The 115,343-nt window shown below is 71.1% G+C and carries 101 protein-coding genes, 1 tRNA gene, 1 other RNA gene and 1 pseudogene; 50 read left to right on the top strand and 54 right to left on the bottom strand.

The genetic code is table 11. From position 1 onward, the window contains the following. Positions 1–6: 6 nt before the first annotated feature. The 3 genes from gap to NGF19_RS23175 all read right to left on the bottom strand — a co-directional run bounded on the left by gap (position 7) and on the right by NGF19_RS23175 (position 3,291). Positions 7–1,005, bottom strand: coding sequence for a type I glyceraldehyde-3-phosphate dehydrogenase (gene gap, locus NGF19_RS23185; RefSeq protein WP_252427131.1), 999 nt, complete (start codon positions 1,003–1,005; stop codon positions 7–9). Positions 1,006–1,115: 110 nt separating this feature from the next. Further along, positions 1,116–2,081 (bottom strand): GlxA family transcriptional regulator, encoded by a 966-nt coding sequence (locus tag NGF19_RS23180; RefSeq protein ID WP_252427130.1) that lies wholly within the window; start codon positions 2,079–2,081, stop codon positions 1,116–1,118. A 172-nt stretch (positions 2,082–2,253) separates the two neighbouring features. Then, positions 2,254–3,291 carry a rod shape-determining protein gene (locus NGF19_RS23175; RefSeq protein WP_252427128.1) on the bottom strand — a complete coding sequence of 346 codons (1,038 nt, stop codon included), beginning with the start codon at positions 3,289–3,291 and terminating at the stop codon, positions 2,254–2,256. A 638-nt stretch (positions 3,292–3,929) separates the two neighbouring features. Here NGF19_RS23175 and NGF19_RS23170 point away from each other — a divergent pair. Further along, positions 3,930–7,547 carry a S8 family serine peptidase gene (locus NGF19_RS23170; RefSeq protein WP_252427127.1) on the top strand — a complete coding sequence of 1,206 codons (3,618 nt, stop codon included), beginning with the start codon at positions 3,930–3,932 and terminating at the stop codon, positions 7,545–7,547. Between the two features lie 82 nt (positions 7,548–7,629). Here NGF19_RS23170 and NGF19_RS23165 read toward each other — a convergent pair whose 3' ends face one another. The 5 genes from NGF19_RS23165 to NGF19_RS23145 all read right to left on the bottom strand — a co-directional run bounded on the left by NGF19_RS23165 (position 7,630) and on the right by NGF19_RS23145 (position 14,736). Further along, the gene (locus tag NGF19_RS23165) at positions 7,630–9,078 is read right to left on the bottom strand and encodes an acyl-CoA synthetase (RefSeq protein WP_252427126.1); all 1,449 of its coding nucleotides are present in this window, start codon (positions 9,076–9,078) and stop codon (positions 7,630–7,632) included. 72 nt (positions 9,079–9,150) lie between these two features. Continuing rightward, a complete protein-coding gene (locus NGF19_RS23160; protein ID WP_252427124.1) occupies positions 9,151–9,756 on the bottom strand; it encodes a hypothetical protein in 606 nt (201 codons plus the stop codon). Positions 9,757–9,785: 29 nt separating this feature from the next. After that, positions 9,786–12,755, bottom strand: coding sequence for a beta-galactosidase (locus NGF19_RS23155; RefSeq protein ID WP_252427143.1), 2,970 nt, complete (start codon positions 12,753–12,755; stop codon positions 9,786–9,788). An 85-nt stretch (positions 12,756–12,840) separates the two neighbouring features. Continuing rightward, positions 12,841–13,815 carry an aldose epimerase family protein gene (locus NGF19_RS23150; RefSeq protein ID WP_252427122.1) on the bottom strand — a complete coding sequence of 325 codons (975 nt, stop codon included), beginning with the start codon at positions 13,813–13,815 and terminating at the stop codon, positions 12,841–12,843. Positions 13,816–13,848: 33 nt separating this feature from the next. Continuing rightward, positions 13,849–14,736 carry an SGNH/GDSL hydrolase family protein gene (locus NGF19_RS23145; protein WP_252427120.1) on the bottom strand — a complete coding sequence of 296 codons (888 nt, stop codon included), beginning with the start codon at positions 14,734–14,736 and terminating at the stop codon, positions 13,849–13,851. A gap of 241 nt (positions 14,737–14,977) precedes the next feature. Here NGF19_RS23145 and NGF19_RS23140 point away from each other — a divergent pair, with 241 nt between their 5' ends. Continuing rightward, positions 14,978–15,472: a DUF3145 domain-containing protein gene (locus tag NGF19_RS23140; protein WP_252427118.1), complete on the top strand. Its 495-nt coding sequence runs from the start codon at positions 14,978–14,980 to the stop codon at positions 15,470–15,472. A gap of 148 nt (positions 15,473–15,620) precedes the next feature. Here the strand turns inward: NGF19_RS23140 and NGF19_RS23135 are convergent, their stop codons facing one another. From NGF19_RS23135 to NGF19_RS23115, 5 genes are all read right to left on the bottom strand, one after another. Next, positions 15,621–16,892: a beta-ketoacyl-[acyl-carrier-protein] synthase family protein gene (locus NGF19_RS23135; RefSeq protein WP_252427116.1), complete on the bottom strand. Its 1,272-nt coding sequence runs from the start codon at positions 16,890–16,892 to the stop codon at positions 15,621–15,623. 118 nt (positions 16,893–17,010) lie between these two features. Next, positions 17,011–17,259, bottom strand: a complete 249-nt coding sequence (locus tag NGF19_RS23130; RefSeq protein WP_252427114.1) for an acyl carrier protein — start codon at positions 17,257–17,259, stop codon at positions 17,011–17,013. A 103-nt stretch (positions 17,260–17,362) separates the two neighbouring features. Beyond that, positions 17,363–18,394 (bottom strand): ketoacyl-ACP synthase III, encoded by a 1,032-nt coding sequence (locus NGF19_RS23125; RefSeq protein WP_252427112.1) that lies wholly within the window; start codon positions 18,392–18,394, stop codon positions 17,363–17,365. Positions 18,395–18,413: 19 nt separating this feature from the next. Next, a complete protein-coding gene (locus NGF19_RS23120; RefSeq protein WP_252427110.1) occupies positions 18,414–19,328 on the bottom strand; it encodes an ACP S-malonyltransferase in 915 nt (304 codons plus the stop codon). A gap of 89 nt (positions 19,329–19,417) precedes the next feature. Further along, positions 19,418–20,623 (bottom strand): PucR family transcriptional regulator, encoded by a 1,206-nt coding sequence (locus NGF19_RS23115; RefSeq protein ID WP_252427108.1) that lies wholly within the window; start codon positions 20,621–20,623, stop codon positions 19,418–19,420. A gap of 73 nt (positions 20,624–20,696) precedes the next feature. Here NGF19_RS23115 and NGF19_RS23110 point away from each other — a divergent pair, with 73 nt between their 5' ends. The 3 genes from NGF19_RS23110 (at position 20,697) to NGF19_RS23100 (ending at position 22,149) form a co-directional block, all read left to right on the top strand. Further along, positions 20,697–21,365, top strand: a complete 669-nt coding sequence (locus NGF19_RS23110; RefSeq protein ID WP_252427141.1) for a pirin family protein — start codon at positions 20,697–20,699, stop codon at positions 21,363–21,365. Between the two features lie 86 nt (positions 21,366–21,451). Further along, on the top strand, positions 21,452–21,838 hold the full coding sequence (locus NGF19_RS23105) for a type II toxin-antitoxin system RelE/ParE family toxin (protein WP_252427106.1): 387 nt from the start codon (positions 21,452–21,454) through the stop codon (positions 21,836–21,838). After that, positions 21,835–22,149 carry a helix-turn-helix domain-containing protein gene (locus NGF19_RS23100; protein WP_252427104.1) on the top strand — a complete coding sequence of 105 codons (315 nt, stop codon included), beginning with the start codon at positions 21,835–21,837 and terminating at the stop codon, positions 22,147–22,149. Before NGF19_RS23105 ends, NGF19_RS23100 begins: the two co-directional genes overlap by 4 nt. A gap of 4 nt (positions 22,150–22,153) precedes the next feature. Here the strand turns inward: NGF19_RS23100 and NGF19_RS23095 are convergent, their stop codons facing one another. Together NGF19_RS23095 and NGF19_RS23090 are read right to left on the bottom strand one after the other, a co-directional pair. After that, a complete protein-coding gene (locus tag NGF19_RS23095; RefSeq protein ID WP_252427102.1) occupies positions 22,154–22,978 on the bottom strand; it encodes a serine hydrolase domain-containing protein in 825 nt (274 codons plus the stop codon). A 19-nt stretch (positions 22,979–22,997) separates the two neighbouring features. After that, positions 22,998–23,465 carry a GNAT family N-acetyltransferase gene (locus NGF19_RS23090; RefSeq protein ID WP_252427100.1) on the bottom strand — a complete coding sequence of 156 codons (468 nt, stop codon included), beginning with the start codon at positions 23,463–23,465 and terminating at the stop codon, positions 22,998–23,000. A gap of 95 nt (positions 23,466–23,560) precedes the next feature. Here NGF19_RS23090 and NGF19_RS23085 point away from each other — a divergent pair, with 95 nt between their 5' ends. Both NGF19_RS23085 and NGF19_RS23080 read left to right on the top strand, forming a co-directional pair. After that, a complete protein-coding gene (locus NGF19_RS23085; protein ID WP_252427098.1) occupies positions 23,561–24,067 on the top strand; it encodes a MerR family transcriptional regulator in 507 nt (168 codons plus the stop codon). Next, entirely contained in the window at positions 24,064–25,080 is a 1,017-nt protein-coding gene (locus tag NGF19_RS23080; protein WP_252427097.1) for an aldo/keto reductase, read from the top strand. Before NGF19_RS23085 ends, NGF19_RS23080 begins: the two co-directional genes overlap by 4 nt. A gap of 28 nt (positions 25,081–25,108) precedes the next feature. Here NGF19_RS23080 and NGF19_RS23075 read toward each other — a convergent pair whose 3' ends face one another. The 3 genes from NGF19_RS23075 to NGF19_RS23065 all read right to left on the bottom strand — a co-directional run bounded on the left by NGF19_RS23075 (position 25,109) and on the right by NGF19_RS23065 (position 28,054). Next, positions 25,109–25,987, bottom strand: coding sequence for a DUF4429 domain-containing protein (locus NGF19_RS23075; protein WP_252427096.1), 879 nt, complete (start codon positions 25,985–25,987; stop codon positions 25,109–25,111). Positions 25,988–26,085: 98 nt separating this feature from the next. Then, positions 26,086–27,291: an alpha/beta hydrolase gene (locus NGF19_RS23070; protein WP_252427095.1), complete on the bottom strand. Its 1,206-nt coding sequence runs from the start codon at positions 27,289–27,291 to the stop codon at positions 26,086–26,088. A gap of 121 nt (positions 27,292–27,412) precedes the next feature. Beyond that, on the bottom strand, positions 27,413–28,054 hold the full coding sequence (locus NGF19_RS23065) for a TetR family transcriptional regulator (RefSeq protein ID WP_252427093.1): 642 nt from the start codon (positions 28,052–28,054) through the stop codon (positions 27,413–27,415). Positions 28,055–28,165: 111 nt separating this feature from the next. Between NGF19_RS23065 and NGF19_RS23060 the strand changes: the two genes are divergently transcribed. Next, a complete protein-coding gene (locus NGF19_RS23060) occupies positions 28,166–29,797 on the top strand; it encodes an MFS transporter (RefSeq protein ID WP_252427091.1) in 1,632 nt (543 codons plus the stop codon). A 293-nt stretch (positions 29,798–30,090) separates the two neighbouring features. On the opposite strand, the gene aceE is transcribed toward NGF19_RS23060, so the two are convergent. Further along, positions 30,091–32,838 carry a pyruvate dehydrogenase (acetyl-transferring), homodimeric type gene (gene aceE, locus NGF19_RS23055; protein ID WP_252427090.1) on the bottom strand — a complete coding sequence of 916 codons (2,748 nt, stop codon included), beginning with the start codon at positions 32,836–32,838 and terminating at the stop codon, positions 30,091–30,093. A gap of 474 nt (positions 32,839–33,312) precedes the next feature. Between aceE and NGF19_RS23050 the strand changes: the two genes are divergently transcribed. From NGF19_RS23050 to NGF19_RS23025, 6 genes are all read left to right on the top strand, one after another. After that, the gene (locus NGF19_RS23050) at positions 33,313–33,750 is read left to right on the top strand and encodes a DUF3052 domain-containing protein (protein WP_252427089.1); all 438 of its coding nucleotides are present in this window, start codon (positions 33,313–33,315) and stop codon (positions 33,748–33,750) included. Between the two features lie 124 nt (positions 33,751–33,874). Continuing rightward, complete coding sequence (locus NGF19_RS23045) at positions 33,875–34,333, top strand: peroxiredoxin (protein ID WP_252427087.1); 459 nt, start codon at positions 33,875–33,877, stop codon at positions 34,331–34,333. A gap of 113 nt (positions 34,334–34,446) precedes the next feature. Continuing rightward, positions 34,447–35,022, top strand: coding sequence for a TerD family protein (locus NGF19_RS23040; RefSeq protein WP_252427086.1), 576 nt, complete (start codon positions 34,447–34,449; stop codon positions 35,020–35,022). A 193-nt stretch (positions 35,023–35,215) separates the two neighbouring features. Beyond that, complete coding sequence (locus tag NGF19_RS23035) at positions 35,216–35,791, top strand: TerD family protein (protein WP_252427084.1); 576 nt, start codon at positions 35,216–35,218, stop codon at positions 35,789–35,791. A gap of 79 nt (positions 35,792–35,870) precedes the next feature. After that, complete coding sequence (locus NGF19_RS23030; RefSeq protein WP_252427083.1) at positions 35,871–37,019, top strand: DUF475 domain-containing protein; 1,149 nt, start codon at positions 35,871–35,873, stop codon at positions 37,017–37,019. Between the two features lie 99 nt (positions 37,020–37,118). After that, positions 37,119–37,853: a TerD family protein gene (locus tag NGF19_RS23025; protein WP_252427082.1), complete on the top strand. Its 735-nt coding sequence runs from the start codon at positions 37,119–37,121 to the stop codon at positions 37,851–37,853. Positions 37,854–37,868: 15 nt separating this feature from the next. On the opposite strand, the gene NGF19_RS23020 is transcribed toward NGF19_RS23025, so the two are convergent. Further along, on the bottom strand, positions 37,869–38,729 hold the full coding sequence (locus NGF19_RS23020) for a TerD family protein (RefSeq protein WP_252427081.1): 861 nt from the start codon (positions 38,727–38,729) through the stop codon (positions 37,869–37,871). Positions 38,730–38,925: 196 nt separating this feature from the next. On the opposite strand from NGF19_RS23020, the gene NGF19_RS23015 reads away from it, so the two are divergent. The 4 genes from NGF19_RS23015 (at position 38,926) to NGF19_RS23000 (ending at position 44,350) form a co-directional block, all read left to right on the top strand. Continuing rightward, complete coding sequence (locus tag NGF19_RS23015; RefSeq protein ID WP_252427079.1) at positions 38,926–40,092, top strand: HpcH/HpaI aldolase/citrate lyase family protein; 1,167 nt, start codon at positions 38,926–38,928, stop codon at positions 40,090–40,092. Between the two features lie 235 nt (positions 40,093–40,327). Then, positions 40,328–42,769: a phosphoribosyltransferase gene (locus NGF19_RS23010; RefSeq protein ID WP_252427077.1), complete on the top strand. Its 2,442-nt coding sequence runs from the start codon at positions 40,328–40,330 to the stop codon at positions 42,767–42,769. Further along, the gene (locus NGF19_RS23005; RefSeq protein ID WP_252427075.1) at positions 42,766–43,611 is read left to right on the top strand and encodes an HAD family hydrolase; all 846 of its coding nucleotides are present in this window, start codon (positions 42,766–42,768) and stop codon (positions 43,609–43,611) included. Before NGF19_RS23010 ends, NGF19_RS23005 begins: the two co-directional genes overlap by 4 nt. Before the next feature lie 79 nt (positions 43,612–43,690). After that, the gene (locus NGF19_RS23000) at positions 43,691–44,350 is read left to right on the top strand and encodes an O-methyltransferase (protein WP_252427074.1); all 660 of its coding nucleotides are present in this window, start codon (positions 43,691–43,693) and stop codon (positions 44,348–44,350) included. 12 nt (positions 44,351–44,362) lie between these two features. On the opposite strand, the gene NGF19_RS22995 is transcribed toward NGF19_RS23000, so the two are convergent. Then, positions 44,363–44,587: an FmdB family zinc ribbon protein gene (locus NGF19_RS22995; RefSeq protein ID WP_252427073.1), complete on the bottom strand. Its 225-nt coding sequence runs from the start codon at positions 44,585–44,587 to the stop codon at positions 44,363–44,365. Between the two features lie 485 nt (positions 44,588–45,072). Here NGF19_RS22995 and NGF19_RS22990 point away from each other — a divergent pair, with 485 nt between their 5' ends. From NGF19_RS22990 to NGF19_RS22980, 3 genes are all read left to right on the top strand, one after another. Continuing rightward, positions 45,073–47,157, top strand: a complete 2,085-nt coding sequence (locus NGF19_RS22990) for a transglycosylase domain-containing protein (RefSeq protein WP_252427139.1) — start codon at positions 45,073–45,075, stop codon at positions 47,155–47,157. Between the two features lie 58 nt (positions 47,158–47,215). Beyond that, the gene (locus tag NGF19_RS22985; RefSeq protein ID WP_252427072.1) at positions 47,216–48,514 is read left to right on the top strand and encodes a polysaccharide deacetylase family protein; all 1,299 of its coding nucleotides are present in this window, start codon (positions 47,216–47,218) and stop codon (positions 48,512–48,514) included. Positions 48,515–48,688: 174 nt separating this feature from the next. Then, positions 48,689–49,840: an amidase domain-containing protein gene (locus NGF19_RS22980; RefSeq protein WP_252427137.1), complete on the top strand. Its 1,152-nt coding sequence runs from the start codon at positions 48,689–48,691 to the stop codon at positions 49,838–49,840. A gap of 28 nt (positions 49,841–49,868) precedes the next feature. On the opposite strand, the gene NGF19_RS22975 is transcribed toward NGF19_RS22980, so the two are convergent. Both NGF19_RS22975 and NGF19_RS22970 read right to left on the bottom strand, forming a co-directional pair. Further along, complete coding sequence (locus NGF19_RS22975; RefSeq protein WP_252427071.1) at positions 49,869–51,257, bottom strand: hypothetical protein; 1,389 nt, start codon at positions 51,255–51,257, stop codon at positions 49,869–49,871. 116 nt (positions 51,258–51,373) lie between these two features. Beyond that, the gene (locus NGF19_RS22970; RefSeq protein WP_308288518.1) at positions 51,374–52,084 is read right to left on the bottom strand and encodes a DUF4097 family beta strand repeat-containing protein; all 711 of its coding nucleotides are present in this window, start codon (positions 52,082–52,084) and stop codon (positions 51,374–51,376) included. Between the two features lie 266 nt (positions 52,085–52,350). On the opposite strand from NGF19_RS22970, the gene NGF19_RS22965 reads away from it, so the two are divergent. Beyond that, positions 52,351–52,425: transfer RNA gene (locus NGF19_RS22965), tRNA-Val, on the top strand. A gap of 288 nt (positions 52,426–52,713) precedes the next feature. Here the strand turns inward: NGF19_RS22965 and NGF19_RS22960 are convergent. Continuing rightward, positions 52,714–54,039 (bottom strand): YncE family protein, encoded by a 1,326-nt coding sequence (locus NGF19_RS22960; protein ID WP_252427068.1) that lies wholly within the window; start codon positions 54,037–54,039, stop codon positions 52,714–52,716. Between the two features lie 569 nt (positions 54,040–54,608). Between NGF19_RS22960 and NGF19_RS22955 the strand changes: the two genes are divergently transcribed. Beyond that, the gene (locus NGF19_RS22955; protein ID WP_252427067.1) at positions 54,609–55,847 is read left to right on the top strand and encodes a hypothetical protein; all 1,239 of its coding nucleotides are present in this window, start codon (positions 54,609–54,611) and stop codon (positions 55,845–55,847) included. Between the two features lie 48 nt (positions 55,848–55,895). Beyond that, on the top strand, positions 55,896–56,321 hold the full coding sequence (locus tag NGF19_RS22950; protein WP_252427066.1) for a DUF6234 family protein: 426 nt from the start codon (positions 55,896–55,898) through the stop codon (positions 56,319–56,321). Positions 56,322–56,328: 7 nt separating this feature from the next. On the opposite strand, the gene NGF19_RS22945 is transcribed toward NGF19_RS22950, so the two are convergent. The 3 genes from NGF19_RS22945 to NGF19_RS22935 all read right to left on the bottom strand — a co-directional run bounded on the left by NGF19_RS22945 (position 56,329) and on the right by NGF19_RS22935 (position 58,365). Next, complete coding sequence (locus NGF19_RS22945) at positions 56,329–56,778, bottom strand: MscL family protein (RefSeq protein WP_252427065.1); 450 nt, start codon at positions 56,776–56,778, stop codon at positions 56,329–56,331. 215 nt (positions 56,779–56,993) lie between these two features. Then, entirely contained in the window at positions 56,994–57,950 is a 957-nt protein-coding gene (locus NGF19_RS22940; RefSeq protein ID WP_252427064.1) for a DUF8017 domain-containing protein, read from the bottom strand. 64 nt (positions 57,951–58,014) lie between these two features. After that, positions 58,015–58,365, bottom strand: coding sequence for a DUF8825 domain-containing protein (locus tag NGF19_RS22935; protein ID WP_252427062.1), 351 nt, complete (start codon positions 58,363–58,365; stop codon positions 58,015–58,017). A 108-nt stretch (positions 58,366–58,473) separates the two neighbouring features. Between NGF19_RS22935 and NGF19_RS22930 the strand changes: the two genes are divergently transcribed. Then, a complete protein-coding gene (locus NGF19_RS22930) occupies positions 58,474–59,367 on the top strand; it encodes a LysR family transcriptional regulator (RefSeq protein WP_252427060.1) in 894 nt (297 codons plus the stop codon). A 74-nt stretch (positions 59,368–59,441) separates the two neighbouring features. On the opposite strand, the gene NGF19_RS22925 is transcribed toward NGF19_RS22930, so the two are convergent. The 3 genes from NGF19_RS22925 to NGF19_RS22915 all read right to left on the bottom strand — a co-directional run bounded on the left by NGF19_RS22925 (position 59,442) and on the right by NGF19_RS22915 (position 61,980). Beyond that, on the bottom strand, positions 59,442–60,341 hold the full coding sequence (locus NGF19_RS22925) for a ketopantoate reductase family protein (RefSeq protein WP_252427059.1): 900 nt from the start codon (positions 60,339–60,341) through the stop codon (positions 59,442–59,444). 142 nt (positions 60,342–60,483) lie between these two features. After that, entirely contained in the window at positions 60,484–61,092 is a 609-nt protein-coding gene (locus NGF19_RS22920; protein WP_252427058.1) for a DedA family protein, read from the bottom strand. Between the two features lie 243 nt (positions 61,093–61,335). Continuing rightward, positions 61,336–61,980 (bottom strand): HNH endonuclease family protein, encoded by a 645-nt coding sequence (locus NGF19_RS22915; protein WP_252427057.1) that lies wholly within the window; start codon positions 61,978–61,980, stop codon positions 61,336–61,338. Positions 61,981–62,382: 402 nt separating this feature from the next. Here NGF19_RS22915 and NGF19_RS22910 point away from each other — a divergent pair, with 402 nt between their 5' ends. Both NGF19_RS22910 and NGF19_RS22905 read left to right on the top strand, forming a co-directional pair. Further along, complete coding sequence (locus NGF19_RS22910; protein ID WP_252427056.1) at positions 62,383–62,964, top strand: TMEM165/GDT1 family protein; 582 nt, start codon at positions 62,383–62,385, stop codon at positions 62,962–62,964. Between the two features lie 228 nt (positions 62,965–63,192). Continuing rightward, entirely contained in the window at positions 63,193–63,852 is a 660-nt protein-coding gene (locus tag NGF19_RS22905) for an HAD-IA family hydrolase (RefSeq protein ID WP_252427054.1), read from the top strand. A gap of 29 nt (positions 63,853–63,881) precedes the next feature. Here the strand turns inward: NGF19_RS22905 and NGF19_RS31015 are convergent, their stop codons facing one another. After that, complete coding sequence (locus NGF19_RS31015; RefSeq protein ID WP_308288517.1) at positions 63,882–64,115, bottom strand: peptidoglycan-binding domain-containing protein; 234 nt, start codon at positions 64,113–64,115, stop codon at positions 63,882–63,884. A 16-nt stretch (positions 64,116–64,131) separates the two neighbouring features. Between NGF19_RS31015 and NGF19_RS31010 the strand changes: the two genes are divergently transcribed. Continuing rightward, a complete protein-coding gene (locus NGF19_RS31010) occupies positions 64,132–64,494 on the top strand; it encodes a hypothetical protein (RefSeq protein WP_308288516.1) in 363 nt (120 codons plus the stop codon). Between the two features lie 572 nt (positions 64,495–65,066). After that, on the top strand, positions 65,067–67,133 hold the full coding sequence (locus NGF19_RS22895; RefSeq protein WP_372505731.1) for an MDR family MFS transporter: 2,067 nt from the start codon (positions 65,067–65,069) through the stop codon (positions 67,131–67,133). Here NGF19_RS22895 and NGF19_RS22890 read toward each other — a convergent pair. Both NGF19_RS22890 and NGF19_RS22885 read right to left on the bottom strand, forming a co-directional pair. Further along, positions 67,130–67,633: a GNAT family N-acetyltransferase gene (locus NGF19_RS22890; protein WP_252427050.1), complete on the bottom strand. Its 504-nt coding sequence runs from the start codon at positions 67,631–67,633 to the stop codon at positions 67,130–67,132. The genes NGF19_RS22895 and NGF19_RS22890 overlap by 4 nt on opposite strands. Positions 67,634–67,705: 72 nt before the next feature. After that, the gene (locus NGF19_RS22885; RefSeq protein ID WP_252427049.1) at positions 67,706–68,110 is read right to left on the bottom strand and encodes a DnaJ family domain-containing protein; all 405 of its coding nucleotides are present in this window, start codon (positions 68,108–68,110) and stop codon (positions 67,706–67,708) included. Positions 68,111–68,228: 118 nt separating this feature from the next. Between NGF19_RS22885 and NGF19_RS22880 the strand changes: the two genes are divergently transcribed. Continuing rightward, on the top strand, positions 68,229–68,627 hold the full coding sequence (locus NGF19_RS22880) for a hypothetical protein (RefSeq protein ID WP_252427047.1): 399 nt from the start codon (positions 68,229–68,231) through the stop codon (positions 68,625–68,627). A gap of 97 nt (positions 68,628–68,724) precedes the next feature. Here NGF19_RS22880 and proP read toward each other — a convergent pair whose 3' ends face one another. From proP to NGF19_RS22865, 3 genes are all read right to left on the bottom strand, one after another. Then, positions 68,725–70,257: a glycine betaine/L-proline transporter ProP gene (gene proP, locus NGF19_RS22875; protein ID WP_372505729.1), complete on the bottom strand. Its 1,533-nt coding sequence runs from the start codon at positions 70,255–70,257 to the stop codon at positions 68,725–68,727. A 242-nt stretch (positions 70,258–70,499) separates the two neighbouring features. Next, on the bottom strand, positions 70,500–70,919 hold the full coding sequence (locus tag NGF19_RS22870) for an aggregation-promoting factor C-terminal-like domain-containing protein (RefSeq protein ID WP_252427045.1): 420 nt from the start codon (positions 70,917–70,919) through the stop codon (positions 70,500–70,502). A gap of 543 nt (positions 70,920–71,462) precedes the next feature. Beyond that, entirely contained in the window at positions 71,463–71,912 is a 450-nt protein-coding gene (locus NGF19_RS22865; protein WP_252427044.1) for a hypothetical protein, read from the bottom strand. A gap of 207 nt (positions 71,913–72,119) precedes the next feature. On the opposite strand from NGF19_RS22865, the gene NGF19_RS22860 reads away from it, so the two are divergent. From NGF19_RS22860 to NGF19_RS22840, 5 genes are all read left to right on the top strand, one after another. Next, complete coding sequence (locus tag NGF19_RS22860) at positions 72,120–72,890, top strand: hypothetical protein (RefSeq protein ID WP_252427042.1); 771 nt, start codon at positions 72,120–72,122, stop codon at positions 72,888–72,890. 193 nt (positions 72,891–73,083) lie between these two features. Then, the gene (locus NGF19_RS22855) at positions 73,084–75,060 is read left to right on the top strand and encodes an RCC1 domain-containing protein (protein WP_252427041.1); all 1,977 of its coding nucleotides are present in this window, start codon (positions 73,084–73,086) and stop codon (positions 75,058–75,060) included. Positions 75,061–75,318: 258 nt separating this feature from the next. Continuing rightward, positions 75,319–77,289: an RCC1 domain-containing protein gene (locus NGF19_RS22850; protein ID WP_252427040.1), complete on the top strand. Its 1,971-nt coding sequence runs from the start codon at positions 75,319–75,321 to the stop codon at positions 77,287–77,289. Between the two features lie 258 nt (positions 77,290–77,547). After that, positions 77,548–79,515 (top strand): RCC1 domain-containing protein, encoded by a 1,968-nt coding sequence (locus NGF19_RS22845; protein ID WP_252427039.1) that lies wholly within the window; start codon positions 77,548–77,550, stop codon positions 79,513–79,515. A gap of 207 nt (positions 79,516–79,722) precedes the next feature. Next, positions 79,723–81,759 carry an RCC1 domain-containing protein gene (locus NGF19_RS22840; protein ID WP_252427038.1) on the top strand — a complete coding sequence of 679 codons (2,037 nt, stop codon included), beginning with the start codon at positions 79,723–79,725 and terminating at the stop codon, positions 81,757–81,759. Between the two features lie 73 nt (positions 81,760–81,832). On the opposite strand, the gene NGF19_RS22835 is transcribed toward NGF19_RS22840, so the two are convergent. From NGF19_RS22835 to NGF19_RS22815, 5 genes are read right to left on the bottom strand one after another with little or no spacing between them, the layout of a single operon-like run. Beyond that, a complete protein-coding gene (locus tag NGF19_RS22835; protein WP_252427036.1) occupies positions 81,833–82,654 on the bottom strand; it encodes an ECF transporter S component in 822 nt (273 codons plus the stop codon). Then, positions 82,651–84,369 (bottom strand): ABC transporter ATP-binding protein, encoded by a 1,719-nt coding sequence (locus NGF19_RS22830; RefSeq protein ID WP_252427034.1) that lies wholly within the window; start codon positions 84,367–84,369, stop codon positions 82,651–82,653. Before NGF19_RS22830 ends, NGF19_RS22835 begins: the two co-directional genes overlap by 4 nt. After that, positions 84,366–85,490, bottom strand: coding sequence for an energy-coupling factor transporter transmembrane component T (locus NGF19_RS22825; protein WP_252427032.1), 1,125 nt, complete (start codon positions 85,488–85,490; stop codon positions 84,366–84,368). Before NGF19_RS22825 ends, NGF19_RS22830 begins: the two co-directional genes overlap by 4 nt. 2 nt (positions 85,491–85,492) lie before the next feature. Further along, positions 85,493–86,125 carry an SCO2322 family protein gene (locus NGF19_RS22820; protein ID WP_252427031.1) on the bottom strand — a complete coding sequence of 211 codons (633 nt, stop codon included), beginning with the start codon at positions 86,123–86,125 and terminating at the stop codon, positions 85,493–85,495. Then, positions 86,122–87,336: an SCO2321 family membrane protein gene (locus NGF19_RS22815; RefSeq protein ID WP_252427030.1), complete on the bottom strand. Its 1,215-nt coding sequence runs from the start codon at positions 87,334–87,336 to the stop codon at positions 86,122–86,124. Before NGF19_RS22815 ends, NGF19_RS22820 begins: the two co-directional genes overlap by 4 nt. A gap of 321 nt (positions 87,337–87,657) precedes the next feature. On the opposite strand from NGF19_RS22815, the gene NGF19_RS22810 reads away from it, so the two are divergent. Continuing rightward, positions 87,658–88,344, top strand: a complete 687-nt coding sequence (locus NGF19_RS22810) for a phosphotransferase (protein ID WP_252427029.1) — start codon at positions 87,658–87,660, stop codon at positions 88,342–88,344. Between the two features lie 296 nt (positions 88,345–88,640). Here NGF19_RS22810 and NGF19_RS22805 read toward each other — a convergent pair whose 3' ends face one another. Continuing rightward, positions 88,641–89,261: a TetR family transcriptional regulator gene (locus tag NGF19_RS22805; RefSeq protein ID WP_252427028.1), complete on the bottom strand. Its 621-nt coding sequence runs from the start codon at positions 89,259–89,261 to the stop codon at positions 88,641–88,643. Between the two features lie 213 nt (positions 89,262–89,474). Between NGF19_RS22805 and NGF19_RS22800 the strand changes: the two genes are divergently transcribed. From NGF19_RS22800 to NGF19_RS22785, 4 genes are all read left to right on the top strand, one after another. Next, entirely contained in the window at positions 89,475–90,911 is a 1,437-nt protein-coding gene (locus NGF19_RS22800) for a glycosyltransferase family 4 protein (protein ID WP_252427026.1), read from the top strand. Further along, complete coding sequence (locus NGF19_RS22795) at positions 90,905–91,648, top strand: class I SAM-dependent methyltransferase (RefSeq protein ID WP_252427025.1); 744 nt, start codon at positions 90,905–90,907, stop codon at positions 91,646–91,648. Before NGF19_RS22800 ends, NGF19_RS22795 begins: the two co-directional genes overlap by 7 nt. After that, positions 91,645–92,715, top strand: a complete 1,071-nt coding sequence (locus NGF19_RS22790; protein WP_252427024.1) for a prenyltransferase — start codon at positions 91,645–91,647, stop codon at positions 92,713–92,715. The genes NGF19_RS22795 and NGF19_RS22790 overlap by 4 nt, the downstream gene beginning before the upstream one ends. Positions 92,716–92,896: 181 nt before the next feature. Next, positions 92,897–93,451, top strand: a complete 555-nt coding sequence (locus NGF19_RS22785; RefSeq protein ID WP_252427023.1) for a hypothetical protein — start codon at positions 92,897–92,899, stop codon at positions 93,449–93,451. A gap of 70 nt (positions 93,452–93,521) precedes the next feature. On the opposite strand, the gene NGF19_RS22780 is transcribed toward NGF19_RS22785, so the two are convergent. The 4 genes from NGF19_RS22780 to NGF19_RS22765 form a co-directional block, all read right to left on the bottom strand. Beyond that, complete coding sequence (locus NGF19_RS22780; RefSeq protein WP_252427022.1) at positions 93,522–94,358, bottom strand: DUF5336 domain-containing protein; 837 nt, start codon at positions 94,356–94,358, stop codon at positions 93,522–93,524. Positions 94,359–94,514: 156 nt separating this feature from the next. After that, positions 94,515–95,483: an N-acetylmuramoyl-L-alanine amidase gene (locus tag NGF19_RS22775; RefSeq protein ID WP_252427021.1), complete on the bottom strand. Its 969-nt coding sequence runs from the start codon at positions 95,481–95,483 to the stop codon at positions 94,515–94,517. 22 nt (positions 95,484–95,505) lie between these two features. Then, entirely contained in the window at positions 95,506–96,156 is a 651-nt protein-coding gene (locus tag NGF19_RS22770) for a class I SAM-dependent methyltransferase (RefSeq protein WP_252427019.1), read from the bottom strand. A 128-nt stretch (positions 96,157–96,284) separates the two neighbouring features. After that, entirely contained in the window at positions 96,285–97,829 is a 1,545-nt protein-coding gene (locus tag NGF19_RS22765; RefSeq protein ID WP_252427018.1) for an MFS transporter, read from the bottom strand. A gap of 337 nt (positions 97,830–98,166) precedes the next feature. Between NGF19_RS22765 and NGF19_RS22760 the strand changes: the two genes are divergently transcribed. Genes NGF19_RS22760 through NGF19_RS22750 form a run of 3 tightly spaced genes read left to right on the top strand, consistent with a single transcriptional unit; the run spans position 98,167 to position 101,016 of the window. After that, a complete protein-coding gene (locus NGF19_RS22760) occupies positions 98,167–99,606 on the top strand; it encodes an MFS transporter (RefSeq protein ID WP_372505725.1) in 1,440 nt (479 codons plus the stop codon). A gap of 52 nt (positions 99,607–99,658) precedes the next feature. Continuing rightward, positions 99,659–100,198 (top strand): SigE family RNA polymerase sigma factor, encoded by a 540-nt coding sequence (locus NGF19_RS22755; protein ID WP_252427015.1) that lies wholly within the window; start codon positions 99,659–99,661, stop codon positions 100,196–100,198. Beyond that, positions 100,198–101,016 carry a hypothetical protein gene (locus NGF19_RS22750; RefSeq protein ID WP_252427014.1) on the top strand — a complete coding sequence of 273 codons (819 nt, stop codon included), beginning with the start codon at positions 100,198–100,200 and terminating at the stop codon, positions 101,014–101,016. Before NGF19_RS22755 ends, NGF19_RS22750 begins: the two co-directional genes overlap by 1 nt. A gap of 28 nt (positions 101,017–101,044) precedes the next feature. On the opposite strand, the gene NGF19_RS22745 is transcribed toward NGF19_RS22750, so the two are convergent. Next, positions 101,045–101,680, bottom strand: a complete 636-nt coding sequence (locus tag NGF19_RS22745; protein WP_252427135.1) for a response regulator transcription factor — start codon at positions 101,678–101,680, stop codon at positions 101,045–101,047. A 420-nt stretch (positions 101,681–102,100) separates the two neighbouring features. On the opposite strand from NGF19_RS22745, the gene NGF19_RS22740 reads away from it, so the two are divergent. After that, positions 102,101–102,583 carry an LppU/SCO3897 family protein gene (locus NGF19_RS22740; protein WP_252427013.1) on the top strand — a complete coding sequence of 161 codons (483 nt, stop codon included), beginning with the start codon at positions 102,101–102,103 and terminating at the stop codon, positions 102,581–102,583. Here NGF19_RS22740 and NGF19_RS22735 read toward each other — a convergent pair. The 3 genes from NGF19_RS22735 to NGF19_RS22725 form a co-directional block, all read right to left on the bottom strand. After that, positions 102,573–103,850 carry a sensor histidine kinase gene (locus NGF19_RS22735; protein ID WP_252427012.1) on the bottom strand — a complete coding sequence of 426 codons (1,278 nt, stop codon included), beginning with the start codon at positions 103,848–103,850 and terminating at the stop codon, positions 102,573–102,575. The two genes, NGF19_RS22740 and NGF19_RS22735, sit on opposite strands and share 11 nt — an antisense overlap. Positions 103,851–103,937: 87 nt before the next feature. Beyond that, positions 103,938–104,654, bottom strand: coding sequence for an ABC transporter permease (locus NGF19_RS22730; protein WP_252427011.1), 717 nt, complete (start codon positions 104,652–104,654; stop codon positions 103,938–103,940). Further along, the gene (locus NGF19_RS22725) at positions 104,654–105,565 is read right to left on the bottom strand and encodes an ABC transporter ATP-binding protein (protein WP_252427009.1); all 912 of its coding nucleotides are present in this window, start codon (positions 105,563–105,565) and stop codon (positions 104,654–104,656) included. The genes NGF19_RS22730 and NGF19_RS22725 overlap by 1 nt, the downstream gene beginning before the upstream one ends. 161 nt (positions 105,566–105,726) lie before the next feature. Between NGF19_RS22725 and NGF19_RS22720 the strand changes: the two genes are divergently transcribed. Next, positions 105,727–106,599, top strand: a complete 873-nt coding sequence (locus tag NGF19_RS22720) for a MaoC/PaaZ C-terminal domain-containing protein (RefSeq protein WP_252427007.1) — start codon at positions 105,727–105,729, stop codon at positions 106,597–106,599. 541 nt (positions 106,600–107,140) lie between these two features. Here the strand turns inward: NGF19_RS22720 and NGF19_RS22715 are convergent. After that, positions 107,141–108,349 (bottom strand): annotated as a pseudogene (locus NGF19_RS22715) (hypothetical protein); the annotation flags it as partial. 263 nt (positions 108,350–108,612) lie between these two features. Here NGF19_RS22715 and NGF19_RS22710 point away from each other — a divergent pair. The 3 genes from NGF19_RS22710 (at position 108,613) to NGF19_RS22700 (ending at position 111,609) form a co-directional block, all read left to right on the top strand. Then, positions 108,613–109,524 (top strand): Nif3-like dinuclear metal center hexameric protein, encoded by a 912-nt coding sequence (locus tag NGF19_RS22710; protein WP_252427005.1) that lies wholly within the window; start codon positions 108,613–108,615, stop codon positions 109,522–109,524. Continuing rightward, complete coding sequence (locus tag NGF19_RS22705; RefSeq protein WP_252427133.1) at positions 109,521–110,264, top strand: zinc ribbon domain-containing protein; 744 nt, start codon at positions 109,521–109,523, stop codon at positions 110,262–110,264. The genes NGF19_RS22710 and NGF19_RS22705 overlap by 4 nt, the downstream gene beginning before the upstream one ends. Before the next feature lie 64 nt (positions 110,265–110,328). After that, positions 110,329–111,609, top strand: a complete 1,281-nt coding sequence (locus NGF19_RS22700; RefSeq protein ID WP_252427004.1) for a bifunctional RNase H/acid phosphatase — start codon at positions 110,329–110,331, stop codon at positions 111,607–111,609. Between the two features lie 20 nt (positions 111,610–111,629). Here the strand turns inward: NGF19_RS22700 and yaaA are convergent, their stop codons facing one another. From yaaA to NGF19_RS22685, 3 genes are read right to left on the bottom strand one after another with little or no spacing between them, the layout of a single operon-like run. Continuing rightward, entirely contained in the window at positions 111,630–112,430 is an 801-nt protein-coding gene (gene yaaA / locus NGF19_RS22695; protein ID WP_252427003.1) for a peroxide stress protein YaaA, read from the bottom strand. Between the two features lie 28 nt (positions 112,431–112,458). After that, positions 112,459–113,049, bottom strand: coding sequence for a hypothetical protein (locus tag NGF19_RS22690; RefSeq protein WP_252427002.1), 591 nt, complete (start codon positions 113,047–113,049; stop codon positions 112,459–112,461). Continuing rightward, complete coding sequence (locus tag NGF19_RS22685; RefSeq protein WP_252427001.1) at positions 113,046–113,801, bottom strand: MerR family transcriptional regulator; 756 nt, start codon at positions 113,799–113,801, stop codon at positions 113,046–113,048. The genes NGF19_RS22690 and NGF19_RS22685 overlap by 4 nt, the downstream gene beginning before the upstream one ends. A gap of 119 nt (positions 113,802–113,920) precedes the next feature. Between NGF19_RS22685 and rnpB the strand changes: the two genes are divergently transcribed. Together rnpB and NGF19_RS31005 are read left to right on the top strand one after the other, a co-directional pair. Then, positions 113,921–114,322: RNase P RNA component class A (gene rnpB, locus NGF19_RS22680), an RNA gene on the top strand. A gap of 260 nt (positions 114,323–114,582) precedes the next feature. After that, complete coding sequence (locus tag NGF19_RS31005; RefSeq protein WP_252426999.1) at positions 114,583–115,248, top strand: non-canonical purine NTP pyrophosphatase; 666 nt, start codon at positions 114,583–114,585, stop codon at positions 115,246–115,248. The last annotated feature ends 95 nt before the right edge of the window (positions 115,249–115,343 follow it).

Below are 115,343 nucleotides of genomic sequence, written 5' to 3'. Positions count from 1 at the left end.
CTCCGCTCAGTGGGAGGTGAGGAGTTCGAGGGTGTCGATCACGCGGTTGGAGAAGCCCCACTCGTTGTCGTACCAGGCGACCACCTTGATGTGGCGGCCGTCGACGCGGGTGAGCTTCGAGTCGAAGATCGACGAGGCCGGGTTGCCGGTGATGTCGGAGGACACCAGCTCGTCCTCGGAGTACTCGAGGACACCGGCCAGCGGGCCCTCGGCCGCGGCACGGTAGGCCGCCAGGACCTCGTCGCGCGTCACGTCGCGGGAGACCGTCGTGTTCAGCTCGACGATCGAGCCCACCGGAACCGGGACGCGGATCGAGTCGCCCGACAGCTTGCCGTCGAGGTTCGGCAGCACATGGCCGATCGCCTTGGCCGCGCCCGTCGTGGTCGGGACGATGTTGACACCGGCGGCGCGGGCGCGACGGGCGTCGCGGTGCGGGCCGTCCTGGAGGTTCTGCTCCTGGGTATAGGCGTGCACCGTCGTCATGAAGCCGTGCTCGATACCGGCGAGGTCGTCGAGGACCGCGGCCAGCGGGGCCAGCGCGTTGGTCGTGCACGACGCGTTCGAGACGATCGTGTGCGTGGCCGGGTCGTAGGCGTCGGTGTTGACGCCGTACGCGAGCGTGACATCCGCGCCGTCCGACGGGGCGCCGACGAGTACCTTCTTCGCACCCGCGTCGAGGTGGCCGCGCGCGGCCTTCGCCGAGGTGAAGCGGCCGGTCGCCTCCAACACGACGTCGATGCCGAGCTCGCCCCAGGGAAGGTTCGCGGGCTCCCGCTCGGCGAGCACCTTGATACGGCGGCCGTCGACGACGAGCGTGTCCCCGTCGACCGTCACCGGGCGGCCGAGCCGGCCCGCCGTGCTGTCGAAGGCGAGCAGGCGCGCGAGGGCCGTGGGATCGGTCAGGTCGTTGACGGCGACGACGTCGAGGGTGCTGTCGCGCTCGAGCAGGGCGCGCAGCACGTTGCGCCCGATGCGACCGAATCCGTTGATGGCGATGCGAGTCATGAGGTGTCCGTCCCTTCGGTTTCCCTGCGAGATTCGCATGGGCTCCGGGCCGCTACCAGTGGCGTGAACGCCAGCATCCGCAAGGATCATGCCAAGGGTGGGGGACCGCGCTATGCGCCGTGGGTGAAGGTGCGCCGGTACTCGATCGGTGAGGTGCCGAGGATGCGCTGGAAGTGCCGCCGCAGATTGGCGCTGGTGCCGAGGCCGACCTCGGCGGCGATCTGCTCGACGCTGCGCTCCGAGCGTTCGAGCAGCTCCCGTGCCCTGTCGACGCGGGCGCGCATCACCCACTGCATCGGTGTGTATCCGGTCTCCTGGACGAAGCGACGGGAGAACGTGCGCGCGGAGACCGCCGCGTGCTGGGCGAGCAGCTCCACGGTGAGCGGCTTGTCGAGCCGGTGCAGGGCCCACTCGCGGGTGGCGGTGAACCGCTCCCCGCGGGGCTCGGGCACGCTGCGTGGCAGATACTGCGCCTGGCCTCCGCTGCGGTAGGGGGCCGCGACCAGACGCCGGGCGGCGTGGTTGGACGCGGCCACGCCCAGCTCGGCGCGCAGGATGTGCAGGCACAGGTCGAGGCCCGAGGCGGCGCCTGCCGACGTCAGTACGTCGCCCTCGTCGACGAACAGGACGTTCTCGTCCACGTTCACCCGGGGGTGCTTCAGCGCCAGGGCCCGCGCGTAGTGCCAGTGGGTCGTCGCGCGCTTGCCGTCGAGCAGCCCGGTGGCGGCGAGCGCGAACGCGCCCGTCGAGATGGCAGCGAGCCGCGCGCCCCGCTCATGGGCGGCGATCAGGGCGTCGAGCACGGCCTGCGGCGGGTCCTCGCGGTCCGGGAACCGATAGCCGGGGACGAACACGAGGTCGGCCCAGGCCAGCGCGTCGAGTCCGTGCTCGACGGCGTAGGACAGGCCGTCACCGCCGCTGACCAGGCCGGGTGCCGCACCGCACACCCGTACCTCGTACGGCATGCTGGCGCGGGTCGTGAACACCTGCGCGGGGATGCCGACATCGAGCGGCTTGGCTCCGGCCAGCACCAGGACGGCGACGCGGTGCAGACGCGGGACCTCGGCGGGGGGCATGCTCAGCTCTCTTCTGCCCGAGCCTTGTCGAGCTCGGTGATCGGGGACATCGGCCGGGTGAGAGCGCGCTCACGCGGGCGCGCTCCGTCCCGTCCAGTATCCCGGTGACCGGGGCGGTCCTCGCAGGCGGCGTACGGACGCGGTCCCTGTACGCAGGGCGGTGTGCGATCGCTCAGGCCGCGAGCGGGTTGAAGGTCAGCGGCTGGATCTTGCCCTCCAGCATGGCGCCCACGCCCTGGACGGCGCAGATGTCGGGCCGCTCGGCGATGTGCACCGGCATGCCGGTCGCCTGGCGCAGCATCTGGTCGAGCCCCGGCAGCAGCGCGCTGCCGCCGACCATCATGATCCCCCGGTCGGCGAGGTCGGCGACCAGATCGGGCGGGCAGTCCCGCAGCACCTTGCCGATGCCGTCGAGCACGGCGGTCAGCGGCGTCTGGATGGCCACGCGCACGGCGGCGGTGTCGATCCGTACGGACCGGGCGAGCCCGGTGGCCACGTCCCGCCCCTGGATCTCGGTGGAGGCGGAGCCGTTCGGCATGAGCCCGTTCTCGGACAGGGCGATCCGCAAGGGCCGTACCGACTGGCTCGGCAGCAGCAACGCGTGCTTGTGGCGCAGGTGTTGGGCGATCGCGTGGTCGACGGCCTCGCCGCCCACGGGTACGCGCTCGGCGGTCACGATGTTGCCGAGGGAGAGCACGGCGATCTGGGTGGCCGCCGCCCCGCACACCATGATCATGGAAGCCTCGGGCTGCTCGACCGGCAGCCCGCACCCCACGGCCGCGGCGACGAGGGTGTCCACCAGTTCGACCCTTCTGGCCCCCAGGCCGACGAGGGTCTCGACGGTCGCGCGCTGGGCCAGGGGGTCCGCGTCGTGCGGGGTGCAGGCGGCGGCCCGCAGCCGGGGCTTGCGGCGCAGGGCGCGGCGCAGCTTCTCGCCGAGCAGATGGCGCAGCATCCGCCGGGCCATCTCGATGTCGACGACGGTGCCGCCGGAGACCGGCCGTACCACCCGGATGTACGCGGGGGTGCGCCCCGTCATCTGCTCCGCCAGGTCCCCGACGGCTATCAGCGCGCCCGTCCGGGTGTTCACGGCAGCGGCACTGGGCTGGTCCACCACCAGCCCGACGCCCTTGACGTACACCCGGGTCTTGGCCGCCCCGAGATCCACGGCGAAGTGGCAGCGGCGCAACTGGTCGAGGCTGACGGTCATGGCCGGTACCTCCCGAGAACGGACCGCAGGCGGCCCCGCGCGACCACCTCTCCCTACGCATCCTGCGGCGGCCCGACGCCCCGCGCCCGTCGGGCTGGGCCGGGCGGGGCAGCCCCGAACGGAGGAACGAGCCGGTGTCGCCGGGGGTGGTGATTGACTACGGGGTCCGGGGATGCTGAGCGGCCTCGCGCCGACCAGGGGCCGCAGACGCTCGGTGGCTTCGCGCCGACCACGGGTGCGATGGCAGGCCCGTGCGGGCTACGGGGCGTTGGTGTTCCGTGGCCTTGCGCCCGACCGCGGGGTCTGCGGGCGCGCTTGGTGGCCTTGAGCCGACTACGGGGTCGTACGCGTTCGGCGGCTTCGCGCTGGCCACGGGCCGTAGGCGTTCAGCGGCCTCGCAGCGACCACGGGGTCCGCAGGCGTGCTTCGCTGCCTCGCGTCGGCCGCAGGGGCGTAGCCTTCGGCGGCCTCGCGTCGGCCGCCCGGTCGTAGGCGGATCGACCACGGTGTCCCTGGGCGCGCTCGGGCGGGGGTCTGGCGGGAACCCGCCACTTCGCCTTCCCGCCACGTACGGCTAACTCCCTTGTCGCACAAGCCCCCTGACACTCTTCGGAGCACTCGACGAAGAGAGGGCAGGGATGTCCACAGGACCAGTCAGACGCGGCGGTGTCTTCTTGTCGGCCGGGCTCGTGCTCGCGCTGGTGCCGTCAGGGAACGCGGGTGCGGCGAGCGGTGCGCCGGCCCCCGTGCGCACCGCCGCCGCCACCGCCGCCCAGACCGTCACGCTGGTGACGGGCGACAAGGTGACCGTCACCGACCTCGGCGGCGGGAAGCAGACCGTCACCGTCGAGCGGCCCCAGGGCGCCACCGGAGCCGTACGGACCGATGTCGCGAACGGGGACGTCACCGTCGTGCCCGACGAGGCGCTGCCGTATCTGCGGGCGGGCACGCTCGACCGGCGGCTGTTCGACGTCAGCGGCCTGATCCGGCAGGGGCTCGGCGACCGCAAGGCCGACGCGCTGCCGCTGATCGTGACCTACGCCAAGGGTGCGCGGCAGGCGGCACCGCGCGGTGCCGCACAGACCCGCTCCCTGCCGAGCATCGACGGCGCCGCCCTCGACGCCACGAAAGGGCGCACCTTCTGGCGGTCCTTCACGGGGCAGCACGGCATCGGCAAGGTGTGGCTCGACGGCCGGGTGACGGCCGACATGGCGGAGAGCAACGAGCAGATAGGGACGCGGTCCGCCTGGGACGCCGGTCTCACCGGCAAGGGCGTCACCGTCGCCGTCCTGGACACCGGCGCGGACACCGGACACCCGGACCTCGCGGGCCGCGTCTCCCAGAGCAAGAGCTTCATCGAAGGTCAGGAGGTCGCCGACCGCAACGGGCACGGCACCCATGTCACCTCCACCGTCGGCGGCAGCGGCGCCGCCTCCGACGGCACCGAGCGCGGCGTGGCGCCGGACGCCACCCTCGCCGTCGGCAAGGTGCTCAGCGACGAGGGCTTCGGCAGCGAGTCGCAGATCATCGCAGGTATGGAGTGGGCCGCCCGTGACGTACACGCCAAGGTCATCTCCATGAGCCTCGGGTCGACGGAGGCCAGCGACGGCACCGACCCCATGGCCGAGGCCGTCGACACCCTCTCCGAGGAGACCGGCGCCCTCTTCGTCATCGCGGCCGGGAACACCGGCGCGCCCTCCTCCATCGGCTCGCCCGGTGCCGCCGACGCCGCGCTGACCGTCGGCGCCGTCGACTCCGCCGACCAGCCCGCCTACTTCACCAGCGCCGGACCCCGCTTCGGGGACAACGCCCTCAAGCCCGACATCACCGCGCCCGGCGTCGACATCCTCGCCGCGCGCTCCCAACTCCTCGACGGCAGCGGCTACTACACCCGGATGAGCGGTACGTCGATGGCGACCCCGCACATCGCGGGCGTCGCCGCCCTGCTCGCCGAGCAGCACCCCGACTGGAGCGGCGCACGGCTCAAGGACGCGCTGATGTCCACCTCGAAGCAACTGGACGACTCCGTCTACACGGTGGGCGCGGGCCGGGTGAGCGTCCCGGACGCCGTCACGGCGCGGGTGACCGCCACCGGCAGCGCGGACCTCGGCTTCTACAAGTGGCCGTACGACACGAACAAGCCGGTGACCCGTACCGTCACCTACACCAACTCCTCCGACGAAGCGGTGGAGTTGAGCCTCGCCGTGCAGGGGGCGCCCGAGGGCGTCGCCACGCTCGCCGACTCCACGCTCACCGTGCCCGCGCACGGCACCGCCTCCACCACCGTCACCGGCGACGGCTCCAAGGCGCCGGTCGGGAACGTCTCCGGGCAGATCGTCGCCTCCGCGCACGGCACGCCCGTCGCCCACACCGCGTTCGGCCTGGTCAAGGAGGACGAGCGCTACACACTCACCGTGCACGTCAAGGACCGCGACGGCAGCCCCGCCCCCGCCGACCTCGTCGTACAGCAACTCGCCCGGAACACCGACCCGTTCCCGGCCTCGGTCGGCGAATCCGGCACACTCACGCTGCGGTTGAAGCCGGGCGCCTACAGCCTCGCCACCTTCCTCGACGTACGCGGCAGCCACGGCGCCGACTCGCTCGGCCTCGGCTTCCTCGCCGCCCCCGAGATCAGTCTCGACCGTGACCGCGAGGTCACCCTGGACGGACGGCGGCTGCGGGAGATCACGGCCGACGTCCACCGCACCACCCAGACACGGCAGTTGCTGATGGAGTACGACCGCGACGCGGGCGGCTCCGACTACTTCGGCGCGGTCCAGGTGCCGGTGAAGTACGACAGCATCTTCGCCGCGCCCACCGCGAAGGTCACCCAGGGCAGCTTCGAGTACCGCACCGTATGGCGGCTCGGCAAGCCGCAGTTGGAGGTCAAGGGGCTCGGCGAGGCGGTCGCGCAGCCCGGTGCCACCCTGCTCGAAGGGCGCACTCGGCTGCCGCTCGTCGATGTCGGGGACGGCCCGTTCCCGGCGGACGTACGCGGCAAGGCGGTACTGGCCCGGCTGACCGACGGCACCACGCCCACCGCACTCGCCCAGGCGGCCCAGGACGCGGGTGTCACGGCCCTGTTCGTCACCGATGACACTCCCGGACGCCTCAACGCCTGGTGGGGCGACGACAACGCGGACCGGTCGTTCCAGATCGCCACGGTGAACGCGGCGGACGCGGCCAAGCTGCGGAAGGCCAAGAAGGTCGACATGACGGGGACGCGCAACACCCCGTACGTGTACGACCTGGCGCAGGGGCACCAGGGAGCCGTCCCCGACAAGAGCCTCGCCTACACCCCCAACCCGCGCGAACTCGCCGTGCTGGACACGAAGTTCCACGCGGTGAAGCCGGTGAGCGGCGGCGAGTTCCGCTACTCGATCACCGACACCTTCCCCATCGGCATCGGCTTCCAGGAGCGGATCGACTACCCGGCCGAGCGGACCGACTACGTGTCGACCGGACCCGGTCAGCTCTGGCACGAGTCCGCGACCGTCGGCGACAGCGCCCTGGAGGAGCGCAGCGGCCTCGTCGACTACCGGGGCGGCGCGCACGCCACGCTGAACTGGTTCAAGCCGGTCTGGCACCCCTGGCTCGGCACCGGCCTCGGCTGGGGCCAGCAACGCACCGGGAACACACTGCAGTTCAACACACCCGGCTGGGGCGACTCCGGACCCGACCACACCGGCTTCGGTGACGCGTGGAACACCGACAGCGGCATGACCCAGACCACCGCCGTGTACCAGGACGGCACCCTCGTCGACCGGCGCACCAGCTCCGCCGCGTACGTCTGGGACGCGCCTGCCGACGAGCACACCTACAAGGTCGTCACCGACACCGCCCTGGACGCGGACCGCTGGAAGCTCTCCACCAAGGGCCACTCCGAGTGGACCTTCCGTTCGGCGCAGACCCCGGCCGACCGCGCGACCTTCCTGCCACTCCTCAACCTCGCCTACGACGTCGACACCGATCTGTCGGGCGATGTCCGCGGCGACCGGGTGCCGGTCGGGATCTCCGCCTCGTACGTCGTGGGCGCGCCCGACACCGGCACGATCGGCGGCGCGAAGCTGGAGGTGTCGTACGACGACGGCGCCTCCTGGCGGACCGTCCCGCTCACCGACGCCGCGGGCGACTCCTGGAAGGGCACGCTGACCGTGCCGTCCGGGGCGCGCTACGTCTCCCTGCGCGCATCGGCGAGCGACGATCAGGGTGGCTCCGTCAGTCAGGAGATCGTCCGGGCGGTGGGGGTGAAGTAACTGCCCTGCTGGTGAAGCCTCGTACGCCCTTGGGATCACCAAGTCCCAGGGGCGTACGGGGTATTCGGCTACCGCCCGCCCATCAGCTCTTGCCCAGCGCCCGCTTCATGATCTTGCCCATGTCGTTGCGGGGCAGCGCGTCGAGGTGGTGCACGACCCGCGGGCGCTTGTGCGGGGCCAGCCGCCGGCCCACATGCTCGGCGAGTTCCTCGTCGGCGGGCGGTGCGGCCGGATCGGCGAGGACGACCCAGGCGACGATCCGCTCGCCCAGGTCGTCATCGGGCTCCCCGGTGACGGCGGCCTCCCGCACCCCCGGATGTTCCAGCAGCGCGTTCTCGATCTCGCCCGCCCCGATCTTGTACCCGCCGCTCTTGATGAGATCGGTGGCCTTGCGGCCCACGATGCGTACGGAGCCGTCGGCCTCGCGCACCGCCATGTCACCCGTGCGGAACCAGCCGTCGGCGGTGAAGGCACCGGCCGTGGCGTCGGGGCGGTTGAGATACCCGGTGAACAGGTTCGGCCCGCGGACCTGGATCTCGCCGATGCTCTCCCCGTCGTACGCGGCGATCGGCGCGCCGTCGTCCTCCACGAGCCGCAGCTCGACCCCGGGCAGCGGCACCCCGACCGTCCCCGGACACCCCTCCCCGTCCGCGCGCACGCTCGTGTTCATCAGCGTCTCCGTCATCCCGTACCGCTCGATGACCCGGCGCCCGGTCGCCGCGGCGATCCGCTCCTGGTCGTGCACCGGCAGCGCGGCCGACCCGGAGACCAGCAGCCGCGCCCCGGCCAGCGCCTTGGCCAACTCCGGTGCGGCGGGCAGCGCTTCGGCGATGCGGTGGTACATCGTGGGCACGCCGAACAGCATGGTCGCCCCGTCACCCAGCTCGCGCGCCACCCCGTCCGTGCTGAACCGCCCGAGGTGCCGCACGGATCCGCCGCGCCGCAGCGGGCCGAGGATGCCGAGGACCAGCCCGTGCACATGGAACAGCGGCAGGCCGTGCACCAGGACGTCGTCCCCGGTCCACCGCCAGACCTCCGCGAGCGCGTCCAGCGTGGTCGCGACGGCGCGCCGGGGGATCACCGCGCCCTTGGGCGGGCCGGTGGTGCCGGAGGTGTAGACGACGAGGGCGGGGTCTTCGCCGGAGACCTCGGCGGGCGCGAAGACACCCGTCGCGCGCACATCGACCTCGACACGGTCCAACTCACTCACTGGCGGCGGCAGTTGCTGTCCGGGCGCGGCCAGCACCAGCGACGGCGCGCTGTCCGACAGGATGTGCCCCGACTCGCCCTCCCCGGACTTCGGGTTGAGCGGGACGAAGGGCACGCCCGCGGTCAGCGCGGCCACCGCCGCGACGGCGGTCTCCAGCGAGGGCGTGGCCCACACGGCCAACCGGCCCACGCCCGCGATCCGCGCGGCGAGCGCACCCGCCGCCGAGGCCAACTCCGCGTACGTCAGGGACCGTTCGGCGAACCGCAGGGCGGGCCGCCGCGCGGCCTCGGGATCGGACAGAGCCGGGAAGAGAGAGGACACGCGGGACTCCTTACGTCGGGCATCGAGACGGACTGCGGACGGACAGACGTGCGGACGTACGGTCCCAGCTTCTCAGGAGCGCCCGCCCACGCTCGTCCGCTGCAACAGCCCCCAGGTGAACTCCGCCGTGCACGCGTGCCGTTCGCCCACCGTGTCCGGGGCGGTGAAGGCGAGGCCCCAGCGAGTGGGGGCCGTGCCCTCCAGTGGGCGGGCCGGGGCGAAGGCGCGGGCCACCTCGTCGACCGTGCAGGACCAGGGGGCGAGGTCCTCCAGGGTCTCCAGCGGCGGACCGGACGCGCCCGGCGCCCGTACCAGCCACTCGTTCCACACGACCCCGTTCGGCGCCACCAGCACCTCGAAGCGCAGGTCAGGCCAGAGCGGCACCGGCCACAGCAGCGCGTCGCAGTCCAGGTCGCCGATCCGGCGTGCCGCCGTCGACTCAGGCTCGCCGAGGACGGAGCGGTACCGGGAGAGGGCGGAGCGGGAGCGCGGGGCGTGCCGCATGGCCTGCCAGCGGCGGTTCGCCTCACGCATGTCCGCGAGCGAGACCCCCAGCTCGCGGCGGGCGTCCTCGACCAGGCCCGGCTGGTGGTCGGCCATGCGGCGCAGCAGGACCAGTTGGAAGTCGAGGGGCGTGAACGGACCGGCGGGGCGCTTCGCGGACGGCATACGGCCCATCTTCGCCCACGGCACGCAGGGGGCAGGCGCTATCGCACCCAGCCGGGCGAGTGCACCCGCGTCACGGGCACCCCTCCGGCCGCCCGGCCGAGCAGCGTCAGTTCGACCCGGCCCGGACCCGACGCGGTGGTCCCGTCGGCCAGGACCGCCAGCGCCAGCGTGTTGTCGCCCCGGGTGTCGAGCACCCCGTTCGGCAGGACGAAGGTGTGCTGTGGGCCGACGTCGTTGATGTACTGGCCCATGTTCCAGCCGTTGAGGAAGATCTGCGCCCGATAGGCGCGGGCCGGGTCGTCGGCGAAGGTCAGCCCGATCGACGCGTCCGTACCGGGATCCACGGCCAACCGGAAGACCGTCCGGTACCAGACCACGCCCTGCCCCCGGTCCGCGCGCGGCAGGCTCACGGGCCGCCAGTCGCCGTCCGCGAACCCGGGCAGATGCCAGCCGTGCCGCTCCCCGTACAGACCACCGTTGTTGAGCGGCCCGCGCACGGGATCGGGGTCCGTCTCACCCTGAATCCGCCAGCGTGGTACGGGTGTTGCTCCCTCGAAGGCGACGGCGGCGAGCCCCCGCCCCGCCTTGTGCGCGTCGTCCGCTTTCAGATCCTCGTCGTGCTGCATACGACGGACGAGTACGGACAACACATGGTCACCGGACGACCCGACCGCGAGGGGGAACGTCGCCGTCGCCGACCAGGTTCCCTTCCGCACCGTCTTCCGGTCCGGCACGGGCATCCGGTGCGTGCCCAGCGGTCTGCCGTCCAGCCAGGCCATCAACAGCCCCTGGGCGCCGGTGACATAGGAGAACGAGACCGACCGCGCGCGGGCCGCGCCCTCGAAGCGGCCCCGGTACCAGACGTCCCCGTAGTGGAAGCCGTAGTCGTCGGCGAAGAGAACCGGCTGCCCGGCGGGCGGCGGAGTGGTACTGAACGAGGCGGTGCGGTCGGCCACTTGCCACCGCGAGTCGTCGAAGTCGACGGCGGACTCGGGGTTCTCGGCCCTGCGACGCCACCCGGTCAGCTCGGGCAACCGGACCGGTCCCACGCCCGGCAGTCGCCGCACGGCACGCAGACTGCCGGAGGACGTGGCGCGCATCCGCAGCGGACTTCCGTTCCAGACCACCTCGGTGACCCCGCGCGGCGCCCACACCTCCAGATCGGCCGCGTCGACCGTGTCCCCGGTGAGGTGCGCGGTCGCGCCGCGCAGTACGACGGTGCGCAGCAGCTCGGGCCCGTACACCAGGACCGGCCCCGACGGCGTGAGGTGACGCCACAGCCGTACGGACGTCTCGTCGTCCGCGAGCAGGAGCAGCAGCGGCCGTGATACACCCGAGCCCCGCACCGACAGCCGGGTGAGTCCGCCGAGGGTGGCGTCCACGCGCAGCGCGTCGCGTTCGTACGTGGTCCGGGCGGTCCCGTCGAGCACGGTGACGGTCGGCTCGCTCGCGCACTCCAGGACGGTCCGCGTCCGTTCCCCCGACCGGCCGGTGAGCACCGCGAAGTCCTGGCGTCCGGTGGTCAGGCGCAGCATGGGCTGGGCGGTGGAGTACCGCAGCGTCCGCTGCCCGAGGGAGAGTCCCGTGGCCAGCAGCCGGGCGTCCCGGCCGGGCACGGGCACGGGGACGTCCGTCCCGGCGAGCGGGACCGTGGCGACGGCTTCGGTGGGGGTGTCGTTGCGCAGGACGTGGACATGGGTCCCGGTGGCCGGGTCGGTGAGGTGGTAGGCCCTGATCCCGGGGTCGCCGGGGTCGATGTCCGCCGCTCGCTCCAGCGCGGCCAGTTCGGGCACGCTCTGCAGCAGATACCCGATCTGGTGCAACGGGACCAGTTTGGCGGTCGGTTGACGTCCCTCGTCGAGGCAGGCCCCGTAGTCGTACGACGTGTAGACGATCGGCGCGGGCAGCCAGCCCCATGAAGTCCCGCCGAAGGCCATGTAGATGTTGTGGGCCGTGATGCCGTTGGCCAGGTTGGTCAGGTAGAAGCGCCGCTCGTACGCCGCGTCGCGGGTGCGGCGTGATTCCGCGTACCCCTTGCCGTCGAACTCGACACCGCCCCACGGATCGAACCAGCCGCCGCCGAACTCGGCCAGGAACCCAGGGGTGTTCGGACTCGCGCTCGCCCCGCCCTTCGGCCCGCCGGTCCCGAAGTACCCCCAGTCGGGCGGGGTCTTGGACGGCGAGGGATAGCCGTCGAAGCCGTACAGCCAACGCCCCTGCTCACCCGCGGTGTCGAACGAGCCGGGCACCCAATACCCGTTCCTGCCCTTGTCGTTGTGGAACAGCGGGACGTCGATGCCGTCGGCGCGGACCTTCCGGTACAGATGGGCCATGTAGGCGCGCCCGGTGGCCTCGGTGACATGGTTCTCGTACTCGTTCTCCAGTTGGTAGAGGACGATGGTGCCGGTGCCGCGCGTGTACTGATGGCGCACCGCGATCCGGTTCACGGCGGTCAGCCACTCGTCCACGTACGACAGATAGGTGGGGTCTGCGGTACGGGCCGTGCCCCGCGTCGCGGTCAGCCAGCCGGGGAAGCCGCCCGCGTCGACCTCCGCGTTGATGTACGGGCCCGGCCGCAGGATCACGTACAGCCCGGTCTCGGCGGCCGTGCGCAGGAACAGATCGAGGTCGCGGACGCCCGTGAAGTCGTACGAACCCGGGGCGGGGGAGTGGTAGTTCCAGGCGACGTAGACGCTGACCGTGTTGAAGCCGTGGGCGCGCAGCTTCTGCAGGATGTCCCGCCACAGCGACGGGCTCGGCAGCCGGAACGGATGCATCTCGCCCGACCACAGCACGACCCGCCCGCCGTCGACGATCATCGAGTGCCGGTCGAAGCCCACGGTGTGCGCCCGCCCGTCCGCATCCGCCGGGCCGGGGACGGCTCCGGTCGGCGTGTCGGCGGGCCCGGTCGGTGCGGTGGCGGCGTACGCCTCCCGGTGCGTGGCGAGCGGCAGGCCGAGCGCGGCGGTGGCGACGGTCGCGCCGAAGGTACGTCTGCTCAACACCAGGAGTCTCCTCAGGGGCGCGGGGTGCCGTCATTGTCCACGCCGCACGGCACGACTCCCGGGTGCGCCGCGCCCTCGCCGGGGAGTGTCAGTCGCGCACGCCGAAGCCGTACACGGTCTGCGAGCGGTACACCTCGCCCGGCAGCAGCCGGGTGCTCGGGAACTCCGGGCGGTTCGGGGAGTCCGGGAAGGCCTGCGTCTCCAGCGCGACGCCCTCGCAGGCGACGAACGGGGCGTCGAGGTGGTCCGCGGTGTAGAGCTGGAGGCCCGGCTCGGTCGTCGCCACGGTGAGCCGCCGCCCGGACGCCGGGTCGTACAGCTCGGCGACCTCCTCGGGGGCGCCCGTCACGCCCTTGTCGAGCACGAAGTTGTGGTCGTACCCGGAGCCGACCTTCCGGGCCGCACGGAAGTCGAACCGCGTGCCCGCCACGGCGTCGAGCGCGCCCGTCGGGATCAGGGCCGCGTCCACCGGGGTGAACCGCGAGGCGGCGAGCCGCAGTTCATGCCCGCTCGCGGTGCCCGTACCGGCCAGGTTCCAGTACGTGTGGTTCGTCAGGGCCACCACGGTCGGCGCGTCCGTGACCGCCTCGTACGCGATCCGCAGCGCGCCGTCCGCGTCGAGCGAGTACGTCGCCGAGACCTCGAGGCGGCCCGGGAAGCCCCCTTCGCCGTCCGGACTCACCCGGAACAGCCGTACGCCGTGCTCGACGGACTCGGCCTCCCATACCTGCTTGTCGAAGCCCCGCGCACCGCCGTGCAGACAGTTCGGCCCGTCGTTCGTCTCCAGAGCGTGGGTCCGGCCGTCGAGTGTGAAGCGGGCGCCCGCGATGCGGTTGGCGTAGCGCCCCACCAGCGCCCCGAGGTAGGGCTGCGGGTGGCCGACATAGCCGTCCAGCTCCGGGAAGCCCAGGACCACGTCGGCCCGGTGGCCGTCACGGCCCGGGATCTCGACCGACTGCACGATCCCGCCGTACGACAGGACCCGCACCCGCACCCCGCCTCGCTCCAGCGTCCAGCGGTGGACCGGCGTCCCGTCGGGCAGTGTGCCGAAATGTTCACTCATGTGGGAACCCTAGGCCACGGGTAGGGGCGAACCCTAGGCCACAGGCTTCTTCGCCGTGACCATCCGGTACGCGATCTCGGCCAGGCGGGCCTGGCCGTTCCTGCTCGGATGGAACCAGTCCCAGTGGCTGAGCTGCTCGGGGCCGAAGCGGTAGTCGAAGACCGCGTTGCCGTCGAAGCGGCAGCGCTGGTCCTTCGCACAGACCTCCCCGAGCACCTTGTTGTACGCCTCCACGCGCGCCTGGACCGTGTCGCGCCGCTTGACCGCCGCCGCGTCCTGCGCGTCCGCGTCGGCCAGCATCGACGGGCAGATCCCCAGCTTCCACACCTGCTTGCCCAGCGGGTTGGTCCGCCCCTGTGACCACAGCCGCTTCAGGTTCGGCACGCTGGAGACGTACACCTGGGTCCGGGGCAGTGCCTTGTGCAGCGTGTCCATCGCGGCCTGGAACTGGGTGCGGAAGTCCGCGACCGGGGTCATCGACGCGGTGGACGTACGACAGGCGTCGTTGGCGCCCACCATCACCGTCACCAACTCCGGCTTCTTCGCCGCCGCTTGCGTCATCTGCTCGGCCAGATCCGACATCCGGGCCCCGGTCACCGCGTAGTTCCAGCTCCGCTCGGCGGCCCCGGTCGTCCCGAGCAGCCGTACGGCGAGGCTGTCGACCTCCTTGTCCCCGCCCGTCGCCCACGACACCTCGGGGCAGTCGGACAGCACGGTGCAGGCGTCGAAGCCGCGGGTGACGGAGTCGCCGACGGCGGCGATCGAGTCGGGGGAGCGGTTCCAGACCGGGGTGGGCTTCGCCCGCGTGGCCGTGCCCGGCGAGGTGGACCCGCCCTCCCCGGCGGCGCACCCGGTGAGACCCAGCGCCGCCGCTGCGGTGAGCGCGATGACGGTACGTGAGCGGTGGCTTCGCTTCCGCATCCCCTGATCCCCTCGTTCCTCGTCCGCGCTCGGCCGGTCCGCGCCGCAGTTGTTCGACCCATCTTCGAACATGCTGTGTCAAACCCGCGTCCCCTTGGGTGAAACCCAGGAGTTCGCGGGCACCATGACCGACGGTACGTCACACTCCTTGGCCTGCCGCACGGTAGCCTCGCCCCGTGGCTGCCCTGCCACACCCAGTTCCGTAAAGTTACAAGATGTCGCGGTCTGCCCGGAGGTTCAGGTGACGACACGTGGAGTCCTGTACGTGCACTCCGCGCCCCGCGCACTGTGCCCGCATGTCGAGTGGGCCGTCGCGGGCGTGCTGGGGACGCGCGTCAGCCTCGACTGGATCCGGCAGCCCGCCGCCCCCGGCACCTGGCGCTCGGAGTTCTCCTGGCAGGGCCAGGCCGGCACCGCCTCCAAGCTCGCCTCCGCGCTGCGCGGCTGGCAACTGCTGCGCTTCGAGGTCACCTCGGAGCCCTGCCCGACCGCCGAGGGCGAGCGCTACAGCTGCACCCCCGACCTCGGCATCTTCCACGCGGTCACCGGCATCCACGGCGACATCCTGATCCCCGAGGACCGGCTGCGCGCCGCGCTGGTGCGCTCCCAGCGCGAGGAGACGGACCTGGAGGCCGAACTCGCCAAGCTGCTCGGCAAGCCGTGGGACGACGAGCTGGAGCCCTTCCGGTACGCGGGAGAGGGAGCTCCCGTGCGCTGGCTGCACCAGGTCGTCTGATCCCCCGTCAAGAGCGCGAGAAGGGCCCTCACCGAGCGGTGGGGGCCCTTCTTCGTGAAGCGTCGGATCAGACCGTGAAGCGTCGGACGTCGGATCAGACCGTGAAGCGTCGGACGTCGGATCAGACCGTGAAGCGTCGGACGTCGGATCAGACCGTACGGAACGCCAGGACCACGTTGTGGCCACCGAAGCCGAAGGAATTGTTCAGCGCGGCGATCCGGCCCTCGACGGGCAGCTTGCGGGCCTCGCCGCGGACGATGTCGGCGCAGGCCTCCGCCTCCGGGTCGAGGTTCTCGATGTTGATGGTCGGCGGGGCGATGCGGTGGTACAGCGCGAGCACGGTCGCCACCGACTCCACGCCGCCCGCGCCACCGAGGAGATGACCGGTCATCGACTTGGTCGCGGAGATCGCGATGTGGTCCGTGTCGTCGCCGAACACCTTGCGCAGCGCCTTCAGCTCGGCCACGTCACCGGCCGGGGTGGAGGTGGCGTGCGCGTTCGCGTGCACGATCTCCGCCGGGTCCAGGTCGTTGTTGTCCAGCAGGTTCTGCAGGGCGCACGAGATACCGCGGCCCTCGGGCTCCGGCTGCACGATGTCATGGCTGTCGGCCGAGATGCCCTGGCCGACCGCCTCCGCGTAGACGCGGGCACCGCGCCGGGCGGCGTGCTCGGCCGACTCCAGGATCAGAACGCCCGCGCCCTCACCGAGGACGAAGCCGTCACGGCCGGTGTCGTAGGGCCGCGACGCGCCCTGGGGGTCGTCGTTGTTCTTGGACATCGCCATCATGTTGCCGAACGCGGCGATCGGCAGCGGGTGGATGGCCGCCTCCGTACCGCCGGCGACGACGACGTCGGCGCGACCGGTGCGGATCATCTCGATGGCGTAGCCGATGGCCTCGGCGCCCGACGCGCAGGCGGAGACCGGGGTGTGCACCCCGGCACGGGCGCCCACGGCCAGACCCACGTTGGCGGCCGGGCCGTTCGGCATCAGCATCGGCACGGTGTGCGGGGAGACCCGGCGAACGCCCTTCTCCTTCAGCACGTCGTACTGGTCGAGCAGAGTCGTCACCCCGCCGATGCCGGAGGCGATGACCGCGCCCAGCCGGTCGGGGTCGACGGAGTCGTCGGCACCGGCCTTGTCGGTGAAACCGGCGTCCGCCCAGGCCTCCTTGGCGGCGATCAGCGCGAACTGCGCCGACCGGTCGAGGCGGCGGGCCTGGGGCCGGGGGATGATCTCGGACGGCTCCACGGCGATCTGCGCGGCGATCCGGACCGCCTGCTCGGCGGCCCAGTCCTGCTCCAACGGTCGGGCGCCGGACTTGCCGGTGACCAGGCCTTCCCAGGTAGAGGCCGCGTCGCCACCCAGCGGTGTGGTTGCGCCGATACCGGTGACGACCACGGTGCGATTGGTCGAGCTCACGGGAATTCTTTCTCCAACGGATGCGAGGATTCAGCGGCGCCACCGCCGGGTGGCGGGGCAGCGGCCCGACAGCCGGGCAGGGCCCGGAGTCCGGCGGTCTGCCCGGATGATCGGTCGATCAGTCCTGGTGCTTGAGGATGTACTCGGCGGCGTCACCGACCGTCTTGAGGTTCTTGACGTCGTCGTCGGGGATCTTCACGGAGAAGCGCTCCTCGGCGGCGACGACGACCTCGACCATGGACAGCGAGTCGACGTCCAGGTCGTCGGTGAAGGACTTGTCCAACTCGACGTCCTCGGTGGGGATCCCGGCGATCTCGTTCACGATCTCGGCGAGACCGTCGACGATCTCTTTCTGAGTGGCGGCCATGTCAGGCGCTCCTTCATTGATATTCAGACGGTGTGGCGCCCGCCGCGTCAGCGGCAGGGGTCTGCGGTTCCCGCACCGGACCGCATGATCCGGCACGGAGTGCCTAGGGGAGGGTAACGACCGTGGCGGCGAACACGAGCCCCGCCCCGAAGCCGATGATGAGCGCGGTGTCGCCGCTCTTCGCCTCCCCGGTCGCCAGGAGCCGCTCCATCGCGAGCGGGATCGAGGCGGCCGAGGTGTTGCCGGTGGTGCGGATGTCACGGGCGACCGTGACGTGCTCCGGCAGCTTGAGGGTCTTGACCATCGAGTCGATGATCCGCACGTTCGCCTGGTGCGGGATGAAGACGTCCAGGTCGTCCGCGGTGATCCCGGAGGCCTCCAGCGCCTGCTGGGCGACCTTCGCCATCTCGAACACGGCCCAGCGGAACACCGCTTGGCCCTCCTGCGTGATGGCGGGGAACTTCACGTTCCCCTCGCTGTCGAGCGGGAGGTGGGAGAGGTCGCCGATCCGGAACGTGTTCCACGGGATCGTCTGCTTGATGGTCTCGTTCTTGTCGCCCTCCGAACCCCACACGGTCGGACCGATGTGCGGTTCGTCGGAGGGGCCCACCACGACCGCGCCCGCGCCGTCGCCGAACAGGAACGCGGTGGCGCGGTCCTCCAGGTCGGTCAGGTCGGACAGCCGCTCCACGCCGATGACGAGGACGTACTCCGCCGACCCCTCGACGACCATGCCCTTGGCGAGCGTGAGGCCGTAGCCGAAGCCCGCGCAGCCGGCCGAGATGTCGAAGGCGGGAGCCTTGTCGGTACCGAGCTTGTCGGCGATCTCCGTGGCGATGGCCGGGGTCTGGCTGAAGTGCGAGACGGTGGAGACGACGACCGCGCCGATCTGCTCGGCGGTGACGCCCGCGTCGGCGATCGCCTTGCCCGAGGCCTCGATGGCCATCGCGGCGACGGTCTCCTCGTCGTTCGCCCAGTGCCGGGTCTCGATACCGGACCGGGAGCGGATCCACTCGTCGGAGGAGTCGATCTTCTCCAGGATCACCTCGTTGGGCACCACGCGGACGGGGCGGTAGCCGCCGACGCCCAGGATGCGCGCGTACGGGGCGCCCTTCCGTGCCTTGATCTTCGACATGCTGCTCTAGGGCTCCTTGTCAGGCGCTGTGCTCGGCGACGAGAACGCGAGCGGCGTCGAGGTCGTCGGGGGTCTTCAGGGCGAGGGTGGTGACGCCCGGCATCGCGCGCTTGGCGATGCCGGTGAGGGTGCCGCCGGGGCAGACCTCGATCAACGCGGTCGCGCCCAGCTTCTGGAAGGTCTCCATGCACAGGTCCCAGCGGACCGGGTTGGCGACCTGGCCGACCAGACGCTGGAGCACCTCCGCGCCGGCGGAGACGGTCTGGCCGTCCTTGTTGGAGACGTAGGTGACGCGGGGGTCGGCGGGCGTCAGGGCCTCGGCGGCCCGCGCGAGGGCGTCGACCGCGGGGGCCATGTGACGGGTGTGGAAGGCGCCCGCCACCTTCAGCGGGACGACCCGGCGGACACCCGCGGGCTTGTCCTCGGCCAGCGCGGCGAGCTGCTCCAGGGTGCCGGCGGCGACGATCTGTCCGGCGCCGTTCACGTTCGCCGGGGTCAGGCCCAGCTTCTCCAGGTGCGGGATCGTCGTCTCGGGGTCGCCACCGAGCAGCGCCGACATGCCCGTGGGCGTGAGGGCGGCGGCCTCGGCCATGGCGAGGCCGCGTCCGCGGACGAGGCCCAGCGCGGACTTCTCGTCCAGGACGCCAGCGAAGGCGGCGGCCGTGATCTCACCGACGCTGTGTCCGGCGACGGCACCCGGGGTGATATCACCCAGGGCCATGGCGGACAGCAGCCCGGCGGCGACCAGCAGCGGCTGGGCGACAGCCGTGTCCCGGATGGCGTCGGCGTCGGCCTGCGTCCCGTAGTGGACGAGGTCGAGCCCGATGGCGTCCGACCAGGCCGCGATGCGGTCGGCGGCGCCGGGGAGTTCGAGCCAGGGGGTCAGGAAGCCGGGCGTCTGGGCGCCCTGGCCGGGAGCGACGAGTACGAGCACTCTCACACTCTCTCGTGGGGACGGGCGGGGCCGCCCGTGGGGACAGGGACGAAGAACAGCAGGGTGTTTTGTACAACTCCTACAAGCGTCTAGGTCTGCGGATCTCCCTCGGCGAGACGCCCCAGGATCAGGGCGATACGCAGCGTGAACGCGGAGCGTACATCAGAGGGTGACCAGCCGGTGACGTCAGTCACACGTCGCAGCCGGTAGCGCACGGTGTTCGGGTGAACGAACAGCATGCGGGCCGCTCCTTCGAGGCTGGAGGCCTGCTCCAGATAGACGCTGAGGGTCTCCAGGAGCGCGGAGCCCGCCTCTTCCAGCGGTCTGTAGATCTCCTCCACCAACTGCTCCCGCGCGCTGGGATCACCGGCGATCGCGCGCTCCGGGAGCAGGTCGTCCGCGAGGACCGGACGCGGTGCGTCCTGCCAGGCCGAGCACGCCTTGAGGCCCGCCGTGGCGGCCTGCGCGGACCGGGTCGCGGACTGCAGATCGGGCACGATCGGCCCGGCGACGACCGGTCCCGGGGCGAACGGCCCGATGAGCGACTTGGCGGCGGCCAGCGGGTTGTCGCTGCCGCCCGAGATCACCACGAGCCGGTCCCCGAGCACGCCCGTCAGGACCTGGAGCTTGGCGTGCCGGGCGGCCCGCCGGATGGCCTCGACGGTCAACTCGCTGTCACCGTCGGGCGCCGTACCGAGGACCACGCACACATGCTCCGGCGAGTTCCAGCCGAGCGCGGCGGCCCGGCTGACCGCCCCCTCGTCGGCCTCCCCGCTGAGCACGGCGTTGACGACGAGCGACTCCAGGCGCGCGTCCCAGGCGCCGCGCGCCTCGGCGGCCTGGGCGTAGACCTGGGCGGTGGCGAAGGCGATCTCACGGGCGTAGACGAGGAGTGCCTCGCGCAGCACGGACTCGTCACCGGGGGCGGCCACCTCGTCGATGGCGGACTCCATGACCTCGATGGTGGTCCGCACCATCTCCACGGTCTGACGCAGGGTGATGGCCCGGGTCAGCTCGCGGGGCGCGGTGCCGAAGACGTCGGTGGAGATGGCCTGCGGGGCGTCCGGGTGCCGGAACCACTCCGTGAACGCGGCGATGCCCGCCTGGGCCACCAGCCCGATCCAGGAACGGTTCTCCGGGGGCATCGCCCGGTACCACGACAGGGTCTCGTCCATGCGCGCGATGGCCTGCGCGGCGAGGCTTCCGGACGACTTCTCCAGCCGCTTCAGGGACGCTGCATGCGGATGAACCGAGTGCGCTGCGGGTTCGGGGGTGTGGGATTGGGGTTCGGGCACGGGGACAAGAGTGCCTTATCAGGACGGGGTCGTGCGGCGGCGGGTCTCCGAGGGCGCCGGGCGCGGGGCTACGGTGGGGGCCGTGACGGATGTACGGCGCGCCGGTGAGCGCTACCGCGGCGGGGACCCGGCGGCCGGGATCGAGTCCCTGTACGCCTTCAGCTTCGGACCGCACTACGACCCGGACAACCTCCGCTTCGGGGCGCTGGTCGCCTGCAACGAGAAGCGGCTGGCCCCCGGCGCGGGCTTCGACGAGCACCCGCACAGCCATACGGAGATCGTCACCTGGGTGGTGGAGGGCGAGCTGACCCACCGCGACTCCACGGGCCGCACGTCGGTGATCCGCCCCGGCGACGTCCAGTACCTGAGCGCGGCGAGCGGCGTCCGCCATGTGGAACGCAACGACGGCGAGGCCCCGCTGGTCTTCCTCCAGATGTGGCTGACCCCGACGACCCCGACCAGCGCCCCGACGTACGACGTCGTCCACGACCTCGCGGACTCGACTCCGTACGCGGTCCCCCGAGCGGGAGCCACGCTCCATGTACGCCGCCTCCAGGCGGGGGAGCGGACGGAGGTGCCGGGCGCCGCGCATGTGTACGTCCATGTCGTACGAGGTGAAGTGCGGCTGGGCGGTGAGGAGTTGAGGTCGGGTGACGCGGCGCGGATCATGGGTGCCGAGGGGGATGTGGAGTTGCGGGCGGTGACGGGGGCGGAGGTGCTGGTGTGGGAGATGAGCGGGTAAGGGGGCAGGTCCGCTGCGACCGGTATGGCTGACGCGCTGATGCAAAGCGGTGGCCCATAACATCCGCGCCATATAGCATCCGTGTTATGTACGGTGAGCGCTACACCATCGAGATCGAACCCGAGGTTCGCCTCTGGCTGGAGAACATCCCCGCCCACCACTACGTCATAGTCGAGCAGAAGGTCGATCGGCTCGCAGTGAGCGCCACCACGCTGGGTGAGCCCTATACGCGCCACCTCGGAGGCAAGCTTCGCGAACTGCGCTTCGATCTCGACGGCAATGCCCAGCGCCTTACCTACTGGGTGGCTCCCGGTCGGCGCATCGTGTTCCTGACCGTGTTCCGCAAGGCCAAGATGCGGGAGACGGCAGAGGTGCAACGAGCTCAGGCCGCCCAGGCCATCTGCGAGGCTCGTCATGAACCGGCCGGAGAGCACACCGTCTACAGTCGCGACATCAAGGAGGAACTGCGATGAACCACGCCGAGTGGAAGACCCGCCGCCACCGTAAGCTCCTGGGTGAGGCGGTCGAGGGCGACTTCGAGTACGACCGTCTCTACGAAGAGGCCGAGCTGGCGCATGACCTTGGTCAGATGGTCTACGACCGGCGTACCGCCTTGGGGCTGTCCCAGACGGAACTCGCGGAACGCTGTGGCATGAAGCAGCCTCAGATCTCCCGCATCGAAGGCGGTGGAACCGTCCCGACGATTCCCCTTCTACGACGCCTCGCCCGTGCCCTCGACGCCGACCTGACGATCAACCTCACCCCTCACGGCAACGCCGCCTGAGCCGTCACGCCGTGCGCAGTTCCTTCAGCACCGCGTCCGTGAAGACCGGCCACGCCTCGATCGCCCACGGGCCGAACGCGCGGTCCGTCAGGGTGACGCAGGCGGCCTCCGCGGCCGGGTCGATCCACAGGAACGTGCCTGCCTGGCCGAAGTGGCCGAAGGTGCGGGGGGAGGACGAACTGCCCGTCCAGTGTGGGGACTTGGCGTTGCGGATCTCGAAGCCGAGGCCCCAGTCGTTGGGGTTCTGGTGGCCGTAGCCGGGCAGGACGCCCTTCGTGCCGGGGTACTGGACCGTCATCGCCTCGGCCACCGTGCGCGCGTCCAACAGGCGCGGTGCCTGGACCTCGGCCACGAAGCGCGCCAGGTCCGCGACCGTGGAGACGCCGTCCTTGGCGGGTGAGCCGTCCAGGCTCGTCGAGGTCATGCCCAGCGGTTCCAGGACCGCCTGGCGGGCGTACTCGGCGAACGGGATGTCCGTCGCCTTCGCCACATGATCGCCCAGCACCTCGAAGCCCGTGTTGGAGTACAGCCGCCGCTCGCCGGGCGCCGACATCACCCGGTGCTCGTCGAACGCGAGCCCGGAGGTATGGGCGAGGAGATGGCGGACCGTGGCGCCGGGCGGCCCCGCGGGCTCGTCCAGCTCGATCGCCCCCTCCTCGTACGCGACGAGCACCGCGTACGCGGCGAGCGGCTTGGTGACCGACGCCAGCGGGAAGCGATGGCCGACCGGGCCGTGTGTACCGGACACGGTGCCGTCCGCGCGGACCACCGCCGTCGCGGCGGTGGGGACGGGCCAGTTCTCGATCAGCGCCAGGCTCTGCAGGGACATGGACACGAGCCTATGCGGCTCACAGCTCCAGCCGCATCGAGGGGTCCGGCTTGCGGACGAAGCCCAGCGACGCGTACAGCGGCTCGGCCTCGGCGGAGGCGTTCAGATCGACCTGGCGCACGTCCTGCTCCCGGAACCAGTCCAGCAGGGTCTCCATACAGGCGCGGGCGTACCCCCGGCGGCGCGCGTCGGGGTCGGTCGCGACGCTGAAGACGTACCCCACCCGCCCTTGCGGATTGCCCTTCCGCCCGATCCGGTACTCGACCGTCCCGGCCGCCAGCGCCGCCAGCGCGCCCAGCCGCTGCGGATGGTCGACCACGAACGCCGCGAAGCCGCCGTCCGGATCGGCGAGCCGGTCGCGCATGGTCGGCAGGGACTCGGCCTGCCACTCGGTGGAGTTCGCGGCGTGCACGGAATCCAGCATCACCTGGCGCAGGCGCAGCACTTCTTCGGCGTCCTCGGGCACGGCCCGTCGTACAAGACTCATGACCGCCACGCTAATCGGCCCGCCCGGCAGAGGCTCGTCAATTCCTTCCCGTCCCGCTTGCTTCGAGTGCACTCCAACCTCCTAGCGTGGAAGGCATGACGGTGACGCAGACCCCTGCCGTGGCCCTTGAGGACGACACCCCGCACGTACCGCCCGCCCGTACCGACATCCGCTCCACCCCGCCCCGGCCGCACCCGCGTCCCGACGGGCAGGACCGCTACACGATCAGCGAGGTCGCCGCCCGCACCGGGCTGACGGCGCACACCCTGCGCTGGTACGAGCGGATCGGGCTGATGCCGCACATCGACCGCTCCCACACCGGTCAGCGCCGCTACACCAACCGCGACCTGGACTGGCTCGACTTCGTCGGCAAGCTCCGGCTGACCGGGATGCCGGTCGCCGACATGGTCCGGTACGCGGAGCTGGTGCGCGAGGGCGAGAGCACCTACGACGCGCGGCGCGACCTGCTGGAGGCGACCCGCCGGGACGTCCTGGCCCGGGTCGGCGAACTTCAGGACACGCTCGCGGTACTGGACCGCAAGATCAGCTTCTACGCGGGGGCGGGATGCCGCTGCGAGACGGAGAGGACGGCCACTCGATGAACGACAGCAGGATGGCGACGGTACGACTCGGCGAGAGCGGCCCCGAGGTCGGTGTGCAGGGCCTCGGCTGCATGGGCATGAGCTTCGCCTACGGCCCCGCCGACGCCGAGTCGTCCCGCGCCGCGCTGGAGCGGGCGCTGGAACTGGGCGTCACGCTCTTCGACACGGCGGACCTGTACGGCGCGGGGGAGAACGAGACGTTCCTGTCGCCGTTCTTCCGGGCGCACCGGGACGAGGTGGTCATCGCGACGAAGTTCGCGTTGTCGACCGACCCGGACGACCCGACCAAGCGGATCATCCGCAACGACCCGCCCTACATCCGCCGGTGCGTCGAGGCGAGCCTGCGGCGCCTCGGCGTGGACGTGATCGACCTCTACTACATGCACCGGCGCGATGTGCACGTCCCGATCGAGGACAGTGTCGGGACCATGGCCGAGCTGGTGCGTGAGGGCAAGGTGAAGCACCTGGGCCTGAGCGAGGTCACGGCGGACGAGCTGCGCGACGCGCGGGCGGTGCATCCGATCGCCGCCGTGCAGTCGGAGTGGTCGCTGTTCAGCCGGGACATCGAGGCGCACGTGGTGCCGGCCGCCCGGGAGCTGGGCGTGGCCCTGGTGCCGTACTCGCCGCTCGGCCGCGGCTTCCTCACCGGCGCCTTCTCGAACGCCGAGGCGGACCTCACGGACCAGGACTTCCGCCGTACCCTCCCCCGCTTCACGGGGGAGAACGCGGCGGCCAACGCGGCGCTCCTGGAGCCGGTGCGGACCGTCGCGAAGGCCCATGACGCCTCGCCGGGCCAGATCGCGCTGGCCTGGGCGCAGCAGCGGGCCGCGGTGCACGGCCTCACGGTCGTGCCGATCCCGGGGACGACCAAGCGGGCGCGGGTGGAGGAGAACACGGCGGCGACGCGGATCGTGCTCACCGAGGACGAGCTGGCGCTGCTGGAGCCGATCGCCTCGCGGGTGTCGGGCGACCGCTACCCGAACATGTCGATGACCTCGGCCGGGAGGGAGTAGGGACAGGGCCCTTGAGCTGCCGACGGGGCTACAGCTCCGCCAGCAGCTCCGCCTTCTTCGACGCGAACTCCTCGTCCGTGACCAGCCCCGCCTCGTGCAGCTCCCCGAGATGCCGGATCCGCTCGGCGATGTCCGCCGGGTCCCGGCGGGGCGCGGGCACCGTGACCGGGGCGGGCACGGCGGGAGCGGGACCCGGACCGGTGGTGCGCGCCGCGGCCAGCACCGCCGCGGCGAACGGCAACGACTCGTGGACGGACCCGTACCCGAGCCCGAAGACGACGGCCGCCGGGTCCTGGTCGGGCCGGTCCGGCTGCGCGCCGCAGGCGGGCTCACGCCGCAGCAGTCGCAGATGGCCCTCGACGCCCTGCGGGGAGCGCCACGTGACCCCGCTGAGGTCGGCGACCGGGAAGTTCTGGTCGCCGGCCTTCCACTTGGCGGAGGACGCGCCCGTCGAGGACCACCGGAAGGCCACCGCCTTGCCGTCGAAGGACGCCTTCCCGTCGTAGGCCTTGAACTGCATCGGCGCCTCGGGCGGCGCGACCAGGAACCGCTCGGCGGGGGTCTCGTCGCCGTCGCCGAGCAGGAGGCGCAGTTCGCTCGCGTAGTACTCGGCGAGGCGTTCGCGGTCGGCGGGCAGGACCAGCCGATACGGGTCGCAGGACTCCTTGAGCTGTCCGTCCGCCGCCTCCATCAGCGGGTCGGCGCCGGGCCGTGGCCGCGCGTGCAGAACGACCGTTCCGCGCCTTCCGGCACTCAGTGTCACCTCCGTGATCGCCTCCAGCGGGACACGGCGTTCACCGAGTGCCTGGAACAGCCTCGGCGTGCGGATTCCCCGTTCGAAGCGGATGAGCACGGAGTCGGACTCGAACTCCCAGGCGGCATGAAATCCGGCCAGTACGTCACCCATGCGGCTCATCGTATGCGGCACGTGCTCTTCCGTCGCCTCCCCGGACAGACCGTGATGAGGGGTCTTCTACGCGCGTCGGGTCGAAGTCGTGCTCCGCGTCAGGTCCGCGCCCCGCCGGGCAGCGCGGCCCGGCAGGCGTCGTCGTCCAGGCACCGCACGGCCTGGTACGTGCCCGTGCCGATCGCGGCGAAGTTGTGCAGGCTCGTGGTGCCCGGCACGAAGTACCCGGCGTGCCCCTTCGCCCCCCGCGCCGACAGCACCCGCGCCCCGAAGCCACCGGACACCGGGTCGGCGCCGTGGCCGAGGCCCCCGACCTCCAGGTACGGCACGTCCTGGATCCAGTCGTCGGCGTCCCGCATGGCCCACACGCGGGCCGTGGTGCGCAGCCCGGCGGCGCTCTCGCTGCGCATGCCGGGGCTGCCCGCCACCGCGATGTCGGACACCCGCGCGGGCAGCCGGTGCGCGGCGACCCCGCACAGCACCGAGCCGTAGCTGTGGCAGTAGAGCTGGACCGGCGCGCGGCCGGGCAGGGCGCGCACCAGGGCGTCGAGCCGTACGGCACCCTCCTCGGCGCGCATCGCCGTGGCGGCCTCCATGCCGAGCCCGCCGGGCGCGGTGTAGTCGGCCCAGGCGATCACGGCCGTACGGGTCCGCGGGCTCGCCGCGCGCTCGGCCCCGTACAGCGACCGGGCCATGCCGACCGGCGCCGAATACGGGCGGAAGGTGCGCTGGAAGGTGAGTACATCGGTGTCCACCCCGGGGACCACGACCGAGATCCGCTGGGCCCGGTCCAGGTTCCCGAAGACCTCGGCGACGCGTCCCGTGCCCTCCGGGTCGAAGGCGAGGATCTGCCGGTGGCTCCGCATCAGCGCCTGGAAGCGCTGCATCCGGCGGTCCGCCTCCTGCTGGCCGAGGGGCGAGAGCCGGTCGTCGTGCGTCCGGGCGCGCTCGACCTCGCGCTGCTGGCCGAGGGCGACGCGGTTGGCCTGGTAGCGCAGCCGTACGGGCGCCCCGTTCATGTTGCCGACCGCGAGCGGGTAGCGGTGGGCGAGCCGGGAGCGCTGCGGGGCGCTGAGCGAGGCGAAGAAGCGGGCGAGCCTGGCCGGGCTCGCGTCCGGGGACGGCAGCCGGTGTCCGGCGATCACTCCGTGCTCCCACGCGGAGCGCGACGCCTGGAGGGGGCTTTCGCCGCGGTGGCTGTGCACAGCGGTCCAGCCGGTCGTGGCGAGCATCACGAAGACGACGCCGACCGCGAGCAGCGCGCGCCAGACGTTCAGTTGTGGGGAGCTGTCGAAGGAAGTCACTGGAAGGACACACTAGGAGAACGAGAGTGTCTCGCGTTAACCGAGTGACCGATATCACGTTTCGCGTGTGCCAATTGCGGCAATTCCGATGCGGCTTGTGCCCGCACGCGTCACCCGCTCCTCAGCCGGTCCGCCACTTCTGCGCCAGCGCGGGCCCCACCGCGTCGAGATGGCAGGCGGTCAGCTCGCGCATCGAGGCGGGGCTGTTGTCGTCGCCGCAGCTCCACAGGCGTTTCGTGACGCGCAGTACGCCACAGAACACGGCCACCGCGACGCGCGGTCGCGGGTCCTTGTCCAGGTCGAGCCCCTCGCGCTCGGCGATCACCTCGGCGAGCCGCTCCTCCAGCTCCGCCGAGCGGCGCAGTTGGGTGGCGAGCAGCGCCGGGGTCGATTCGATCAACCGGCAGACGCGCAGGTGCAGTTCGGGCGGGAGGAGTTGCCCGACGACCTCGCCGAGCGCGTCCCAGACCTCCAGGACCGCCTGGCGCAGCGCCTCCAACGGCGCCTCGTGGGACGGGCGTTGGCGTACGGCGTCGAGGAACTGCGCTTCGGTGACCGACTGGGCGAAGAAGACGGCCTCCTCCTTGCCGGCGAAGTAGCGGAAGAACGTGCGCTGCGAGACATCCACGGCCTCGGCGATCTCGTCGACCGTCGTGCGCTCGTACCCTTGCGCGAGGAACAGTTCCAGGGCGGCGTGCAGCAACGCGTCCCGGGTGCGCTGCTTCTTGCGCTCACGCAGCCCCGGCCGCGACACGGTCACCATGGTTCCTCTTCCTCCGTTCGCCCAGTTCAGCCTATCGGCCGGGTGTCGTGACAGCTACCGACTCGTGAATGTGTTTGTCAAATGTCAGACGCTGTCACTAGCCTCGAACGCATGACTAGTCAGACCACCGTCGACGCGACGGAACCGGGGGACGGGGCGTCCAAGACGTCGGCGGCCCCGCTTGAGACAGCGCCGGGGCGCGGACTGCGCGGGCATCCGTGGTTCACCCTCGTCTCGGTGGCCATCGGCGTGATGATGGTCGCCCTCGACGGCACCATCGTGGCCATCGCCAACCCGGCCATCGCCAAGGACCTCGGCGCCAGCTTCGCCGACGTCCAGTGGATCACCAACGCCTACTTCCTCGCCCTCGCGGTCACGCTGATCACCGCGGGCAAGCTCGGTGACCGCTTCGGCCACCGGCAGACCTTCCTGATCGGCGTGATCGGCTTCGCCGCCGCCTCCGGTGCCATCGGCCTGTCCCACAGCATCGCCCTCGTGGTGACCTTCCGGGTCTTCCAGGGTCTGTTCGGCGCGCTGCTGATGCCGGCCGCGCTCGGCCTGCTGCGGGCCAGCTTCCCGGCCGAGAAGCTGAACATGGCGATCGGCATCTGGGGCATGGTCATCGGTGCCTCCACCGCGGGCGGCCCGATCCTCGGTGGTCTGCTCGTCCAGCACGTGAGCTGGCAGTCCGTCTTCTTCATCAACGTGCCGGTCGGTGTGCTCGCGCTCGTCCTCGGCCTGGTGATCCTCACCGACCACCGCGCCGAGAACGCCCCGCGCTCCTTCGACCTGGTCGGCATCGTGCTGCTGTCGGGCGCCATGTTCTGCCTCGTCTGGGCGCTCATCAAGGCCCCGGCCTGGCACTGGGGCAGCAGCAAGACCTGGCTGTTCATCATCCTGGCCGTCGTGGCCTTCGTCGCCTTCTCCCTCTGGGAGACGAAGGTGAAGGAGCCGCTGATCCCGCTCGGGCTGTTCCGCTCGGTGCCGCTGTCGGCGGGCGTCGTGCTGATGGTCCTCATGGCCATCGCCTTCATGGGCGGCCTGTTCTTCGTGACCTTCTACTTGCAGAACGTCCATGGGATGAGCCCGGTCAAGGCGGGTCTGCACCTGCTGCCGTTGACCGGCATGATGATCGTCGGCTCCCCGCTCGCGGGCGCCGTGATCACCAAGGCGGGCCCGCGGATCCCGCTGGCCGGCGGCATGGTCCTCACCGCGGTCGCCATGTTCGGCATGTCCAAGCTGGACACGGACACGGGCAGCCCCGTCATGTCGCTCTGGTTCGCTCTGCTCGGCCTCGGCCTCGCCCCCGTGATGGTCGGCGCCACCGAGGTCATCGTGGGCAACGCGCCGATGGAGCTGTCCGGTGTCGCGGGCGGTCTCCAGCAGGCCGCGATGCAGATCGGCGGCAGCCTCGGTACGGCGGTCCTGGGCGCGGTGATGGCCTCCCGCGTCGACAGCGACCTCCCGGGCAACTGGGCCGACGCCAAGTTGCCGCCGCTCGGCCCGGAACAGCTCGACAAGGTCTCCGAGGCGGTCCAGGTGGGGGTCGCCCCGGTGCCGAAGGGCACTCCGGCCCCGCTCGCCGAGACCATCACGAAGGTCGCGCACGACACGTTCATCTCCGGGATGAGCCTGGCCTGCCTGGTCGCCGCCGGGGTCGCGGCGGTCGCGGTCCTGGTCGCGCTGCTCACCAAGCGAGGCGCGAACGCGGAGGCGGGCGGCGCGGGCGCCGGGCACATCTGACGCCCCGGGACAGCGCCCTCGGACCTCCGACGCCCCCGGATGTCCGACGCCCCGGGATCCGGCCGACGTCACTCATGAGAGTGAAGACGCTCAAGATCCCTCCCCTCCCACGCGCGCCGCAGGCAACAGTGGGCACGTCCTTCGCACGGCACGGCACCGCCGCACACCGGAGGACGGCCGGACTGTGCGCGCTGCCGGAGGGGGGCAGCGTGCGGGCAGATCCCCCACACCGGCATGCCGAAGGGCGGCGGAGCGAGAAGCTCCGCCGCCCTTCACTGTTCCGCCCGTGAGGCTTACGCGTCGCCGCCCGCCGCGCCCGGGTCGGCCGCGTTCACATCGAGCAGCCGGTAATGGTCTATGGCCTGCTTCAGCACCGAGCGGTCGACGCGGCCCGCCTTGGCCAGCTCGCTGAGCACCGCGACCACGATCGACTGCGCGTCGATGTGGAAGAAGCGGCGCGCCGCACCGCGCGTGTCCGCGAAGCCGAAGCCGTCCGCGCCCAGGGACTGATAGGCCCCCGGCACCCAGCGCGCGATCTGGTCCGGAACCGAGCGCATCCAGTCGGACACGGCCACGAACGGACCCTCGGCCCCGCTCAGCTTCCGCGTCACATACGGCACCCGCTGCTCCTCCTCGGGGTGCAGCAGGTTGTGCCGCTCGACCTCGACGGCCTCGCGCCGCAGCTCGTTCCAGGACGTCGCCGACCAGACGTCGGCCCGTACGTCCCACTCCTCGGCGAGGATCCGCTGCGCTTCGAGCGCCCAGGGAACCGCCACACCGGAGGCCATGATCTGCGCCGGTACGGCGCCCGACGTGCCCTCGCTGATGCGGTGGATGCCCTTGAGGATGCCCTCGACGTCCACGTTCGCCGGCTCGGCGGGGTGCCGGATCGGCTCGTTGTAGACGGTGAGGTAGTAGAACACGTCCTCGCCGTGCGGGTGTTCGGCCGAGGAGCCGTACATCCGGCGCAGACCGTCCTGCACGATGTGCGCGATCTCGTAGCCGTACGCCGGGTCGTACGCCACGCACGCCGGGTTGGTCGAGGCCAGCAACTGCGACTGGCCGTCCGCGTGCTGCAGGCCCTCGCCGGTCAGCGTCGTACGACCGGCGGTCGCGCCCAGGACGAAGCCGCGCGCGAGTTGGTCGGCCATCTGCCAGAACTGGTCGCCCGTGCGCTGGAAGCCGAACATCGAGTAGAAGACGTACACCGGGATGAGCGGCTCGCCGTGCGTGGCGTACGCCGAACCCGCCGCCATCAGCGACGCCGTGCAGCCCGCCTCGGAGATGCCGTCGTGCAGCATCTGGCCGGTGGGCGACTCCTTGTACGCGAGCAGCAGCTCACGGTCCACGGCCTCGTACTGCTGGCCGAGCGGGTTGTAGATCTTGGCGCTCGGGAAGAACGAGTCCATGCCGAAGGTGCGGTACTCGTCGGGCGCGATCAGCACGAACCGCTTGCCGATCTCCTTGTCCCGCAGCAGGTCCTTCAGCAGCCGCACGAACGCCATGGTCGTGGCGATCGACTGCTGGCCCGTGCCCTTCTTCACGCCCGCGTAGGTCGCGTCGTCCGGCAGCCGCAGCGCCTTGGACCGCACGACGCGCGTCGGGACGTACCCGCCGAGCGCCCGGCGGCGGTCGTGCATGTACTGGATCTCCTCCGAGTCCCGGCCCGGGTGGTAGTAGGGCGGCAGGCCCGACTCCAGCTCCTTGTCGGAGATCGGCAGATGCAGCCGGTCGCGGAAGTGCTTGAGGTCGGAGACCGTCAGCTTCTTCATCTGGTGCGTCGCGTTGCGGCCCTCGAAGTTGGGCCCGAGGGTCCAGCCCTTGACCGTCTTGGCCAGGATCACCGTCGGCTGGCCCTTGTGCGCCTTGGCCGCCGAGAACGCCGCGAAGATCTTCCGGTGGTCGTGACCGCCGCGGCCCAGGTGCAGGATCTGGTCGTCGGTCATGTCCTCGACCATCGCGCGCAGCCGGTGGTCGTCACCGAAGAAGTGGTCGCGGATGTAGGCACCGGACTCGGTCGCGTACGTCTGGAACTGGCCGTCCGGCGTGATGTTCATCTTGTTGACCAGGATCCCGTCCCGGTCCTGCGCCAGCAGCGGGTCCCAGGAGCGGTCCCAGATCAGCTTGATCACGTTCCAGCCGGCGCCGCGGAAGACCGACTCCAGCTCCTGGATGATCTTGCCGTTGCCGCGGACCGGGCCGTCCAGGCGCTGGAGGTTGCAGTTGACCACGAAGGTCAGGTTGTCCAGCCCCTCACGGGCGGCGAGGGTGAGCTGTCCGAGCGACTCGGGCTCGTCCATCTCGCCGTCGCCGAGGAACGCCCAGACCTGGGACCGGGAGGTGTCCGCGATCCCGCGCGCCTCCATGTAGCGGTTCATCCGGGCCTGGTAGATCGCGCCGATCGGGCCGAGGCCCATGGAGACCGTCGGGAACTCCCAGAAGTCCGGCATGGAGCGCGGGTGGGGGTAGCTGGAGAGGCCGTAGGGGGCCTTGGACTTCTCCTGGCGGAAGCCGTCCAGATGCTGCTCGCCGAGGCGGTCGAGGAGGAACGCGCGCGCGTAGATACCGGGGGAGGCGTGCCCCTGGAAGAAGACCTGGTCGCCGCCGTCGCCCTCGTCCTTGCCGCGGAAGAAGTGGTTGAAGCCCACGTCGTACAGCGAGGCGGAGGAGGCGAAGGTCGCGATGTGGCCGCCGACGCCGATGCCGGGCCGCTGGGCCCGGGAGACCATGACGGCGGCGTTCCACCGGGTGGCGTTGAGGATCTTGCGCTCGATCTCCTCGTTGCCGGGGAAGAACGGCTCGTCCCGGGTCGCGATGGTGTTGACGTAGTCCGTGCTGCGCATCTCGGGCACGGCCACGCGCTTCTCGCGCGCGCGCTCGATCAGACGGAGCATCAGATAGCGGGCCCGCTCACGGCCGCGCTCGTCCACGGCGGCGTCGAGGGAGTCGAGCCACTCCTTGGTTTCCTCGGGATCGAAGTCAGGAACCTGACTCGGAAGGCCGCCAATGATGATCGGATTGCGATCGGATCCGGAAGCCACGCTGTTCCTTACCTGTCAGAGGGCCACTGGCCACTGTCCGTGTGCCTTGGTCATGTGCCTGCGCCGCTCCCATCGTGTACCTCGGGGGAGCAAACGTCATCTCTACTGTGAAGTAACCCGCCGGGCCCATGGCCTCCGGGGCGGGCCGGACCAAAACGCAACGATACGCTCAGGCTGTGACGTGTTCCGCAAAGTCGTTCGGTTCTCGCATGGCCAGAGGGTTCCGAAATACGCAAATCGGGCAGAATGGTGTGGTGTGCATCACGCTGGGGCGCGATACGGTGCCTGGAGTTGCGGCGACACGGCCAGGATCGTCACCGTTTTGGCGGTCTGAACGGCCGGGTACTTGCGCGATCCGCCCCGCCCGTGTGGACTACGGCCAATGCTTCGCGTACGCGCGTGGCTGAGATTCCCCCGCGTTCTGAAGGAGCGAGGGGGGACATCCCCATCCAAGACATGATCAGGAGGCAACCCGTGAGCGCGACCGCGGACCACGCGGAGGAGCGGACGAACCCTGCCGCGAGGCTGGGGTTCCAGCCCGAGCAGGTGGTCCAGGAGATCGGCTACGACGACGACGTCGACCAGGAGCTCCGCGAGGCCATTGAAGAGATCATCGGCAGCGAGCTCGTCGACGAGGAATACGACGACGTCGCCGATGCCGTGGTGCTGTGGTTCCGCGACGAGGACGGCGACCTGACGGATGCGTTGGTGGACGCCATCACGTACATCGAGGAAGGTGGCTCGATCCTGCTCCTGACGCCGAAGACCGGCCGTACGGGCTATGTGGAGCCGAGCGAGATCTCCGAAGCCTCGACGACAGCGGGCCTGTCCGCGTCCAAGAGCGTCAGCGTGGGCAAGGACTGGAGCGGCTCCCGGCTGGTGACGCCGAAGGCGGCGAAGTCCAAGCGGTGACGCTTGGCAGAACACCGTGACCACCGGACGGGCTGACGGCGATCAGCCCGTCCGGTGGGCTGCTGTGGCCGCTGCGTAGGGTGGTTCCCACCCGAATCAGTCCCACCCGAAGGGATGCAGGACCATGGCGATCCAGGTCGGCGACAAGGCCCCCGACTTCGAACTCAAGGACAACCACGGCGCGACCGTGCGGCTCGCGGACTACCGCGGCCACAAGAACGTGGTGCTGCTCTTCTACCCGTTCGCCTTCACCGGCGTGTGCACCGGCGAGCTGTGCGCGCTGCGCGACAACCTCCCGGCGTTCGTCAACGACGACACCCAGTTGCTCGCCGTCTCCAACGACTCGATCCACTCCCTGCGCGTCTTCGCCGAGCAGGAGGGTCTGGAGTACCCCCTGCTGTCCGACTTCTGGCCGCACGGCGAGGTGTCGCGCGCCTACGGCGTCTTCGCCGAGGACAAGGGCTGCGCGGTGCGCGGGACCTTCATCATCGACAAGGAGGGCGTCGTGCGCTGGAGCGTGCTCAACGACCTTCCGGACGCCCGTGACCTGAACGAGTACGTCAAGGCGCTCGACACCCTGTGACCGGTTCGTTCCCAACGCCTGCGAGGTGCGGGAACCCGTCAGTAGGATCGAGACGTTGATCCGATACCAACGCACGACGGGGCTCCCCGCCCCCGGACATCAATGGAGGACTCGTGGGAGTCAGCCTCAGCAAGGGCGGCAACGTTTCGCTGACCAAGGAGGCCCCCGGCCTGACCGCGGTCCTGGTCGGTCTGGGCTGGGACGTGCGCACCACGACCGGCACGGACTTCGACCTCGACGCCAGCGCCCTGCTGCTGAACGCGACGGGCAAGGTCGGCAGTGACCAGAACTTCGTGTTCTTCAACAACCTGAAGAGCCCGGACGGTTCGGTGGAGCACACCGGCGACAACCTCACGGGTGAGGGCGAGGGTGACGACGAGGTCGTCAAGGTCAACCTCGCTGCGGTCCCCGCCGACGTCGAGAAGATCGTCTTCCCGGTCTCGATCTACGACGCCGAGAACCGCCAGCAGTCCTTCGGCCAGGTGCGCAACGCGTTCATCCGCGTGGTGAACCAGGCCAACCAGCAGGAGATCGCCCGCTACGACCTCAGCGAGGACGCCTCCACGGAGACCGCCATGGTCTTCGGCGAGCTGTACCGCCACGGTGAGGAGTGGAAGTTCCGCGCCATCGGCCAGGGTTACGCCTCGGGGCTGCGCGGTATCGCGCAGGACTTCGGCGTCAACGTCTGAGCCGACAGCATCCCGTCGTCCGGCGCCGCACCTTCACGGGGCGGCGCCGGACGCGCAGGGGCCGCCGGGGCCCTACCCCGGCACCGCCGGGGGCTGCCGTCCCCGGCCACCGGGGGAGAAGCCAAGTACCCCCGGATCACGGGGGCCTTGGCGGCCCCCGACACGACGTAAGCAGCTCGGGGAGGACAGCAACATGGGCGTCACGCTCGCCAAGGGAGGCAATGTCTCTCTGTCCAAGGCGGCACCGAACCTCACGCAGGTCATGATCGGCCTCGGCTGGGACGCGCGCTCCACCACGGGAGCCCCCTTCGACCTCGACGCCAGCGCGCTGATGTGCGGCGGCGGCCGGGTCCTCGGCGATGAATGGTTCATCTTCTACAACCAACTCAAGAGCCCCGACGGCTCGGTGGAGCACACCGGCGACAACCTCACGGGTGAGGGCGAGGGCGACGACGAGACGATCCTGATCGATCTCGCCAAGGTCCCGCCCCAGTGCGACAAGATCGTCTTCCCGGTCTCCATTCACCTGGCGGACGAGCGCGGCCAGACCTTCGGGCAGGTCAGCAACGCGTTCATCCGTGTTCTCAACCAGGCCGACGGCCAGGAACTCGCGCGCTACGACCTCAGCGAGGACGCGTCCTCGGAAACGGCCATGATCTTCGGCGAGGTCTACCGCTACGGCGACGAATGGAAGTTCCGCGCGGTAGGTCAAGGCTATGCCTCCGGACTTCGCGGCATCGCTCTAGACTTTGGAGTCAATGTTTCGTAAAGCCGGGGACGGCGATACGGGGGACGGTCTCCCTCAGGCTCCGCTTGAGGGGACCCCCACCATACGGATTGGGTAACCAGTGGTTCTGAAAACCTTCGGCTGGTCGTTCGCGGTCACCGCGCTCGGCCTGGCCGCAGCGGTCCTCTACGGGGGGTGGACCGCCTTCGGTATCGTGGCGATCCTCTCCGTGCTGGAGGTCTCGCTCTCCTTCGACAACGCGGTGGTCAACGCCGGGGTCCTGAAGAAGATGAATGCCTTCTGGCAGAAGATCTTCCTCACTGTGGGTGTGCTCATCGCGGTCTTCGGTATGCGACTGGTCTTCCCCGTCGTGATCGTCGCCGTCACGGCGAAGAAGAGCCCGATCGACGCGGTCAATCTGGCCCTCACGGACAAGGACCAGTACCAGCAGCTCGTCACCGACGCCCACCCGGCGATCGCCGCGTTCGGCGGAATGTTCCTGTTGATGATCTTCCTTGACTTCATCTTCGAGGAACGGGACATCCAGTGGCTGCGCTGGATAGAGCGCCCGCTCGCCAAGCTCGGCAAGGTCGACATGCTGTCGGTCTGCATCGCGCTGGTCGTCCTGCTGATCTCGTCCATGACCTTCGCCGTCCACGCCCACCAGCACGGCGGCGCCCATGTCGACAAGGCACAGACGGTCCTGATCTCCGGTATCGCCGGTCTGATCACGTATCTCGTCGTCGGCGGTCTCTCCGGCTTCTTCGAGAACCGGCTGGAGGAAGAGGAGGAGCGCGAACACGAGGAAGAGGAAGAGGCCAAGCGGACCGGCAAGAAGCCGTCGGCGGTGCTGCTCGCCGGCAAGGCCGCGTTCTTCATGTTCCTCTACCTGGAGGTCCTGGACGCCTCGTTCTCCTTCGACGGCGTGATCGGTGCCTTCGCCATCACCAACGACATCGTCCTGATGGCGCTCGGCCTCGGTATCGGCGCCATGTACGTCCGTTCGCTGACGGTCTACCTGGTCCGCCAGGGCACCCTCGACGACTACGTCTACCTGGAGCACGGCGCGCATTACGCGATCGGCGCGCTCGCCCTGATCCTTCTCGTCACCATCCAGTACCAGATCCACGAGGTCATCACCGGTCTCGTCGGTGTCGTCCTGATCGCCTGGTCGTTCTGGTCCTCGGTCCGCCGTAACCGCGCGCTGGCCGCGGCGGAGGGAAAAGCGGTGACCTCGGACGAGGGGACTGAGGTCTCGTCCGGGGTGTGACGACCCCTGGGGGGAGGAAGCCTCTGAGCGGGGCGGTCGCGAGGATGCGTCCTCGGTGACCGCCCCGCGGTTGTCGAACGGGAGAAGCAGGGGGCCGACATGGGCTTGTGGGACGGCGTGTGGCGCGGGAAGACGACGGACTTCGACTCGGGCAGCGCGGCGACCAACGCCATCGAGATGACCAAGCGGAACCACCGCGTCTCGCTCACCAAACAGGGCGCGGCGACGGGCAATCTGCGCATCAACCTGTCGTGGCGGATGCGGACATCGGACATCGGCAGCGGCGGCGCGCGGGGCGGTCTGCTGCGCCACCCGCTGCGGATGTTCACCCCGGAGGTCGTGCAGGCGCACACCCAGAGCATGGTCAACGTCGACCTCGACCTCGGAGTCATGTACGAGATGGAGGACGGCTCGAAGGGTGTGGTGCAGCCGCTCGGCGACTTCCTCGGCGAACTCAACGAGCCGCCCTACATCAAGCTCAGCGGCGACGACCGGTTCGGCTCCGGCACCGGCGAGACGATCTTCGTCAATCTCGACCACCGGGACGACTTCAAGCGGCTGCTGGTCTTCGTCTACATCTACGACCAGACGCCCGCGTTCGACCGTACGCACGCCGTCGTCACGCTGTATCCGAGCAGTGGCCCGCGCATCGAGATCGGCCTCGACGAACGCCACCCGCAGGCCCGTTCCTGCGCGGTCGTCCTGATCGAGAAGGTCAAGGACGAGCTGGTCGTCCGCCGCGAGGTGAAGTTCGTCTACGGCTTCCAGGCGGAACTGGACCGGCTGTACGGATGGGGACTTCAGTGGGGCCGGGGCTACAAGTCGAAGACATGAGCGGGCTGTCGGCGTTCAGCGACCGATGAACTGCGGTCCCTGCGGCGGCAGGGTGAAGTCCGGGTCCGGTACGGGCGCCGCGGTCGGCGGGTAGCCGTAGGCCGGTGCGGTCGCCGCCGTCTGCGGGGGTGCGGGCGCGTACGCGGGAGGGCTCTGGCTCTCCGGCTGCGGGTATCCGTACGCGGGCTGGGCCGTGGCCGTCGCCGCGGGCTGCTGCGTGGGCATCGGCGGATAGCCGTACGCGGACGGCGGGTTCACCGGCTGCTCCGGCGGCAGCGGCGTCGACACCTCACGCACGACCGTCGCCGCGTCGCCCTCGGCCGACGGGGGCTCCGCGTCGTCCACCGAGATGCCGAAGTCGTTCGCGAGGCCCTTCAGCCCGTTCGAGTACCCCTCGCCGAGCGCGCGGAACTTCCAGCCCTCGCCCCGGCGGTACAGCTCCCCGCAGATCAGCGCCGTCTCGGCGCCCGTCTCCGGCCGGATGTCGAAGTACGCCAGCGGTTCCCCGTCCGGGTCGGCCGCGTCGTACAGCAGGATGCTCAGCGCCCGGACATGGTCGAAGGTGACGTCGTCCGCCGAGGCGACCAGCAGGATCCGCCCCACTTCGGCCTCGACCCCCGCCAGATCCGTCTGGATCGTGTCGGTCAGCCCCTCCGCCTCGCGCTTCTTGCCGAGCAGCCGGACCGTTCCGGACGGATGCCGGGGCTGGTTGTAGAAGACGAAGTCCTCGTCGGAGCGCACACGACCGTCGGGGCCGAGGAGCAGCGCCGAGGCGTCGACCTCCAAGGCTCCCTGACCCGGAGTCCACCGCAGCACCGCCCGCACCGCCATGGCCGTCAGCGGTACGTTCGACCCTTTCACCATCGCGTGCGTCATGCCGTCATCCTGCCCTCTCGGTCCTGGTCACGACAACGTGGGGGTGGGCGCTCCGGCACGCCGCGCGGGGCCGCACCACGCCTCCGACACGGCCCGGTCATCTGAACTTCATGCCCGACGGGAACTACCGACAGGGGGTTCCACGTACTATTACCGGCCACATATTTTCGGGCAGCCGACCAACACGGGGATCCACATGCGTCATTTCGGGCACGTCGCCCCTGAGGAGCGGCAGCGCCTGTTCCATCGGGAACCGGCCGTTTTCACCGCCGATTCCCCCACGGGCGTCCTCGCGGCGGCCCTGGGCGCGACCCTGTACAGCCCGGCCACCCGGCCGCGCCTCGCCGACGACGTGGTCAAGCAGGCGAGCCGCGGTGTCGTCTCCATGGTGCTGTGCCTGGAGGACTCCATAGGCGACGCGGACGTCACCGCCGCCGAGGAGAACCTCGTACGGCAGTTGATCGCGCTCGCCGAGACGCCGGACGCCGAACCGCCGCTGCTGTTCATCCGCGTCCGGTACCCCGAGCAGATCCCCGACCTGGTCGCCCGGCTCGGACCGGCCGTCCGGCTGCTGTCCGGATTCGTACTGCCGAAGTTCACCGAGGAGCGGGGCGTCCCGTTTCTGGAGGCACTGACGGAGGCCGAAGCGGCCTGCGGGCGGCGGCTGTTCGCCATGCCCGTCCTGGAGTCGCCCGACCTGCTCTATCTGGAGTCCCGCCGGGAGACGCTCGACGGAGTCTTCCGCGTCGTCGACAAGTACCGCGACCGTGTCCTCGCGTTGCGGCTCGGCGTCACCGACTTCTGCTCGTCCTACGGACTGCGCCGGGCGCCCGACATGACCGCGTACGACGTCCAGATCGTCGCCTCCGTGATCGCCGACGTGGTCAACGTCCTCGGCCGTGTCGACGGTACCGGGTTCACGGTGACCGGGCCCGTGTGGGAGTACTTCCGGGTCCAGGAGCGCATGTTCAAGCCCCAGTTGCGGCGCAGCCCCTTCCTGGAGGGCGAGGTCGAGGAGCTGCGCGAGTCGCTCATCGCGCACGACATGGACGGGCTGCTGCGCGAGATCGCCCTCGACCGCACCAACGGCCTGCTCGGCAAGACCTGTATCCACCCCTCGCATGTGATGCCCGTGCACGCGCTGTCGGTGGTCAGCCATGAGGAGTTCAGCGACGCGCAGGACATCCTGCGGCCCGAGCGCCTCGGCGGAGGCGTGCTGCGCTCCGCGTACACGAACAAGATGAACGAGGTGAAGCCGCACCGCGCGTGGGCCGAGCGCACCCTCCAGCGCGCCGAGGTCTTCGGCGTCGCGAACGAGGACATCGGCTTCGTGGAACTGCTGGCCGCCGGGCTGCCCCGCTGACCGCCGCGTCCGGTCACAGCCGACCGGACGTGTCCGACCGGCCGTACCAACCGGCCGCACCCGACCAGCCGTACCAACTGGCCGTAACCAACCGGTCGTAACCAACTGGCCGTGATCGACCGGCCGTTGACCAACTGGCCGTGACCGACGGTCGTGGCCGACCGGCCGTGACCGACAGGCCGTAGCCGGCCGGTCGCAATCCGACCGGTCGTACCGCCGTAGTGACAAGGAACTGATGAGGAACGTGGTCTGGTCCGGGACATGGGTCGCCGAGCGGCTCGGAGTGGAGCTGGTCGGCGACGGCACGCTGACCGAACTGCTCGGGCTCGCGCTGCGGCGCAACCCCAAGAGGGCGCATCTGCTGGTCTCCCATGTGCTCGGCAAACACGTCCCGCAGTCTCCCTCCGTGGTCTACGGCTACGGGTTCGCGCTCGGCCGCCGAGTGCGGGACCTGCTCGACGCGGAGCAGCCGTGCGCTCCAGACCGGCCGGTCGTCCTCGGGTACGCGGAGACGGCCACCGCGCTCGGCCACTCCGTCGCGGACGGCCTCGGCCACGCCCCCTACCTCCACTCCACCCGCCGCCCCGTCGAGGGCGTCGCGCGCGCGGGCGGCTTCGAGGAGTCCCACTCCCACGCGACCTCGCATCTGCTGCTCCCGCAGGACCCGGCGCTGCTCGCGGGCGACGGCCCGCTGGTCCTGGTGGACGACGAGTTCTCCACCGGCAACACGGTCCAGAACACGATCCGCGATCTGCACGCGCGCCACCCGAGGAAGCGGTACGTCGTCGTCACCCTGGTCGACCTGCGCTCGGCGGCCGACCAGGGGAGGCTTGCGGAGTTCGCGGCGGAGATCGGCGCGCGGATCGACCTGGTGGCGCTGGCCACCGGGACCGTACGCCTGCCGGAGGGCGTCCTGGAGAAGGGGCGCGAGCTGGTCGCCCGGTACGAGAGCGCCCCTCCGGAGCGCGCGGCCCACGGCACGGTCGCCCGCGTGTCGCTCGGCTGGCCCCGCGGCCTGCCCGACGGCGGACGGCACGGCTTCACCCCCGAGCACCGCGCCCGGCTGGAGGGCGCGCTGCCCGCGATGACCGCGCGGATCGCCGAGGCGCTGCCCGCAGACGCCCGGCGCGTCCTCGTCCTCGGCTTCGAGGAGCTGATGTACGCCCCGCTCCGGCTCGCACGGGAACTGGAGCAGGTGGTGACCGCCGAGGTCCGCTACTCCACGACCACGCGCTCCCCGGTCCTCGCGATCGACGACCCCGGCTACGCGATCCGCAGCCGCCTCGTCTTCCCCGCCCACGACGACCCGGCCGACGGCCCCGGCGAGCGCTACGCCTACAACGTCGCGGACGCCGGCTTCGACGCCGTCGTCGCGGTCGTGGACTCCACGGCCGACACCCCCGCCCTGCACGCCCCCGGCGGCCTGCTGGACCGGCTCGCCGCCCACACCCCGCACGTCCTGCTCGCGGTCGTCCCCAGTCACGTACCCGAGCCCCCGCACGTCCCTGAGAGTTCCGTGATGCTGCCCGAGCCCCTGCGTGGCCCCGCCTTCTCCTCCTACGCGCCCGACGAGGTCGGCTGGCTGCTCCAAGACCTCTCGGACGTCACCCTGGAGGCGCCGACGGAGGAGCGCGAGGAGGCGATCCAGAACGGCGGCGCGCACTACGCCGAGTCGCTGCCGGTGGAGTACCAGCCGAGCGAGCAGTACCAGGAGCTGTTCCACAGTGCGCTGGACGCGTCGGCCGCCCGGCTCGCCCAGGCGGTCGGCGTGGTCACCGAGACGGTCCTCGCCGAACGCTCGCCCCGGCCCGTCCTGGTCTCTCTGGCCCGCGCCGGTACCCCGGTCGGTGTCCTGATGCGCCGCTGGGCCGCGCACCGGCACGGCCTCGACCTGCCGCACTACGCGGTGTCGATCGTGCGGGGCCGCGGCATCGACGCCAACGCCCTGCGCTGGCTGGCCGATCGCCACGACCCCGCCGGTGTCGTCTTCGTCGACGGCTGGACCGGCAAGGGCGCCATCACCCGCGAACTGGCCGAAGCGATACGGAAGTTCGAGGCCACCGAGGGCATCACCGGCTTCGACCCGGAGATCGCGGTGCTCGCCGACCCGGGCTCCTGCGTACGGACGTACGGCACTCGGGAGGACTTCCTGATCCCCTCCGCCTGCCTCAACTCGACGGTCTCCGGGCTGATATCGCGCACCGTCCTGCGCGCCGACCTGGTAGGCCCGCACGACTTCCACGGCGCGAAGTTCTACCGCGAACTCGCCGGGACGGACGTGTCGGCCGCCTTCCTCGACGCCGTCTCCGCCCGCTTCGCCGAGGTCGAGGAGGCGGCCGACGTCCGGGCGAAGGAGCTGCTCGCGGCCGACCGCACCCCGACCTGGGAGGGCTGGGCGGCGGTGGAGCGCATCAGCGAGGAGTACGGCATCCATGACGTGAACCTCGTCAAGCCGGGCGTCGGCGAGACCACCCGCGTCCTGCTGCGCCGGGTGCCCTGGAAGGTCCTCGCGCGGGCCGGGGCGGGCACCGACCTCGACCATGTCCGGCTGCTGGCCGAGCAGCGCGGCGTACCGGTGGAGGAGATCGAGCAACTCCCGTACACCTGTGTGGGGTTGATCCACCCCCGGTACACACGGGGCGCGACCGGCGCCGACGGCAGGGTGGTGTCCGGATGAGCTCCGTCCTGGTGGCCAGCGATCTCGACCGCACCCTGATCTACTCCGCCGCGGCGCTCGCCCTGAGCACGCCGGATGCTCCCGCCCAGGCGGAGGGGGCGGCTCCCTCGCCCCGGCTGCGGTGCGTCGAGATGTACGAGGGCGAGCCGCTGTCCTATCTGACCGAGACCGCCGCCGAGCTGCTGACCGGCCTCGGAGAGCGGGCCGTGTTCGTACCGGCGACGACCCGTACCCGCGCGCAGTACCAGCGCATCGAACTGCCGGGTGCGGCCCCGGCGTACGCGGTCTGCGCCAACGGCGGCCATCTCCTCGTCGACGGGGTCTCCGACCCCGACTGGCACACCGGGGTGCTCGCCCGGATCGCCGACGCGTGCGCGCCGCTCGACGAGGTGCGGGCGTATCTCGCGGCCACCGCGGACCCGGCCTGGCTGCGCAGGCTGCGGGTCGCCGAGGACCTGTTCGTCTACCTGGTCGTCGAGCGCGACCTGCTGCCCGAGCGGTGGCTCGCGGACGTGACCGCGTGGGCGCAGGGCCGCGGCTGGACGGTGTCGCTCCAGGGCCGCAAGATCTACGCCGTGCCGCGCCCGCTCACCAAGAGCGCGGCCGTGCGCGAGGTGGCCCGGCGTACCGGTGCCACGCTCACCCTCGCCGCCGGGGACTCGCTGCTGGACGCGGACCTGCTGCTGGCCGCGGACCGCGGCTGGCGCCCGGGACACGGCGAACTGGCCGACACCGGCTGGACGGCCCCGCGGGTCGAGGCGCTGGCGGAGCGGGGGGTGCTGGCCGGGGAGCGGATCCTGCGGGAGTTCCTCGCGGCGGCGGGACCGGGAGCCGCGGCCTGAGGAGCGTGGGGATACGGTGGAGACGAGCGAGCGCTGTGCCCGTGCGGTGGACGGACAGCGCACAGACCGAGGAGATCGCGTGGCCAAGGGCAACGGGACACCACTGACGGACGAGTTGTACGCGTACATGCTCGGCCACAACCCGCCGCTCGACCCGGTGCAGCGGATGCTGGTCGAGGTCACCCACACGCGGTTGCCGCTGGTGGCGGGCAAGCAGGTCGCCGAGGAGCAGGGGCCGCTGCTGGCGTTCCTGGTGCGGCTGACCGGGGCGCGCCGGATCGTCGAGATCGGGACCTTCACGGGGCTGTCGGCGCTGTCCATGGCGCAGGCGCTGCCGTCCGACGGGACGCTGCTGACCTGCGACGTCTCCGAGGAGTGGACCGGGTACGCGCGCGAGGCCTGGGCGAAGGCCGGGGTGGCCGACCGGATCGAGCTGCGGATCGCGCCCGCCCTGCGGACCCTGCGGGAGCTTCCGGCCGAGCCGCACATCGACCTGGCGTTCATCGACGCGGACAAGGACAACTACGTCGCCTACTGGGACGAGTTGGTGCCGCGGATGCGTCCCGGAGGTCTGCTCGTGGTCGACAACGTCTTCTACCACGGCGAGGTGACCGACCCGGACGCGTCCGGGATGGGAGCCGCGATCAAGGACTTCAACGCGCATGTGAAGGCGGACGACCGGGTGGACAGCGTGATGCTGTCGGTGGCGGACGGGCTGACCCTGGCGCGTCGGCGCTGAGCCGGGCCGGGCTCAGCCGCAGCAGCCCCCGCCGCAGCAACCGCCGCCGCCGCCTCCGCCCGCCTGCGGGGCCGGCGCCGCGGCGCTCGCGGTGCCGCCCACGGCGACGGTCGACAGAAGCTTGACCGTGTCGTCATGGCCCGCGGGGCAGGACGCGGGGGCGGCGGACTCCGCCATGGGGCGGCTGAGTTCGAACGTGTCGCCGCAGGTGCGGCAGCGGTATTCATAGCGAGGCATGTGCACAGGTTAAGGGGAGGGCCCGGTGAAGCACAGGCGATGCGCGCACCCGCGCCTGCCGGCACCACCCGCGCCGCCTTGTCAGGCCCCCCTCAAATTGCTCCATGTTGTCGCGTTCTGGTCGCTTCCTGAGCGAAGAGATCACAATGGGCGCTGATAATTTATGAGTGCAGCCGCGACAAGCCGAAAGGCCGGGGAGGGGGGCTTGCAACCGTATCTGCGGTCGCTGCATCTACCCACGCGCGCAGTCCGAGTGCGGAGGGAAGACGCAGGCGTGATCGAGCCAGTACACCGAATAACCGACCGGTGTTCTCCGGGCAGCCCGAACACCGGAGTCCACCGTGGCTAGCGGAGGCCGCAGGCGGCCCAAGGAGACGCCGAAGTGGCCCCGGATGAACCGCGCGAAGGGCGACGCGACCGCCGACGCGACCGCTGACGCGCAGCACGACGCTGCGGCCGAGCGGCCCCTGCGGGACGACCTCACCATGCAGTTGAAGCTCCCGGAGCCGCAGGAGCCGGACGCCACCATGCAGTTGCGCGCGGCCGTACCGGAGGTTTCCGGCCAACGCACCTCGCGTCGTAAGCCCGTACCGCCCTCCGCGTTCGCGCGCGCCACCGCCCGATTCGCCCCGTACGCCCGGAAGTTGCGGCCCGTCTATCCGCGACCCGGCCGCATCGGCTGGCGGCGCTGGATGCCCTCCTGGCGCCAGTGGCTCGGCGCCGTACTGACATCCCTCGGTCTCGGTGGCGCGTTCCTGGCCGTCGCCTACGCCATGACGGACATACCCGAGAACCTGAACTCGTACGCGACCCAGCAGGACAACGTCTACTTCTGGTCCGACGGCACGCCCATGGCCCGCACCGGCTGGGTGCAGCGGCAGGCGATGCCCCTGAAGGACATTCCCCAGCAGGTCCGTTGGGCCGTACTGGCGGCGGAGAACGAGAGCTTCTACTCCGACCCCGGCATCTCCATGAAGGGCATCACCCGCGCCCTGTGGCGCACGGCGGGCGAAGGGGACACCCAGGGCGGCTCCACCATCACCCAGCAGTACGTCAAGAACGTCTACCTGGGCCAGGAGAAGACGTTCAGCCGCAAGTTCACCGAGGCGATGATCGCCCTCAAGCTCGACAACAAGATGCCCAAGGACAAGATCCTCGAGGGCTATCTCAACACGAGCTGGTTCGGCCGCGGCACCTACGGCATCCAGCGCGCCGCCCAGGCCTACTACGGCAAGGACGTCAGCCAACTCGACGTCAGCGAGGCCGCGTTCCTCGCCTCCCTGCTCAAGGGCGCCGGGCTCTACGACCCCACCCTCAGTGCCGCCAACCACCAGCGTGCCGTCGAGCGCTGGGAGTGGATCCTCGACCGCATGGTCAAGACAGGCAAGCTCTCGCCGAAGGAGCGGGCCAAGTACACGTCGTTCCCCGACCCGCTGAAGTCCAACCCGCTGCACGAGACCGGACAGCAGAGCGACTACCTGGTGGAACTGGCCTCGAAGTACGCCAAGACCGCGGCCCGTCTCTCGGACAAGAAGTTCGACCTGGGCGGCTACCAGATCTACACGACCTTCGACCGCAAGCGGGAGGACGCGCTCACCGAGGCCGTGACCAAGGCCCGTGAGCAGGCCAGGAAGGACCACCCCGGCCCGGCGAAGACCGCCCACTACGGCGCCGCCTCCGTCGCCGCGGACGGCCGTATCCTCGCCGTCTACGGCGGCCCGGACCATCGCAAGCAGGGCTTCAACGAGTCCAACGCGTCCACCGTTCCGGCCGGTTCGGCGTTCCAGCCGTTCGTCTACGCCGCCGGTCTCGAACACGGCGTCCACCGGACCAGGAACGGGCCCGCGACCCCGGTCTCCCCGAAGTCGGTCTACGACGGCGACGACGCCGTCCCCGTCACCACACCCGAGGGCCCGTACTGGGACCGCAGCGGCAAGAAGGTCGCCGCCCACAACGACGGCGGCAAGTCCTACGGGAAGATCACCCTCCACCAGGCGCTCGTCCAGTCCGTGAACACGCCGTTCATGCAACTCGGCATGGACACCGGCCTGCCCACGCTGCGCGCGACGGCACAGGCGGCCGGGCTGCTCCCGTCCAGCATGGGGCCGCAGGTGCCCGCGATGTCCCAGGGCAGCGCCACGCCCAGCGCGATCCGCATGGCGAGCGGATACGCGACGTTCGCCGCGGACGGGACGCACACCGAGCCGTACTCGGTGCGGCGCATCACCCGCAACGGCTCCCCGGTCGCCCTGAAGGCGGCGGAGACCCGACGGGCGGTCGGCGTCACGACGGCCCGCCAGGTCACCGAGGCGCTCACGGAGTCCTTCCGCACCGCCCACCCCGACGCGGCCCCCGGTACCGCGCGGGTGGCCGGGAAGGCCGGCACCACGCACAACGACACCGCCTCCTGGTACGTGGGCACGGCCAAGGACGTGTCGACCGCCGTCGCCGTCTACCGCATGGACCTCTCCAAGAGCCTCGAACCACAGCCGCTCAAGGGCGTCGCCGGCACCTCCGCGGGCGCTGTGCCCTACGACATCTGGTCGAGCGCCATGAGCCCGCTCGGCTGACGCCGGGCGCCGAACCACCGCACGCACCCACCCCCCCTCATTCCGGAACGAGCCGCCCATGACCGCAAGAACCGGCCGTCGCCGCCGCGCCCGCTCTTCCCGCACCACCCGCCTCAGCAGCAGGCAGGGCTTCATCACCCTGGGGGCCCTCCTCGTCGTCGCCTCCCTGACCGCGGTCTTCCTCGCCCTGCGGCCATCGGACAGCACCACCCCGGTCGCCGCCTCCGACACGGGCGCGAACAAGGCCAAGGGCCCGGCCGCCAAGGCGTCCAAGGAGCCCGAGTGGGACGGCAAGGTCAAGGTCCTCGGGGACGGCTCCACCTCGTACACCGGCCCGCAGAAGGGGCAGTTGAAGCCCAAGCCGCTCAAGCCCGGTGAGAAGCCGCCCCAGTTCGTCGTCTTCTCCTGGGACGGCGCCCTGGAGGGCGACGACCACCTCTTCTCGCACTACCGTGAACTCGCCCAGCAGTACAACTCCCATATGACCTTCTTCCTCACCGGCATCTACCTGCTGCCGAAGAGCAAGAAGGACCTCTACCACCCGCCGATGCACTCGGTGGGCGCCGCCGCGATCAGCTACCCCACCGACGAACACATCCGCACCACGCTGGAGCAACTGGGCAAGGCGTACACCGACGGCAACGAGATCGGCACCCACTTCAACGGCCACTTCTGCGACGCCAAGGGCGGCGGCGACTGGAGCGTGAAGGAGTGGAAGAGCGAGATCGACCAGTTCTATTCCTTCGCGGAGAAGTGGAAGACCAACACCGGCTTCACGGACATCGACCCGCTGCCCTTCGACTTCAAGAAGGCGGTCGTCGGCGGGCGCGCCCCCTGCCTGGAGGGCCAGCAGAACCTGCTGCAGGCCGCCAAGAGTTACGGCTGGCGCTACGACGCCAGCTCCACGGGTGACTTCCAGATATGGCCGACGAAGAAGAACGGCATCTGGGACTTTCCCCTGCAGATGCTCCCGTACGAGGGCGGCAAGTACCAGGGCCTGTCCATGGACTTCAACTTCCTCTACAACCAGTCCGACGGCGAGACCGACGGCGACCCGTCGAAGTACGCGCAGTGGCAGCAGGAGACCGTCGACACCTACGAGGCCGGGTTCAACCGGGTCTACTACGGCAGCCGGGCGCCCCTGTTCATCGGCAACCACTTCGAGGACTGGAACGGCGGTATCTACATGAAGGCCGTCGACCAGATGGTGAAGGACGTGTGCGGCAAGAAGGACGTCAAGTGCGTGTCCTTCAAGGAGTTGGCCGACTGGCTCGACGTGCAGAAGCCCGAGACCCTGGAGCGGCTGCGCACCCTGGACCCCGCGCAGTCCCCGGACTGGTCGACCGTCGTCAAGTGACGCGGAGCGGAGCGAAGTATATCCGACGCTCCGTCAAGTACCGTGCCCGGCCCCCCATTTCAAAGGAGGAAGACGCGCCGTGGAAGGATGCCAGACCCCGGTATCGGAGCACCGGCGTAGAGGGGAACATCATTGAAATCACGGAAATTGAGCCGTAAGCGGCGTCGCGTCACCATAGCCACGGCAGCCGCCGCGTCGGTCGTCGCCGGCGCGGCACTGCTGCCCAACTGGAGCGCGGGAGCGGCCGTCGTCGACGATCCCACCGTGGACGCGGCGACCAAGGCCACCTTCCAGAAGCTGGCCGACGCCGTCTTCACCGACCGTACGAACGCCCTGGTGGACGACGGCAAGGGTGACCGGAGGCACGGACGGCACCCGTTGACGTCCGGGTTCTCCGGCAAGGTGCGGATGTCCGGCACGCAGTCGCGTCACGAGGACTCCGCGCTCTCCGAGCTGCGCAGCCGCAAGTCCCGCCTGCAGAAGCTGGGCGAGAGGTACAGCGCGGCCACGACGAGCGTCACGCTGAACGCCACCCGGGTCAAGGGCCGCAACGCCAAGGTCGACGTCACGGAGACGACGACGCTGACGTACGAGAAGGTCAAGGGCACCGAGCCGAAGAACACCGGCTTCCAGGCCCACCACGAGCTGACCTTCAAGGCCGACCGGCAGGGCAACTGGCAGCTCACCGGCATCCGCGACACCGACGACGGCTACCTCGCGGTGAACCAGCCGGCCGAGCCGCCGGCCGCGACCCCGCCGCAGACCGGCGACGACGACAGCCCGCCCGACGCGACGCGCTCGGCCACCACCCAGCCCGCGCCGGCCGACCCGAAGAACTTCTCCGCGAGCGGCTACGACTACAAGGCCATGGCCGCGTACGCGCAGAAGTACTGGAACAACTACAACGCGGAGTACCCCGACTTCAGCGGGCACGGGGCCGGCGGTGACTGCACCAACTTCGTCAGCCAGGCCCTGAAGGCGGGCGGCTGGGCGCACGTCCCCGGCTACACGTACGACTGGCACAAGTGGTTCGGCAACTCCGAGCTGCAGTCGGACTCGTTCGTCGGCGTCAACGAGTTCTCGTGGTTCGCCCTGTCCTCGAAGCGGGTCACCAGCCTCGCCAACGTCTACCAGATGGACGTGGGCGACGTGCTGCAGATGGACTTCGACAAGGACGGGTCCAAGGACCACTCCATGATCGTCACCTCCCGCAGCGCGCAGGGAGTGCCGTATCTGACGTACCACTCCACCAACACCTACAACAGGTCGGTGGCGAGCATCATCGCGTCGTACCCGACCGCGGCGTACTACGCCTACCGCACCTGAGCGGACCCTTCGGAGCGGGGACCGGGCTTCAGTGTCCGGCTCCCCGCTCCTCCCTGATTCCGGTGACCACGCGCGCGACGGTCTCCCGCACCGCCTCCGTCTCGGTCAGGAAGTGCCAGTAGTCCGGGTGGCGGCCCTCCAGCGTGGCGATCGCACGGTCGAGCCGGGCCACGGAGTCGTCCAGCGGGCGGGCGTGGCGCGGATCGGGAGCCGTACGCCCCGTCATGGCCAGCCGCTGCGCGTCCCGGATCGCGAACCGCGTCCGCTCGATCTCCGCCTGCGGATCCTTCTGCACGGCGTTGAGCCGCCGCAGCCGGTCACCGGCCGCGGACACCGCCTCGTCCGTGGTGTTCAGCAGCGCCCGCGCCGTGGACAGCAGCGAGGTCGCGTCCGGCCAGCGCTGGGCGTCGCGCGCGGCCCGCGCCTGCGTCAGCTTCAGCTCGGCCTGCGCCACCGCCTCGGCGGCCCGCTCCGGCACGTGCTGCAGGTCCTGCCAGCAGGCGGCCGAGAACCGGCGCCGCAGCTCGCTCAGGACGGGCTCCACCTGACCGGCGCGGGTGGTGAGCGCCTGCGCGCGCGTCCGCAGGGACACCAGCCGGTTGTCGATCTCCGCGGCCCGCTCGGGCAGCCGCGCCGCCTCCGCGCGCACGGCCTCGGCCTCCCGCGCGACCCGCTCGGCGCGCTCCAGGGTCTGCGGTACGCCGTACTGTCCCGCGCCCTGGTTGAGCTTGGTCAGCTCGGGGGCCAGGGCGGCCAGCCGCGCGGCGAGGTCGTCGGCCGTGAGCCCGGCCCCCCGCGCGTGGTCCAGGGCGTTGCTGGCGGCGAGCAGGGCCTGGCGGGCCCGCACCACGGCCGGGGCGAGCCGGGCGAGCTGGGTCTCGGCCTTGCCGAGCAGCGGCCCGAGCCCCTCGGCGTAACGATCCAACTCACGCTTCACACGGACGAGTTCGTCCTGTGCGGCGGTGAGTTCGGCGCGGGCGCGGGAGGCCGCGGACGCTTCGAGGTCGACCCGGTCGAGGTCGTGCGCGTCCACGGCCTGGATGTACTGGTGGCTGACCTCGTCTATGCGCTGCCCGAGCGCCTCGAAGTCGGCGATCGCGCGGCGTGCGGCCGGGGAGTCGTCGACGGCGGTGATCGTCTCGATCGAGATCCGGAGATCGCGCTGGGCCGTGTCCAGCTCGTAGAACGCCGCCGCGGCGGAGTCCTTCGCGGCCTGCGCCTGCGCGCGCTGTCCCTCGGCCCGCCCCCCGAACCACCGCCGTGTCCCGCCCGAGGCGAAGACCGCGGGGAGGAGAAGGACGGCGAGCGCCGGGAGGGCGAGCAGGGCGAGGCTGTCGCGGACGGGGGTCGACGGGGGACGGTGACGGTCCGCGCATGGCGCAAGCGGTGGGTACGACTGCGGTGGTGTCGCCGTCACTTCCCTCTCCCGTGGTCGTTCGCCCTGCCGGGTTCATTCTCCCACCGGTAGAGGACGAACACACGGGGTGGTCGGTTCAGCGATGTGACCGGCCTGTATGCCCCAGCCCCGTACGCCTAGTCCGCGGTCCGCACGTTGATCGACCCGTTGCTCGTCCGCGCCCGCACCGCATGGGAACTGTGCGCGTCGCGGGGGACGGACACATGGACCGAGCCGTTGTGGCTGTCGGTGGTCACGCGGTAGCCGGTCCGGGGCACCGTGATCGACACCGACCCGTTGCGGCTGGCCGCCTCCACCAGTTCGGGCGCGGCGGCGAGTTCGAGGTGGACCGGGCCGTTGTGCGTCTCGGCGTGCACGCGCCGCGAGCCCACGCCCGTCGCGCGGACCGAGCCGTTGTTGCTCTTCAGCGTCAGCGCCCCGGTGGAATCGGTCACCCGCACCGAGCCGTTGCTCGTACGGATGCTCAGCTCGCCCTTGATGCCTTGCGCCCGCACGCTCCCGTTGTGGTCCTCGACCGTGACGCCGATCCCGCGCGGCACCTCGATCCGGTGCCGGGCGGAGCAGTCCGCGATCAGCCCCGCGCACTTCACCCGCAGCACGAGCCGGTCGCCCCGCACGGACCAGGTCGCCCGGGGGTCCTTGCCGATCAGGGCCGTGCCGTGGAACCACCGCGTGACCTTCACCTGGTCGCCCTCGGCCGGGACGATCTCCAGAGCCGAGGAGTCGGAGTCGACCGTGAGGGTACGGCCGTGCACGGCGAAGGCCCGGTGATCCGGATGCTTGTCGTCGGCCGCGCTCCCGCACGCGGCGGTGGTGGCGAGAAGCACCCCGACAACGCCGGTCGCGGCGACGACCCGGCCACCCCGCGCCCGCCGAGTACGTCCACTTCGCGCCGCCGTACGAGCCATGTCGTTTCCCCCAAGAGAGCTGATCACCCTGCCGAACCCTGCCCTTCGACCGTAGAGACCGGGGTCCAGGCAGAGAATCCGGCCCGCTCCCGGACCCGGGGTGGGGATAACCCCCGCTCCGGGAGCGGACCGGGGCCGGGTTTGCATGACACACACCCGAGCCATGTAGTCTGTCGACTCATCCTGGGCGCGTAGCTCAGCGGTAGAGCGCCGCCCTTACAAGGCGGATGTCGGCGGTTCGAAACCGTCCGCGCCCACCAGTCCCAGGACGAGAACAAGGCCCAGGTCAGCGGGTGGTTACCCGAAAATCTGGGCCTTGATCGTTCCCGGCCGTTCAATCTGGTGGTCACGGCCGTTCACGAGATGCTGGTAGATCAGCGCGGCCCGCACCGACGAGTGCCCCATGCGGTGCATCAGCTCACGCGTGGTGGCGCCGCCGGTCGCGGCGAGGGCGGTGGTCGACCATTTCGCAAAGCTTGAAACCCCTGTCCGAGGTCTTGGGGCGCCTGGGCGTCTCGGGGACCTCGGACCGGAGTACCGCGGAGGTACTACTTGGTGACCTCGATGGTGGCCTGAGCGGTCGCGGCGGTGTGCCGGTCATCGCCCAAGTAGCGGACGGTGTAGGTGACCTGGCCGACCTCGCGCGGCCGGTCGGTGAACTGGAAGCTCCCGTCCGCCGCGACGGCGGCGCCGCCGATGGACACGCCGCCCGGCGACTTGGCGTCGGTGCGCGTCACCTCGACGGTGGTACCGCTCGCGAACGGGTCGTTGGCGCTGAGGGTGCCCGTGACGGTCAGCTCCTTGGCCTTGACGGCCGTCGACGGTGCCTGAAGGGTGAGGGAACTCTCCGCCTTGCCCGCGTCGACCAGCACATGCAGGGTCGGATGGGCGCCGAGGTAGTCGCCGGTCACAGAGAAGAGCCGGTTGTCGTCCGGTGCCCAGGCAAGTCCGGCGGGAAACTGGCGGCCCGGGGAGTAGGTGCGCAGCGAGGTGCTGGCGCCGGAGCGGAAGACGTACATCAGGGAACCGTTCCCACCTGCCGCAACCGTGCCGCCGGCGGCGATGGCCACCCCATTGGGGTAGGAGTCGGTGGGGTAGCTGCCCTTCACCGACAGGTCGGTGGCGCTGAGGACCTGGTGGCGGTAGGGGGAGCCGAACGCCGCGACGATGTCCTGGCCGTCGGGCGTCACGGCGAAATCACTCAGGTCGGACAGGACCGGGCTGTCGTAGAACGTGCGCTTCACCTGCTGCTGCAGACCGCTTGAACCCACCTCGTAGATCGCGAGGGTGGCCGGGCTGAGATCCTGCTGACCCGCCACCAACACGTTCGGGTCGGCCGGCGAGGAAGCGAGCGTCGGCGCGTAGTACCAGCCGGTGGACTGGCCCAGCGTGACGACCGGGTCGGCTCCGGAGAGCTCGAGCGAGCCGATCCCCCCGCGGCCGTCAGCCGCATAGCCAAACCAGATCTTTCCGCCCGCCAGCGCCAGGCTCCGGGGCGATGTGCCCGCGCCCGTCTGGTAGCGGTCGGTCTCCGCCAGCGTCCTGGTGTCGATCTCGGATATGGCGTCGGCGGACGGGAGCGCGACGTACACCGTGCTGGAGTCCGCCGATACGGCGAGTCCTGCGGCTCCGTTCTCCGAGGTGATCTGCTTCACGACCTGGCCCGCGTAGTCGGTGACGACGACGCTGCTGCCGTCCGGGTCGCTGATGAAGACGTGGTCGTGAACGTCGTCGACCACGATGTCCCGGTACGAGGTACTGGGAAGTGCGATGCTGCTGTCCGCGGCGGCCGGGACAGCCGTGCCGCCGATCAGTGCGGCGGAGCCGAACACGGCCGCCAGTGCTGTCTGCGCTATGAGGCTTCGAGTGCGCAAGTCTGCTGCCCTTTCGTGCAGATGGAAATGACCAGTGATAACTGGTCAACGCACGGACCGTACGGCATGCCTCTGACAACGCCGTTTCACAGAACGGGAGTTGTCCGAGGTCTCCGGCTACAGACGGCTGCAACAGCCGAGGATGTTGCAGCCCGTCGGCGAAGCCGACCCTTGAAGGTCGCAGGCGCCGACGACGACTGCCCTTCCTCCCAAGCTGAGAGCTCCCGCCATCGTCATGGGCCGGCCGTCGCGGCTCGCACTGGTCGACGACGGGGAAAGCGTGGCCGGGGCCGGTGAGGGTGCAGCGAGCACGCGCGCCTGGTCGGTCGGCGCACCCGCGGTCGTGGCTGACTGCGGGTGGACACCCGAAGGCCTGGGCCTTGATCACGCCCGCCCCCGCTGATGCGTTGATGCCGGGATCCGGAAAGCCGAGGGTGGGGACGGCTGCAGGGATGTGGCATTGAAGGGTGGTCCGGCAGCGCGGAGACTGTGCGTCAGCCGGGGTGGGGCGGGGTGGGACACGGCGCGCCGGCGGGAGGGCGGTGGGCAGGGCGTGAGGGGGAATCCGTATGCGGCATCGGCCGTTCTTCCGCTGGGTAGTGACGCTCGGCGTGGTGCTGGTGGCTTGGTCGGCCGCCCTCTACGCACTGACGCCTGGCTATCCCGACGCGCAACAGATCGACCTCACCGTGATCGACGAGAAGCCCGACGGCACGTGCACCGTTCGCTGGACGGACCCCTTCGACGGCAACGGGCGTCGGCGGGAGGCCGCGTACCACTGCGACCCTGACCGCTCGCAGCTCCTCAAGGCGCCGTACTACGACGAGGAGAACGGGTACGGCTGGGAGACCGGTTTCGTCATCGCCGAAGGCCCGGACAAGGGCGAGTTGGAGCCGTCCTCGCTGGACGGGGACACCGAGGACGCCGGGGACAACCCTTATGCCCTGTCCGATGCCCTTGGTGTCATCGGGCTGCTCCTGACCGCCATCGGTCTGGTCGGCGGGAACGTCCGCGCCACCGCCCGGGTCTACGGGGTGCGCCCGCGGTCCGTGGCCCGCGCCCGGAAGCTGTACGAGGCCGCGGATCTGGTGACGAGGGACTACGCGCGCGTCGTCGCCGTCGTACAGGAGGCGTGGACCGCTGTGCGCCGAGAACAGATCGACACGGAACTGGCCCGGACACCGCTCACTCGACTCCGCTGGAAGGGCGCGGGTCGCCGCGCGGCGCGGGATGTGGAGGCGGCAGGCGTCCGGACGGTCGGTGACGTACTCGACGCCGGGGTACTGGGGTTGGGGCACCGGGGTGTGGAACGCCCCACCGCCGAGCGGGTGTTCGCCGCTGCCCGCAGTGTCCTGAAGGACATCGAGGCCACGGCGCCGGTGCGAATCGATCCCGACGACCACGGGCCGCAGACCATCGCCCTGCTCACCGGGCTGCGGGTGCTCATCGAGGCGGGCCCCGAGGCCCGCCGGGCCGCGACGGGCGGCAAGGTACTCGCCGGGAAGCTGGAGCCGCTTCTCGCCGCCGCCGAACCCGCCGCCGGATACCGCTCCATGCTGCGTGCGGGCCCGGAGCTTCGCGCTGTCTCCCGTGCCGCCGTCATCGAGCTGCGCGCCCTGCTGGCCGAGGCCGAGCAGAGGGAGGCGCGCCAGAGGTTCGCACAGGCATCTGTCGACCTGCTGCGCATGCCGGACGACATGGCGGCCGGCCTGGCCGCGCGCACGGACTTCGAGAGCCGTACCTCGCAGTACTACGCGCTCCTCGCGACACTCGTGACCGAGGACGGGACCTCTGTGGTGCGGAGCTGAGTACCCGTACTCATGCGTCTCCTCGCAGGTGCGGGCAGGGTGGCGCGTATGGACCTGCCCGTCGCTCCTCCGGCCTTCGACGCCACCACCGGCCCCGGACAGCGGCGCCGTACGGACCGGGGTGCCGATATCGGAGCAGGGTGTGGTCTCGTGGTCCTGGAACTGATCGCCCTGGCGGTGATCTTCGGGCTCTGGTTCCTGTCCGGGGTCGACCTCGACTCCGCGAAGACCGTCCCGCCCGACTCGTTGTGGAACTACCTGGCCGCTGTCGGCGGAGTCGGCCTCCTCGCCATCGCGGCAGCCGCGGCAGCCGCGGCAGCCGCCTGGGCCGGGGCCGTGGTGACAGTGGTCACCCAAGCTGTCATGGCCGCCCTGACCTGCCTCATCGTCTTCGGCGGGGTCGAGCTTCAGTCGTACCAGGATCAGCGATGCCGCGACGTACCGACAGCGGTGGGCTGCAAGGACGACGGCTGAGCAGTGGTCAGGGCCGTGGTGCCCCGGTCGGCATCGGCTGTTGGCCGTCGGTGCCGCAGTGGCGGCATTTGACCGCGGCGGCCGGCAGGTCCTCGGACAGGCAGGCAGGGCAGGTCTTGACGGGCCCCTGCTCTTCGAAGACCGTTACGCCGCGCCGTGCCGAATAGTGCTTGTACGGCACGACGATGAGGAAGTAGACGACGGCCATGAAGGTGAGGAAGTAGATGAGCGCGGAGATGAAGGAGCCGATGTCGAGGAACGTGGCCCGGTTGCCCGCTTGACCGAGTTGCCAGCCCAGTCCGACGGAACGGCCGCCCTGAGCGCGCGCGATGATGGGGTTGATCACGGAATCGGTGAAGGACTTGATCAGGGTGCTGAAGGCCAAGGCGACGATGAGGCCCACGGCTACGACGATGACATCGCCGCGCATCAGGAAGTTCTTGAAACCCTTGAGCATTCCCGGCTCCTTGCGACAGGGTCCCCGGTCGGGACCGGGCAGCACGCTACATTCCGTGATCAGCTCAAACCGGTACGGCACGGACAGTGGACGTACTCTTCCCCCGGCTGCCGAAGTGAATGAATGACTCAGGTCCAGGTCTTCGAGTGGACACCCGAAGGCCTGGACCCGCCTTGGTCGTTCCCGGTCGTTCCCGGTCGTCCGGGCCCGCGGTCCTACGACGCCGTCGGTTCGCCCTGGAGCCGGACCGTGCTGAGGATCTTCATGACGGTGGCCTTGGGGACCTCCTCGCCGACCCCCTGGACGCCGAGGAAGTTCCAGGACACGTAGTCACCGGCCGAGTTCTTGAAGCCGAAGGACACGGCCTTGCCGTCGGTCTCGCACTTGCCCTTCCGGGGCGTGTCGGTCGACCAGGCCCAGGCGATGCTGCCCTTGATCCCCGTGGCGGTCGTGTAGGGCTCGGCCTTGCCGATGTGGAGGCTCTTCTTGTCCGGCTGGGTGTAGGCGCCGTAGACCCACCAGCCCACGGTGTTCACCGCCACCTCGTCGGTGTTCTTGGCGCCCTTGGCACCCTTGGCGCCGGTCATGGCCAGGGACGTGTCCTCCGTGCGGCCGTCCATGTCGTCGTCGGACGTGCACCACTTCGACTGGTACTCGGCGATGCCTGACATATAGGCGATGGGCTTGCCGGTCTTGTCGTCCGTGAAGCCGACGGCGGTGCCCGGGGACGACACCTCCCAGTCCGCCGGGACGTCGTAGGCGATGCCCCGCTTGGGGACGACGACGACCTTCCAGCCCGGGACGGTCGGCTTGTCGGACTCCGTACCGCGCGAGGGCTCGTCCGACGAGGACGCGGAGGCCGTCGCGCTCGGCGACGCGTCGGCCGACGCCTTGGCGTCCTCGTCCCCGCCGAGGAGCAGGAAGCCGGTGACGCCCGCGGCCACCACCACGGCCGTGGCCGCGACGATCGCGATGATCTTCGTACGGTTCCCGCCGCCCCCGCCGCTCGGAGGCTGCGGCGCCCCCGTCGGCGCACCCCACTGCGGCTGCCCCTGCGTCTGAGGGGGATACGGCTGCTGGTACGGGTTGGGTTGCTGGTACCCCGGCTGCTGATAGGGGTTCTGGTGCTGCGGGTTCTGCTCGCCCCCGGGCGGCTGCTGTCCTGGCCACATGGGCAGCAACCCTAAGGGAGGACATGACAACGGAGATCGCCACGGTGTCTCCGGCTCGCCACGGTCATGTCTCCGGCGACGGCTCCTCGTGGACGTGGTGGACGTGCTTCAAGCGCATACGCGCATCCACCGTGTCCTCGGTCGTCACCTCCGCCCAGAAGCGATGGCAGGACACGAACACCGCCAGCTCCCGCTCGCGCCGACGGAGCTTCTCCACCTCGCGCTGCTCGTCCTCGGTCCAGCCCGGGGAGGCGGGGCGCTCCACCTTGCGCCAGCCGGTGTCGTCGGTGAAGCCGTCCAGCGGCTCCACCGACCAGGGGAGCCGCTTCAGCAGGGCCAGAAGCTCGGCCCGGACCTGATGCAGCTCCTCCTGACCGGCGAGGAGATCACTCGGGAAGTCATACGTCGCAGCCACGCGGCAATGCTACGTCTGTTCGATTTTCCGATGCGAGTCACTCCGTGCGCTTCACTCGATCGGCCGTATCCCGGCGCCCCGCCCCACCCGGCGGCTACCTTGATCACCATGACCCTCGATGATCTCCGCGTCTATGTCGCCGTCTGCCGGGCCGGCAGCCTCAGCGCCGTGGCCCGCGAGCTGGGCTGTACCCAGTCGGCCGTCAGTCAGCACGTACGGCGGCTGGAGCGGGAGGTGGGTGTCGACCTGGTGGAGCGGCAGTCGCGCGGGGTCGTGCCCACCCGCGCCGGGCGCGTGCTCCAGCAAGCCGCCGAGGAGGGGATGTCCGGGCTCGACCTGGCCCTGCGCAGACTGGCGGAGATCGCCCGGGGCGACGGCGGCGTCGTGCGGATCGCCACCGGCAGTGTCACCGTGCGGCACTTCATGGCCGCGGCGGTGGCCGAGTTCCGGCGCGAACACCCCGGCGTCAGCCTGGAGTTCAGGACCGGGAGCTCGAGCCGGAGCTGCTTCGACGCGCTGCGGGAGCCCGAGATCGACCTCGCCTGGGTGACCCTCGGCGCGCCCGTACGCGGCGTCGAGCAGCGCCCCGTCGCCCATCTGCCCTGGGTGCTCGCCGTCCCCGCCGACGACGAACTCGCCGGACGGAAGCGGGCCGACGCGGCCGACCTGGCCGGGCTGCGGCTCATCGGCCTCCCCGAGGGCTCCACCTCACGCACCCAACTCGACAGCAGCTACGCCGAGTTGGGTATATCCGCGGCAGCCGCCGACACCAGTGTGGCCGACTGGGACACCGCCATCCTGCTCGCCGAACTCGGCGTCGGCCACGCGGTCGTGCCCGACCTGCCCGGCTGGCGCACCCAGGACCGCCCCGGGCTGCGGTTCGTCCCGGTGCCCGAACTGCCGCCGCTGGCGGTCGGTTGGGCCGTGCGCCGCTGGGACACCCTGTCCCCGTCGGCCCGCGCCTTCGCCGACACGGTCACCCGGCACAACACACCGTCCTGATCACCGGGCCGTCCTGACCACCAGACGGCTCGGACGACTCGGACGGCTCAGGCAGCTCGGATGGCTCGGACGGCTCAGGAGTCCAGCAACTCCCTTACGAGGCGCGTCGCCACCGGCACCGGCACCCCGTGCCGTTCGGCCGCCCTCAGCAACGCCCCGCCGATCGCGTCGAGTTCGAGCGCGCGACCGGCCTCCGCGTCACGCTGCATCGACGACTTCATCTCCGCGGGGAAGGAGTCGTAGCGCGCGAGGGCCGCCACCGGGTCCGTGGCCGCGCCGCTCGCCCGGCCGACCGCCGCCGTCTCCTCCACCAGGGCCACCAACTCCTCGCGGTAGCGGGTGCGGAGGTCGCCGAGCGTCACCTGGTAACGCGTCGTCAGCAGGGCGAGCGGGGCGAGGAAGGCCATCTTCGCCCACAGCGTCGCCGCCTCCCCGCCCAGGACCTCGGCCTTCACCCCGGCCCACTCCAGGGCCCCGGTGAGCCGGTCGAGCACACCGCGCGCCACGGTGTCCCCGGTCAGGTCGATCTCCACGAACGGGCTGCCGTGCTCGATCACCGCGGGTGCGACACGGGTCGACTCGACGCGGATCACGGCGGGCGCCACCCGGTTCGCGCCGTAGCGCTCGCGCAGGGCCGCCGGGTGCTCCACGCCGTTCAGCAGCGGGACGACCAGCGCGTCCGCGTTCAGCATCTGTGCCGGTACGCGCTCCAGCGCGGAGTCGAGCGCCGTGTGCTTGACCGTGACGAACACGATGTCGACCGGCTCGCGCAGCTCCGTGTCCGCCTCGACCTGCGCCGTGAACTCGCCGAAGTGCCCGCTGCGGACCCGGATGCCGTGGTCGCGGAGCGTGCGCGCGGTCTCGTCGCCCGCCAGACAGATCACTCGGTGCCCGGTACGGGCCAGGAGCCCGGCGAGCAGCCCGCCGACACCGCCCGGCCCCAGGACCGCCACCGTAAGGTTCTCGTTCGCCATGCCTCGTCCCTGATCCTCGACCAGGGTCCCCCGGTCCGAGGACCCCCTCGGCGATGATCACAAGCGGCCGACAGTCCAGTCAATCCTCGGAGGAGCTTGGCGATACCCAAGGAAACCCTGGGGTTCCAGGGTGACTTGACGGCTACTTCTCGGGTGTCTCGGACGCCGGGCGGCGCATGAAGTAGGTCGCGCCCGCGCCCGCCGCGAACAGGGCCGTCACCGAGACGCCCGTCGCCAGCCAGCTCGTGCCCAGCCACTGTCCGCCGTAGTAGCCGAGGGCCACGCTGTACCCGGCCCAGGCGACACCCGCCAGCGCCGACCAGGGCAGGAACTCGCGGACGCGGCGGCGGGCCGCGCCCGCGCCCAGGGAGACGACCGAGCGGCCCGCGGGCGCGAACCGGGCGAGTATCACCAGCGTGCCGCCGCCGCGGGCCAGCGCCGCGCCCAGGCGTTCCTGCGCGGTCGTCAGCCGGCGCGAGCGGGCTATCGCCCGGTCGAGGCGGGGGCCACCGCGCCAGGCCAGGCGGTACGCCACCAGGTCGCCCAGGACCGAGGCCGTCGCCGCGCACAGGATGAGCCCGAGCACATCCGGTACATGAGCGACGGCCGAACCGGCCGCTGCCGCCGTGGCCGCGGTGATGACGAGGATGCCGCTCGGCAGCAGGGGCAGGAAGACGTCCAGCAGGACCGACGTGGCCACCACGGGGTAGATCCAGGGGCTGCCGGTCAGCGACCCCACCATCTCAAGCACCCGGAACTCCCCCGTCCAACTCCCCAGGCGGCTGCGTACCGCCATGCCGCGTGGTCGCGGGGGAGCGGCAGGAACGGCCTTTGACAGCCGTACAGCGTACGTGGTGGCGGCGACACGTGGGGTATCGGGGGTGAGGAATGGGGGTGAGCGGGGAGGTTCCGGCAATCCGGGCGGACGACGGGCGACTTCGGACAGCCTCCGAGGTCGCCGGGGCCGCCGGGATCTCGGAGAAGCTCCCGGCGGTCAGCAGCCCTTGAGGGCGCTCTGGAGCGCGCTCTTCTCGGCCGTGTCGACGGAGAGCTTGTAGTAGTGCTTCACCTGCACCCACGCGCGGGCGTACGTGCACACGTACGCGGACCGGGTCGGGAGCCACTCGGCCGGGTCCTTGTCGCCCTTGGAGCGGTTGGAACCGGCGGACACGGCGATGAGCTGCGGCCGGGTCAGGTCGTTGGCGAAGGCCTGGCGCTGCGCGGTGGTCCACGTGCTCGCGCCGGAGTCCCAGGCCTCGGCGAGCGGGACGAGATGGTCGATGTCCAGGCCGGAGGACGAGGTCAGGGTGGTGCCGTCGTACTCGGAGTACCAACTGCCGCTGGTGGAGGCGCAGGCGGAGTCGGTGACGACGTTCGAGCCGTCGCGCTTGAGGACCGTCTCGCGGGTGTCGCAGGTGCCGCTGATGGTGATCCAGTGGGGGAAGAGGCTGCGGTCGTAGCCGGTGCGGTCCTCGGCGGCGACCGTGAGGGAGGAGAGATAGGTACGCGCGGTGGAGGCGGCGATGGGGGTCGGGAGTGCGGCGGAGGCGGTCGGGCCGTTGAGGGCGCCGACGAAGGCCGTGAGTCCGGTGAGCGCTGCCAGTATGCTCAGACGTCGACGCGCGTAGACCTTGGACATGCGAACTCCCTTGTGGGGTAGGGGTGTTGAGGTGCGGGCGAGGGAATGCTCGCCAGGGCGTGTTACCTGCGGGTGTACGTCCGGTGAGACGCTAGTGGCGCGTACATGACATGACAAGGTCTGTGGCTGTCCGGGCCGGAATTCCGGGCTCGTCGTGTCCGTCGGGGGTCCCGTACCATGGACGGCGCAGAAGGGGAGTAGCTCTTCGCCGGACCGTCGACACACTGCTCAGCTCGTCTGAGCCGGCGCCCGGAGGCGGATCTTGTCCATGGATCCCGCCAGCGAGACCTTCGGCAAGCAGTGCACGCCCATGTCGCAGGCATGGGTGCCCCGTGTGCTGCCGTGCCGAAGTGTCGCAGCAGTCACACACTCTCGGCGGGCAGCCCGACCGATTGAGGAACCTTGATCAGCATCAGCGTCCTGGCGCTCGTCTTCGGCGTCATCTTCCTGGCCGAGCTGCCGGACAAGACGGCCCTCGCCGGGCTCGTCCTCGGTACGCGCTACCGCGCCTCGTACGTCTTCGTCGGTGTCGCCGCCGCCTTCCTGCTGCATGTCGTGCTCGCCGTCGCGGCGGGCAGTGTGCTGACCCTGCTGCCGCAGCAGGTCGTGCATGTGATCACCGGTCTGCTCTTCCTCGGCGGCGCGGCGGTGCTGCTGCGGAACAAGGGCGAGGAAGAGGAGGAGGTCCGCCGTCCCGAGAACCAGAGCTTCTGGAAGGTGTCGGGGGCGGGCTTCATGCTCATCCTGGTCGCCGAGTTCGGTGACCTCACCCAGATCATGACGGCGAACCTCGCGGCGCGTTACGACGACCCCCTGTCGGTCGGCCTCGGTGCCGTCCTCGGCCTGTGGGCGGTCGCGGGCCTCGGCATCGTCGGGGGCAAGGCGCTGATGAAGAGGGTGCCGCTGCGGCTGATCACGAAGATCGCTGCGGTGGTGATGATGGTTCTCGGTGCGTGGAGCCTGTACGAGGCCGTGAGTGCGTGAGTGCGTGAGTGCGTGAGCGAGCGAGTGCCTGCGTGCGTGAACGCGTGAGCGTGTGAGGTCTGACGCGGTCGGTCGGGGCTCAGAGCGAAGAGCAGTGGCGCGATGCGGGGCGGCTTTGTATCGTGGGGGAACAAAGTGGCTCCCGCCCGCAACCCTGACCGGCGGGCGGGGCCGCCTTGTCCTCGGGGCCGCCTGGCGGCCCCTTCCCCATGCCTTGGAGCCCTGCCCATGACGGCCTCGACCCTGCTGACCACCCGCGCGCTGCTGCTCGACATGGACGGCACCCTCGTCAACTCCGATGTCGTCGTGGAGCGTTGCTGGCGTCGCTGGGCCGGGCGGCACGGGCTGGACGGCGACGCGGTGATGAAGGTCGTGCACGGGCGGCAGGGGTACGCGTCGATGGCCGTACTGCTGCCGGACCGCCCCATGGCACAGAACCACGCGGACAACGCCCGCATGCTCGTCGAGGAGACCGCCGACATGGACGGCGTGGTCGAGGTCCCCGGCGCCGCCGCCTTCCTGGCCTCCCTCGCCGGGCTGCCGCACGCCCTCGTGACCTCGGCGGACGTGGCGCTGTCCACCGCGCGCATGGCCGCCGCGGGCCTCGGGCTGCCCGAGGTGCGGATCACCGCCGAGTCGGTCGGGGCGAGCAAGCCGGACCCCGAGGGCTTCCTCAAGGGCGCCGCCGAGCTGGGCGTCGCGCCCGAGGACTGCCTCGTCTTCGAGGACTCCGGCGCGGGCATCGCGGCGGGGCGTGCCGCCGGGATGCGGGTGGTCGGCGTCGGCCCCCGGGCCGCGGCGCACGGCCCTGACATCCTGGCCGCGGACCTCACGCGGGTGCGCGTGGAGGCCGCGGCGAACGGGATGATCCACGTCCACGTCGGCTGACCGTAAGTACGGACGTCATCACGGACGCTCTAGCGTCCGCTCGTCTCCGACTTCAGCATCGCCCGCGTCGCCGGGCCGTACACCCCCGGCTCGTCCTGGGTGACGCCGCGTGCCGCCTGGTAGGTGCCGACGCCGCGGGCCACCCGCCAGCCGTAGTTGCCGTTCACCGGGCCGGTGTACAGGTTCAACTGGCGCAGGCGTAGCTGCAGTTCGGTGACCTCCGGGCCGCGGTCGCCCTGGCGCAGGACCTGGCCGCTCTGCACCTGGCCCGCGGGGGCGGTGGGCGACGGCGCACGGGTGGACGCGGTGGGCGTCGGGGTCGTGCTCGACGTGGCCGCGGCGGACGGGCTCGGGGACGCGCTCGACGGCGACTCCGATGGCGTCGGGCTCGCGCTCGGTGACGAGGTCGCGCTCGCCGTGGGGGTCGCCGCGGGCGCCGTGGACGTCGTGGCCGACGGCTGCCGCGACGGCGACGACTCCGGCACGCTCGCCCGTACGTCGGCCGGCCGTGCCTCGTCCCGCTGCGGCGGGTCGTACGAGAACAGCCTCCCGGCGAAGGCGGCAGCCGCCGCGATCGCGACGGCGGCCCCACCGGAGGCCAGCAACACGGTGCGCCGCTGTCGGCGCCGCGGCTTCCGGTGACCCGAGGGCTCCGAGGGCTCGTACGGTTCTGAGGAGTCCGCGGGGATGGCGTCGAGCCGTGCCGTCGCCGCCGGGTCCTGTCGCTCCGGTCGCCCCGGTATCTCCTCCGGTCCCGGTACGGCGCCGAGTCGTATCGTCTCGTCCGGCGCGGACTCCTGCGCGGCCTCCCGCGCGGGCTCGGCCGGGGTCACCGGCAGATCCACGTACGGCCGGATCCGCAGTGGATCGAAGTCCTCCGCCGCTGCCGCCTGCGCCGTCCGCGCGTCCCGAAGCGCGTCGGACGCCCGTCGGGTGCATCCGCACGACGGCGTGCCGTCCGGCCGCCGCGGCGCCCCGCACTTCGGGCAGGCCTGTCCGTTCGATCCACTCACGCCCTCGGTCCCCTCCCGCCGAACTCCAGAGATTATGCAGACCTTCCGCACGGAATCTCCCGTCCGCCCCCTGAATCTCCGCTTCCTCTCGGTCCTCGCAGGCTCCTCGGTAGGCACCTCAACAGGCTCAACAGGCCATATGAGGCCATAGCGGCAAGGATGGGGGCTGCATGGAGGCAGGATCGTCTACAGGAGATCTTGATGACCGGTGACGCAGAGGGCAGGGCGGCCGAGGCAGGAGCACCCGCGGCGGCCGGACCGACGGGCGTCACGCGAGGCAAGGCCGCGGAACAGCGCGTGCCCGGCGGGGTGCTCGTCTCCATCGGCGCGCTGCTGACGGGCATGCTGCTCGCGGCGCTCGACCAGACGATCGTGTCGACCGCGCTGCCCACCATCGTCAGTGACCTCGGTGGCCTCGAACACCTCTCGTGGGTGGTCACCGCGTATCTGCTCGCGTCGACCGCGGCGACCCCGCTGTGGGGCAAGCTCGGGGACCAGTACGGGCGCAAGAAGCTGTTCCAGGCCGCGATCGTGATCTTCCTGATCGGCTCCGTGCTGTGCGGCGTGGCGCAGAACATGCTCGAACTGATCGCCTTCCGTGCCCTTCAGGGCCTGGGCGGCGGCGGGCTCATCGTGTTGTCGATGGCGATCGTCGGCGACATCGTCACGCCCCGGGAGCGCGGTCGCTACCAGGGGCTCTTCGGCGCCGTCTTCGGGACGACCAGCGTGCTCGGACCGCTGCTGGGCGGCCTGTTCACCCAGCATCTGAGCTGGCGCTGGGTCTTCTACGTCAATCTGCCCCTCGGGATCGTCGCCCTGCTCGTGATCGCGACGGTGCTGAAGATCCCGCGGAAGTCCGCGCGGCATGTCATCGACTACCTCGGCACCTTCCTCATCGCCTGCGTCGCCACCTGTCTCGTCCTGGTGGCCTCCCTCGGCGGCACGACCTGGGGCTGGGGCTCGCCGCAGGTCATCGGGCTGGTGGTGCTCGGCGCCGTGCTGCTGGTGGCCTTCGTGCTCGTCGAACGCCGGGCGGCCGAACCCGTCCTGCCGCTGAAGCTCTTCCGGGTGCGCACCTTCACCCTCGCCGCGATCATCAGCTTCATCGTCGGCTTCACGATGTTCGGCGGGATGACGTACCTGCCGACGTTCCTGCAGATCGTCCACGGCATCACCCCGACCCTGTCCGGTGTCCACATGCTGCCGATGGTGCTCGGGATGCTGCTGTCCTCCACCGGCTCCGGCCAGCTCGTCAGCCGCACGGGCCGCTGGAAGGTGTTCCCGGTCACGGGCACCGCCGTCACGACCGTCGGGCTGCTCCTGCTGCACCGGCTCGACGAGCACAGCAGCACGGCCGTGATGAGCGGCTGCTTCTTCGTCTTCGGTCTGGGCCTCGGCCTGGTGATGCAGGTCCTGGTGCTGGTCGTGCAGAACGCGGTCGACTACGAGGACCTCGGCGTCGCCACCTCCGGCGCCACCTTCTTCCGCTCCATCGGCGCCTCCGTCGGGGTGGCCGTGTTCGGCACGCTCTTCGCGGGCCACCTCGGCGGCCGGCTCACGGCGGCGCTGGCCGGTCGGCCGCTCCCGCCGGGCGTCACCACGGACACCCTGAAGACCGACCCGCGGGGCATCACGACGCTCCCCGCGGATGTCCGGCCCGCCGTGCTGCACGCGTTTGCCGTCTCCATCACCGATGTCTTCCTGTACGCCGCCCCGGTCGCCCTCCTCGGCTTCGCCCTGGCGTGGTTCCTGCGCGAGGACCCGCTGCGCGGCTCGGTGACGGCACCGGACGGGACGGAGACGCTGGCGACCAATCCGGTGCAGCGCTCGTCGTACGACGAGGTGTGCCGGGCGCTGTCCGTCCTCAGCGAGCGCGAGGGGCGGCGCGCGATCTACGAGAAGATCACCCGGCGGGCCGGGTACGACCTGCTGCCCGCGGCGAGCTGGCTGCTGCTGCGGATCATGAGATACGGCTGGGCCGAGCCGGGGGTGCTCGCCGAGCGCAGCATGGTCCCGCTGAACGTCATCATCGGGGCCGCGCGGCAGGTGGAGGAGAGACGCCTGGCGGTGCGCGAGGGGCTCGACCTCGTCCTCACCGAGCAGGGCTACGAGGCCGCCGAGCGGCTGTCCAGGGCCCGGGAGGAGTCCCTGGCCGAACTGCTCGGCGACTGGTGGGGCCCGGACCGGCCGACCGATCTGAGCCGACTGGTCCAGGTCCTGACCGCCGAGATGTGCGGCTCGGACGCGGAACGGCCACGGGAGCCTTAGCAGAGCCGCTGTCGGAGCCGCTTCGCGAACCAGTGCTCGGCGTACATGTTGTCGTTGTGCGGCGCGGTCTCCGCGTAGCCGAGGCGGCTGTACAAGGAGCGGGCCTCCACCAGATCGCCGCGGGTGTCCAGGACGATCCGGTCGGCGCCCAGCGCGCGAGCCGCGTCCTCGGCGGCGGACACCAGGAGCGCCGCGCCGCCCCGGCCACGCAGTGCCTCGTGCAGGAAGACCCGCTTCAGCTCGGCCGTCGCCGGGTCCAGCAGCCGTACGCCCGCCGTTCCCGCGGGCTCGCCCGCCCAGCGCGCCACGAACAGGGCGCCGGTCGGGGGCGCCAGATACTCCCCGGTGTCGGCGGCGATCTCGCGCTCCAGCTCCTCCGGATCGGTCGAGCGGTTCTCGTGGAGCTGGTACCAGCGGTCGCTGACCTCCGTGTAGTACGCGCGCCACAGCGCCGCGGCCACCGGTGAGTCATGGGGTTCTCGGGCAACGGTCCATGTCATGACGGGCATGGTCGAAGCCGGAGGACGGGGGCCGCAACCGGATATGCGAGGCGGCCGGGGCGTGAGGTGCGCTCAGTCCGCGCGGCGGGCGCGCCAGCGCTGGACGATCTCCTCGACGTCGTACGGCTTCAGACCCAGCGGCGGGCCCGGCGGCGGCTTGAACATCATGTCGCGGATCTTGGCGTTGAGGGGCTCGATCAGCCGTCGTACCGCGGCCTCGGACGGCGCCGCCCCGGCGGCTTCCAGGGTGTCCTCCGCCTCCTTGCGGAGGGCCAGCGCGGGCGGCAGGACGGAGACGCCCTCGCGGGCCATCTTCCGCTTGATCCACCACAGTTCGTCGTACTGGGTCTCCGTGACGGCCGGTACGGGCTGACCCGCGCCGGGGAGGTTCTCGAACTCCCCGCGCGCCTCCGCGTCGCGGATCTGCTTGTCGACGTAGGACTCGAAGCTGACGCCGGGTGGCTTGCGCTCGGTCATGGGTCCATTGTGCCGTACATCACTCTACGGGGCGCCGAGTCGAACTATCATGCCGCCGCAGTACGTCAACACCCCTCACGCGCAAGACACTTGACCGCCTCATCCCGGAGGAGCGCACGTGCTCGAACTCACCATGGCCACCGTCGCCGAGGCGGACGCCGGGGCGACGGCCGGCATGCTCATGGCCGATGCGCCCAGCGAACCGGGCGCCGCGCTCCGGGTGGGCCGCGACCGTTCCGTATGCCGCCTCGCGCCCCCCGAGGACTGGCTGTTCGTCTCCCGGGTGCACCTGGAGTTCCAGTGCGGCCCCGACGGAGGCTGGCAGGTGAGCTGGCTGCGCGGCTCCCAGCCCGAGCCGGCCTCCGAGGTCCGCCTGATCCTGGGCGGGCACCAGCCGCCCCAGCCCCTGCCGTACGGCGGCACGGCCAGGCTTCCGCACGGCGGCTCGGGCGAGCTGGTGATCCAGGACCGCAGCGCCCCGCGCAGTGTGAACGTGGGCTTCTATCACGAGGGCTGAGGGGGCTGAGGGGGCTGAGGGCTGAGGCCTGAGCGTCGCCCGGCAACGGGACGTACGGCCGTGTCGTCCGCACGGACGGCCGTACCTCCCGTCCCGCTCAGTGCTCCGCGCGCTCCAGCGACGGTGCCGAACCCGGCAGCGGGCGGCCCGCCGACTCCGTCATGAACCACACCGCGATGCCGCCGATCACGGCCGCCGCCATCATGTAGTAGGCGGGCATCATCATGTTCCCGGTGGCGCCGATCAGCGCCGTGACCACCAGCGGGGTCGTACCGCCGAACAGCGACACGGAGATGTTGAAGCCGATCGACAGCGAGCCGTAGCGCACCCGTGTCGGGAAGAGTGCCGGGAGCGCGGCCGGCATCGACGCGGTGAAGCAGACCAGCAGCAGGCCCAGCGCGCCCATGCCCAGCGCGACCGCGAGCAGACTGCCCTGGCGGATCAGCAGCAGGGCGGGCACCGAGAGGAGCAGGAAGCCCGCGCAGCCCGCGGCGATCACCGGGCGGCGGCCGACGCGGTCGGTCAGCGCGCCCACGAACGGCTGCACGATCATCATGGTCGCCATCACGCCCAGCACGACCAGCAGTCCGTGCGTCTCGTCGTACTTCAACTCGCTGGTCAGATAGCTCGGCATGTACGACAGCAGCATGTAGTCGGTGACGTTGAAGACGAGCACCAGGCCCATGCAGAGCAGCAGTGCCCGCCACTGCCCGACGACCATCTCGCGCAGCGGCACCTTGCGGTGCTCGGTCGCGGTCTTCCCGGCCTTACGGGCCGCCTTGCGAGCCTTCGCGGCCTTCTCGGCCTGCGCCGCGAACGCCGGGGTCTCCTCCAGGCGCAGCCGCAGATAGAGGCCGATGATGCCCATCGGGCCCGCGATCAGGAACGGGATCCGCCAGCCCCAGGCCACCATGTCCGCGGAGGACAGCAGCGCGGTCATCAAGGTGACGAGGCCCGCGCCGCCGATGTATCCGGCGAGCGTGCCGAACTCCAGCCAACTGCCGAAGAAGCCACGCTTCTTGTCCGGCGCGTACTCGGCGATGAACGTGGACGCGCCCGCGTACTCACCACCGGTCGAGAACCCCTGCACCAGCCGGGCCACCAGCAGCAGAACGGGCGCCCCGACGCCGATCACCGCGTACGAGGGGATCAGGCCGATCGCGAACGTGCCCGCCGCCATCATGATCATCGTCAGCGCGAGGATCTTCTGCCGCCCGACGCGGTCACCGAGCGGCCCGAAGACCATGCCGCCGAGCGGGCGGACCAGGAAGGCCGCGGCGAAGGCGCCGAAGGTCGACAGCAACTGCGCGGTGGGGTTGCCGGAGGGGAAGAACACCTTGCCCAGCGTCACGGCGATATAGCTGTAGACGCCGAAGTCGAACCACTCCATCGCGTTGCCGAGCGCGGCGGCTTTCACGGCGCGCTTGACCAGCGCGGGGTCGGTGACGGTGGCCTTCTCGGTGGCCCAGGCGGGAGCCGAGGCCTGAGAGGCGGTGGACGCTGCGGGTGTGGATGGAGCGACGGTCGGCAAGGTACCGCTCGCCTGCCTTTCGACGGGGACAGGGACAAGGGCCCGCCGCCGGGCGACGGACCACGGCCCATCACGAGGAGCGGGCCGAAAGGCGACCATAGGGGGCGGGATCGCCCTGGCGGAGCGTGGCCGACTCGATGCGTTCTGTACGTAAACGTGGCCTGTGCAGGCGCGACGGACCCTCGCCGCGCCACCGCGAACCGTCCCGATTGTGACCCTTATCGCGCCTCAGGGGTGGAACCGCGCCGTTCGCGCGGTTGACGCACGCCGAAGGCGGCGACCCCGGGTCGGGGCCGCCGCCTTCGCGGATCGGTGCGCGCTCGGTCGGAGCGGTGCCGGGATCAGTACCAGTGGTGGGTGGTCCAGAAGCGCCAGGCCGCGACGGGGCTGCCGTAGCGGGAGTTCATGTACTTCAGGCCCCACTTGATCTGGGTGGCCGGGTTGGTCTTCCAGTCGGAGCCGGCGGAGGCCATCTTGTGGGCGGGCAGCGCCTGGACCAGGCCGTACGCGCCCGAGGACGGGTTCTTGGCGTGCGTGTTCCAACCGCTCTCGTGCGAGACGATCTTGTGGAACGCCCTGTACTGTGCGGGGTCCTTGATCATCCGACGTGCGATCGACTTGGCGGAGGAGGCGTCCGAGGCGGGGGCGGCGGCATGTGCGGGCGTCGAGACGAGCCCGACACCAGTGGTGGCGACGACGACGGCGACGGCGGTGATGGCCTTCTTCGGAGAAGCGATGCTGCGGATCACGGAGACAGACACAGAACACCTTTCGTCCGGGGACAAGGGCCGCCCGCGGACCCGGACCACGCGGGGTGTGGTGGGTACGCGTTGACGCCGTGACCCGGGCGGGTCGGTCGACGTCTGGCGGCGGGTTCCAGAGAAACAGCCGGTCGGCGACGTCCGCAATGACCCCTCTTACTGGTTGTGGTCGCATTGGCGGCGTAATTCGCTTATGTGACCTGCGCCTCGATATGCGGGTCGCGAGGCGGGACCGGCGCGCGCATGTCAGGCGATCGGACTACGACCCGGATTCGTAGATGGCCGTGGTCGCGTAGGGGTTCGCGCGGAGGGTGTCACGGCGAGTCGGCGACGGTGGCGCGGAGCGGGAGGGGGCGGTGTGGCCTGCGTCGCGCGCGTCGAGTCGCCGCGGCGGGAGTCGGATGGTGGCTGTCGTTGCACGTGCAAGGGATCGAGCCGTGGTTGGCGCCCCGCGCACGGGAGTTGTGGCTCAAGGCGCGGGCGCGAAGCCGCCTGCCCGCCGGGCCTGGCGCGCCGGATCGCCAGGCCCGTACCCCGGTGAGGTCACGCGGCGAAGTGTGCCGCGGCCTCCGTTCGCCACAGCAGTGCCAGCCCCACGAGTCCGGCCAGGCAGGGCAGCAGGCCCGCCAGTGTCATCACCAGGGGGTGCGGCTGGGTGAAGTGGTAGACGGACAGCGCGGTTCCCACGACGACCGTCGCCGCGCCCGCCTTGCGCACCCACCGCTTGCCCCGCTTGCTCGCCCACGCCATCCAGACGAAGAAGGCGGCGCCGATCGCGGCGAGGGTGAACAGGTAGGTGAGGATGCTGGATTCGGCCATCGAGACATCGCCGGGGCTGCGGTGCGGGTAGGTGTCGCGCAGCTTACCGGCGAGTCCGTCACCCGCGGCCTGGTCGGCGACGACGGTGGCGGCGGCGACCAAGGACAGGGCGGCGGCGGTGTACAGCGCGGTGGCGGCGTTGCGGACGGAGGTGGGGAGGTGTTGCGTGGTCATGGATCTCCTCGCGGTGTTGTGTCGTGTCGCATCGCATCGCGTCGCGACAGTGACGAGACTTGGGATATCTTGTCTCAAGTAGCTATGGGGAAGGGTAGAGGCAAGATGACCAACGAGCAATCTCCGACAGGTTCGACAGGTTCTGCGGGCCCGACAGGACTGACCCGGCGCCGTCGCAGACTGACGGACACGGAGACCGCGCAGCGGATGCTCGACACCGCCATGGCGATGATCGATGCCACCGGGCTGACGGTCAGTCTGGAACACATCGGCTTCGAGGACGTCATCCGTGACGCGGGCGTCGCCCGCAGTGCCGTCTACCGCCGCTGGCCCTACAAGGACCTGTTCTTCAGCGATCTGCTCAAGGCGATCGCCGCGACCGCGCCCGCCGCGATCGGCACGGACGGTACGGTCGCCGAGGACGCGGTACGACGGCTCGCGCTCGACCGGCTCGACCAGTTCCGCACCCCCGAAGGCCGCCGGGCGCTCCTCGTCGAACTGCTGCGCCAGGGAGCGCTGCGGGACTTCGAGGCCATGCACGCCTCACCGCAGTGGCGCACCTACATCGCCCTGCACGCGACCTTCCTCAGCCTCGCCGACGGCGAGTTGCGCACCGAGGTCCAGGCCGCGCTCGCCACGGCGGAACGCGGACTGATCGACGGCATCACGCGGTCGTACGAGCAACTGGCGGCTCTGCTCGGCCTGCGGCTGCGCCCTGAACTGGGCGCGACATTCGATGAGTTGGCGGCCCAGGTCAGCGCGACCATGCGCGGCTTCGTGATCACCGCACGCTCCCTGCCGGACCTCGCGGAGCGGCGGCCGAGGGCCGGTGTCCTCGGTGCGGCCGAGCCGGTGGAATGGTCACAGCCCGCGCTGGGCGTCGTCGCGGTGGCCCTCTCCTTCCTCGAACCCGACCCGAGGGTGGAGTGGGATGAGGGGCGGATCGCGACGGTGCGCGGGGCGCTTGAGGGCGCGTAGAGGTCTCTGAGGCCCGAGGCCGACGCCGAGCGGCGGTGTGCGTGGGGCTCCGGGCGGGGGGTTTTGGACGTTGGGCCGGGGTGTCGGCCGAGGGCCTTTCGCGGAGGTCTGTAGGAGGAGGGGCGTGACATTTTCCTCCTCTTCTTCTCCGAGACCACGGCCCGTAGGCCGTGCGCGCTCCGTTCTGACAGCCATGGTGGCGACCCTGGTCGCCGCGCTCTGCCTGACCGGGCTCGCGGCTTCGCCTGCGAGCGCGCAACAGTCCCCGCCGACCGACATCGCCCTCGCCTGGGGGCTCAACGACCTCGGGCAGTTGGGGGACGGCACCACCACCAACCGCAACACGCCGGTCGCGGTCGACCTTCCCGCCGGTACCCAGCTCACTGCCGTCGCCGGCGGTGGCGAGCACAGTCTGGGGTTGACATCCGACGGCCGCGTCCTTGCCTGGGGAGGCAACTTCTTCGGGCAGTTGGGGGACGGCACCCTCACGGATCGCCTCACGCCGGTCACGGTCGACCTTCCCGCCGGCACCCAGGTCACCGCGATCGCCGCAGGCCTCAACTTCAGCCTGGCGTTGACGTCCGACGGCCACGTCCTCGCCTGGGGTGAAAACGTCAACGGGCAGTTGGGGGACGGCACCACCACCAACCGCCTCACGCCGGTCGAGGTGCACCTTCCCGCTGGCACCCAGATCACCGCCATCGCGGCCGGAGAACGCCACAGCCTGGCGGTGACGTCGGATGGCCGTGTCTTCGCCTGGGGGCGAAACGATCTGGGGCAGTTGGGGGACGGCACCACCATCTTCCGCACCACGCCGGTCGAGACGCTGCTGCCCGCTGGCGTCCAGGCCACGGCCGTTGCTGGCGGCGAAGGCCATAGTCTGGCGGTGACGTCGGATGGCCGTGTCTTCGCCTGGGGGTGGAACGCCTTCGGGCAGTTGGGGGACGGCACCACCATCAATCGCCTCACGCCGGTCGAGGTGCACCTTCCCGTCGGCACCCACGCCGTTGCTGTTGCCGCAGGAAACGACAGCCGCCATAGTCTGGCGTTGACGTCCGACGGCGGTGTCCTCGCCTGGGGCTTGAACAGCAGCGGGCAGTTGGGGGACGGCACCACCACCAATCGCCTCACGCCGGTCGAGGCGCTTCTTCCTGTCGGTACCCAGGTCACCGCCATCTCCGCAGGAAACGTGCACAGTCTGGCGTTGGCGTCCGACGGCCGCGTCCTTGCCTGGGGTGGTAACACCTTCGGGCAGTTGGGGGATGGAACCAACATCACCCGCCTCACGCCGGTTGAGACGCTCATTCCTGCCGATGTTCACGCCACCGCCATCTCCGCGGGCGGCCTCCACAGTCTGGCGTCGGCTGTCAGAGGGACGAGCACTACCACGCTCACGGTCTCCCCGACCACGGTTGCCCCCGGCCAGCCGGTCACCTTGACCGCGCACGTCACCTGCACCACAGGCACCCCCACCGGTGGTGAGGTGGTCTTCTTCGACGGCACCACCCAGATCGGCACCGCCACCGTCGACGCCCAGGGCAACGCCACCTTCACCACCAGCAGCCTCAGCCTGGGCACCCACGAGATCACCGCCCGCTTCCAAGGCATGGGTGACTGCCCGGCCTCCGTCTCCGCACCGGTCACGGTGACCGTCGAAGAGGTGCAGGCCTCCCTCACGCTGGACAAGCGGGTTGTCTCGGAAGGTCCGTTCAAGGTCGGGGACCGGGTCGAGTACGCCTACACGGTCACGAACACCGGTAACACCGTCCTGACCAACGTGAGGGTCACGGACGACCTGGTCGCCCAGGTCACCTGCGACGTGACCAGGTTGGCCCCCGGCCAGAGCACCACCTGTCACGGCAGCCACACGATCACTCGCGCCGACGTGACTCCGTGCAAGACGGCCAAGGAGCGTGGCGGTGACAAGGGGCATGGCAAGCACCAGGTCATGCGGTGTCAGGTCACCAACACCGCGCACGCGACCGCGATCGACCCGAACGGCGACGAGGTCACCAGCGACGAGGCCACCGCCACCATCACCGTGAAGGTCGAGAAGAAGAAGGAGAAGGAAGAGAAGGAGCACTGCCGCAAGCACCACGGCAGCCACAAGGTCTACGGCAACGACAGGTGCGATGACGGCCACCACCGTCGCGCAGCCCAACAGGCATAAGAACAACCCCTCGTAGATCGCTGCTGCGCGCCCCGTCCGGACACTCCGGGCGGGGCGCGGGTGCGGGAGGTGAAGCCGCTGAAGGGTGTTGCCTCCGATGCGGGGGATGCGGGGGCTCCGGGCGGGGGGTTTCGGGTGGTGGGACGGGGTGTCGTCCGGGGTTGCTCCCCAAGGGGTCTGTAGGAGAAGGGGGTGAGATTCTCTTCCCATACCTTGAGACCTGGACCGGGAGGGCGTGCGCGCGCCGCTCTGACTGCTGTGCTGGCCGTGCTGGTCACCGCGCTCTGTCTGACCGGTCTCGCGGCTCCGCCCGCGAGCGCGCAACCGTCCCCGCCGACCGACATCGCCCTCGCCTGGGGCAACAACGACTTCGGGCAGTTGGGGGACGGCACCACCACCAGCAGCAGCATGCCGATCAACGTGCACCTTCCCTCCGGCGTTCAGCTCACCGCCATCGCCGCAGGTTCCTTCCACAGTCTGGCGCTGACGACCGACGGCCACGTCCTCGCCTGGGGCAACAACGGCTACGGGCAGTTGGGGGACGGCGCCACCACCAACCGCAGCACGCCGGTCGAGGTGCTTCTTCCCGCCGGCGTGCAGGTCACTGCCATCTCCGGCGGTCAGTACCACAGTCTGGCGCTGACATCCGACGGTCGCGTCTTCGCCTGGGGCTATAACGCATATGGGCAGTTGGGGGACGGCACCACCACCAACCGCAGCACGCCGGTCGAGGTTCATCTTCCCGCCGGCGTGCAGGCCACCGCCATCTCCGGCGGCGGCTACCACAGTCTGGCGTTGACATCCGACGGCCGCGTCCTCGCCTGGGGCAACAACAGCGCTGGGCAGTTGGGAGATGGCACCACCACCCAACGCACCACCCCGGTTGAAGTACACCTTCCCGCCGGGACCCAGGCCACCGCCATCGGCGCCGGTGCCTACCACAGTCTGGCGTTGACGTCCGACGGCCGCGTCCTCGCCTGGGGCAACAACTTCTATGGGCAGTTGGGGGACGGCACCACCACCAACCGCAGCACGCCGGTCGAGGTGCTTCTTCCCGCCGGCGTTCAGGTCACCGCCATCGCCTCAGCCTGGTACTACAACCTGGCGTTGACGTCCGACGGCCGCGTCCTCGCCTGGGGCGAGAACAACTTCGGGCAGTTGGGGGACGGCACCACCACCGACCGCCTCACGCCGGTCGCGGTGCACCTTCCCGTCGGTGTCCAGGTCACCGCCATCTCCGCCAACGCTTACCACAGTCTGGCGTTGACGTCCGATGGTCGCATCCTCGCCTGGGGGTACAACGTCTCCGGGCAGTTGGGAGACGGCACCACCACCGACAGCAGCACGCCGGTCCAGGTCCACCTTCCCCCCTTCACTCGCGCCACCGCCATTGCCGCCGGTGCCTACCACAGTCTGGCGTTGGCTGTCAGAGAGGCGAGCAGCACCACGCTCACGGCCTCCCCGACCACGGTCACCCCCGGTCAGCCGGTCACCTTGACCGCGCACGTGACCTGCACCGCCGGTACGCCCACCGGTGGTGAGGTGGTCTTCTTCGACGGCACCACCCAGATCGGTACCGCCACGGTGAACGCCGAGGGCAATGCCACCCTCACCACGACCAGCCTCGGCCTGGGCACCCACGAGATCACTGCCCGCTTCCAGGGCGAGGGCACCTGCCCGCCTTCCGTCTCCGAGCCGGTCACGGTGACCGTCGAGGAGGCCCCGCAGACGGCCCTCACGCTGGACAAGCGGGTTGTCTCGGAAGGTCCGTTCAAGGTCGGGGACCGGGTCGAGTACGCCTACACGGTCACCAACACCGGCAACACCGAACTGCACAACGTGACGGTCACGGACGACCTGGTCGCCCGGGTCACTTGTGACGCGACCACGATCGCGCCCGGCCAGAGCACCACCTGTCACGGCAGCCACACCATCACCCGCTCCGACGTGACTCCGTGCAAGACGGCCAAGGAGCGTGGCGGTGACAAGGGGCACGGCAAGCATCAGGTGATGCGGTGTCAGGTCACCAACACCGCGCAGGCGACCGCGATCGACCCGAACGGCGACGAGGTCACCAGCGACGAGGCCACCGCCACCATCACCGTGAAGGTCGAGAAGAAGAAGGAGAAGGAGAAGGAGCATTGCCGCAAGCACCACGGCCACAAGAAGGTCTACGGCAACGACAGGTGCGATGACGGTCACCACCGTCGCGTAGCCGAACAGGCGTAACAGGCACGTCTCGTAGAACACCGCTGCGCGCCCCGTCCGGACACTCCGGGCGGGGCGCGGGTGCGTGAGGTGAAGCCGCTGAAGGGTGTTGCCTCCGATGCGGCGGTGTCGGGGGCTCCGGGCGGGGGGTTTCGGGTGGTGGGACGGGGTGTCGTCCGGGGTTGCTCCCCAAGGGGTCTGTAGGAGAAGGGGGTGAGATTCTCTTCCCATACCTTGAGACCTGGACCGGGAGGGCGTGCGCGCGCCGCCCTGACGGCCATGCTGGCCACCCTGGTCGCCGCCCTCTGTCTGACCGGACTTGCGGCCCCGTCCGCGAGCGCGCAACAGTCCCCGCCGACCGACATCGCCCTGGCCTGGGGCATCAACGACTTCGGGCAGGTGGGGGACGGCACCACCATCCAGCGCGACGCGCCGGTCAACGTGCACCTTCCCGCCGGCGTAGAGCTCATCGCCGTCTCCGGCGGCGAACGCCACAGCCTGGGACTGACGTCCGACGGCCGTGTCCTCGCCTGGGGCCTCAACGGCCAAGGCGAGTTGGGCGATGGCACCAGGACCGACCGCCTCACGCCGGTCGAGACGCTTCTTCCCGCCGGTGTCCACGCCACTGCCATTGCCGCGGGCGGCGAGCACAGTATGGCGTTGACGTCCGACGGCCGTGTTTTCGCCTGGGGCTACAACTCCTCCGGGCAGGTGGGGGACGGCACCACCATCAATCGCCTCACGCCGGTCGAGGTGCACCTTCCTGCTGGTACCCAGGTCACCGCCATCGCCGCCGGCCTGCTCCACAGTATGGCGTTGACGTCCGACGGCCGTGTCCTCGCCTGGGGCTTCAACCGCTACGGGCAGGTGGGGGACGGCACCACCACCGATCGCCTCACGCCGGTCGAGGTGCACCTTCCTGCCGGTGTTCAGGTCACCGCCATCGCCGCTGGTGACCTTCACAGTCTGGCGCTGACGTCCGACGGCCGCGTCCTTGCCTGGGGCTTCAACTCCTCCGGTCAGTTGGGGGACGGCACCACCACCGATCGCCTCACGCCGGTCGAGGTGCACCTTCCTGCCGGTGTCCAGGTCACTGGCATCTCCGGAGGAGACGCGCACAGTCTGGCGTTGACGTCCGACGGCCGTGTCCTCGCCTGGGGCAACAACGGCTTCGGACAGTTGGGGGACGGCACCACCACTACTCACCTCACGCCGGTCGAGACGCTCCTTCCCACCGGCACCCAGGTCACCGCTGTCGCCGCCGGCGGCTTCCACAGTCTGGCGTTGACGTCCGACGGCCGCGTCCTCGCCTGGGGCGACAACCTCTTCGGGCAGTTGGGGGACGGCACCACCATCGAACGCCTCACGCCGGTCGAGGCACTCCTTCCTGCCGGAGTCCACGCCACCGCCATCGCCGGCGGCTATCTCCACAGTCTTGCGCTGGCGGTGAGGGCGGAGAGCAGCACCACGCTCACGGCCTCCCCGACCACGGTTGCCCCCGGCCAGCCGGTCACCCTGACCGCGCATGTGACCTGCACTTCCGGCACGCCCACCGGCACTGTCGAGTTCTTCGACGGGAACAGGTTCATCGGCAGTGCCACCCTCGACGCTCAGGGCAACGCGACCTTCACCACGACGAGCCTCGGTCTGGGCATCCACCAGATCACGGCCCACTACCTCGGCAACGCGGACTGTCCGGCGTCCGTCTCCGAGCCGGTCACGGTGACCGTCGCGGTGGTACCGGTGGCGTCCCTCACGCTGGACAAGAGGGTTGTCTCGGAAGGTCCGTTCAAGGTCGGGGACCGGGTCGAGTACGCGTACACGGTCACCAATACCGGCGGTGTCACCCTGCACGACGTGACGGTCACGGACGACCTGGTCGCCCGGGTCACCTGTGATGTGACCACGCTCGCCCCGGGCGCGAGTACCACCTGCCGTGGTACTCACATGATCACCCGTGCCGATGTCACCCCGTGCACGTCGGCCAAGGACCGTGGTGGGGAGAAGGGTCACGGCAGGCATCGGGTGATGCGGTGCGAGGTCACCAACACCGCGACCGCGACGGCGATCGGGCCGGATGGTGCTCAGGTCACCAGCAATGAGGCGAGTGCCACGATCATCGTGAAGGTGGAGAAGGAGAAGGAGAAGGAGCGCTGCCGCAAGCACCATGGTCACAAGAAGGTCTACGGGGGCGACAGGTGTGATGACCACGGCGGTCACCACCGTCGTGCGGCCCAACAGGCATAACAGGCACGTCTCGTAGAACACCGCCTCGCGCCCCGCCCGGACACTCCGAGCGGGGCGCGAGGCGTGGGGCGTCCAGCGACGCTGCCTCTGATGCGGCGGTGCGGGGAGCGCCAGCCGGGGGGTTTCGGGTGGTGGCCCGGGGTGTCGTCCGGGGAGTTGCGGAAGGGTCCCCGTAGTACGAGGGGCGTGAGAATCTCTTCCCATTCCTTGAAACCACAGCAGGGCGGCCGTGCGCGCGCCGCCCTGGCCGCCTTGGTGGCCGCGCTGGTCGCCGCACTCTGTCTGACAGGACTTGCGGCCCCGTCCGCGAGCGCGCAACAGTCCCCGCCGACCGACATCGCCCTCGCCTGGGGCTACAACGAATTCGGGCAGTTGGGGGACGGCACCACCACCGACCGCACGACGCCGGTGAACGTGCACCTGCCCGCCGGCACCCAGCTCACCGCCATCGCCGGCGGCTTCTTCCACAGTCTGGCGTTGACCTCCGACGGCCGCGTCCTCGCCTGGGGGGACAACAGCGCAGGAGATTTGGGGGACAGCACCACCGTCAGCAGCAGCACACCGGTCGAGGTGCACCTTCCCGCCGGTACTCAGGCCACCGCCATCGCAGGAGGCGGCCTCCACAGTCTGGCTGTGACGTCCGACGGCCGTGTCTTCGCCTGGGGCCTCAACAACGTCGGGCAGTTGGGGGACGGCACCACCACCAGCAGCAGCACACCGGTCGAGGTGCACCTTCCCGCCGGTGTTCAGGCGACCGCCGTCGCCGCCGGTCAACGCCACAGTCTGGCGTTGACGTCCGACGGTCGCGTCTTCGCCTGGGGGGACAACGGCAGCGGGCAGTTGGGGGACGGCACCACCACCAATCGCCTCACGCCGGTCGAGGTGCACCTCCCCGCCGGTACCCAGGCCACCGCCATCTCCGGCGGCTTCGATCACAGTCTGGCGTTGACGCCCGACGGGCGTGTCCTCGCCTGGGGGGACAACGGCTTCGGGCAGTTGGGGGACGGCACCACGACCAGCAGCAGCACGCCGGTCGAGGTGCTCCTTCCCGCCGGTACCAGGGCGACCGCCATCGCCGGCAACAACGGCTACCACAGTCTGGCTGTGACGTCCGACGGCCGCGTCCTTGCCTGGGGGCGAAACGGCTTGGGGCAGTTGGGGGACGGCACTACCGTCAACAGCAGCACACCGGTGGAAGTGCTCCTTCCCGTCGGCACCCAGGCCACCGCTGTCGCCACAGGCTACGATCACAGTCTGGCGTTGACGTCCGACGGCCGCGTCCTCGCTTGGGGCAACGGCCGCTTCGGGGAGTTGGGGGACGGCACCACCGCCAGCAGCAGCACGCCGGTCGAGACGCTCCTTCCTGCGGGCGTCCACGCCACCGCCATCGCCGCCGGCAACTACCACAGCCTGGCGCTGGCCGTGAGAGCGGCAAGCACTACCACGCTCACAGCTTCCCCGACCACGGCCGCCCCCGGCCAACCGGTCACCCTGACCGCGCACGTGACCTGCACCTCCGGCACTCCCACCGGTGGTGAGGTGATCTTCTTCGACGGCACGACCCAGATCGGCACCGCCACGGTCGATGCCCAGGGCAATGCGACTCTCACCACGACCGACCTCGGCGTGGGAACCCACGAGATCACCGCCCACTTCCAGGGCATGGGTGACTGTCCGGCTTCGGTGTCCGAACCGGTCACGGTGACGGTCGCGGTGGTACCGGTGGCCTCTCTCACGTTGGACAAGCGGGTTGTCTCGGAGGGTCCGTTCAGGGTCGGTGACCGGGTCGAGTACGCCTACATGGTCACCAACACCGGCAACACCGAACTGCACAACGTGACGGTCACGGACGACCTGGTCACCCAGGTCACCTGTGACACGACCACGTTGGCCCCCGGCCAGAGCACGACCTGTCACGGCAGTCACACGATCACGCGTGCCGACGTCACGCCGTGCAAGCAGGCCAAGGAGCGTGGCGGGGACAAGGGCAAGGGCCACGGTAAGCATCAGGTGATGCGGTGCGAGGTCACCAACACCGCGCACGCCACGGCGACCGACCCGACGGGCCTTCAGGTCACCAGCAACGAGGCGACCGCCACCATCATCGTGAAGGTGGAGAAGAAGAGGGAGAAGGAGAAGGAGCACTGCCGCAAGCACCACGGAGGCCACAAGAAGGTCTACGGCGGCGACCGCTGCGACGACCATGACGGCGGCCACCACCACCGCGTAGCCGAAGACGCATAGGGACACGCTTCACAGATCGCATGCTTCGCGCCCCGCTCCGGACACTTCGGAGCGGGGCGCGCGGCATGGAACGCTAGCGCGGTTCGAACGTGACCGGGCTCTCGAAGGCCGCCCGTCGGGTCGCGCGGCGCAGGGCTCTGAGGACCGGGGGGCCCAGGAAGCAGGTCAGGACGATCGTGACCGTGGCGCGGCCGAGGTCCCAACCCAGCGAGGTGGCCAGGCAGTAGGCGAGGAAGCGGCTGAGGTTGGTGGCGAGACCGGCGTGCGGGTCGTAGGCGACGTTCGAGGCGAGCGCGTCCATGAAGGGCCAGCCGGAGAGGTTCATGACCGTGCCGTAGGCGAACGAGGCCAGGAACCCGTACGCCGCGAGCATCGCCACCTCGCCGCGGCCCCGCAGCCGGTCGGCGCCCGGCAGCAGCCCCGCGCCCAGTGTGAACCAGCCCATGGACAGCATCTGGAACGGCAGCCACGGCCCGACCCCGCCCGTCAGCAGTGCGGAGGCGAACATGGTCACGGCGCCGAGCACGAACCCGAAGCCGGGCCCGAGCACGCGCCCGCTCAGGACCAGCAGGAAGAACATGGGCTCCAGGCCCGCGGTTCCGGCGCCGATGGGCCGCAGGGCCGCGCCGGTCGCGGCGAGCACGCCGAGCATGGCCACGGCCTTCGGGCCGAGCCCCGACTCGGCGATCGTCGCGGCCACGACGGCGACGAGCAGCACGAGCAGCCCGGCGAACAGCCAGGGTGCGTCCTGCGCGTGCGTGCCGAGCTGGGAGCCGGGATCGGCGAACAGGGGCCAGGTGAAGCCCGCCCCCCCGACCACGCTGACCAGGGCGAGGGCGACCAGGGAGCGGGGGCCGAGACGGACCGGCGCGGGCCGGGGACGGGGCGGTGTCATGACGACAGTGCCTCCCGTACCTGGGAGACCGTGAGCCAGGGCTGCGGTGCCAGCACCTTCGTCACCTGCGGGGCGAACGACGGGGAGGCGACCACCACCTCGGCGGTGAGGCCGTCGGCGACGACCTCGCCCTCCGCGAGAACGACCACGCGGTGTGCGATCTCGGCGGCCAACTCCACGTCGTGGGTGGCCAGTACGAGGGCGTGCCCCTCGGCGGCGAGCGCGCGCAACACGGTGACCAGACGGGCCTTGGCCGCGTAGTCGAGGCCGCGCGTGGGCTCGTCCAGGAGCAGCAGCGGGGGCCGGGCCGTCAGCACGACGGCCAGGGCCAGCGCCAGGCGCTGCCCCTCGGACAGGTCGCGGGGATGGGTGTCGTCCCCGACGCCCGGCAGCAGTTCGGACACCAGGGCCCGGCAGCTTCCCTCGGCCGCGCCCGCGTCCTGGTCCGCCGCCGCGCACTCGGCGGCCACCGTGTCCGCGTACAGCAGGTCGCGTGGCTCCTGTGGGACGAGGCCGACGCGGCGCACGAGTTCGCGCGGGGCCGCGCGGTGCGGCACGGTGCCGCCGACCCGTACCGAGCCGTGGGCCGGTGGCACGAGCCCGACGAGCGCGGAGAGCAGGGTGGACTTCCCGGCGCCGTTGCGTCCCATGAGGGCGACGGTCTCGCCCGGGGCCACCGTGAGGTCGACGTGGCGCAGTGCCTTGACGGGGCCGCGCTGGACGGCGAGGGCGCTGACGTCCGCTGCCAGGTGGGGAGTCGAGGGTTCGGGGGCGGGGTGTGCGGGGCGGCGGCGCAGGAAGCGGCGGGGGGCGGGGATCTCCGGCTTGGTGTGAGGAGGCTCGGTGTGCGGGACCGCGTTCCCCTGCGGGCTGTGGCCGTCCGTGGCGGGGGCTACGACGTCCGTGAGCCGTGCGCGCAGGTCGCTCGCGCGGCGGCGGGCGTCGCGGATGGTCAGGGGCAGCGGGGACCAGCCGGCCAGGCGGCCGAGGTCCACGACCGGCGGGTAGACCGGGGAGACGGCCATCACCTCGGCCGGGGTGCCGAGGACCGGGCGGGCGCCGGGGGAGGGGAGCAGGGCGATGCGGTCGGCGTAGTGGATGACGCGTTCCAGCCGGTGCTCGGCCATCAGGACCGTCGTACCGAGGTCGTGGACGAGCCGCTGGAGCACGGCGAGGACCTCCTCGGCCGCCGCCGGGTCCAGCGCGGACGTCGGCTCGTCGAGGACGAGGACCTTCGGGTGCGTGGTGAGCACCGAGCCGATCGCGACGCGCTGCTGCTGGCCGCCGGAGAGGGTGGCGATCGGCCGGTTCCGCAGCTCGTTCAGCCCGAGCAGGTCCAGGGTCTCCTCCACCCGCCGCCGCATGACGTCCGGGGCGAGCCCCAACGACTCCATGCCGTAGGCGAGTTCGTCCTCGACCGTGTCCGTCACGAAGTGGGACAGCGGGTCCTGCCCCACCGTGCCCACCACATCGGCGAGTTCACGTGGCTTGTGGGTACGGGTGTCGCGTCCGGCCACCGTGACCCGGCCGCGCAGGGTGCCGCCCGTGAAGTGCGGGACCAGTCCGCTGACCGAGCCGAGCACCGTCGACTTGCCGGTACCGGACGGGCCGACGAGCAGCACGAGTTCGCCCTCGGGGACCGTGAAGTCGATGCCCTGGACGGCGGGTTCGGCCGCCCCGTCGTACGTCACCGAGACGTTCTCGAAGCGGATCACACGGACTCCTCGGGGGCGGGAGTGACGAACGCGGGCAGCAGACCGAGCAGCACCGCCGCCGCGGGGAGCAGGGGGAGTGCCGGGGCGGTCAGGGGGACGACACCGGGGCGCAGCGCGGCGGGGTCGTACGCGGCGCTGACGACCAGCAGCGCCGCCGTCGTGATGCCGGAACCGGCGACCAGCCAGGCCCGCGCGTTCCAGACGTCCGGGCGGTAGCGGGTGCGCGGCGAGCGGCGCCCGCCGAGCCGCAGCCCGGCGAGGGCGGCGGCCGACCCGGCGAGCAGCAACGGCAGCCCGTAGACGCCGCCTTCCGCGGTCAGCAGGCCATAGGTGCCCGCGCAGATGCCGAGCAGACCGCCGAGCGTGAGGGCGGTGGTGGTACGGCGGACGGCGGGCGGAACGTCGGCGGTACGGCCGAAGCCGCGCGCGTCCATCGCGGCGGCGAGGGCGACCGAGCGCTCCAACGCGCCTTCCAGGACCGGGAGTCCGACCTGGAGCAGCCCGCGCAGGCCCCGGTCGGGACGGCCGCGCAACCGGCGCGCGGCACGCAACCGCTGGACGTCGGCGATCAGATGCGGGGCGAAGGTGAGCGCGACGACGACGGCGACCCCCGTCTCGTACAGGGCGCCCGGCAGGGACTTGAGGAGCCGGGCGGGGTTCGCGAGGGCGTTGGCGGCGCCGACGCAGATGAGCAGCGTGGCCAGCTTCAGTCCGTCGTACAGGGCGAAGAGGAGGCCCTCCGCGGTGACCCGGCCGCCGAGCCGGATGCCCTGCGCCCAGTGCGGGAGGGGGACTTCGGGGAGGGTGAGGACGGTGTGGGTGCCCGGGATCGGGGAGCCGAGGACCACCGCGAACAGCAGCCGGATGGTGAGGACGGCGAGGCCGAGCTTGACGAAGGCCGCGTAGGACCGGGACCACGGCGCGGAGGTGCGGCGGGCCGCCACCACGTACGCGGAGGTGGCGACCAGGAGGGCGAGCAGGATCGGGTTGGTGGTGCGGGTGGCGGCGGTGCCGAGGCCGAGGGCCCACAGCCACCAGGCGCCGGGGTGCACGGCCGGTCGGCCGCGTGCGGGGCGGGGTGCGGTCACGGCCGGTCGGTCGCGCCGGGGGCGGGGTGCCATCGTCAGCTCCTGCGGCGGCGCGCCTGCCATATCGCCGCCCCGCCGAGGGCGGCCACGGCGACGGCGCCCACCAGCAGGCCCGCCGACGGGGTGCCGTGCGACGAGGTGCTGGACTCATCGGGCTTGCTCTGCGCGGTGTCCCGTATCTGCTCGCCGCAGCCCTGGTGCGGGTAGCCCGCTATCGCGCACAGCAGGGCGTTGGTGTCGTAGCGCAGCGGCGGGACGACCGCGGCGAGCGCGTCCGCGGTCGTGGCGTCCTCGCGGACCCGGGCGCAGACCGTGCGCCGGGCCGGGGGCTTCTCGCCCGAGGGGGCGTCCTCGGCCGTACCGAAGTCGAGGACGATCGCCACGCGCTTCTTGCCGGACTGCGCGGGTGTGTCCGCGCAGATCGTGGCGAAGTCCGTCGTGCCGCGCGGCTTCGTGGCCCGCTGGGAGTCCTCGCTGATCGCGAACCGGAAGCCCTGCACGTCCCCGTCGGCCGGGCGGGACAGGGAGGGGCCCTGGGTGGCGTACGTCCACGCCTCGCCCTGCCGCTCCCAGAAGGACCAGTACCGATAGCCGGTGGCGTGCGCCTGGCCGCCGGTGAACAGGACCAGCAGCGCGAGGGCCAGGGCGGTCGCGGCGCGGCGGATCACGGCTGCCGCTTCCGGTTGCGGCCGGAGAGCAGGAAGCCGATGCCGATACCGGCGACCAGGAAGACGCCGACGAACCACCAGACGGCGTTGCCGGAGTCGGTCTGCGATACGACCTTGTCGGTCGCGGTCTTCCCGGCGCTCTGCGGAGCCGGGCCCGTGGCGCCCAGCTTGTCGACGAGGTCCACGGTGCCGAACGCGCGGGGATCGGTGCCCGTCGCGTGCGCCGCGAAGACGAGCTGGGCGTACCCGGCCGGTCCGGACTTCTCGGCCCAGTCGGCGGCGTTCTTCTCCAGCCAGGCGAGCGGGCCCTCGGCCGCGGACGACAGGCCCGCCGCCGCGAGCGCGACGACCGCGTCCGCCGTGTTGCCGTAGTCGGGCTGGGAGGTCGCGCCCGGCATGGCGGACTTCAGATAGGGGGTCTTCTCCAGGGCTCCGGCGAGGTAGGCGGTGCCGTTGTGCGCGATGGCGGTGGCGGTGTCCGCGTCGGTGCACGTGGGGGTCCCGGCCGTCTTGCCGGGGCCGCTCACGAAGCCCTTGCCCAGGGCGGCGAGGGCACCCGCGGCGGTCGCGTCCGCGTTCGCCGCGAGCGCGCCCTTCTTGTCGGGCTGGTAGGCGAACGCGCCGCCGTCCTTGCCGTCGCAGGGGAGCGACAGCTTCGTCAGCGCGTCGTAGGGCGAGTGGCCCTTCGCGGACTTCGTCTCCTGCGGCTTCGCGCCGACCGCGGCCAGGGCGCCCACGACCGTGGACGTGGAGTTGGTGTCGCTCGCGCCGCCCGCGGTGAAGCCCCAGCCGCCGTCCTCGTTCTGTACGGACTTCAGCCACTCGACGGCCTTGCCGGTCTGGGCGTCGTGTCCGCCGAGCGCGGCCAGCGCCTGCACGGCCGCCGCGGTGCTGTTGGTGTCGACCTGCGTCTTGGCGTCGCAGTCGGCCTTCGGGTCGGCGCGGTAGGCGGCGAACGCGCCGTTCGCGCACTGCTGTCCGGCGAGCCAGTCCACGGCCTTCACGGCCGGGCGTACGCCCACCGTGTGCTGGGCGAGCAGCGCGAGCGACTGGCGCCAGACACCGTCGTACGTGGGGTCGGCGGTGCCGTACAGGGCGGCGGGCAGCGGTGGTGCGGACGGGGAGGGGGAGGCGGCGGAAGCGGCCGGCGCGGAAGCGCCACCGAGCACGGCTATGGCGGCCAGTACCGCTGCGGTGCGGCGAACGTTCATGATCGGCGGTTGCCTCTCCCTGGGGGAGGCCGGGGCGCACGGGCACACGAAGGCAACCGGGCGGCTCCGGCCCCGCATGCCTCGACGGTGCCTGCCATCGGCGGGCTGCCGACGACACGAGCCGGTCATGTCCCGTACGAGGCGATCCGGCTCACCGCCGTGGAGGCGGCACACGGTTGCGGGTCAGCGCCGGAATTGCACCGGCTTCCCCTCGTACAGGCGTGATGACGACGCGCACACTCTACCGGCCCGTACAAGAGGGCCCGGGGGCCGCCCGCGCGGACCGGGGTCGGCGCGCATCGGCGCGGATACGATCCGGCCATGACAACGGGAAGACTGCTCGGGGCCGGACGCATGGCCGATGTGTACGAGGTCGACGGGGCGTGGGTGCTGCGGCGCTACCGGGATCCGTACGGGGACGCGGTCGCCGAGGCGGCGGTGATGGACCACGTCCGGGGCCACGGCTACCCGGTCCCCGCCGTGCGCTCCGCGACGCGCGCCGACCTCGTCATGGAACGGCTGACGGGCCCGACGATGGGGGAGGCGCTCATGGACGGGCGGCTCGGCCCCGACGAGGCCGGGGCGATGCTCGCGCGCCTGCTGCGCGAACTGCACACGCTGCCCGCCCGTGACACGGCCGACCCGGCCGTCAGCGTCCTCCACCTCGATCTGCACCCGTTGAACGTGATCCTGACCGCCGAGGGTCCGAAGGTCATCGACTGGGCCACGGCCGAGGAGGGCTCGCCCGGACTCGACTGGGGCATGTCCGCGGTGATCCTCGCCCAGGTCGCCCTGACCGGCGAACCCCGGCTGGACGGCGTACGCGAGCTGCTGGCCGCGCTGCTCGCGGGGCAGGAGGCGGGGGTGTCCGCCCTCACGGAGGCGGGTCTGAAGCAGGCGTGCGCCCGCCGTGCGGCGAACCCGACGCTGACGCCGCGGGAGATCGAAGTCCTGGGGGAAGCAGAGGACTTGATACGAACCTTGGGTCAAATGCCGGAATTGCTCTAAAGAATCATGAAATGGGGGTTTCTATCCCCTGGTGTGCGCGCTAGCCTGAAAAGTGCCTACGAGGCGAGCGAGGAAACTCGACCAGAAGTTGCCGACTTTGGCGTGAGGCCCAGGTTTCCGCTGGGGCCGACAGTGGTTGGCCGAGGACTGGAAGGTCGAAAGACCGGAAGGTCGACCCAGCCCGTCTCGTAGGTCATTTCATGCCCGCACGCACGTCGTGCCCGTCGTGCCCGCACGCACGTCGTGCCCGTCGTGCCCGCACGCACGTCGTGCCCGTCGTGCCGTCGGTCGGTCGGTCACTCGATCAGTCGGCAGGCCGTCTCGATGTCGAGCCTGACCTGGGCGATGGACGCGCGTCCCGAGAGCCAGGCGATCAGAGCCGAGTGCCAGGTGTGCTCGATCACGCGGACCGCCGCCGAGTGGTCCGGGGTCGGCTCGGCGAGGCCCGTCGCGTCCAGGATGATCGCCATGGTCTGCCGGGAGACCCGGTCCACCTCGGGGGAGGCGCCGCAGTCCGCGAAGGTCAGGGCGCGCACCATCGCATCGGCGAGCTGCGGCTCCCGCTGCAACGCGCGAAAGGCCCGCATCAGCGTCTCCGTCACCCGCTCCGCCGCGCTCTCCCCGGTCGGCGGGTTCTCCCTGAGCGTCGCGTGCAGATGCTCCAACTGGTCCTGCATGGTCGCGACCAGCAGATGCACCTTCGACGGGAAGTAGCGGTACAGCGTGCCGAGAGCGACCTGCGAGCACTCGGCGACCTCGCGCATCTGCACCGCGTCGAAGCCGCCCCGGCTCGCCAGCCGCGCGCTCGCGGCCAGGATCCGGCGTCGACGCGCCTCCTGCCGCGCGGTGAGCGGGGGCGAGCACGGCCGTGCCGTCCCCCGCGCGGCCGTGGTCTGCGCCGTGGCTTCCGCAGGCATGGATCCCCGTTCCGTCGTTCCGTGACAGCCGGTGAGGGCGAGTGGTCGCACAGCATGGCAGGGCCCTCGCCGTGGCGTGAATCACCTGATCCGCCTGCTCACGGTCTCCTTACCTGCCGGTAGATTCGAAGCCTCTGAACGACCAAGTCTGAAACTTGTTCTAGATTACCGTCCGGCGTAACCTCGCGGGAACGGCAGGGAGAAGGGGCCGAAGTGACCGCTGAGGGCAAGGAGGCGGGTTCCCAGGAGGACTTGGCCGCCGACGGCTACCGGCCGTTGCGCATCGCACTCCTCACCTACAAGGGCAATCCCTTCTGCGGCGGTCAAGGCGTCTACGTACGCCATCTCTCACGCGAGTTGGCCCGCCTCGGCCACCAGGTCGAAGTCATAGGCGCGCAGCCCTACCCCGTACTCGACGAGGGCGAGGGCCTCGAGGGGCTCTCCCTCACCGAACTCCCCAGCCTCGACCTCTACCGCCAGCCCGACCCCTTTCGCACCCCGGGGCGCGAGGAGTACCGCGACTGGGTCGACGCGCTGGAAGTCGCGACCATGTGGACCGGCGGCTTCCCCGAGCCGCTGACGTTCTCCCTGCGCGCCCGCCGCCATCTGCGCGCCCGGCGCGGCGAGTTCGACATCGTGCACGACAACCAGACGCTCGGATACGGGCTGTTGGGCGATGTCGGCGCACCCCTGGTGACCACCATCCACCACCCCATCACCGTGGACCGGCAGTTGGAGCTGGACGCGGCCCCGACCTGGCAGCGCCGCGCGTCCGTACGACGCTGGTACGCGTTCACGCGCATGCAGAAGCGGGTGGCGCGCCGACTGCCGTCCGTGCTCACCGTCTCGGGGACCTCCCGCCAGGAGATCGTCGACCACCTGGGCGTCTCCCGGGACCGCGTCCATGTCGTGCACATCGGCGCCGACACCGACCTCTTCTCGCCGGACCCCTCGGTGCCGCGCGTGCCCGGCCGGATCGTGACCACGTCCAGCGCGGATGTCCCCCTCAAGGGCCTGGTGTATCTGATCGAGGCGCTCGCGAAGGTGCGCACCGAGCACCCCGGCGCGCATCTCGTCGTCGTCGGCAAGCGCCCGCAGGAAGGCCCGGTCGCGCAGGCGATCGAGCGGTACGGGCTGGAAGCCGCCGTCGAGTTCGTGAAGGGCATCTCCGACGCGGAGTTGGTCGACCTGGTGCGCTCGGCCGAGGTGGCGTGCGTGCCCTCGCTCTACGAAGGGTTCTCGCTGCCCGCCGCCGAGGCCATGGCGGCCGGTACGCCGCTGGTGGCCACGACCGGCGGTGCCGTACCGGAGGTCGCCGGGCCCGACGGCGAGACGTGTCTGGCGGTGCCGCCGGGCGACGCCGGAGCCCTGGCCGCCGCGCTGACCCGGCTCCTCGGCGACCCGGAGCTGCGGACGCGGCTCGGCGTGGCCGGGCGGGAGCGCGTGCTGCGCCACTTCACCTGGGCCCGCGCCGCCGAGGGAACGGTGGCCCGGTACCGCGAGGCGATCGCCCGCCCCGCCCGCCCCGTGGCGAAGAGCGCGGTCGCGCCCGGCCCCGTCGCGGTCCCGGCCGGTAGCGCGTCCGCGAACGAAGCAGTCGCCGCCGAAGAGTTCGTCGTACCCGATTCCGAAAGCAGGGCCACGTGCTGACCGTCGACTTCTCCCGGTTCCCGCTCGCCCCGGGCGACCGTGTCCTGGACCTCGGCTGTGGGGCCGGCCGCCACGCCTTCGAGTGTTACCGGCGCGGTGCCCAGGTGGTGGCCCTCGACCAGAACGTCGAGGAGATCCGCGAGGTCGCCAAGTGGTTCGCGGCGATGAAGGAGGAGGGCGAGGCACCGGCGGGCGCCACCGCGACCGCCCTGCAGGGCGACGCCCTCGCGCTGCCCTTCCCCGACGACTCCTTCGACGTGGTGATCATCTCCGAGGTCATGGAGCACATCCCCGACGACAAGAGCGTCCTCGCCGAGATGGTCCGGGTGCTCAAGCCGGGCGGGCGCATCGCCGTCACCGTCCCGCGCTACGGCCCCGAGAAGATCTGCTGGGCCCTGTCCGACGCCTACCACGAGGTCGAGGGCGGCCACATCCGCATCTACAAGGCGGACGAACTGCTGGCCAAGATGCGCGAGGCCGGACTGCGCCCGTACGGCAGCCACCACGCGCACGCGCTGCACTCGCCGTACTGGTGGCTGAAGTGCGCCTTCGGCGTCGACAACGACAAGGCGCTGCCGGTGCGCGCGTACCACAAGCTCCTGGTCTGGGACATCATGAAGAAGCCGCTGGCCACCCGGGTCACCGAGCGGGCGCTGAACCCGCTCGTCGGCAAGAGCTTCGTGGCGTACGCGACCAAGCCCCACCAGCCCCGTCTCCCCGAGGCGGACGCCACGTGACCACTCCCCGGACAGACCATCTCGTCCTGCCCGGGGTCCTCACCGCCGAGCAGGCCGCCGCGACCGTTCGCGGCATCCTCGCCGTCCAGCGGGAGGACGGTGCCATCCCGTGGTTCCGCGGCCACCACCTCGACCCGTGGGACCACGTCGAGGCGGCCATGGCGCTGGACGCGGCCGGTGAGCACACGGCGGCCGAGCGCGCGTACGCGTGGCTGGCCCGTCACCAGAACGGGGACGGCTCCTGGTACGCGGCCTACACCGACGGCGACCCGGAGGCGGTCACCGACCGCGGCCGGGAGACCAACTTCGTGGCCTACGTGGCCGTCGGGGTGTGGCATCACTACCTGGCCACCGGCGACGACACCTTCCTGGACCGGATGTGGCCGACGGTGTACGCCGCCGTCGAGTTCGTGCTGCTGCTCCAGCAGACCGGCGGGCAGATCGGCTGGAAGCGCGAGGACGACGGCACGGCCACGGCCGACGCGCTGCTGACCGGCAGCTCCTCCATCCACCACGCGCTGCGCTGCGCGCTGGCCGTCGCCGAGCAGCGCGAGGAGCCGCAGCCGGACTGGGAGGTGGCGGCGGGCGCGCTGCGGCACGCGATACGCCGGCACCCCGAGCGGTTCCTGGACAAGGACCGCTACTCGATGGACTGGTACTACCCGGTGCTCGGCGGCGCCCTCACGGGTGCCGAGGCCAAGGAGCGCATCGAGGCCGACTGGGACCGCTTCGTGGTGCCCGGCCTCGGTGTGCGCTGTGTCGTTCCCAACCCCTGGGTGACCGGCGGCGAGTCGGCCGAACTCGCCCTGGCGCTCTGGGCGGTGGGCGAGTCCGACCGCGCGCTGGAGATCCTCCAGTCGATCCAGCACCTGCGCGATCCGGAGACAGGGCTGTACTGGACCGGGTACGTCTTCGAGGACCAGGTGATCTGGCCCCGGGAACTCACCACGTGGACGGCGGGCTCGCTCCTGCTCGCGGTGGCGGCCCTCGGCGGCCACGAGCCGACCTGCGCGGTCTTCGGCGGCGAACGCCTGCCGGTGGGACTGGAACCGGACTGCTGCGGTTAGCACGCCGACACGGCTGAGCCGGGGCGGGTCGCGGCGGTTCCTCGAGGGCGGGGCCTGGGCGGGTCACCCGAACGGCTCCGTCCCGGCGGTGCGCGGGGCCGGGACGGGCGAGGCTGCTCGTGTCTCCGCGTTCTCCCCGTCGCCGGGAGAACCGAGCCCTTCTTCGACCCCGGAGGATCCCGTGCCGCACCCGATACGGCGCCTCGCCCCGGCGCTCGCCCTCACCTGCACCGTGTCCGTCGGTGCCACCGCCTGTGGCAGTGGCAGTGCCGCGGAAGAGGCCGCCGTGTACATCACGGCCCCGACCCCGTCCCCGACCACCCAGGACGAGCGGGAGGACTTCGCCAGAGCCCGCTTCGCGGCGACCGCCGGGCTCGCGGCCGGGGCGGCGTACCGGTGGATCGTGAAGCCCTGGAAGGACGGCGTGTTCGACAAGGGCGCCCAGGGGCGGGCCGCCGCGCTCGACAAGGCGGGCCTCGCGGGCACCTTCGCGTACAACAAGCTCAAGACGCTCCAGCGCAACGCCCAGGGCGACCCCGAACTCGTCGAGGACCTCGCCCCGCTTCTCCCCGAGCTGGAGCGGCTGAAGGACCTTCCGGCCAAGCTGCGCGCGGGCGACGAGTCCGCGATACGCACCTTCGACAAGACCATCGGCAAGGTACGGGGCGTGGGCAGCCGCGCGGACGCCCACATCCGCGTCATGGTCCCGACCGAGTCCCAACTCGCCGCGGGCTGACCACCGTTGACGCCGTACGGCAACGGCCCCCCGCCCAGCAAGGGCGAGGGGCCGTACGGATCGAGCCAGTTCAGCCGCGCTGGATGCCGCTCGCGTCCTGGAGCACACCGCGGCGGCCGTCCTGCGTCTGCGCCACCAGCGCGGGACCGCGCTGCTCGACCGCCAAGTACCAGGTACCCGGCGCGAGTTCGGCGATCTGCGTGGCCGAGCCGTCCTCCGCGTACAGCGGACGCGGCACCGGCACGGCGAACCAGAACGGGGAGAAGTCCCCGGCCGGGGCCTGCTGCTGGGCCTGCTGCGCCGGCCCGCCGATCGACGCGTCCGGCTGCGGCTGCGCCTGCTGCGGCTCCCCGCCGAACGGCTGCCCCTGCTGCGGCTGGCCGCCGAAGGGCTGCTGCTGGGCGCCCGGGTAGCCGTAACCACCCTGCGGCTGCGCGCCGTAGGGCTGCGCGGTCACGGGCCGCGGTCCGGCCGGGACGAGGGCGGCCTGGAGGGCGGGCACCATCGGCGTGGCGATGGCGGCACCGGCCAGGACGAGCGCGGCGATGAGTCCGAGGATGAGGCCCGAACCCGCGCCCACCTTGGTGAAGGCGTCGCTGAACGCGCCCAGGGGGTCGATGATCGTCCAGAACGACGTCCACGCGGCGAAGACCGTCAGGGCGACGCCGAGTTGACCGAGGTCGAGCCCCACGACCTTGCGCGGCTGCGGAAGAGCTCGTGCGACGACGATCAAGGCCGCGCCGACAATGCCGCCGACGTACATGCCCATCACCAGGCCGAGATTGTCCCAGGCGTTGGGGACATCGCTGCCGGATCCGTCAAAGGTATCGAGGAACGACGCGATGAACAGCAGTACCGCTGCTCCGATCACCACGCCGTCGCCTCTAGTGAGGGAGCGCATATTCACTTCGGGTCCTTCGTCTGTCGTCTCGTCGTCGTTGGAGGCGTCGCTGTCACCCTGGTGCCCCGAGGGCCGTGGTGGTAAGCGCGGGGGTGGCCCCTCATCGTACGAACGACACTATCGTCCGTCCGGCTCCGATGTCCGCCGGGTTCGGGCGGGTGATCACTTCCCGCGCAAGAAACTCACGATTCCCTCAGAGATCCCCCGTGCCGCCTTCTGTTGCCAGTCTTCGCTGGTCAGCCGGGACGCGTCCGTGCTGTCACGCATGTTGCCGCACTCGATGAACACCTTCGGAACTGTTGACAGATTGAGACCACCGAGATCCCCGCGCACCACCAGTCCGGTGCCGTTGCCGAGGTAGTTGGACGGCGCGCTGCCGGTGACACGGAGGAAGTTGCCCGCGACGCGCTCGCCGAGGTCACGGGAACGGGCGGCGATCGGACGGGTGTCCGCGCCGCCCGCGTGCACCGCGGCCGGGAGGATGACATGGAAGCCGCGGTCACCGGCCGGAGCGCCGTCCGCGTGCAGGGAGATCGCCGCGTCCGCGTGGGCCTCGTTGCCGATCCGCGCCCGCTCGGTCACACACGGGCCCCACGGACGGTCGCCGTCCTGGGTGAACTTCACCGTGATGCCCTGCTGTTGGAGCAGCGGGCGCAGTCGGCGCGCCAGCGCCAGGGTGAACTCGGCTTCCGGGTAACCGGAGTCGGTGGCGGTCCCCGTGGTGTCGCACTCCTTGGAGTTGGTGCCGATGTTCACCTTGCGGTTGATCTCGCTGGGGTGCCGGAAGTTGCCGGGGTTGTGTCCCGGGTCGATCACGACGACCTTGCCCTTGAGGGGGCCGGACGCGGCGGCGCGCGAGGTCGGGGAGGAGGACGCCTTCGACGACTCGCCGTGGGCCGTCGGGGAGGCCGTGGCCGACGGGGCCGCCGAGGGATGCGTGGCCGAGGGGGACGCCGAGGAGGCCGTGGCGGGCGCCGCGTCGGCCGGTCCGCCGCCGGTGTCGGCCACCGCCGTGTAGACCAGCCAGCCGACCAGCGCCGTCGGCACCAGCGCGGCGACCGTGAACGTCAGCGGCCGTCGCCGGGAACGGCGCGGCTCGGGGGGATCGAAGTCCGGACCTACGTACGACATGACAGCGACCCTAACGGCGCCGTCACCCTCCCGCTTCCGTTCGCCGCAGGACGCGCAGGGAGTCGGTCACCGAGATCTCCGTGAACGCGCCGGACTCGAGTGCCTTGAGATACACGCGGTACGGGGCCTGCCCGGTGAACTCGTCCTCCGGTTCCGGGAAGACGTCGTGGATGACCAGCAGCCCGCCCTCGGCGACATGGGGGGCCCAGCCCTCGTAGTCGGCGTTCGCGTGCTCGTCGGTGTGGCCGCCGTCGATGAACACGAGGCCGAGCGGCGTCCCCCACAGCGCCGCGATCTGCGGCGAGCGGCCGACGAGCGCGACCACGTGCTCCTCCAGACCCGCCCGGTGCAGCGTGCGCCGGAAGGTGGGCAGCGTGTCCATCAGACCGACCTCGGGGTCGACCGTCTGCGGATCGTGGTACTCCCAGCCAGGCTGCTGCTCCTCGCTGCCGCGGTGGTGGTCGACCGTGAGCGCGGTGACGCCCGCGCCGCGGGCCGCGTCCGCGAGCAGGATCGTGGAACGCCCGCAGTACGTGCCGACCTCCATCAGGGGCAGCCCGAGCCGCCCCGCCTCGACGGCGGCCTCGTACAGCGCGAGCCCTTCCCGCAGGGGCATGAACCCCTTCGCGGCCTCGAAGGCGGCCAGGATCTCCGATGAGGGTGCCGCGGGCATGGGGTCCTTCCGGTCGTACGTATCCGTGGGCGCCCCATGCTGCCGCACGCTGCCGACGCGCAGGTGACCAGGGTCCCGCAGAGGGCTGCGGGACCCTGGTCAGGCGGGGACCGTCTCGCCGACAGCCCTTAGGCGCCCTTCTCCGGGACGGCCGCCGTGTAGCGGCCGTCCTCGTCCTCCAGGACCCGGCCGTGGGAGCCGCGCAGCGCCTGATGGGCGCGCACCAGGTTGGCGTCCTCCTCGCTGCTCGCGTGCAACCGCGGGGCGGCCGAGGGGCGTTGACCGGGCAGGAACAGCGCGGCGAGCAGGCCGAGCGCCACCGCGGCCGTCGCGATCAGGAAGGAGACGCGGAAGCCGTGCATGGTGGGGATCGCGAGCCCGTGCGTCTGGTGGGCGGTGTCGGCGAGGACCATGCCGACGACGGCGCTGGAGACCGAGGTGCCGATCGACCGCATCAGGGTGTTGAGGCCGGTGGCCGCGCCGGTCTCCGAGGCCGGGACCGCGCCGATGATCAGCGCGGGCAGCGAGGAGTAGGCGAGGCCGATGCCCGCGCCGAGCAGCACCGAGGTGACCACCGTCTGCCAGGCGGCGTTCATCAGGCCGAGTCCGGCGCCGTAGCCGACCGCGATGATCAGCAGGCCGGTGATGAGGGTGAGCTTCGGGCCGTAGCGGGCGGACAGCCGGGCGTAGAGCGGGGCGGTGAACATCATCGTCAGGCCCAGCGGTGCCACGCACAGGCCCGCGACGACCATGGAGCGGCCGAGCCCGTAGCCGGTGGCGGTGGGCAGTTGGAGCAGTTGGGGCAGGACGAGCGAGACGACGTAGAACGAGACGCCGACCATGATCGAGGCGAGGTTGGTGAGCAGCACCTCGCGGCGGACGGTGGTGCGCAGGTCGACCAGCGGTGCGGGAAGGCGCAGTTCGAGCACGCCCCACAGGACGAGGACGGCGGCGGCGGCGGCGAACATGCCGAGCGTGGTGCCGGACGCCCAGCCCCAGTCGCTGCCCTTGGAGACCGGCAGCAGAAGCAGGACCAGTCCGGCGGACAGGCCGAGCGCGCCGAGCAGATCGAACGAGCCCTCGGCGCGCGTCGCGGACTCCGGTACGACGAGCAGGGTGAGCACGATGGAGGCGACGCCGAGTCCCGCGGCACCGAAGAACAGGGCGTGCCAGTCGGCGTGTTGGGCGACCATGGCCGCGGACGGCAACGCGAGTCCGCCGCCGACGCCGATCGACGAACTCATCAGGGCCATCGCCGAGCCGAGCCGCTCGCGGGGCAGCAGGTCGCGCATCAGGCCGATGCCGAGCGGGATCGCGCCCATCGCGAAGCCCTGGAGCGTACGCCCGACGATCATCGGGATCAGGGTGTCGGTGAAGCCACTGACCAGCGCGCCGGTCACCATCACGGCCAGGCTGGCGAGCAGCATCCGCCGCTTGCCGTAGAGGTCTCCGAGGCGGCCCATGACGGGCGTGGCCACCGCGCCCGAGAGCAGGGTGGAGGTCATGACCCAGGTCGCGTCGGAGGGGGAGGTGCTCAGGAGCGCGGGCAGATCCTTGATGACAGGGACGAGCAGGGTCTGCATCACCGCGACGACGATGCCCGCGAACGCGAGCACGGGCACGATCGCGCCCGGCCGCCCTGGAGCAGGACGGTCGGTCGGTATGTGCGTCATGTGTGGAGGCCTCCGGTCGAGAACAGAAGGAGTGCGAAAGGGAGTTGGCAAGGAACGGGCATGGTCTGCGCGGGACCGGGATTCGGGTCAACTCCGTCTGCTCGGGCATCTATTCCGTTGCTTCGACTTCCTAACGAATCCTTGACCATCTGATGGCGAACTGATGTGCCATCAGATGGGCTCGGCATCCGGACAGCCCTGGGGAGCACCCGGCAAAGGCCCAGGAAGGCCCCGGGAAGGACTCGGGACGGACCCGGGCCGGACCAGGGTCGTACGTCCGAGGGCGGGGGCCACCGGGCCGAAATCCCGATGCGGGGCACACGTTCGGGTTGGGACCATGGCCCTCATGCTGCGAACAGCCCAAGACACCCTCACAAGCCGCCGTACCGCGTCACCGGCCACCTGGTTGGTGGTCGCGCTCGCGTGCGCCGGACAGTTCCTCGTCGTGCTGGACGTCTCCGTCGTCAACGTGGCACTTCCGTCGATGCGGACGGACCTGGCGCTGAGCGCGTCGGGGCTGCAGTGGGTCGTCAACGCGTACGCGATCGCCTTCGCCGGCTTCCTGATGTTCGGGGGACGCGCCGGAGACCTGTACGGGCGCAAGCGGATGTTCCTGGTGGGGCTCGCCCTGTTCACCCTGGCCTCGCTGGGCGGCGGACTGGCCCAGCAGGGCTGGCAGATACTCGCCGCGCGCGGAGTGCAGGGCCTGGGCGCGGCCGTGCTCGCGCCCTCGACCCTGACGCTGCTCACCGCGGCGGTACCGGAAGGCGCCGCACGGGCGCGCGCCATCGCGACCTGGACCGCGGTCGGCGCGGGCGGCGGCGCGGCGGGCGGGCTCGTCGGCGGCGTGCTGGTCGAGGGGCTGTCGTGGCGCTGGGTGCTCCTCATCAACGTGCCGATCGGCGTGGTCGTCCTGGCCGGGGCGGCACGCTGGCTGACCGAGAGCCGCGCCGGGGACGGACGACGGCTCGACCTGCCCGGAGCGCTGCTGGTGACGGCGGGCCTGGCCACGCTCGCGTACGGGATCATGCAGACGGAGGCGGGCGGCTGGACCTCGCCGACGACCCTGGCCCCCCTGTGCGCCGGGCTCGTCCTGATCGCGCTGTTCCTGCTCGTCGAGGCGCGGACGAAGGCCCCGCTGATGCCGCTCGGGCTGCTGCGGGTGCGGTCGGTGGCCTCGGCGAACGCGGCCATGTTCGTCTCCGGTTCGGCGATGTTCTGCATGTGGTTCTTCATGACGCTGTACGCGCAGAACGTGCTCGGCTACTCGCCGCTGGAGGCCGGAGTCGCGCTGATACCCAGCTCGCTGGCCGTGGTGCTCGGCTCCAAGGCCGCGCCGCGGGTCATGCGGATCGTGGGCGCGCGCAACGTGACGGTGCTCGGGATCCTCGTCTCGGCGGCCGGGTTCGGGTGGCAGTCGACCATGACGGCGGACGGCGGCTATCTGACGGCGATCATGTTCCCGGGGATCCTGATGATGCTGGGCGGCGGCCTGTCGATGACCCCGCTCGCGTCGCTCGCCACCTCCGGGGCGGCGCCGGAGGACGCCGGTCTGGTGTCGGGTCTGGTCAACACCTCGCGCACGATCGGCGGTTCGCTCGGCCTCGCGATCATGACGACGATCGCGGCGTCGCGCACGGGCGGACGCGGGACGGCCGAGGCCCTGACGGAGGGGTACGCGCAGGCGTTCCGGGTGAGCGGATGCGTGCTGCTGGTGGCGGCCGTACTGGTGCTGGTGTGGCTGCCGCGGAAGAATTCCACGAATTCCGCTCGATGAGGCAACGGTCCGCTGGACTCATGGACTCCTTTTGACATCAAGGGAGGTGCCCATGGGGGATCGGAAGCAGGCTCGGGACACGGAGTTCCAGAGCTTCGTCATCGGCCGCTGGCCGCGGTTGATGCGCACGGCATTTCTCCTCACGGGGGAGCAGCACGCCGCGGAGGACCTCGTCCAGTCGACGCTGGAACAGGTCTATGTGGCCTGGCGCAAGATCGGTTCGGCCGACGACCCGGAGGCGTACGTACGCCGCGTGATGATCAACGCGCATGCGCGCAGACACCGCAGACGGCTCAAGGAGTTCCTCGCACCGAGGGACGACTCGGGCCTGGTGCGCGAGGTGGCGGACACCGGTGACCGCATCGCCCAGGCCGACGACCGCAGCGCCCTGCTGAAGGCGCTGGCCCAACTGCCGCCGCGCCAGCGGGAGGCGGTGGTCCTGCGGTACTGGGAGGACCTGACCGAGACGCAGACGGCCGAGGCGATGGGCTGCTCGGTGGGCACGGTGAAGAGCAATGCGGCCAAGGGGATCGCGAAACTCCGCGCCATACCCGGACTGGCCGAGATGGTGAGCGAGGGAGGGCGACGGTGATGAGCGCGGACCGGGAGAACCACGACATGACGCACAAGGACATCGCCCTCCTGCTGGCCGACGCCGCGGACGAGGTCGAGATCGGCATAGCTCCCTACCAGGCGGTGATCCGGGGCGGTCGCCGTCGCAGGGCCCGCCGCCTGGCCGTCGCGGCGGCCACGGCGCTGGTGCTCTGCGGCTCCACGGGCGCCACGCTCGCCCTGGCGGGCCTGCCGGGCGGGGACGGGGACCGGGTGGCCCCGGTGGCGACCCGGCCGACCGCGCCGGTCTCGCCGGAGGAGCGGCATGTGTACGCGCCGCAGCGCACCACGCTGGCGACCGGAACGGACCAGGGCAGGACATGGCAGGTCTATATCGACGTATGGGGCGTGCCGCGCGACGAGAGCGAGGCGCGGCGCCAACTCGACGCCATGCGCGCGGTGGAGGAGGAGCCCACGGTGCGGCAGGCGGCCGACCTGGTCGGCAAGACCTCGTACTTCGTGGGCCGGAGCATCGGCGGCAAGTCGTTGGTGATCACGTTCGACACGGTCAAGAAGATGGACCCCGTGAAGGACGGCTTCGAGGCCGAGTCGGCCCCCTTGGAGCCCGGCGCCGCCGGCCCCGAACGCCTGGTCGTCGGCCGGGTCGGCAAGGGCGCCCGTGAGGTCATGTGCAAGTGGCAGGACGGTACGACCTCGGTGGCCCGCAAGGCGTTCGACGCCTCCGACGACACGAGAGGCCAAGGGGTGATCCGCCCGGCGGCCGGTACTCCGGTGAACTGGTTCGTGTGCCTGGCCCCGAGCGAGACGGGGTTCGAGAGCGCGGAGGTGGTGAAGTAGGGCGCGGGCCACGGGGGGCGGCGTCCCGCTACAACCACCCTTGCTGCCGGGCTTCCCGTACGGCCTCCGTGCGGTTGCGGGTGCCCGTCTTGCCGATGGCGGAGGAGAGGTAGTTGCGGACGGTGGACTCGGAGAGATGCAGCCGGGCGGCGATGTCGGCGACCGTCGCCCCGTCCACCGAGGCCTTCAGCACGTCGCACTCACGGGCGGTGAGGGGGTTGGGTCCGGCGCTCAGCGCGGCGGCGGCCAGCACCGGGTCCACGACCGTCTCGCCGGTGAGCACCCGCCGGATCGCCTGGGCGAGTTCCTCCACCGGCCCGTCCTTGACCAGGAACCCGGCGGCGCCCGCGTCCATGGCACGGCGCAGATAGCCGGGCCGGCCGAAGGTGGTCAGGATCAACACCCGGCAGTCCGGGACCTGTTCGCGCAGCTCGGCCGCCGCGTCCAGGCCGCTCATGCCCGGCAGTTCGATGTCCAGCAGGGCCACGTCCGGGCGGTGGATCAGCGCCGCGTCCACGATGGCGTCGCCCGCCGAGACCTGGGCGACGACCTCCAGGTCCGCCTCCATACCGAGCAGCAGGGCGAGGGCGCCGCGCATCATCCCCTGGTCCTCGGCGAGCAGAACTCTTGTACACCGTGCGGGGCGGCGGTGCTCCTGCGGCATCTCGTTCACGGGGGACAGGCTATAGACCGGGCGCGGGTGGCCGGTCCGAGCGCGGCACGTGCTCTCGATGTGTCGCCAAGTCCGGCTGTGGCACGGTTGTTACGCCGTGGGGACGATCAACGAGGGGGATCAGTCAGTAGTATCCGCAGGGCCTGCGCGGTGGCACCGCCGTCGCGCAGCGCCCCGCGCTTCAGGAAGGGAAGGAGCGCGAGGGCGACGAACGGGGATACAGCCGATGAGTGTGCGGTGCGGGACGAGGGCGCGTTGCGCCGCTCGATTCCCGCGGGCGTGATGCCGGGAGCGGCGCAGCGCTTCATGTATGCGGCCGTTTCGGCAGCCACCAGGTTGCAGCCGCCAGGTTCCGGAGCGGCCCGAGCCCGTCACGTCGATGTGTGTACGCAAGACAGAGAGAGGGACTACGTGTCCACGCCTCAGCCGCCCCAGGGTGGCTACCAGGCCTACGGCCAACCGCATCAGCCGCACCCGCAGCACCAGGCTCCCTATGGGCAACAGCCGTACGGCCAACAGCCCTACGGACAGCAGCCACCGGCGCCGCGCCCGCCGTCGGGCGGTGGTGGTGGTCTCGCCGGACGGCAGAAGCTGATCAAGGCCGTAGCGGTCGTGATCGCCCTCGTCGTTGCGGGCGTCTGGTACTTCGTCAAGAAGGACGAGCCCACCACGCCCAGCAACAGCCAGTACACCGCCTCGGTCGGCGACTGCATGAAGAAGACGGGGAACGGCGACGACGAACTGGAGAAGGTCGACTGCTCCGACAGCGCGGCCACCTACCGGGTCGAGTCCAACGGCTCCGCCGAGGACTGCAAGCCGGGCCAACTCAAGTACACGGAGACGCGGCGCCACATCACGGTGCTGACGCTCTGCCTCTCGGAGATCAAGAAGTAGCTCCGAAGTACGGTTCGGCTCCCGCCGCACGGGGTTCCTGTTCCACCGGGAGTTCGGCGGTGACCGTGAAGCCGCCGCGGGGTGCCGGACCGGCGCGCAGGGAGCCGCCCGCTGTCGCCAGGCGTTCGGTCAGGCCCTTCAGGCCGGTGCCGCCGATGCCCTGGGGGCGCGGGGTGGTGGGGGCGCCGGTCCCGTTGTCGGTGACGGTCAGCCGGACCTGTTCGGGGGTGCCGCCGAGGGTGATCTCGCAGCGGGTCGCGCCGCTGTGCCGTACGGCGTTGGTGACCGCCTCGCGGACCACCCAGCCGAGCAGCGCCTCCGTCCGGGGCACCAGGGGCGGGCCCGAGCGGCGGACGACGGGTTCGATACCGGCGGCCGTCAGGGCCGAGCGGGCGCCGTCCAGCTCCGTGGTCAGGCTGCCCTCGCGGTAGCCCGTGACCGCCTCGCGGATCTCGGTGAGCGCCTGGCGGCCGACGGACTCGATATCGGTGACCTGGACCAGAGCCGCCTCCAGGTCGCGGGGCGCCAGACGGCGGGCCGCCTCCGACTTCACGACGATGACGGAGAGCGTGTGGCCCAGCAGATCGTGCAGGTCGCGGGAGAAGCGCAGCCGCTCCTTCTCGACCGCGCGCCGGGCCAACTCCTCGCGGGCGGCGCGTAGTTCGCGTACGGCCTCGGACAGTCCGAGGATCGCCGCGGTCACCGTCGTCGACAGGAACGTGCCGTACACGATGGTGATCGCGTCCGAGCCCTCGTGGAATCCGGCGACGACCCCGGCGACCGCGCTGAGACCGAGGCTCAGCCTGGCCAGCCACGGGCCGCGCAGGGTCGCGCCGGTCGCGAGGCCGAGCAGCGGGAAGAACAGCAGCCAGTTGCCGCCGTATCCGATGGCCAGGGCCAAGGTCACCAGGCCCATCACGGCGAGCGCCGCCCGCGTGGAGGTCGCCTCGCGGGTCTGCTTGCAGAAGACACGGAACGCCACATAGACGTAGAGGGAGTTGAAGACGAGCAACCCGATGGCGCCGACCCACGGGTTCGGGGTCTCGCCCTGGAGGAGGTTGGAGAAGGAGCCCATCCCCATCAGCAGCCAGGGGAGCAGGGCGAAGCCGTTGGGCGGCGGGCCCGGCTCCTCGTGCGCCTTCCCGGCCTTCCCGGCCTTCCGGGCCGCCCTGTAGCCGTCCTTGACCCGTGCGTAGTCCGCCTTCCACGCCCGGCGAGTCAGCCGCCACTCGGCCCAGTGACGCGACACCCTTCGCACGCAGGACATGTTCCGTGCCTTTCGAACAGAGCGAACAGAGCGAACAGAGCGAACAGAGCGAACAGAGCGGTCGGTCGGAGAGATCAATCGGAGAGGTCAGACGTTTCCGGCGTGCCGGCGGTACGACAGCGCGGCGTACGACCCGAACGCCAGCAGCCAGACCGCCAGGACGAGGACGGCACTCGCCGCCGGGGCGTGGCCCTCGACGATCGCCGTGCCGAGCCGGGCGAAGCCGTGTGTCGGGGTGAACGCCGACACCGCGCGCAGCCAGCCCGGGAAGAGCGTGACCGGGAACCACAGGCCGCCGAGGACCGACAGCCCCAGGTTGCACGTCATGTTCGCCACGCCGGTGGTCTGCGCGGTCAGCCGGTAGCCGTTGCCGAGGCCGAGCAGGGTGAAGGGAACCGAGCCGAGCCAGAGCAGTAGCGCGATCGCCCCCCACTGCCAGGCCGCCAGCCGTACACCGTTGACGAGACCGCCCGCCGCGAGCACCGCGACGATCGCGGGCAGCACGGTCACCGAACCGGTCAGCGCCCGCCCGGCGACGACCTGCCGCGGCGTCATCGGTGTCACCCTGAGCTGCCGCAGCCAGCCGATCGCCCGGTCCTCGGCGACCCCGCCGCCGGTGTTGAGGGCCGAGCCGACCGCGCCGTACGCGGCCATGCCCACCATGGACGCGGCCTTCCAACCGCCGCTGTTCTCCCCGAGGTTGGTGAACAGCAGGTACATCATCACCGGCATCGCGACCCCGCCGATCACGAAGCCCACGTCGCGCAGGGTCCGGCGTACTTCCAGCAGCAGGTAGTCGAACATCACACCGTCTTCCTCGTGCGCGAGGTCAGCGCCAGGAACGCGTCGTCCAGCGACGCCGGGGCGACCTCCAGGCCGCGTATCGCGCCGAGTTCGGCGAGGGCGATCACCGCGGCGTCGGAGTCGTCCGTACGCAGCAGCGCCCGCTCGCCGCGTACCTCCAGCGAGCGCACGCCGGGCAGCAGGGTCAGGCCCTCGGTGCCGCGACCGGCCAGGTCGAAGGAGACCAGATTGCCGCCCGCCGCCCGCCTGAGCTGCTCCCCCGTGCCGTCCGCGACGATCCGGCCGCGGTCGATGACCAGGATGCGGTCGGCGTGCGCGTCGGCCTCCTCCAGGTAGTGCGTGGAGAACAGGACGGTGTGACCACGGCGCGCGTAGGCCCGCATGGAGTCCCAGAAGGCGCGCCGCGCCTCGACGTCGAGGGCGGCGGTGGGCTCGTCCAGGACGATCAGCGAGGGGTTCCCGGCGAGCGCGACCGCGAACCGCACGCGCTGCGTCTGCCCGCCGGAGAGCCGGTCCACCCGCCGCCCGGCCAGTTCGGCGATCCCGGCCAGTTCGAGGGCCTGCGCGACCGGCATCGGGGAGGGATAGCGGCCGGCCACGAAGGAGACCAGCTCGCGGACCGTGACCCGGGGCACCGCCCGTGCCTCCTGCAGCATGGCGCCCACCCGGCCCGCGCGCACGGCCCGTTCGGGAGCCACGCCGAACAACTCCACCGTGCCCGCCTCGGGTTCGGTCAGCCCGAGCAGGAGGGAGATCGTCGTGGACTTCCCGGCGCCGTTGCGGCCCAGCAGCGCGACGGTCTCGCCGCGCGCGATCCGCAGATCGACGCCGTCGACGGCACGCACGGTGCCGTAGGTCTTGACCGCCCCTGTGAAGGACACGGCGGACGGTGTCCCGGTCTTCTTCATCATGGCCACGACGTTACGAAGTCCTGGTGCCCGCTGCGCAGATGCGGTTGTACGAACTACGGCAGGACAAATGTACTGGCGGAATCTGACGTAGCGTCAGGAAGGTGCTGCCCTGCTGTCCGGAGCCTTCCCAAAGGGGAGGTACTGGGCTATACACGAGCCTCGTGCCCCTCGACGCAGCCACGGCCCTTGCCGCAGGCCCCCGGATCACCGAGATCGTCTGGACCGCCAAGGATGTTCAGCTCTACCACCTCGGCATCGGCGCGGGCCGCCCCGCCACCGCCCCCGGCGAACTGCGCTACACCCTGGAGTCCCGGCTGCATGTCCTGCCGAGCTTCGCCACCGTGGCGGGGGGCGGCGCCCCGGGCGTGATCAGCGCGCTGTCCATGCCCGGCGTGGACGTCGATCTCGCCCACGTCCTGCACGGCGGCCAGCGCCTGGAGATCCACCGCCCGATCCCGGTCGAGGGCAGGGCCGAGTCCGTCTCCCGGATCACCGCGGTGTACGACAAGGGCAAGGCCGCCCTCCTCGTGATGCGCACCGAAGTCGCCGACGGCGACGGTCCGTTGTGGACCACCGAGGCGCAGGTCTTCGTACGCGGCGAAGGCGGCTGGGGCGGCGACCGCGGCCCCTCCGCGCGCCCCGCGCCGCCCCTCGGCGAGCCCGACGTGGTCGTGGAGCGGCCGATCCGCGAGGACCAGGCCCTCCTCTACCGCCTCTCCGGAGACCCCAACCCCCTGCACGCCGACCCCGACTTCGCCCGGCGCGCGGGGTACGAACGGCCCGTCCTGCACGGCCTGTGCACGTACGGGATGACGCTCAAGGCGGTCGTGGACACCCTGCTCGGCGGGGAGGTGAACCGGGTCCGCGCCTACGACACGCGGTTCACCGGGGTCGTCTACCCGGGCGAGACGCTGCGTATCCGTATGTGGCGGGGGGACGGTGCGATACGGGTCGCCGTGAGCGCGGCGGACCGGGGCGACGCGCCGGTACTCGCCGACACGACTGTCGAACTCTCCTGCCCTGTACGCCTGTAGAGCCGCGCCTCGAACTGGCGGTATCGAGACGGAGCGACCCCGCCCGTCGTGGGACGGGCGGGGTCGGTTGTGATGCGGCAACGGTCAGGCCGCGGTGACGTCAGCCTGTTCTGCCTCCTCGGACGGCCTGCGGTGCCGTCCGTTGGGGGCCACTTCTGCGTCCTGGGCGGAGGTCCGGCCACGGTGTCGACCGTGGCCGATGGTCTCCTGAGCCTCGGCGGGCGCAGACAGTGCGGTGCTGTTGTCGCTCATCGGAAGTACTCACCCCGTCAATATGATCACTTCGTACAGCCGGGTGAGTCTAACGGGCGGCCATGACAGGGGCGTTGGGGATCGGAGCGTGTTTCACCAGGTCTGCCGGGGATGTCTTCGCGGTGTCCACCGGAGGGGGCGCCGGGGGCGGGGCCGGGGGTGTGTGTTCCGAGGGCGTGTGCGGCGCGGACATGTGGGGCGCACCCATGTGCGGGGCACACATGGGTGGCGCCGACGTGTCCGCCGGGTCCTTCAGCGGTCTGCGTACCCGTACGCGCGCGGTGCCGCTCGTCGTACGCCCCAGCAGCGGCGCCTGCTGCAACGGCACCGGCCGCACCGCGGAGTCGGCGTCCGACCGCTCGGCGGCCTCCTCTGCGACCGTGGACGCGGACGTGGACGCGGACGCGGACGTGGTCGCGGGCGCGGGCACGGCGGCCCGCGGTGGCACCGCCAGCCGCGCGATCCCGCACCGCACCGTGTCCGTCGCGAACGGAAGCCGCAGCTCCCCCTCGCGCGTCCACAGCCCCGCCCCCGCCAACCATCCCCGAGGCGGCGGGAAGTGCTGCACCCGGCGCTCCGAAGGGCGCCACACCCCGACCCAGTGGCCCGCCGTCCCGTCGATCCGCAGCGCCACCGCACAGCTCTCCGGGGTCAGCGTCTGCCCCGGCTGGATCGCGAACGGCGTCACGGAACAGGAGTCCAGCCGCAGGCACTCCGGGAAGCGCACCGGCAGTGTGCTCCCCAACACCCCCCAGCCCAGCCGCGCTCGACCCGGCGAGGGCGCGTCCGAGCGGATCAGCACCAGCCCGCTGTCGGGGTCGGCGAGCAGCAGCCGGTCCTCGCTCTCCTCCGTGATCTCCAGCAGCGGCGACACCTCCCCGCCTCGCGCCAGATCCACCACCACCGACTTCGTGGGACCGCCCCGCGGAGTGCGGTCCAGGGCCAGCAGCCGACCCGTACGATCCAGCCACACCCCGCCGGAGCAGCGGGCCGGTACCCGGGCCACGGGTGCGGGCCCGTGCTCCCCGCCCGTCAGCAGCCACACCGTCGTCGTGTCCCCGGCCACCGCGAGCGCGTAGGCGCGGTCCCCCGTCGGCGCGGGCGGCAGCAGTCGCAGCAGGCTCTCCTCGCCGGCGCACTCCACCGTGCCCAGCGCCAGTTCGCCGGTCCCCGGACCGGTCGGGTACAGCAGCGAGAACGTATGCCGCCCGTCCGTGACCCGGTGGATCAGCACCCGGCCGTCGGCCAACGGCTGGACCTCCGTGCGGCCGGGCTCCTCCGGCTGATGGCCGGGCAGCGGTACGGCGTACGGTTCCGGGCCGCCCAGGGTCCAGCGCTCCGGGTACCAGGACTCGCCGTTCAGGGCGAGCCGCGCCGCGTAGGAGCCGTCCGCGGTGATCACGCATCCGGGCCGGGCCGCCCGTTCGTTCTCGTCCCCGTTCCCGTTCCCCGTGGCGATCGTGTTCCCCGTAGCGGTCATGAAGGCACAGGCCGTCATCTTTCGGTCACCTCCGGCGACGAAGCTAGTTTTCGTTCGCACAGACGGCGCACCCCCGGGGAGCACTTCACACATAAGGGTGTTCGTCGCGCCGTTCGCCTGAGGAATCGAGCCGGGATGTGCTGCACGCAGGGGGCGTACGCCCTCTCCGTACGCGCCCCAGGTCCGTCGGCCTCTCCACGGCCGCCCCCCCGGACCGTCCGAATGGCCGCTTCCGCCGTCACCCGGTAGGGCACGGACCCGGGCCAGGTAGCCTTTTCCCCGTGCCCCGTCTGTCTGAAGTCATCGCCGCGCTGGAAACCCTGTGGCCTGCCGAGCTGGCCGAGTCCTGGGACGCGGTCGGCACGGTCGTCGGCGACCCCGACCAGGAGGTCTCCCGGGTCCTCTTCGCCGTCGACCCCGTCCAGGAGATCGCCGACGAGGCGGTGCGGCTGGGCGCGGACCTGCTGGTCACCCACCACCCGCTCTATCTGCGCGGGACCACGACGGTGGCGGCGTCCACCTTCAAGGGCCGGGTCGTGCACACGCTCATCAAGAACGATGTCGCCCTGCACGTCGCCCACACCAACGCCGACCGGGCCGACCCCGGCGTCAGCGACGCCCTCGCGGGCGCGCTCGGCCTGCGGGTCCTGCGCCCCCTCGTCCCCGACCCGACCGACCCCGACGGCCGCCGGGGCCTCGGCCGCGTCTGCGAGCTGGACCACCCGCTGACCGTCGCCGAACTGGCCGCCCGCGCCGCCGAACGCCTGCCCGCCACCGCGCAGGGCATCCGTGTCGCCGGTGACCCCGACGCCGTCGTCCGTACGATCGCCGTCAGCGGCGGCTCCGGCGACAGCCTGTTCGCCGACGTCCGCGCGGCCGGTGTCGACGCCTTCCTCACCGCGGATCTGCGCCACCACCCGGCCTCCGAGTTCATGGCCGACCGCACCCCCAGTCCTCTCGCGCTGCTCGACGCGGCGCACTGGGCCACCGAATGGCCCTGGTGCGAGCTGGCCGCCGCCCAGCTCGACGAGATCTCCGACCGCCATGGCTGGGACCTTCGCGTCCACGTCTCGCGGTCGGTCACCGACCCCTGGACCGCCCACGCGGCGTCCACCGCCCACCCGTCGCCCACCACCGCCCTTCCAAGGAGCGCTTCGCGCGCCCCTCTCGATGCCTCTGGAGCCCCCAACTGAACGCCGCGCCCGCCGACCAGATCCGACTTCTCGACGTCCAGGCCCTCGACGTACGCCTGCAGCAGCTCGCGCACAAGCGGAAGTCCCTGCCCGAGCACGCCGAGATCGAGTCGCTGACCAAGGACCTCACGCAACTGCGCGACCTGCTGGTGGCCGCGCAGACCGAGGAGAGCGACTGCGCCCGCGAGCAGACCAAGGCGGAGCAGGACGTGGACCAGGTGCGTCAGCGCTCCGCCCGCGACCAGCAGCGCCTCGACTCCGGCGCCGTCACCTCCCCCAAGGACCTGGAGAACCTCCAGCGCGAGATCGCCTCGCTCGCCAAGCGCCAGGGCGACCTCGAGGACGTCGTCCTGGAGGTGATGGAACGCCGTGAGTCCGCCCAGGAGCGGGTCGGCGAGCTGACCGAGCGGGTCGCCTCGGTGCAGTCGAAGATCGACGACGCCACGGGGCGCCGTGACACGGCCTTCGGGGAGATCGACCGCGAGGCCGCGACGGTGACCAAGGAGCGCGAGGTCATCGCGGGTTCGGTGCCCGCGGACCTGCTGAAGCTGTACGACAAGCTGCGCGAGCAGCAGGGCGGCATCGGCGCGGCCAAGCTGTACCAGCGCACCTGCCAGGGCTGCCGCCAGGAGCTCGCGATCACCGAGCTGAGCGAGATCCGCGCGGCGGCGCCGGACACGGTCGTCCGCTGCGAGAACTGCCGCCGCATCCTGGTGCGCACCTCCGAGTCCGGCCTGTAAGAGGCGTAGAGGTCAAGAGGTCTACGGGGCCCAAGAGGCGTAAGACGCGTAAGGGGCAGGCGGCGTGCGGGAGTTCATCGTCGAGGCCGACGGCGGTTCCCGGGGCAACCCGGGGCCCGCGGGCTACGGCTCCGTGGTGTGCGACGCGGCCACGGGCCAGACGCTGGCGGAACGGGCCGAGTTCATCGGCACCGCCACCAACAACGTCGCCGAGTACCGGGGCCTGCTGGCCGGGCTGCGCGCGGCGCACGAGCTGGACCCGGACGCGCGGGTACGCGTACGCATGGACTCCAAGCTCGTCGTGGAGCAGATGTCCGGCCGCTGGAAGATCAGGCACCCGGCCATGAAGCCACTGGCGCTGCAGGCCGCCGCCGTCTTCCCCGCCGGGCAGGTGACCTACGAGTGGATCCCGCGCGAGCAGAACAAGCACGCGGACCGACTGGCCAACGAGGCGATGGACGCGGGCAGCCGGGGAGAGCGGTGGGAGCCGTCCCGCTCGACCGCGGAACCGGACGCGCGGGCCGCGACCCGCGCGTCCGAGCCGGTGGGGCCGGAGCCCGAGCGGATGGGTCCGGAGCCCGAGCCGACCACACCACCGGGCGACGCCGCCACCGACGCGGCACGAGCGGCCGTCTCCTCCGCCCCGGCCCGTGCCGGGACAGCGGAGGGTGCCGTCGCCGATGTGCGCGCCGCCCGGCACGTCGCCGCCCCGCCCGACCTCGGTACCCCGACCACGTTCGTCCTGCTGCGCCACGGCGAGACGCCCCTCACCCCGCTCAAACGGTTCTCCGGCAGCGGCGGCACCGACCCGGCCCTCTCCGAGGTCGGCCGCCACCAGGCCGCACGCGTCGCCGAGGTGCTGGCCGCGCGGGGCACCGTCCAGGCGGTCGTCACCTCACCGCTCGCCCGCTGCCGTGAGACCGCCGACATCGTCGCCGCCCGCCTCGGGCTCGACGTGGCCGTGGCGGACGGGTTGCGCGAGACGGACTTCGGCGTCTGGGAGGGGCTCACGTTCGCCGAGGTCCGCGAGCGCTACCCGGACGACATGGACGCCTGGCTGGCCGACCCGGAGGCCGCACCCACCGGAGGCGGCGAGAGCTTCGCGGCCGTCGCGCGCCGGGTCGCCACCACCCGGGACACCCTCCTCGCCTCGTACGCGGGCCGTACGGTGCTGCTCGTCTCGCACGTCACGCCCATCAAGACGCTGGTACGACTCGCCCTCGGCGCGCCCCCCGAGGCGCTGTTCCGCATGGAGCTGTCCGCGGCCTCGCTGACGGCGGTGGCGTACTACGCGGACGGCAACGCCAGTCTCCGCCTCCTCAACGAGACGGCGCACCTGCGCTGAGGACAGTCAGTGCGCGGAGGTCAGTGGATCTCGCTCACCACGACATCCAGCGACCACGCCTTCCCCGCCTTGGCGGGCGCCTCGGCCTCCACCGTGTACCCCAGGTCCCGCAGCGCCTCCACCAGCTCCGCCGGGTCCTTCGGGGCGACGCCCTCGGCCAGCAGGCTGCGGACGATCCGGCCCTTGGTCGCCTTGTTGAAGTGGCTGACCACGGACCGCTTCTCCACCCCGTCCACGACCTGTGCGTGCAACACCCGCACGGTCGCCGTCCGCTCCGCCGGCTCGCCCTTGGGCTTCCAGGCGGCGGCGTACGCGGCGGACCTGAGGTCCAGCACCAGCCCGTCGCCCGCCGCCTCGGGCAGCGCGGCGGCCATCGGCGTACGCCAGTACGCGCCCAGCGCCCCGAGACCGGGCAGCTTCACACCCATCGAGCACCGGTACGAGGGGATCCGGTCGGTCACCCGGACCGCGCCCCACAGCCCGGAGAACACCAGCAGGGACGCCGCCGCCCGCCGCTTGGCCGCCGCGTCCAGCGACGCCAGATCCAGGGCGTCGTACAGGACACCGGTGTAGATCTCCCCGGCCGGGCGCGCCCCCGCGGTCCGCAGTCCGGCGTTCTTCGCGACCTCCCCGCGCAGCCCCTCGCTGAGCCCCAGCACCGCGCGCGCCGTGCCCTCGTCGCCCGCGCACAGCCGGACCAGTTCGTCCAGGACGGCCTCGCGGGCGGCGGTCAGCGCCGGCAAGGACAGCGACTCCAGCTTCACCGGGGCGCCGCGACCGGAGGACGCCTTGCCCTCGGACGGGGGCAGCAGGACCAGCACCACGTACTCCTTCGGTAGGGACTCGGCGTCAGCGTACGGCGTGGCCCAGCGCCGCTACGAAACGGTCGGCGTCGTCGGTATGGAAGCGGACGACGGCGACCGGTCGCGGGCGGCCGAACAGTGGGACGTGGGTGACGGGCTCGGTGAGTTCGAGCGTGACGGAGGTCTGCGCGCCGACGGGCAGATCCAGGACGCCCTCGGCCCGCTCGTGCGTGGTGCGCAGTTCGCGGCGCACACGCGCGATGCGCTCCAGCGGGATGCTCAGATCGACCTGGGTGGCCCGGCGCAGGCGCAGCGCGGTGGGGGTCAGGACGTGCGGCCGGGTCACCGAGGCCGCGTGCAGCCCGACGACCATGAGTACGGCGTACACGTCCAGGGCGAGCATGACGGCGTGGGCGACCGGCCAGGGGCGCAGCAGCACCGCCAGGCCCACCGTCTCCACCACGCACACGAAGCCGAGCCCGAGGAGCAGGGCGCCCTGCCCGCGCACGTACCCGAACGGGTGGCCCTCGCGGGTGCCGTGGGTGCGACGGGCCGCCCAGAGCACGATGCTCGCCAGCAGCCTGAGCTCGTGGCGCAACAGTGTGCCGGGCGCGCCCACCAGTGCCTGGGCCGTCATGCGCGGTCCTCCGCGGCGTACCGCAGGGCGCGGCGGAGGACTTCGGCCTGGGCCGGTGCCAGATCGGCGTAGAGCGCGTCGAGGAAGGTGCGACCGTGATCGACGTGCTCCTCGGGTACGAGTGGTACGAGCCCGCCCGGCAGACAGGCGACGACCGCGCGGGCGGCCTCCTCGACCCGTGGATCGTCCGGCTCGGCAGCCACGAGCGCGTCGAGGAGCGCGTACGCCTCCCGCGCCCGCTCCACGGCGTCCGGCTCCCCGTACGCCTCACCCAGCGAGCTGGTCAACCGGTCCCGTACCTCGGGCGGTGCCGCGGTCTCGATCAGGGCGAGCACCTCGCGGTCCTTGGCGGCCATGGGGGAGTCCATGGTGCTTCCCAACCCGGCGAACACCGAGGCGAGTTCGGGGGAGACGGGGCCTTCGGCGGGCAGGTCCCGCCGAAGCAGCGCGCGCAATCGCGCCCGGCGGTCACGGACGGCGGCCTCCTGACGGGCGAGGTCGTCGTCCAACTCCGCGAGTACTTCGACGAGTTCACGCCCGGCGTCGTCGGCGAGCACGTCGCGCACCTCGGCGAGGCCGAGGCCCAGTTCGGTCAGCCGCCGGATCCGGGCGAGGGCGACGGCGTGCCGCAGCCCGTAGTCGCGGTATCCGTTCGATCGTCGGTCGGGCTCCGGGAGCAGCCCGAGGTGGTGGTAGTGCCGGACGGTCCGTGTGCTGACGCCGACGGCCGCGGCGAGTTCTCCGATCCGCATGGCCTCAGTACAGACGTTGACGTCGCGGCAAGGTCAAGCCCGGCGCCCTCCCGATCCCGGCGAGCCGACCACCGGGCGGAACCCCGGCCCACGCCCGGTACCATGGACGACACGGCAGACGAGCCGGGCGGACGGCCGCGTGGAGATCCTCAGGGACCTCCCCGAGGAACGTCCGGGCTCCACAGGGCAGGGTGGTGGCTAACGGCCACCCGGGGTGACCCGCGGGACAGTGCCACAGAAAGCAGACCGCCCGGGGCTTCGGCCCCTGGTAAGGGTGAAACGGTGGTGTAAGAGACCACCAGTGCCCAGGGTGACCTGGGCAGCTAGGTAAACCCCACCCGGAGCAAGGTCAAGAGGGAGCGCCTCGGTGCTCCTGCGCGGACGTTCGAGGGCTGCCCGCCCGAGTCCGCGGGTAGACCGCACGAGGCCGACGGCAACGTCGGTCCTAGATGGATGGCCGCCACCCCGGCGCCCGCGAGGACACCGGGGGACAGAACCCGGCGTACAGCCCGACTCGTCTGCCACTACCTGCGGCTTTGCCTGAGAAAGGGCCTCTGACCTGCATCGGAGGCCCTTTCCGGTCTTTCGGGGGCTTGCCGCGTTAGGCGGCGGAAAGTCCCTCGGAAGTCCCTCGGACAGCGCTGAAAGTCCCTGAGAAATCCCAGAACTGCTTGCCCGCCTCTCGCTGTAGATCTTGGAACGACGAAACAAGGTGCTGGCCACCGGTCGCCGCATCAGTACGTGCTGAATCGGGGCAAGTGCCCGGTCGTGGTTCCCACGGGTGGGTCGGCTCCAGGTCCCGGCCTCAGACGTCGATGCGGGCTACTTTGCGACCCACCTTGAGGTACAGCTCGGCACCGTCGAGTGCCTCGACCTCGCTCACCACCGCGCCGAGCGCGCGCTGCACGGAAGCCTCCGTGAGCTGGGTGGTCTGCTGCTCTCCGTCTGCCTCGCGGATCAACCTGAGGTCCTTCTGCTGAGCCACGCGGCGCACGGCGGAGGTGCTGGGAGCGAAGTCCAGCGTGCGGCTGATCAGCGCCCCGAGGTCCTTCATGGAGACGGCGGGGAGGTCCTGGGTATCCAGGAGGGAGCACTTGGAGAAGCGCGCGGTGAACTCCGTGTCGGCCTTGCGGGTCATCTTGCGGACCTCACCGCGAAGCGGACCTGCCGGTTCGCCAGCGCTGCTGTCTACGCCGATGCTGAAGGGGCGTTGCATACCTTTGCCAACGACGCCCGGAAGCCCGGCAATGTTGCTCAAGCGCCGGATCGTGGGAATGGTCAACCGTCTTGGTCTGACCTGTGGTCGATCTTCGTACCGAATGGCGCAGCCACGACGCTGGCTGCGCTACCGGAGGACGAGCAGAACCGTGTGTTCGCGGGGAAAGAGTTCGGTCGTCGCGGCCCTGGGCGAGTGGTTGGCGCAGTCTCGTTGACATCGCGACGGTGATATCACCGGAGGAATAGCGAGTCGGGCGGTCTGTGGCTCATGGTGGTCGTCCGACAGCGCCGGGCGTTAACGTAAGGCCATGAAGTTATGGGTTG

Source organism: Streptomyces macrolidinus, assembly GCF_023887685.1.
Taxonomy (GTDB): domain Bacteria; phylum Actinomycetota; class Actinomycetes; order Streptomycetales; family Streptomycetaceae; genus Streptomyces; species Streptomyces macrolidinus.
The sequence above is the reverse complement of the archived record's forward strand: the minus strand, read 5'-3'. Positions and strand labels throughout refer to the sequence as shown.

Coding starts and splice junctions, on each gene's coding strand:
- gap (WP_252427131.1), bottom strand. CDS start 1,005: ATGACTCGCATCGCCATCAACGGATTCGGTCGCATCGGGCGCAACGTG.
- NGF19_RS23180 (WP_252427130.1), bottom strand. CDS start 2,081: ATGCCCCCCGCCGAGGTCCCGCGTCTGCACCGCGTCGCCGTCCTGGTG.
- NGF19_RS23175 (WP_252427128.1), bottom strand. CDS start 3,291: ATGACCGTCAGCCTCGACCAGTTGCGCCGCTGCCACTTCGCCGTGGAT.
- NGF19_RS23170 (WP_252427127.1), top strand. CDS start 3,930: ATGTCCACAGGACCAGTCAGACGCGGCGGTGTCTTCTTGTCGGCCGGG.
- NGF19_RS23160 (WP_252427124.1), bottom strand. CDS start 9,756: ATGGGCCGTATGCCGTCCGCGAAGCGCCCCGCCGGTCCGTTCACGCCC.
- NGF19_RS23150 (WP_252427122.1), bottom strand. CDS start 13,815: ATGAGTGAACATTTCGGCACACTGCCCGACGGGACGCCGGTCCACCGC.
- NGF19_RS23145 (WP_252427120.1), bottom strand. CDS start 14,736: ATGCGGAAGCGAAGCCACCGCTCACGTACCGTCATCGCGCTCACCGCA.
- NGF19_RS23130 (WP_252427114.1), bottom strand. CDS start 17,259: ATGGCCGCCACTCAGAAAGAGATCGTCGACGGTCTCGCCGAGATCGTG.
- NGF19_RS23125 (WP_252427112.1), bottom strand. CDS start 18,394: ATGTCGAAGATCAAGGCACGGAAGGGCGCCCCGTACGCGCGCATCCTG.
- NGF19_RS23105 (WP_252427106.1), top strand. CDS start 21,452: ATGTACGGTGAGCGCTACACCATCGAGATCGAACCCGAGGTTCGCCTC.
- NGF19_RS23100 (WP_252427104.1), top strand. CDS start 21,835: ATGAACCACGCCGAGTGGAAGACCCGCCGCCACCGTAAGCTCCTGGGT.
- NGF19_RS23095 (WP_252427102.1), bottom strand. CDS start 22,978: ATGTCCCTGCAGAGCCTGGCGCTGATCGAGAACTGGCCCGTCCCCACC.
- NGF19_RS23090 (WP_252427100.1), bottom strand. CDS start 23,465: ATGAGTCTTGTACGACGGGCCGTGCCCGAGGACGCCGAAGAAGTGCTG.
- NGF19_RS23085 (WP_252427098.1), top strand. CDS start 23,561: ATGACGGTGACGCAGACCCCTGCCGTGGCCCTTGAGGACGACACCCCG.
- NGF19_RS23080 (WP_252427097.1), top strand. CDS start 24,064: ATGAACGACAGCAGGATGGCGACGGTACGACTCGGCGAGAGCGGCCCC.
- NGF19_RS23075 (WP_252427096.1), bottom strand. CDS start 25,987: ATGGGTGACGTACTGGCCGGATTTCATGCCGCCTGGGAGTTCGAGTCC.
- NGF19_RS23065 (WP_252427093.1), bottom strand. CDS start 28,054: ATGGTGACCGTGTCGCGGCCGGGGCTGCGTGAGCGCAAGAAGCAGCGC.
- NGF19_RS23060 (WP_252427091.1), top strand. CDS start 28,166: ATGACTAGTCAGACCACCGTCGACGCGACGGAACCGGGGGACGGGGCG.
- NGF19_RS23045 (WP_252427087.1), top strand. CDS start 33,875: ATGGCGATCCAGGTCGGCGACAAGGCCCCCGACTTCGAACTCAAGGAC.
- NGF19_RS23035 (WP_252427084.1), top strand. CDS start 35,216: ATGGGCGTCACGCTCGCCAAGGGAGGCAATGTCTCTCTGTCCAAGGCG.
- NGF19_RS23025 (WP_252427082.1), top strand. CDS start 37,119: ATGGGCTTGTGGGACGGCGTGTGGCGCGGGAAGACGACGGACTTCGAC.
- NGF19_RS23020 (WP_252427081.1), bottom strand. CDS start 38,729: ATGACGCACGCGATGGTGAAAGGGTCGAACGTACCGCTGACGGCCATG.
- NGF19_RS23015 (WP_252427079.1), top strand. CDS start 38,926: ATGCGTCATTTCGGGCACGTCGCCCCTGAGGAGCGGCAGCGCCTGTTC.
- NGF19_RS23010 (WP_252427077.1), top strand. CDS start 40,328: ATGAGGAACGTGGTCTGGTCCGGGACATGGGTCGCCGAGCGGCTCGGA.
- NGF19_RS23005 (WP_252427075.1), top strand. CDS start 42,766: ATGAGCTCCGTCCTGGTGGCCAGCGATCTCGACCGCACCCTGATCTAC.
- NGF19_RS22995 (WP_252427073.1), bottom strand. CDS start 44,587: ATGCCTCGCTATGAATACCGCTGCCGCACCTGCGGCGACACGTTCGAA.
- NGF19_RS22990 (WP_252427139.1), top strand. CDS start 45,073: ATGCAGTTGAAGCTCCCGGAGCCGCAGGAGCCGGACGCCACCATGCAG.
- NGF19_RS22985 (WP_252427072.1), top strand. CDS start 47,216: ATGACCGCAAGAACCGGCCGTCGCCGCCGCGCCCGCTCTTCCCGCACC.
- NGF19_RS22955 (WP_252427067.1), top strand. CDS start 54,609: ATGCGGCATCGGCCGTTCTTCCGCTGGGTAGTGACGCTCGGCGTGGTG.
- NGF19_RS22950 (WP_252427066.1), top strand. CDS start 55,896: ATGGACCTGCCCGTCGCTCCTCCGGCCTTCGACGCCACCACCGGCCCC.
- NGF19_RS22945 (WP_252427065.1), bottom strand. CDS start 56,778: ATGCTCAAGGGTTTCAAGAACTTCCTGATGCGCGGCGATGTCATCGTC.
- NGF19_RS22940 (WP_252427064.1), bottom strand. CDS start 57,950: ATGTGGCCAGGACAGCAGCCGCCCGGGGGCGAGCAGAACCCGCAGCAC.
- NGF19_RS22930 (WP_252427060.1), top strand. CDS start 58,474: ATGACCCTCGATGATCTCCGCGTCTATGTCGCCGTCTGCCGGGCCGGC.
- NGF19_RS22925 (WP_252427059.1), bottom strand. CDS start 60,341: ATGGCGAACGAGAACCTTACGGTGGCGGTCCTGGGGCCGGGCGGTGTC.
- NGF19_RS22915 (WP_252427057.1), bottom strand. CDS start 61,980: ATGTCCAAGGTCTACGCGCGTCGACGTCTGAGCATACTGGCAGCGCTC.
- NGF19_RS22905 (WP_252427054.1), top strand. CDS start 63,193: ATGACGGCCTCGACCCTGCTGACCACCCGCGCGCTGCTGCTCGACATG.
- NGF19_RS22895 (WP_372505731.1), top strand. CDS start 65,067: ATGACCGGTGACGCAGAGGGCAGGGCGGCCGAGGCAGGAGCACCCGCG.
- NGF19_RS22890 (WP_252427050.1), bottom strand. CDS start 67,633: ATGACATGGACCGTTGCCCGAGAACCCCATGACTCACCGGTGGCCGCG.
- NGF19_RS22885 (WP_252427049.1), bottom strand. CDS start 68,110: ATGACCGAGCGCAAGCCACCCGGCGTCAGCTTCGAGTCCTACGTCGAC.
- proP (WP_372505729.1), bottom strand. CDS start 70,257: ATGGTCGCCTTTCGGCCCGCTCCTCGTGATGGGCCGTGGTCCGTCGCC.
- NGF19_RS22865 (WP_252427044.1), bottom strand. CDS start 71,912: ATGACCACGCAACACCTCCCCACCTCCGTCCGCAACGCCGCCACCGCG.
- NGF19_RS22860 (WP_252427042.1), top strand. CDS start 72,120: ATGCTCGACACCGCCATGGCGATGATCGATGCCACCGGGCTGACGGTC.
- NGF19_RS22855 (WP_252427041.1), top strand. CDS start 73,084: ATGGTGGCGACCCTGGTCGCCGCGCTCTGCCTGACCGGGCTCGCGGCT.
- NGF19_RS22845 (WP_252427039.1), top strand. CDS start 77,548: ATGCTGGCCACCCTGGTCGCCGCCCTCTGTCTGACCGGACTTGCGGCC.
- NGF19_RS22835 (WP_252427036.1), bottom strand. CDS start 82,654: ATGACACCGCCCCGTCCCCGGCCCGCGCCGGTCCGTCTCGGCCCCCGC.
- NGF19_RS22825 (WP_252427032.1), bottom strand. CDS start 85,490: ATGGCACCCCGCCCCCGGCGCGACCGACCGGCCGTGACCGCACCCCGC.
- NGF19_RS22815 (WP_252427030.1), bottom strand. CDS start 87,336: ATGAACGTTCGCCGCACCGCAGCGGTACTGGCCGCCATAGCCGTGCTC.
- NGF19_RS22810 (WP_252427029.1), top strand. CDS start 87,658: ATGACAACGGGAAGACTGCTCGGGGCCGGACGCATGGCCGATGTGTAC.
- NGF19_RS22805 (WP_252427028.1), bottom strand. CDS start 89,261: ATGCCTGCGGAAGCCACGGCGCAGACCACGGCCGCGCGGGGGACGGCA.
- NGF19_RS22775 (WP_252427021.1), bottom strand. CDS start 95,483: ATGTCGTACGTAGGTCCGGACTTCGATCCCCCCGAGCCGCGCCGTTCC.
- NGF19_RS22770 (WP_252427019.1), bottom strand. CDS start 96,156: ATGCCCGCGGCACCCTCATCGGAGATCCTGGCCGCCTTCGAGGCCGCG.
- NGF19_RS22765 (WP_252427018.1), bottom strand. CDS start 97,829: ATGACGCACATACCGACCGACCGTCCTGCTCCAGGGCGGCCGGGCGCG.
- NGF19_RS22760 (WP_372505725.1), top strand. CDS start 98,167: ATGGCCCTCATGCTGCGAACAGCCCAAGACACCCTCACAAGCCGCCGT.
- NGF19_RS22755 (WP_252427015.1), top strand. CDS start 99,659: ATGGGGGATCGGAAGCAGGCTCGGGACACGGAGTTCCAGAGCTTCGTC.
- NGF19_RS22750 (WP_252427014.1), top strand. CDS start 100,198: ATGAGCGCGGACCGGGAGAACCACGACATGACGCACAAGGACATCGCC.
- NGF19_RS22745 (WP_252427135.1), bottom strand. CDS start 101,680: ATGCCGCAGGAGCACCGCCGCCCCGCACGGTGTACAAGAGTTCTGCTC.
- NGF19_RS22735 (WP_252427012.1), bottom strand. CDS start 103,850: ATGTCCTGCGTGCGAAGGGTGTCGCGTCACTGGGCCGAGTGGCGGCTG.
- NGF19_RS22730 (WP_252427011.1), bottom strand. CDS start 104,654: ATGTTCGACTACCTGCTGCTGGAAGTACGCCGGACCCTGCGCGACGTG.
- NGF19_RS22725 (WP_252427009.1), bottom strand. CDS start 105,565: ATGATGAAGAAGACCGGGACACCGTCCGCCGTGTCCTTCACAGGGGCG.
- NGF19_RS22690 (WP_252427002.1), bottom strand. CDS start 113,049: ATGACGGCCCAGGCACTGGTGGGCGCGCCCGGCACACTGTTGCGCCAC.
- NGF19_RS22685 (WP_252427001.1), bottom strand. CDS start 113,801: ATGCGGATCGGAGAACTCGCCGCGGCCGTCGGCGTCAGCACACGGACC.